This window comes from Devosia sp., assembly GCF_035944845.1.
Taxonomy (GTDB): Bacteria; Pseudomonadota; Alphaproteobacteria; order Rhizobiales; family Devosiaceae; genus Devosia_A.
This window is the reverse complement of the sequence record NZ_DASZAW010000051.1, coordinates 1-93,214: the sequence shown is the minus strand read 5'-3', so window position 1 is coordinate 93,214 and position 93,214 is coordinate 1. Positions and strand designations below refer to the sequence as shown.

The 93,214-nt window shown below is 65.6% G+C and carries 97 protein-coding genes, 1 tRNA gene and 1 pseudogene; 43 read left to right on the top strand and 56 right to left on the bottom strand.

Annotation, left to right across the window (positions count from 1 at the left end; genetic code table 11):
• From VGV07_RS08745 to VGV07_RS08735, 3 genes are all read left to right on the top strand, one after another.
• Positions 1-628 (top strand): ammonium transporter (locus VGV07_RS08745; protein WP_414649926.1); only part of this gene is annotated, 628 nt, incomplete at its 5' end.
• Between the two features lie 480 nt (positions 629-1,108).
• Positions 1,109-2,308 (top strand): ammonium transporter, encoded by a 1,200-nt coding sequence (locus VGV07_RS08740; RefSeq protein ID WP_326868309.1) that lies wholly within the window; start codon positions 1,109-1,111, stop codon positions 2,306-2,308.
• A 672-nt stretch (positions 2,309-2,980) separates the two neighbouring features.
• Positions 2,981-4,792, top strand: coding sequence for an ABC transporter ATP-binding protein (locus VGV07_RS08735; RefSeq protein ID WP_326868308.1), 1,812 nt, complete (start codon positions 2,981-2,983; stop codon positions 4,790-4,792).
• A gap of 84 nt (positions 4,793-4,876) precedes the next feature.
• Here VGV07_RS08735 and VGV07_RS08730 read toward each other — a convergent pair whose 3' ends face one another.
• A complete protein-coding gene (locus tag VGV07_RS08730) occupies positions 4,877-5,434 on the bottom strand; it encodes a fasciclin domain-containing protein (protein ID WP_414649925.1) in 558 nt (185 codons plus the stop codon).
• Between the two features lie 173 nt (positions 5,435-5,607).
• On the opposite strand from VGV07_RS08730, the gene VGV07_RS08725 reads away from it, so the two are divergent.
• On the top strand, positions 5,608-6,603 hold the full coding sequence (locus VGV07_RS08725; RefSeq protein WP_326868307.1) for an LLM class flavin-dependent oxidoreductase: 996 nt from the start codon (positions 5,608-5,610) through the stop codon (positions 6,601-6,603).
• Positions 6,604-6,798: 195 nt separating this feature from the next.
• Here VGV07_RS08725 and VGV07_RS08720 read toward each other — a convergent pair whose 3' ends face one another.
• Positions 6,799-7,446, bottom strand: a complete 648-nt coding sequence (locus VGV07_RS08720; protein WP_326868306.1) for a TetR/AcrR family transcriptional regulator — start codon at positions 7,444-7,446, stop codon at positions 6,799-6,801.
• A 211-nt stretch (positions 7,447-7,657) separates the two neighbouring features.
• On the opposite strand from VGV07_RS08720, the gene VGV07_RS08715 reads away from it, so the two are divergent.
• Entirely contained in the window at positions 7,658-7,906 is a 249-nt protein-coding gene (locus tag VGV07_RS08715; RefSeq protein ID WP_326868305.1) for a DUF1127 domain-containing protein, read from the top strand.
• On the opposite strand, the gene VGV07_RS08710 is transcribed toward VGV07_RS08715, so the two are convergent.
• The 8 genes from VGV07_RS08710 to VGV07_RS08675 all read right to left on the bottom strand — a co-directional run bounded on the left by VGV07_RS08710 (position 7,903) and on the right by VGV07_RS08675 (position 14,546).
• Positions 7,903-9,306: a pyridoxal phosphate-dependent decarboxylase family protein gene (locus tag VGV07_RS08710; RefSeq protein WP_326868304.1), complete on the bottom strand. Its 1,404-nt coding sequence runs from the start codon at positions 9,304-9,306 to the stop codon at positions 7,903-7,905. The two genes, VGV07_RS08715 and VGV07_RS08710, sit on opposite strands and share 4 nt — an antisense overlap.
• Positions 9,307-9,562: 256 nt before the next feature.
• Positions 9,563-10,660, bottom strand: coding sequence for a 3-isopropylmalate dehydrogenase (gene leuB / locus VGV07_RS08705; RefSeq protein WP_326868303.1), 1,098 nt, complete (start codon positions 10,658-10,660; stop codon positions 9,563-9,565).
• 142 nt (positions 10,661-10,802) lie between these two features.
• A complete protein-coding gene (locus VGV07_RS08700) occupies positions 10,803-11,225 on the bottom strand; it encodes a GNAT family N-acetyltransferase (RefSeq protein WP_326868302.1) in 423 nt (140 codons plus the stop codon).
• Between the two features lie 5 nt (positions 11,226-11,230).
• Positions 11,231-11,620, bottom strand: a complete 390-nt coding sequence (locus VGV07_RS08695) for a RidA family protein (RefSeq protein ID WP_326868301.1) — start codon at positions 11,618-11,620, stop codon at positions 11,231-11,233.
• Positions 11,621-11,630: 10 nt separating this feature from the next.
• Positions 11,631-12,236, bottom strand: a complete 606-nt coding sequence (gene leuD / locus VGV07_RS08690; protein WP_326868300.1) for a 3-isopropylmalate dehydratase small subunit — start codon at positions 12,234-12,236, stop codon at positions 11,631-11,633.
• 313 nt (positions 12,237-12,549) lie between these two features.
• Positions 12,550-12,753, bottom strand: a complete 204-nt coding sequence (locus VGV07_RS08685; protein WP_055875178.1) for a Trm112 family protein — start codon at positions 12,751-12,753, stop codon at positions 12,550-12,552.
• A 41-nt stretch (positions 12,754-12,794) separates the two neighbouring features.
• Positions 12,795-13,460, bottom strand: a complete 666-nt coding sequence (locus VGV07_RS08680) for an LON peptidase substrate-binding domain-containing protein (protein WP_326868299.1) — start codon at positions 13,458-13,460, stop codon at positions 12,795-12,797.
• 138 nt (positions 13,461-13,598) lie between these two features.
• The gene (locus VGV07_RS08675; protein ID WP_326868298.1) at positions 13,599-14,546 is read right to left on the bottom strand and encodes a co-chaperone YbbN; all 948 of its coding nucleotides are present in this window, start codon (positions 14,544-14,546) and stop codon (positions 13,599-13,601) included.
• 212 nt (positions 14,547-14,758) lie between these two features.
• Between VGV07_RS08675 and VGV07_RS08670 the strand changes: the two genes are divergently transcribed.
• The 5 genes from VGV07_RS08670 (at position 14,759) to VGV07_RS08650 (ending at position 19,947) form a co-directional block, all read left to right on the top strand.
• Positions 14,759-14,833 (top strand) — tRNA-Gly (locus VGV07_RS08670).
• Positions 14,834-15,019: 186 nt separating this feature from the next.
• Complete coding sequence (locus VGV07_RS08665; RefSeq protein ID WP_326868297.1) at positions 15,020-16,612, top strand: ATP-binding protein; 1,593 nt, start codon at positions 15,020-15,022, stop codon at positions 16,610-16,612.
• On the top strand, positions 16,546-17,694 hold the full coding sequence (locus VGV07_RS08660) for a LuxR C-terminal-related transcriptional regulator (RefSeq protein WP_326868296.1): 1,149 nt from the start codon (positions 16,546-16,548) through the stop codon (positions 17,692-17,694). The genes VGV07_RS08665 and VGV07_RS08660 overlap by 67 nt, the downstream gene beginning before the upstream one ends.
• A gap of 175 nt (positions 17,695-17,869) precedes the next feature.
• Complete coding sequence (locus VGV07_RS08655; RefSeq protein ID WP_326868295.1) at positions 17,870-18,565, top strand: hypothetical protein; 696 nt, start codon at positions 17,870-17,872, stop codon at positions 18,563-18,565.
• A 206-nt stretch (positions 18,566-18,771) separates the two neighbouring features.
• Entirely contained in the window at positions 18,772-19,947 is a 1,176-nt protein-coding gene (locus VGV07_RS08650; protein ID WP_326868294.1) for a histidine decarboxylase, read from the top strand.
• Between the two features lie 269 nt (positions 19,948-20,216).
• Here the strand turns inward: VGV07_RS08650 and VGV07_RS08645 are convergent, their stop codons facing one another.
• From VGV07_RS08645 to VGV07_RS08620, 6 genes are all read right to left on the bottom strand, one after another.
• A complete protein-coding gene (locus tag VGV07_RS08645; protein ID WP_326868293.1) occupies positions 20,217-20,381 on the bottom strand; it encodes a hypothetical protein in 165 nt (54 codons plus the stop codon).
• Positions 20,382-20,568: 187 nt separating this feature from the next.
• The gene (locus tag VGV07_RS08640; RefSeq protein WP_326868292.1) at positions 20,569-21,009 is read right to left on the bottom strand and encodes a GNAT family N-acetyltransferase; all 441 of its coding nucleotides are present in this window, start codon (positions 21,007-21,009) and stop codon (positions 20,569-20,571) included.
• A gap of 191 nt (positions 21,010-21,200) precedes the next feature.
• On the bottom strand, positions 21,201-21,668 hold the full coding sequence (locus VGV07_RS08635) for a DUF6463 family protein (protein ID WP_326868313.1): 468 nt from the start codon (positions 21,666-21,668) through the stop codon (positions 21,201-21,203).
• Between the two features lie 17 nt (positions 21,669-21,685).
• On the bottom strand, positions 21,686-22,090 hold the full coding sequence (locus tag VGV07_RS08630) for a hypothetical protein (protein WP_326868291.1): 405 nt from the start codon (positions 22,088-22,090) through the stop codon (positions 21,686-21,688).
• Between the two features lie 86 nt (positions 22,091-22,176).
• Positions 22,177-22,635, bottom strand: coding sequence for a DUF4345 domain-containing protein (locus VGV07_RS08625; RefSeq protein ID WP_326868290.1), 459 nt, complete (start codon positions 22,633-22,635; stop codon positions 22,177-22,179).
• A gap of 3 nt (positions 22,636-22,638) precedes the next feature.
• Positions 22,639-23,028, bottom strand: coding sequence for a DUF3224 domain-containing protein (locus VGV07_RS08620; protein ID WP_326868289.1), 390 nt, complete (start codon positions 23,026-23,028; stop codon positions 22,639-22,641).
• 248 nt (positions 23,029-23,276) lie between these two features.
• Here VGV07_RS08620 and VGV07_RS08615 point away from each other — a divergent pair, with 248 nt between their 5' ends.
• Positions 23,277-23,876: a TetR/AcrR family transcriptional regulator gene (locus tag VGV07_RS08615; RefSeq protein WP_326868288.1), complete on the top strand. Its 600-nt coding sequence runs from the start codon at positions 23,277-23,279 to the stop codon at positions 23,874-23,876.
• Here the strand turns inward: VGV07_RS08615 and VGV07_RS08610 are convergent.
• Positions 23,873-24,280 (bottom strand): GFA family protein, encoded by a 408-nt coding sequence (locus VGV07_RS08610; RefSeq protein WP_326868287.1) that lies wholly within the window; start codon positions 24,278-24,280, stop codon positions 23,873-23,875. The genes VGV07_RS08615 and VGV07_RS08610 overlap by 4 nt on opposite strands.
• Positions 24,281-24,416: 136 nt before the next feature.
• Between VGV07_RS08610 and VGV07_RS08605 the strand changes: the two genes are divergently transcribed.
• Complete coding sequence (locus VGV07_RS08605) at positions 24,417-24,935, top strand: NADH-quinone oxidoreductase subunit B family protein (protein WP_326868286.1); 519 nt, start codon at positions 24,417-24,419, stop codon at positions 24,933-24,935.
• A gap of 5 nt (positions 24,936-24,940) precedes the next feature.
• Positions 24,941-25,432 carry a DUF2867 domain-containing protein gene (locus tag VGV07_RS08600; RefSeq protein ID WP_326868285.1) on the top strand — a complete coding sequence of 164 codons (492 nt, stop codon included), beginning with the start codon at positions 24,941-24,943 and terminating at the stop codon, positions 25,430-25,432.
• A gap of 221 nt (positions 25,433-25,653) precedes the next feature.
• Here VGV07_RS08600 and VGV07_RS08595 read toward each other — a convergent pair whose 3' ends face one another.
• The 3 genes from VGV07_RS08595 to VGV07_RS08585 all read right to left on the bottom strand — a co-directional run bounded on the left by VGV07_RS08595 (position 25,654) and on the right by VGV07_RS08585 (position 29,239).
• Positions 25,654-26,604, bottom strand: a complete 951-nt coding sequence (locus tag VGV07_RS08595; protein ID WP_326868284.1) for a substrate-binding domain-containing protein — start codon at positions 26,602-26,604, stop codon at positions 25,654-25,656.
• A gap of 108 nt (positions 26,605-26,712) precedes the next feature.
• Positions 26,713-27,717: an ABC transporter permease gene (locus tag VGV07_RS08590; protein WP_414649927.1), complete on the bottom strand. Its 1,005-nt coding sequence runs from the start codon at positions 27,715-27,717 to the stop codon at positions 26,713-26,715.
• On the bottom strand, positions 27,698-29,239 hold the full coding sequence (locus VGV07_RS08585) for a sugar ABC transporter ATP-binding protein (protein WP_326868282.1): 1,542 nt from the start codon (positions 29,237-29,239) through the stop codon (positions 27,698-27,700). Before VGV07_RS08585 ends, VGV07_RS08590 begins: the two co-directional genes overlap by 20 nt.
• A 201-nt stretch (positions 29,240-29,440) precedes the next feature.
• Between VGV07_RS08585 and VGV07_RS08580 the strand changes: the two genes are divergently transcribed.
• Positions 29,441-30,472: a LacI family DNA-binding transcriptional regulator gene (locus VGV07_RS08580; protein ID WP_326868281.1), complete on the top strand. Its 1,032-nt coding sequence runs from the start codon at positions 29,441-29,443 to the stop codon at positions 30,470-30,472.
• Between the two features lie 150 nt (positions 30,473-30,622).
• Here the strand turns inward: VGV07_RS08580 and VGV07_RS08575 are convergent, their stop codons facing one another.
• Positions 30,623-31,345: a cytochrome c biogenesis CcdA family protein gene (locus tag VGV07_RS08575; protein WP_326868280.1), complete on the bottom strand. Its 723-nt coding sequence runs from the start codon at positions 31,343-31,345 to the stop codon at positions 30,623-30,625.
• Positions 31,346-31,351: 6 nt separating this feature from the next.
• Positions 31,352-31,768 carry a thioredoxin family protein gene (locus VGV07_RS08570; protein WP_326868279.1) on the bottom strand — a complete coding sequence of 139 codons (417 nt, stop codon included), beginning with the start codon at positions 31,766-31,768 and terminating at the stop codon, positions 31,352-31,354.
• A gap of 221 nt (positions 31,769-31,989) precedes the next feature.
• Between VGV07_RS08570 and VGV07_RS08565 the strand changes: the two genes are divergently transcribed.
• From VGV07_RS08565 to VGV07_RS08550, 4 genes are all read left to right on the top strand, one after another.
• On the top strand, positions 31,990-32,913 hold the full coding sequence (locus tag VGV07_RS08565; RefSeq protein WP_326868278.1) for a sulfurtransferase: 924 nt from the start codon (positions 31,990-31,992) through the stop codon (positions 32,911-32,913).
• Between the two features lie 351 nt (positions 32,914-33,264).
• On the top strand, positions 33,265-34,479 hold the full coding sequence (locus VGV07_RS08560) for a YeeE/YedE family protein (RefSeq protein ID WP_326868277.1): 1,215 nt from the start codon (positions 33,265-33,267) through the stop codon (positions 34,477-34,479).
• A 376-nt stretch (positions 34,480-34,855) separates the two neighbouring features.
• The gene (locus VGV07_RS08555; RefSeq protein ID WP_326868312.1) at positions 34,856-35,464 is read left to right on the top strand and encodes a DUF6969 family protein; all 609 of its coding nucleotides are present in this window, start codon (positions 34,856-34,858) and stop codon (positions 35,462-35,464) included.
• The gene (locus tag VGV07_RS08550) at positions 35,461-35,883 is read left to right on the top strand and encodes a GNAT family N-acetyltransferase (RefSeq protein WP_326868276.1); all 423 of its coding nucleotides are present in this window, start codon (positions 35,461-35,463) and stop codon (positions 35,881-35,883) included. Before VGV07_RS08555 ends, VGV07_RS08550 begins: the two co-directional genes overlap by 4 nt.
• A 156-nt stretch (positions 35,884-36,039) precedes the next feature.
• On the opposite strand, the gene VGV07_RS08545 is transcribed toward VGV07_RS08550, so the two are convergent.
• The 7 genes from VGV07_RS08545 to murQ form a co-directional block, all read right to left on the bottom strand.
• Positions 36,040-37,158, bottom strand: coding sequence for an anhydro-N-acetylmuramic acid kinase (locus VGV07_RS08545; RefSeq protein WP_326868275.1), 1,119 nt, complete (start codon positions 37,156-37,158; stop codon positions 36,040-36,042).
• Positions 37,159-37,230: 72 nt separating this feature from the next.
• On the bottom strand, positions 37,231-38,235 hold the full coding sequence (locus VGV07_RS08540) for a serine hydrolase domain-containing protein (protein WP_326868274.1): 1,005 nt from the start codon (positions 38,233-38,235) through the stop codon (positions 37,231-37,233).
• Positions 38,232-39,962 (bottom strand): ABC transporter ATP-binding protein, encoded by a 1,731-nt coding sequence (locus VGV07_RS08535; protein WP_326868273.1) that lies wholly within the window; start codon positions 39,960-39,962, stop codon positions 38,232-38,234. The genes VGV07_RS08540 and VGV07_RS08535 overlap by 4 nt, the downstream gene beginning before the upstream one ends.
• Positions 39,959-40,798: an ABC transporter permease gene (locus VGV07_RS08530; protein WP_326868272.1), complete on the bottom strand. Its 840-nt coding sequence runs from the start codon at positions 40,796-40,798 to the stop codon at positions 39,959-39,961. Before VGV07_RS08530 ends, VGV07_RS08535 begins: the two co-directional genes overlap by 4 nt.
• Positions 40,798-41,757 (bottom strand): ABC transporter permease, encoded by a 960-nt coding sequence (locus VGV07_RS08525; protein ID WP_326868271.1) that lies wholly within the window; start codon positions 41,755-41,757, stop codon positions 40,798-40,800. Before VGV07_RS08525 ends, VGV07_RS08530 begins: the two co-directional genes overlap by 1 nt.
• Before the next feature lie 260 nt (positions 41,758-42,017).
• Positions 42,018-43,532, bottom strand: a complete 1,515-nt coding sequence (locus VGV07_RS08520; RefSeq protein WP_326868270.1) for an ABC transporter substrate-binding protein — start codon at positions 43,530-43,532, stop codon at positions 42,018-42,020.
• A gap of 76 nt (positions 43,533-43,608) precedes the next feature.
• Positions 43,609-44,538: an N-acetylmuramic acid 6-phosphate etherase gene (gene murQ / locus VGV07_RS08515; protein ID WP_326868269.1), complete on the bottom strand. Its 930-nt coding sequence runs from the start codon at positions 44,536-44,538 to the stop codon at positions 43,609-43,611.
• A 146-nt stretch (positions 44,539-44,684) separates the two neighbouring features.
• On the opposite strand from murQ, the gene VGV07_RS08510 reads away from it, so the two are divergent.
• The 7 genes from VGV07_RS08510 to VGV07_RS08480 all read left to right on the top strand — a co-directional run bounded on the left by VGV07_RS08510 (position 44,685) and on the right by VGV07_RS08480 (position 52,082).
• Positions 44,685-45,545, top strand: coding sequence for a MurR/RpiR family transcriptional regulator (locus tag VGV07_RS08510; protein WP_326868268.1), 861 nt, complete (start codon positions 44,685-44,687; stop codon positions 45,543-45,545).
• On the top strand, positions 45,542-46,567 hold the full coding sequence (nagZ, locus tag VGV07_RS08505) for a beta-N-acetylhexosaminidase (RefSeq protein ID WP_326868267.1): 1,026 nt from the start codon (positions 45,542-45,544) through the stop codon (positions 46,565-46,567). The genes VGV07_RS08510 and nagZ overlap by 4 nt, the downstream gene beginning before the upstream one ends.
• Before the next feature lie 76 nt (positions 46,568-46,643).
• A complete protein-coding gene (locus tag VGV07_RS08500; protein ID WP_326868311.1) occupies positions 46,644-48,254 on the top strand; it encodes an ABC transporter substrate-binding protein in 1,611 nt (536 codons plus the stop codon).
• Positions 48,255-48,490: 236 nt separating this feature from the next.
• The gene (locus VGV07_RS08495) at positions 48,491-49,468 is read left to right on the top strand and encodes an ABC transporter permease (RefSeq protein ID WP_326868266.1); all 978 of its coding nucleotides are present in this window, start codon (positions 48,491-48,493) and stop codon (positions 49,466-49,468) included.
• Positions 49,469-49,471: 3 nt separating this feature from the next.
• Entirely contained in the window at positions 49,472-50,359 is an 888-nt protein-coding gene (locus tag VGV07_RS08490; RefSeq protein ID WP_326868265.1) for an ABC transporter permease, read from the top strand.
• Positions 50,356-51,174 carry an ABC transporter ATP-binding protein gene (locus tag VGV07_RS08485; RefSeq protein ID WP_326868264.1) on the top strand — a complete coding sequence of 273 codons (819 nt, stop codon included), beginning with the start codon at positions 50,356-50,358 and terminating at the stop codon, positions 51,172-51,174. The genes VGV07_RS08490 and VGV07_RS08485 overlap by 4 nt, the downstream gene beginning before the upstream one ends.
• A complete protein-coding gene (locus tag VGV07_RS08480) occupies positions 51,171-52,082 on the top strand; it encodes an ABC transporter ATP-binding protein (protein ID WP_326868263.1) in 912 nt (303 codons plus the stop codon). Before VGV07_RS08485 ends, VGV07_RS08480 begins: the two co-directional genes overlap by 4 nt.
• A gap of 178 nt (positions 52,083-52,260) precedes the next feature.
• On the opposite strand, the gene VGV07_RS08475 is transcribed toward VGV07_RS08480, so the two are convergent.
• From VGV07_RS08475 to VGV07_RS08430, 10 genes are all read right to left on the bottom strand, one after another.
• The gene (locus tag VGV07_RS08475) at positions 52,261-53,088 is read right to left on the bottom strand and encodes a C40 family peptidase (RefSeq protein WP_326868262.1); all 828 of its coding nucleotides are present in this window, start codon (positions 53,086-53,088) and stop codon (positions 52,261-52,263) included.
• Between the two features lie 134 nt (positions 53,089-53,222).
• Entirely contained in the window at positions 53,223-54,209 is a 987-nt protein-coding gene (locus VGV07_RS08470; RefSeq protein WP_326868261.1) for an SDR family oxidoreductase, read from the bottom strand.
• Positions 54,210-54,328: 119 nt separating this feature from the next.
• Positions 54,329-55,267 (bottom strand): ABC transporter permease, encoded by a 939-nt coding sequence (locus VGV07_RS08465; RefSeq protein ID WP_326868260.1) that lies wholly within the window; start codon positions 55,265-55,267, stop codon positions 54,329-54,331.
• A gap of 3 nt (positions 55,268-55,270) precedes the next feature.
• Positions 55,271-56,350, bottom strand: a complete 1,080-nt coding sequence (locus VGV07_RS08460; protein WP_326868259.1) for an ABC transporter permease — start codon at positions 56,348-56,350, stop codon at positions 55,271-55,273.
• Entirely contained in the window at positions 56,347-57,873 is a 1,527-nt protein-coding gene (locus VGV07_RS08455) for an ABC transporter ATP-binding protein (protein ID WP_326868258.1), read from the bottom strand. Before VGV07_RS08455 ends, VGV07_RS08460 begins: the two co-directional genes overlap by 4 nt.
• Before the next feature lie 6 nt (positions 57,874-57,879).
• The gene (locus tag VGV07_RS08450) at positions 57,880-58,869 is read right to left on the bottom strand and encodes a BMP family protein (protein WP_326868257.1); all 990 of its coding nucleotides are present in this window, start codon (positions 58,867-58,869) and stop codon (positions 57,880-57,882) included.
• 314 nt (positions 58,870-59,183) lie between these two features.
• The gene (locus tag VGV07_RS08445) at positions 59,184-59,996 is read right to left on the bottom strand and encodes an ABC transporter permease (protein ID WP_326868256.1); all 813 of its coding nucleotides are present in this window, start codon (positions 59,994-59,996) and stop codon (positions 59,184-59,186) included.
• Positions 59,987-61,228, bottom strand: a complete 1,242-nt coding sequence (locus tag VGV07_RS08440) for an amino acid ABC transporter substrate-binding protein (protein WP_326868255.1) — start codon at positions 61,226-61,228, stop codon at positions 59,987-59,989. The genes VGV07_RS08445 and VGV07_RS08440 overlap by 10 nt, the downstream gene beginning before the upstream one ends.
• 91 nt (positions 61,229-61,319) lie before the next feature.
• Positions 61,320-62,309 (bottom strand): PQQ-dependent catabolism-associated beta-propeller protein, encoded by a 990-nt coding sequence (locus VGV07_RS08435; protein WP_326868254.1) that lies wholly within the window; start codon positions 62,307-62,309, stop codon positions 61,320-61,322.
• On the bottom strand, positions 62,306-62,719 hold the full coding sequence (locus tag VGV07_RS08430) for a hypothetical protein (RefSeq protein ID WP_326868253.1): 414 nt from the start codon (positions 62,717-62,719) through the stop codon (positions 62,306-62,308). Before VGV07_RS08430 ends, VGV07_RS08435 begins: the two co-directional genes overlap by 4 nt.
• Before the next feature lie 171 nt (positions 62,720-62,890).
• Here VGV07_RS08430 and VGV07_RS08425 point away from each other — a divergent pair, with 171 nt between their 5' ends.
• The 4 genes from VGV07_RS08425 (at position 62,891) to VGV07_RS08410 (ending at position 66,181) form a co-directional block, all read left to right on the top strand.
• On the top strand, positions 62,891-63,886 hold the full coding sequence (locus VGV07_RS08425; protein WP_326868252.1) for an ABC transporter substrate-binding protein: 996 nt from the start codon (positions 62,891-62,893) through the stop codon (positions 63,884-63,886).
• Positions 63,887-64,017: 131 nt separating this feature from the next.
• A complete protein-coding gene (locus VGV07_RS08420; RefSeq protein WP_326868251.1) occupies positions 64,018-64,698 on the top strand; it encodes an ABC transporter permease in 681 nt (226 codons plus the stop codon).
• Positions 64,695-65,429 (top strand): ABC transporter ATP-binding protein, encoded by a 735-nt coding sequence (locus tag VGV07_RS08415; RefSeq protein ID WP_326868250.1) that lies wholly within the window; start codon positions 64,695-64,697, stop codon positions 65,427-65,429. The genes VGV07_RS08420 and VGV07_RS08415 overlap by 4 nt, the downstream gene beginning before the upstream one ends.
• Positions 65,426-66,181: an ATP-binding cassette domain-containing protein gene (locus VGV07_RS08410; RefSeq protein ID WP_326868249.1), complete on the top strand. Its 756-nt coding sequence runs from the start codon at positions 65,426-65,428 to the stop codon at positions 66,179-66,181. The genes VGV07_RS08415 and VGV07_RS08410 overlap by 4 nt, the downstream gene beginning before the upstream one ends.
• Before the next feature lie 171 nt (positions 66,182-66,352).
• On the opposite strand, the gene VGV07_RS08405 is transcribed toward VGV07_RS08410, so the two are convergent.
• The 8 genes from VGV07_RS08405 to VGV07_RS08370 all read right to left on the bottom strand — a co-directional run bounded on the left by VGV07_RS08405 (position 66,353) and on the right by VGV07_RS08370 (position 73,995).
• Positions 66,353-66,853 (bottom strand): thermonuclease family protein, encoded by a 501-nt coding sequence (locus VGV07_RS08405; protein WP_326868248.1) that lies wholly within the window; start codon positions 66,851-66,853, stop codon positions 66,353-66,355.
• Entirely contained in the window at positions 66,853-67,608 is a 756-nt protein-coding gene (locus VGV07_RS08400; RefSeq protein WP_326868247.1) for a pentapeptide repeat-containing protein, read from the bottom strand. The genes VGV07_RS08405 and VGV07_RS08400 overlap by 1 nt, the downstream gene beginning before the upstream one ends.
• Positions 67,609-67,619: 11 nt before the next feature.
• The gene (locus VGV07_RS08395) at positions 67,620-68,372 is read right to left on the bottom strand and encodes a hypothetical protein (protein ID WP_326868246.1); all 753 of its coding nucleotides are present in this window, start codon (positions 68,370-68,372) and stop codon (positions 67,620-67,622) included.
• Between the two features lie 3 nt (positions 68,373-68,375).
• Complete coding sequence (locus VGV07_RS08390) at positions 68,376-68,984, bottom strand: c-type cytochrome (protein WP_326868245.1); 609 nt, start codon at positions 68,982-68,984, stop codon at positions 68,376-68,378.
• Positions 68,985-69,070: 86 nt separating this feature from the next.
• Positions 69,071-70,819, bottom strand: a complete 1,749-nt coding sequence (locus tag VGV07_RS08385; RefSeq protein ID WP_326868244.1) for a pyrroloquinoline quinone-dependent dehydrogenase — start codon at positions 70,817-70,819, stop codon at positions 69,071-69,073.
• An 82-nt stretch (positions 70,820-70,901) separates the two neighbouring features.
• The gene (locus VGV07_RS08380; protein ID WP_326868243.1) at positions 70,902-71,951 is read right to left on the bottom strand and encodes a LysR family transcriptional regulator; all 1,050 of its coding nucleotides are present in this window, start codon (positions 71,949-71,951) and stop codon (positions 70,902-70,904) included.
• Between the two features lie 152 nt (positions 71,952-72,103).
• Positions 72,104-72,535 (bottom strand): cytochrome c family protein, encoded by a 432-nt coding sequence (locus tag VGV07_RS08375; RefSeq protein WP_326868242.1) that lies wholly within the window; start codon positions 72,533-72,535, stop codon positions 72,104-72,106.
• A 212-nt stretch (positions 72,536-72,747) separates the two neighbouring features.
• A complete protein-coding gene (locus VGV07_RS08370; RefSeq protein ID WP_326868241.1) occupies positions 72,748-73,995 on the bottom strand; it encodes a DUF3422 domain-containing protein in 1,248 nt (415 codons plus the stop codon).
• Between the two features lie 232 nt (positions 73,996-74,227).
• Here VGV07_RS08370 and VGV07_RS08365 point away from each other — a divergent pair, with 232 nt between their 5' ends.
• The 3 genes from VGV07_RS08365 to VGV07_RS08355 are packed head-to-tail and all read left to right on the top strand — an operon-like array spanning position 74,228 to position 76,240.
• The gene (locus tag VGV07_RS08365) at positions 74,228-75,013 is read left to right on the top strand and encodes a MotA/TolQ/ExbB proton channel family protein (protein ID WP_326868240.1); all 786 of its coding nucleotides are present in this window, start codon (positions 74,228-74,230) and stop codon (positions 75,011-75,013) included.
• A complete protein-coding gene (locus tag VGV07_RS08360; protein ID WP_326868239.1) occupies positions 75,000-75,623 on the top strand; it encodes a hypothetical protein in 624 nt (207 codons plus the stop codon). Before VGV07_RS08365 ends, VGV07_RS08360 begins: the two co-directional genes overlap by 14 nt.
• Positions 75,620-76,240 (top strand): hypothetical protein, encoded by a 621-nt coding sequence (locus VGV07_RS08355; protein ID WP_326868238.1) that lies wholly within the window; start codon positions 75,620-75,622, stop codon positions 76,238-76,240. The genes VGV07_RS08360 and VGV07_RS08355 overlap by 4 nt, the downstream gene beginning before the upstream one ends.
• Positions 76,241-76,472: 232 nt before the next feature.
• On the opposite strand, the gene VGV07_RS08350 is transcribed toward VGV07_RS08355, so the two are convergent.
• Together VGV07_RS08350 and VGV07_RS08345 are read right to left on the bottom strand one after the other, a co-directional pair.
• Entirely contained in the window at positions 76,473-76,799 is a 327-nt protein-coding gene (locus VGV07_RS08350; protein WP_326868237.1) for a hypothetical protein, read from the bottom strand.
• An 86-nt stretch (positions 76,800-76,885) separates the two neighbouring features.
• Entirely contained in the window at positions 76,886-78,250 is a 1,365-nt protein-coding gene (locus tag VGV07_RS08345; RefSeq protein WP_326868236.1) for an FAD-containing oxidoreductase, read from the bottom strand.
• A 197-nt stretch (positions 78,251-78,447) separates the two neighbouring features.
• Here VGV07_RS08345 and VGV07_RS08340 point away from each other — a divergent pair, with 197 nt between their 5' ends.
• A complete protein-coding gene (locus VGV07_RS08340) occupies positions 78,448-78,792 on the top strand; it encodes a DUF2934 domain-containing protein (protein ID WP_326868235.1) in 345 nt (114 codons plus the stop codon).
• Positions 78,793-78,900: 108 nt separating this feature from the next.
• Here the strand turns inward: VGV07_RS08340 and VGV07_RS08335 are convergent, their stop codons facing one another.
• Complete coding sequence (locus tag VGV07_RS08335; protein WP_326868234.1) at positions 78,901-79,251, bottom strand: RidA family protein; 351 nt, start codon at positions 79,249-79,251, stop codon at positions 78,901-78,903.
• A 72-nt stretch (positions 79,252-79,323) separates the two neighbouring features.
• Positions 79,324-80,157 carry an alpha/beta hydrolase gene (locus VGV07_RS08330; RefSeq protein WP_326868233.1) on the bottom strand — a complete coding sequence of 278 codons (834 nt, stop codon included), beginning with the start codon at positions 80,155-80,157 and terminating at the stop codon, positions 79,324-79,326.
• A gap of 120 nt (positions 80,158-80,277) precedes the next feature.
• Here VGV07_RS08330 and VGV07_RS08325 point away from each other — a divergent pair, with 120 nt between their 5' ends.
• Both VGV07_RS08325 and VGV07_RS08320 read left to right on the top strand, forming a co-directional pair.
• Positions 80,278-81,414, top strand: a complete 1,137-nt coding sequence (locus VGV07_RS08325; RefSeq protein WP_326868232.1) for a helix-turn-helix transcriptional regulator — start codon at positions 80,278-80,280, stop codon at positions 81,412-81,414.
• Between the two features lie 89 nt (positions 81,415-81,503).
• Positions 81,504-82,037: a hypothetical protein gene (locus VGV07_RS08320; protein WP_326868231.1), complete on the top strand. Its 534-nt coding sequence runs from the start codon at positions 81,504-81,506 to the stop codon at positions 82,035-82,037.
• Positions 82,038-82,092: 55 nt separating this feature from the next.
• On the opposite strand, the gene VGV07_RS08315 is transcribed toward VGV07_RS08320, so the two are convergent.
• Positions 82,093-83,517 (bottom strand): MFS transporter, encoded by a 1,425-nt coding sequence (locus VGV07_RS08315; RefSeq protein WP_326868230.1) that lies wholly within the window; start codon positions 83,515-83,517, stop codon positions 82,093-82,095.
• A gap of 147 nt (positions 83,518-83,664) precedes the next feature.
• Between VGV07_RS08315 and VGV07_RS08310 the strand changes: the two genes are divergently transcribed.
• Positions 83,665-84,237: a helix-turn-helix domain-containing protein gene (locus VGV07_RS08310; protein ID WP_326868229.1), complete on the top strand. Its 573-nt coding sequence runs from the start codon at positions 83,665-83,667 to the stop codon at positions 84,235-84,237.
• A gap of 10 nt (positions 84,238-84,247) precedes the next feature.
• Here the strand turns inward: VGV07_RS08310 and VGV07_RS08305 are convergent, their stop codons facing one another.
• Entirely contained in the window at positions 84,248-85,114 is an 867-nt protein-coding gene (locus VGV07_RS08305) for a sigma-70 family RNA polymerase sigma factor (protein ID WP_326868228.1), read from the bottom strand.
• A gap of 107 nt (positions 85,115-85,221) precedes the next feature.
• Here VGV07_RS08305 and VGV07_RS08300 point away from each other — a divergent pair, with 107 nt between their 5' ends.
• Together VGV07_RS08300 and VGV07_RS08295 are read left to right on the top strand one after the other, a co-directional pair.
• Positions 85,222-85,689, top strand: a complete 468-nt coding sequence (locus tag VGV07_RS08300; RefSeq protein WP_326868227.1) for a carboxymuconolactone decarboxylase family protein — start codon at positions 85,222-85,224, stop codon at positions 85,687-85,689.
• A gap of 141 nt (positions 85,690-85,830) precedes the next feature.
• Positions 85,831-86,298 carry a carboxymuconolactone decarboxylase family protein gene (locus tag VGV07_RS08295; protein WP_326868226.1) on the top strand — a complete coding sequence of 156 codons (468 nt, stop codon included), beginning with the start codon at positions 85,831-85,833 and terminating at the stop codon, positions 86,296-86,298.
• Positions 86,299-86,356: 58 nt separating this feature from the next.
• Here the strand turns inward: VGV07_RS08295 and VGV07_RS08290 are convergent, their stop codons facing one another.
• On the bottom strand, positions 86,357-87,370 hold the full coding sequence (locus VGV07_RS08290; RefSeq protein WP_326868225.1) for a MerR family transcriptional regulator: 1,014 nt from the start codon (positions 87,368-87,370) through the stop codon (positions 86,357-86,359).
• Positions 87,371-87,559: 189 nt separating this feature from the next.
• Here VGV07_RS08290 and VGV07_RS08285 point away from each other — a divergent pair, with 189 nt between their 5' ends.
• Positions 87,560-88,894, top strand: coding sequence for an MFS transporter (locus VGV07_RS08285; protein WP_326868224.1), 1,335 nt, complete (start codon positions 87,560-87,562; stop codon positions 88,892-88,894).
• 32 nt (positions 88,895-88,926) lie between these two features.
• Positions 88,927-89,709, top strand: coding sequence for an orotidine 5'-phosphate decarboxylase / HUMPS family protein (locus tag VGV07_RS08280; protein ID WP_326868223.1), 783 nt, complete (start codon positions 88,927-88,929; stop codon positions 89,707-89,709).
• A 56-nt stretch (positions 89,710-89,765) separates the two neighbouring features.
• Here the strand turns inward: VGV07_RS08280 and VGV07_RS08275 are convergent, their stop codons facing one another.
• Positions 89,766-90,224 (bottom strand): hypothetical protein, encoded by a 459-nt coding sequence (locus VGV07_RS08275; protein ID WP_326868222.1) that lies wholly within the window; start codon positions 90,222-90,224, stop codon positions 89,766-89,768.
• Positions 90,225-90,385: 161 nt separating this feature from the next.
• Here VGV07_RS08275 and VGV07_RS08270 point away from each other — a divergent pair, with 161 nt between their 5' ends.
• The 3 genes from VGV07_RS08270 to VGV07_RS08260 all read left to right on the top strand — a co-directional run bounded on the left by VGV07_RS08270 (position 90,386) and on the right by VGV07_RS08260 (position 92,724).
• Complete coding sequence (locus tag VGV07_RS08270; RefSeq protein WP_326868221.1) at positions 90,386-91,510, top strand: helix-turn-helix transcriptional regulator; 1,125 nt, start codon at positions 90,386-90,388, stop codon at positions 91,508-91,510.
• 123 nt (positions 91,511-91,633) lie between these two features.
• Positions 91,634-92,446: an outer membrane protein gene (locus tag VGV07_RS08265; protein WP_326868310.1), complete on the top strand. Its 813-nt coding sequence runs from the start codon at positions 91,634-91,636 to the stop codon at positions 92,444-92,446.
• A 71-nt stretch (positions 92,447-92,517) separates the two neighbouring features.
• On the top strand, positions 92,518-92,724 hold the full coding sequence (locus VGV07_RS08260) for a hypothetical protein (RefSeq protein ID WP_326868220.1): 207 nt from the start codon (positions 92,518-92,520) through the stop codon (positions 92,722-92,724).
• 183 nt (positions 92,725-92,907) lie between these two features.
• Here VGV07_RS08260 and VGV07_RS08255 read toward each other — a convergent pair.
• Positions 92,908-93,214, bottom strand: a pseudogene (locus VGV07_RS08255) (hypothetical protein); the annotation flags it as partial.

The window sequence follows — 93,214 nt, the reverse complement described above, 5'->3', positions numbered from 1 at the left end:
CCTGACCTTCGTCTTCATCGGCGCGGGCCTGCTGTGGTTCGGCTGGTTCGGCTTCAATGCCGGCTCGAACCTCGAAGCCAACGGCCTCACCGCCCAGGCCTTCCTCAACACCATCACTGCCCCGGCCGCCGCGGCCCTGGCCTGGGGCCTGGCTGAGAAGTTCACCCGCGGTCATGCCTCGCTGCTCGGCTTCGCCTCGGGCGCCGTTGCCGGCCTCGTCGCCATCACCCCGGCCGCCGGCTTTGCCGGCACCATCGGGGCGATCATCCTCGGCGCCATCGCTGGTGTGGTCTGCCTGTGGGCCGTCGTGACCCTGAAGCCGATGTTCAAGTACGACGACTCGCTCGACGTGTTCGGCATCCACGGCGTCGGCGGCATCGTCGGCGCTCTGGGCACCGCCTTCGTCGCCAGCCCGACCTTCGGCGGCTACCCGCTGGCCGGCTACGAGATGTGGAGCCAGTTCATCAAGCAGCTGACCGGCGTCGGTATCGCCATCGTCTGGTCGGCCGTGGTGGCGCTGATCGCCATGTTCATCGTCAAGGCAGTGTTCGGCGGCGCCCGCGTCACCGAGTCCGCCGAGAGCGATGGCCTGGACCTGTCGAGCCACGGCGAGCGCGCCTACAACTAAGCGGGCGCGACGACCCGATACGACTGGTGCACAGCGGATCTCCTCCCCCGCTGTGCGCCAGAACCCCGGAGAGCCGGGCCATCACTCGGCTCTCCGACCCCTCAGCAACCGGGCTGCAGCCCGGTTTGCCGACCGTCCGCTGATCGCGGCGTGCAGCTCACGTACCTCTTGGCCCGCCACAGAGGCTTCCCACTCGCAAACTGCGTGGGCTGCACACCCCGGTCAACGGGACCCGGGTCCTGAAACGGCATCGGCACCGCCCCGCCAGGCGATTCCATTTTGCTTAGTTGCTGGGCAGATAGGGTCCGTTGACCGCCCAAAGTTTAAGCACCTTGCCGCGAGCGAGGCGGTGTGTTGTTGCTCTGTGCCCTAACCATCTGAATCGACACCACTCTTTTCGTTCGCCCAACTGGCACGCGGCTTGATTGCTCTGCCCCCGAATTCACCCGGATGCGAGCCGGGTTTGCTTGGGAGGCTTCAATGGCTGAGTCCGCAGGGCTCGACGTATTCTTTGTGCTGGTCGGCGCTATCCTGGTGTTCGCCATGCATGGCGGCTTCGCCTTTCTCGAACTGGGCACAGTGCGCGGCAAGAACCAGGTCAACGCCCTGGTCAAGATCCTGGTCGATTTCGCCTTCTCGACCCTGGCCTATTTCGTCATCGGCTACACCATCGCCTACGGCGTGACCTTCTTTCACAACGCAGCGACGCTCTCGGGCGGCGGCGCCGGCTTCGCCCCGCAGGGCTTCAGCCTGGTGAAGTTCTTCTTTCTTGCCACCTTCGCTGCGGCGGTGCCCGCCATCATTTCGGGCGGCATTGCCGAGCGGGCGAAGTTCTGGCCGCAGGTAATCGCCGCCGCCGTCATTGTCGGGCTGATCTACCCGTTCTCCGAGGGCATCGTCTGGAACGCCAATTACGGCATCCAGGCCTGGCTCGAGGCGACATTCGGTGCCCGCTTCCACGATTTCGCCGGCTCCATCCAGGTGCATGCGCTGGGCGGCTGGCTGGCGCTCGCGGCGGTGCTGCGCATGGGTGCCCGGGTCGGCCGTTACGGCCCGAGTGGCCGGCCGTTTGCTCCGTCTTCGATCCCCTGGCTGGCGCTCGGCACCTGGCTGCTCTGCATTGGCTGGTTCGGCTTCAACGTCATGTCGGCGCAGTCGGTCGCCGGGGTCTCGGGGCTCGTCGCCATCAACTCGCTGCTGGCCATGGTCGGTGGCATCATCGCCGCCGTGGTGGTGGGCAAGAACGACCCGGGCTTTACCCATAACGGTGCGCTGGCCGGACTCGTCGCCGTCTGCGCCGGCTCCGACCTCTACCACCCGCTGGCGGCGCTGGCCGTCGGCGCGGTCGCCGGCGTTATCTTCGTCAAAGGCTTCATCCTCACCCAGGAGAAGCTGAAGATCGACGACGTCCTCGGCGTCTGGCCGCTGCATGGGCTCTGTGGCCTCTGGGGCGGCATTGCCGCCGGCATCTTCGGGCTCGAGGCACTGGGCGGGATGGGCGGGGTGTCGTTCGTCACCCAGCTGGTCGGCTCGCTCGCCGTCTCGGCTTACGCTTTCGCCGCCGGCTATGTGCTGTACTGGCTGTCCAACCGCTTCGCGCCAGTGCGTCTCAGCGACGAGCAACAGCGCCGCGGCGCTGACCTCGCGATCCACTCGATCGGTGCCGAACCCGAGTTCTGAGGCCTGGAACAGCTCCTTCCATCGGGCGTTATCCCGCTGGAAGGAGAATTCCCATGTCTATCAAGGACAAGGTCAAGTTCATCGATTTTCCGGCAATTGCTTTGGTCCTTGCGATCATCTTCGTACCGGTCGCGGTAGCGCTGACGATTTAGCGTTACTCGGGCTTGCTGCGAGGCTCAGTTCATCGCACCCATCCGGCCGTCATCCCGGCGAAAGCCGATAGGCTAAGTTACGGTCGTGCCCCACCCACCGGCTGTCATCCCAGCGAAAGCTGGGACCCAGCCATCCCCCTGCGCGGGCTGTGAGTTGGGTCCCAGCTTTCGCTGGGATGACACCGAGTTATGGGAGCTACCGGATGGCAAGGTCGCCGATGGGAGGTGAGGGTTTGGAGCCCACCCTTCAAATCCCACACTGCCCCCGAATCCCGTCCCGCTTGCCGCGATCGAAAAACCTCTCTATGAGTGACCTCCTTCGGCCAGCCAAAGGGAGGCGCGATATGACAGCATTCCGACCTCGCCTCGCAGGGCTCACCTCCGGTCTTCACCGTTAGGTCGCCCGCGGTCCTCCCTGGAGGACCCACCGCCTGCTAGCCGCCGGACGTTCCGGCTCTTTTCCAGTTTTGCTCTTTTCCGGGACCGGATGGCTGCCCTCTGCGGCGTCCGGACGAACGACATGGCTTCTTCCAAGAAAAATCCGCGTGGCCAGGCCTATGGCAAAGTGCTCGGCTTCGCTGCCGCCCACTGGCGCCGGCAGCCGAAGCGCGTTGCCCTGATCATGGGTCTCTTCTTCCTCGAGACCGTTGCCGACATCCTGACCCCGTTCTTCGCCGGCCGGCTGGTCGAGGCGGTGGCGAGCGGCGCCGCCACCAACGAGATCGCCTGGAATGGCGCAATGACCGCCTTCCTCATCATCGTGGCGCTCGGCGCCGCCTCGGTGCTGGTCCGTCAGCTCGCCTTCCAGACCATCATCGCGCTCACCTTGCGCATGATGAGCGACATCGCCCAGAACGCCTTCCACCGGGTACAGCGCTTCTCGTCCGATTGGCACGCCAACTCCTTTGCCGGCTCGACGGTGCGCAAGATCACCCGCGGCATGTGGGCACTCGACAGCCTCAACGACGTGATCATGATGGCGCTGCTGCCGTCGCTGGTCATGCTGGTCGGCACCACCATCATGCTGAGCCTGTTCTGGCCGGTGATGGGCCTCGTCATCGGTGTCGGCTCGCTGATCTACATCACCGTCACCGTCAGCCTTTCGACCCTCTGGGTGGCGCCGGCGGCAAGCCTTGCCAACGCCTGGGATACCCGCATGGGCGGCGCGCTCGCCGATGCGGTGAGCTGCAACATCGTGGTCAAGGGCTTTGGCGCCGAGGATCGCGAGGAAGCGCGTCTCGGCCACGTGGTCGACAAATGGCGCCGGCGCACCTCGCGCACCTGGAACCGCGGCACGCTCAACGGCACCATCCAGAACACCATGCTCTGGGTACTGCGTTGCGCCATCATCGGCTCGGGCCTGCTGCTCTGGCAGAGCGGCGCGGCCACGGCCGGCGACGTCACCTTCGTCATCACCACCTTCCTGGTCCTGCAGGGGTACCTGCGCGATATCGGCCAGCACGTCCGCAACCTGCAGCGTGCCGTCAACGACATGGAAGAGCTGGTGGCGCTCGATGACCAGAAGCTCGGCATCGAGGACAAGCCCGGCGCGAGGCCGATGGCGGTGAAGGCCGGCGCCATCGACTTCGAGCATGTCGACTTCCACTACGGCGTGCACCTGAAGCCGCTCTACAGACAACTCGACGTGCATATCGCGCCGGGCGAGAAGGTCGGCCTCGTCGGCCATTCCGGCTCGGGCAAGACCACCTTCGTCAAGCTGATCCAGCGCCTGCACGACGTCTCGGGCGGCCGCATCGTCATCGACGGCATCGACATCCGCGACGTGCAGCAGGCCTCGCTGCGCCAGCAGATCGCCATCGTGCAGCAGGAGCCGGTGCTGTTCCACCGCTCGCTGGCCGAGAACATCGCCTATGGACGCCCCGGCGCCACCCGGGCCCAGATCGAGGAGGCGGCCAAACTCGCCAACGCCCATGATTTCATCGCCAGACTGCCCAAGGGTTATGAGACGCTGGTGGGCGAGCGCGGCATCAAACTCAGTGGCGGCGAGCGCCAGCGTGTCGCCATTGCCCGTGCCTTCCTGTCGGATGCCCGCGTGCTGATCCTCGACGAGGCGACCTCCAGCCTCGACAGCGAGAGCGAGCTGTTGATCCAGCAGGCGATGGAGCGGCTGATGGTCGGCCGCACCACCATCGTCATCGCCCACCGGCTCTCGACCGTACGGGCGCTCGATCGCCTGCTGGTGTTCGACGGCGGCAAGGTGGTCGAAGAAGGCACGCACGAGCAGTTGGTGAAACGCGACGGCGGCATCTACCGCCGGCTGTTCGAGCGCCAGGCGCTCGAACTGATCAAGGGGCTCGAAGCGGCGGAATAGCCGGTAACAGTCCACCCTCGAAACATGACCCGGCCCGTTGCATCGGGCCGGGCCACTGCTCTGCGTCCGGGGACCGGCGTGCCGTTACTTCGGCAGCAGGACCTTGTTGACGACGTGAATAACGCCGTTCGACTGGTTCACGTCGGTGATGGTGACGCGGGCGATGCCACCACTCTCGTCGACGATGTAGACGCGGCCGCCTTTGGCGACAGCCGTCAGGGTATCGCCGCTCAGTGTCTTGAACGCCCAGCTGCCGCCGGCCTCGGTGGCCTTGGCGAGAAGATCCTCATAGGACCACGACCCGGCCGCGACGTGCGCGGTCAGGATCTTGACCAGGGTCTTCTTGTTCTCGGGCTTCAGCAGCGTATCGACAGTGCCGGCCGGCAGCGCCGCGAAAGCGGCGTTGACCGGAGCGAACACGGTGAACGGGCCTGCGCCGGACAGCGCCTCGACCAGGCCGGCTGCCTTCACCGCCGCGACCAGCGTCGTATGGTCCCTCGAATTGACCGCGTTCTCGATGATGTTCCTGGTGTCGTACATCGCGGCGCCCCCAACCATCTTGGGGGCGGCGAGCGTCGGCAACGTGGTGGCGCCGAGCGCCAGGATGGACACCGCGAGCAGCGTCCGGAAGGTCTTGTGCATGATCATCTCCCAAGGGCGGCCCTCTGCCACCCGCGGTACGGAGTTACGGGCGATGTGAAGAATAAGTTTTGGTGGCGCGCGTTTTTTGTGGTCGGATGGCTTCATCGTAAGATACCGATGGATATTTCGGCGCAGCGGTTGAAACCGCGCCCCATCCTCCCGACCTGAGCCCGATGACCATACTCCCCCTCTCCATTCTCGATCTCGCTCCCGTCTCCGAAGGCACCTCGACCCCGGATGCGCTGCGTAACATCATCGCCCTCGCCAAGCTCGGCGACGAGCTGGGCTTCACCCGGCTCTGGTATGCCGAGCATCACGGCATGCCGTCGATCGCCTCGTCCTCGCCGGAAGTGCTGATAGCCACCGCTGCGGCCAATACCTCGCGCATCCGCGTCGGCTCGGGCGGCGTCATGCTGCCCAACCACGTGCCGCTGCGCGTGGTCGAAACCTATCGCACCCTCAATGGCCTCAACCCCGGCCGCATCGATCTCGGCATCGGCCGCGCCGGCGGCAGCGATGGCCGCACACTTCAGGCGCTGCGCTCCGTCGGCGGCGAGTATTTCGCCCAGGAACTGGCCGAAATGCTGGCCTTCGAGGAAGCCAACTTCGCCCCCGACCACCCGTTCCATCAGGTGATGGTCGTGCCCGAGCGGGTGGAACTGCCGCCGGTCTACCTGCTCGGCTCGAGCGGGGCGAGCGCCCAGGCAGCCGGACAGCTCGGCGTCGGCTATTCCTTCGCCGCCCATTTCAGCGCCACCCCGGCCGGCCCGGCCTTCGCCGCCTATCGGGCCGCGTTCACCCCGACCGATGCCTTTCCCAAGCCGCACGCCATCATCGCGGTCTCGGCGCTGGTCGCGCCGACCGACGAGGAAGCGCGGTTCCTCGCCCGCTCGCAGGAGCTGATGTGGGCGCTGTTCCATTCCGGCCAGGTGCGAAAGCTGGTCTCTCCCGACCAAGCCGCGGCGCACCAGTACACTCCGCACGAAACCCGCATCATCGAGGGCCAGCGTCCGCTCTGGATCGTCGGTTCGCCCTCGACGGTGAAGGCGGCGATTGAGAAGAAGGTCGAAGAGTCCGGCGCAGACGAGGTGATGGTCACCACCACGATGTACGACTACGAGCTCAGGCTGCGTTCGTTCCGGCTGCTGGCGGAGGCTTTCGGGCTCTAGTCCTCCCCACCCCATCGCTCCCCGTCAGGGGGAGGGTGTCCGCCGGTTATCGTGGTCAGAACACGCCCCAAGCTCGATGCTCACCTCCCCCTCGACGGGGGAGGCAAGCGAAGCTTGGGAGCGAGAGCGACCTAGCGTAGCTCGGAGGGGGTGCGATACGGCCACCATGCTTGCAACAGGCCTCCTAGGAGCAACTCAAGCTGCCAGTGCCTCGCGCGGCATGGCATGGACAGCCGCTGGCTGGAACAGCATCTTCACGTAGTTACGCGCCATCAGCATCTGCTCGGGCAGCACTGAGGGGTCGCCGAGCGACTTGCTCATGATGATGCCGCCATCGATGGCGCAGGTGATGTTGCGTGCGATGCGGCCGGGATCGATCGGGTCGCGCAACGGATAGGCCGCCACGATCGCCTCGACCATCCGCCGGAAGAAGGCGTTCCACTCCTCGACGATCGCGTTGACGAGGCCGCGGATCTCGCGATTGAACAGCTGGTCCTGGTAGCTCATCGTCGCGACGAGACATCCTGGGTGCCCGCCGGGCAGCCCAGCCATGTGCTCGGCGAACAGGGTCAGCCCGATCAACAGCTTTTGCAGGGGATCGTCGCTGAGCTGAGCCGCGCGACCAAAGACCTCGTCCACCAGTTGCTCGAGCCGGCCGCGGTAGCGCGACAACAGCCCCCGCGCCAACTCGTTCTTGTCGCGGAAGTGGTAGAAGAACCCGGATTTGGTGATCCCCGCCTCGGCGATGATCTCGTCGATCGACGTGGCGCCAAAGCCCTTGGCGAGCACCCCCGCTTCGGCGATGTCGAGGATGCGCTCGCGCGTCTCATTGCCTTTACGCATGCTGGTTCCTCCAGAAAACCGTACCACCGGTGCGGTTATCGGGCCGATCGACCCATCCTGGCACCTCACCCCGCCGGCCCTGCGCCGGACTACGAAGTTGTTGTGGCTTGCTAATTCCGCTCGAGCCCAAACCGCACCACGCGCTCGCTATCCTCTCGCCCGAAGTCATCATATGTTTTGTGGAAAGCGGGGCGCGCTGAGGAAAATGACGATGACGACTATCGACCTGGACGAGAGCCCGCTGGCCATCCGCCAAAAAACCGATGCCGGTTTCATCCGGCGCCTGCTGCGCCGCTGGGTGGAGCGGCACAGGGAGCGCACCACGCTGATCTTTCTCAGCCGCATAGAGCCGCATCTGCTGCGCGACATGGGGATCGAGCCCGGCGATATCTTCGACGCGCTCGACGGCAAGCGCAGTTCCGTGCTGTTCCACCCGATGCGGAAGCCCGACCATCACTAGCCCCTGACTGCGCGCCACGTGGCGATGATGGCATCGGCCGAGAGGTCGATGTCCGCCTCGCTGGTGGCGCCCGAGGTGACGGAGATCCGCATCACCCAATCGCCATGCCAGGCGGCGCCGCCGGCAAAGCAAACGCCACCGGCCTGCACGCCTGATATCACCGCCTCGGTCAGCGCCTTGCGCGTCGCCGCGTCGCCGGCGCCGAAATCGATGATCAGCTGGTTGATGGTCACCTCGTTCCTGAGGTTGATACCCGGCTCGGCGCTCAGCCGCTCGGCCATCCGCCTGGTGAGCGCTACGTGCCGCTCGACCAGCTCCGCCACGCCCTGCCGCCCCAGCGTCTTCAACATTGCCCACACCGGGGTGCCGCGGGCCCGCCGCGACAGCTCCGGCACGAAAGCCGAGGGCACCCGGTCGGTGGGGCTGATGGTCGGCAGGTAGCTCGCCCATTGCGTCATGGCGCGCTGATGCGCCTCGCGGTCGCGGACGATGGCGAAACCGGAATCGTACGGCACCTGCAACCATTTATGCCCGTCGGTAACCCAGGAATCCGCCGCTTCGATCCCCGCGGTCAGGTGCTTGAGCGATGGGGTGGCGCGAGCCCAGAGCCCGAACGCGCCATCGACATGCACCCAGGCGCCGGCGGCATGGGCGATCGGGATGATGTCATCGAACCGGTCATAGGACCCGGTATTGATCTGCCCGGCCTGCGCGATGACGATCTTGGGGCCGCTCAGCCCCCTGAGCGCCGCATCGAGCGCGGCAACGCTCATCCGGCCCTGCCCGTCCGTGGCGACGCGGATCAGCCGGCGATAGCCGAAGCCGATCAATTGCAGCGCCGAGAACATCGAGGAATGCGCATCGTCGCCGATCAGCACATGCACCGGCGGCGCGCCGAACAGCCCATCGGCATCGGGATCCCAGCCGGCATCGAGCAGCACCCGGGTACGCGCCGCGGCAAGCCCCACGGCGCCGGCGACGGTGGCGCCGGTGGTGAAACCGATCGAACTCTCCCGCGGCAGATCGAGAATATCGAGCAGCCAGTGTTCGGCCACTTCCTCGATCGCCGCGGCTGCCGGGGTCGGGGTGTGATAGCCGGCATTCTGGCCCCACGCGCTGACCAGCCAGTCGGCCGCGACGCCCGCCGGATGCGAGGCGCCCATCACCCAGCCGAAGAAGCGCGGGCCGGTGATCGGCATCAACCCACCGGCACTGCGCCGGACCAGTTCCTCGAGCACATCAGGAGGCGCCATGCCCGTTTCGGGCAGCGGCTCGAGCAGCCGGTCGCGCATTTCGGCATAGCTATGGTCCGGGCGGCCGGCATGTTCGTTGAGCGAGGCGCGATAGTCGACGGCATGGTCGACGGCGCGGTTAAGCAGCTTGCGCAGATCGTAAGTCATAATACGACATCCCCGATTGAGCCGGAAAAACCATAGCGCACCTGAAGCGAAGATGAACGAAGGCTCTCCCCTCTCCCCTAACGGGAGAGGGGAGGTGCAGCCAGGACCGAAGGTCCGTAGCGAAACTTGGGTGAGGGGTTCAGCGTCTCAGCGAGCGCTCGTTGCGGCCGCTTCACCCCTCAACCGGCCTCCGGCCACCAGGCGAGGGCTGCGCCCTCGTCCTGCGACCCCTTAGGGGAGAAGGGACGGGTGGACCTTACGCCGCCAGCTTCTTGAGGATCGCGGCGCCCATTTCTTCGGTGCCGACGGTCTTGCGATTGTCCTGCGCGATATCGCCGGTGCGCAGCCCATCCGCCAGCACGCTCGAGATCGCCGCTTCGAGCCGGTCGGCCAGCGCCACGAGGTTGAACGAATAGCGCAGCGCCATGGCGAAGCTGGCCAGCATGGCGATCGGGTTGGCGACGCCCTTGCCGGCGATGTCCGGCGCCGAACCATGCACCGGCTCGTACAGCGCCTTGCGCTTGCCGGTCACCGCATCGGGGGCGCCGAGCGAGGCCGAGGGCAGCATGCCGAGCGAGCCGGTGAGCATCGCCGCCGCGTCCGACAGGATGTCGCCGAACAGGTTGTCCGTCACCATCACATCGAACTGCTTAGGGTTGCGCACCAGCTGCATCGCCGCGTTGTCGGCAAGGATGTGGTGGAACTCGACATCCGGATAATCCTTGGCCACTGCCTGCGCGACCTCGTCCCACAGGACGCCCGACTTCATGACGTTCTTCTTGTCGGCCGAGTGCACCTTGTTCTTGCGGGTTCGGGCGAGATCCATGGCGACGCGCACGATCCGGTCGATTTCATAGGTCTCGTAGACCTGGGTATCGATGGCGCGCTTCTGGCCGTTGCCGAGATCGGTAATGGTCTTGGGCTCACCGAAATAGACGCCGCCGGTCAACTCGCGGACGATCAGGATGTCGAGGCCCTCGACCAGCTCGCGCTTCAGCGACGAGGCATCGGCCAGCGCCGGGTAGCAGATCGCCGGACGGAGGTTGGCGAACAGTTTGAGGTCCTTGCGCAGGCGGAGCAGGCCCGCCTCCGGGCGCTTCTCATAGGGCACCTTGTCCCATTTCGGCCCGCCGACCGCGCCGAAGATCACGGCATCGGCGGCAAGCGCCTTCTGCATGTCCTCTTCCGAAATCGCCTCGCCATGCGCGTCATAGGCGCAACCGCCGACCAGGCCCGTATCGAAGGTGAAGTCCGTCTCACCCTGGCTGTTGAGCCAGGCGATCACCTTCTCGACCTCCTTCATGATCTCGGTGCCGATGCCGTCGCCGGGGAGAAGGAAGAGTTTCTGAGCCATGGGTGATCCTCAATTATAGGATGATGCTGGCGCGGGACTTATCGCTACTTGCCCCGCCCCTGCAAGGCCGACGAACGCCTAAAGCGCCCAGGCATTCGCCCCCTCGGCCCGCTGGTGACGATCAGTTGCGTGCCCGGCGCCGTCAGGCGGCGTCGAACCGCTTCTGCATGAAATAGCGGGCGCCGCCGACCGGATGATCGTGCAGCGTGCCGAACACTGAAAAGCCGAGCTTTTCGTAGAACGGCCGAGCCTGGAAGCTGAAGGTATCGAGCCAGACGCCGAGCAGGCCACGTTGACGAGCGAAGGCCTCTGCCTCTGCCATCAATGCTCGCCCATGCCCCTTGCCGCGCAACTCGGCCGGCACGTGCAACCACTCGACGAACAGCCAATCCAGCACCGCGGTCGCGGTTAGCCCGCCAACTGGCTTGTCGTTTGCATCGTAAAGCAGCAGCGCGACATTCTGCGGGGTGATGCCGCCCGTCTGTTGTTTGTTGTAGGCGCGCAACCCATTGCGCACCACCGCCACGTCACGACCCAAGGGGTTGAGCTTGAGCCTGATCTGCACCTGCGTCAGCGTCCGTGTGCGCCGAAGCGGGCGGTCACTTCGATCTCGAGCTTCATCTCGGGGCGGGTCAGCCCGCACACCACCATGGTGGCGGCGGGTCGGATGTCGGCGAACACCTCGCCGGCCACCGCCACCAGCGCATCGTAATGCGCCATGTCGGTGATGTAATAGCGGACCCGCACCGTATCCTTGATGGTGCCGCCGGCTTCTTCGAGCGCCTGCTGGATGGTGGCGAAGGCGTTGCGCGCCTGCTGGCCGGCATCCTCGGGCATCACCATGGTCTTGTAGTCATAGCCGGTGGTGCCCGAGACATAGGCCATGTTGCCGTCGATCACGGCACGCGAGTAGCCGATCTTTTTCTCGAACGGCGAACCCGAGGAGATGTGGAGGACCATTCCCGGCGCCTCAGAGCCAGGGCCGGTCCTGGCCCATCTTTTTCTCGAACCCTGAGATCGCCGGGTCGGCCTTCAGCGTCGTCGCGATATCGTCGAGCCCCTCGAGCAGCGTCTGCTTGCGCGACGGATCGATATCGAAATGGATCGAACCGCCATCCGGGCCCCTGATCGTCTGGCTCTCGAGATCGACGCTGATCGTGGCGTTCGAGCCGCGCTCCGCGTCGTCCATCAGCAGCGCCAGCTGCTCGGGCGTTACCACGATCGGCAGGATGCCGTTCTTGAAGCAGTTATTGTAGAAGATGTCGGCGAAGCTGGTGGAAATCACGCAGCGCACGCCGAAGTCGAGCAACGCCCACGGCGCGTGCTCGCGCGACGAGCCGCAGCCGAAATTGTCGCCGGCGATGATGATCTTGGCCTGCCGATAGGCTGGCTTGTTGAGCACGAAGCTCTCATTCTCGGTGCCATCTTCATTATAGCGCATCTCGGAAAACAGGGCCGTGCCCAGCCCGGTGCGCTTGATGGTCTTGAGGTATTGCTTGGGAATGATCATGTCCGTGTCGATGTTGATGATCGGCAGCGGCGCGGCGACGCCCGTCAGGCTCGTGAACTTTTCCATGGCAATACCCCTTTCGGTGCCGGCTGTAATGAAGCAATGGCCGGAGGGAATCAAGTCGTTCGCGAGCAGAGCATTTCACGGCCTGGTTGACTCTGAGAAGCTGTTGGCGAGCTTGGCACCAGGTAGCGACCTAAACTCGGTGTCATCCCCGCGAAAGCGGGGAACTCCGTTTGCGATCGTGCGGCAGACACCGAAACAGAGGTTCCCTGCTTTCGCGGGAATGACCCGGCGGGTGGTGCTCGCCCCGTGGTGGAATGCGTCCAGCTCTTGCGGGGATGACACCGCAAGTCGTGCAGCTTGCCGCTGACCGCGCCTAGCCCAGTCGCGGCAGGTTGCGGCCCATATCGCCCTGCTCGATCTCCCGCGCCTCATCGAGGCTGAGCATCGGCACGCCTTCGCGGATCGGGAATGCCAGATGCGCCGCGACCGAAATCAGCTCGGTGCCGTCGGCGGAAAGCGTCAGGCGGGTCTTGGTCAGGGGACAGACCAGCATCTCGAGCGTCTTCACATCCACCACGTGGCGGAGATTGGCCGCTGCCTCTGCCGGGGTTGCCGCGCTCAATTGAGCGGCGACGCCCGGTCGTCGCCCTTGGCCATCTCGAACTCGGCCATGGCGATCAGCGTCTCGGCCCGGGTTTCGAGCGTATCGGCCTCGAGCAATGCCTGCTTCTCGGCCGCCCCATAGGGCGAGACCATGGCGCAGAAATTGACCAGGTCGGCGGTGCCGGTCTTTTCGATCTCGTCCCAGTTGAGGTCGAAATTGCCGAACTCGGCATAGTCGCGCATCATCTTGAGGAAGCGCGGTCGGTCCACGGCCTCCTCGCCGAACTCGCGGTCGAAATCCGAAGCAAAGGCATCCGTCGCGATCATGCCGCGCCGGAACGGCGTCATGGTCGGCATTTCCTTGATGAGCTCGAACCGGCACAGCCCCTCGAGGATGACGAAGTAGCGGGCCTCCTCCACCTCTTCGAAATGGCTGATCCGGCCCACCGTGCCGATGCGCTGCAGCGGCGCCCGGCCCTTCGGGCTTTCCTCGGAGGTGTCACGCGGCTGGATCAAGCCGATCAGCCGGTCACCCCTGAGCGCATGGTCGATCATTTCGACATAGCGCGGCTCGAAGATATTGAGCGGCCGCCGGGCATAGGGCAGCAGCAAGGCGCCGGTCAGCGGGAACAGCGGCACGCTGGCGGGCAGGTCGGCGGGAGAATTCGGTCGCTTCAACACGGGCGCCTCCGGGAGCGTGGTCAGGAGAAGTTTAAGACTTCTCCGCTTCGACCGCGCGACAATCAAAAACCTGGAGCCGGTCCGGCTCCTCGCGAGTTACGAAACTGGAGCCATCATGGCTCCAGCACAACCAATGGCTCAGCTGAACAGCAGCGCCGACAGCAGCCGGCGGCCCTTCAACGTGGCGGGGTCCTTGGGGCCCCAGGCTTCGAACAGTTCGAGCAGCTTCTTGCGCGCCCCGTCCTCGTTCCAGGTGCGGTCGCGACGCATCAGCGCCACCAGCGCTTCGGCAGCTTCGAGGCGCTTGCCCTCGGCATTGTACTTTACCGCGAGGTCGAACCGCGCCTGGTGATCGTCGGGATTTTTCTCGAGTTGCGCCGCCAGCTCGTCGGTTTCGCTGAGCTCGGCAGCCTCGCCGAGCAGCTTCAGCGCCGCCAGCGTCGAGGTATAGTCGTCGCCCTTGCGCCCCTCTTCCGGCATGGTGTCGAGCACTGCCTGGGCCTGGTCCGGCTCGCCGGCAGCAAGGAACACCTTGGCCATGCCGACGATCGCTGCGGCATTCTCCGGCTGGTGCTGCAGCACCATGCCATAGATCTGCGCCGCCTGGTTGAGGTCGCCCACCTTCAGCGCTTCGCCGGCGGCGGTCAGCGCATTGGCGATTTCCTCCTCGATGGAGCCGGCCTGCGGCTGGCCCGCCGGAGCGGCCGAGATCACCTTGTCGGCAAAGCGCCGCACCTCGCTTTCGGGGATCGCCCCGAGAAAGGCGTCGACCGGCCGGCCGCCGGCAAAGGCGAACACCGCCGGAATCGACTGAATGCCCAGTTGGCCCGCGACGCCCGGGTTCTCGTCGATATTGATCTTCACCAGCCGGATCTTGCCGGCCTTCTCGTTGATCACCTTCTCGAGGTTGGGCGTCAGTTGCCGGCACGGGCCGCACCACGGCGCCCAGAAATCCACCAGCACCGGGGCCTCGAGCGAGGCGTCGATCACGTCGGCCTTGAAAGCACGATCGGTCGAATCCTTGATCAGCGCGCCGGCGGGCGGCGAAGAATTTTGAGAGGCCGGGTTGAGGTCGTTGAGGGACATGCTGTGCTTTTCCTGCCGCGACGGGCCACCGAGAGGCCTGTCTTTCCTTGGTTTTCTTGCGCTCCGATGGGGGCCGGAGGCAAGCTTTTTCCCGCGCGTGATGAGACCAGAATTATGGGTTGCAAACCCGCTTTCGATTGGGCATATAGGCGCGCGGTTCGGCGCTGCCAAGTTTCCCACGGGAACTAAGCATCGTAAAGAGCCGATGGAGTGCGGGTGTAGCTCAGGGGTAGAGCATAACCTTGCCAAGGTTAGGGTCGAGGGTTCGAATCCCTTCGCCCGCTCCAATATCCTCCCTGTACCTCAGGGATGTGACGATAAGGCCGGGCCAACAGCCCGGCCTTCGTTTTTTCCGCAGCGCCCGCAGTGCCTGCCGACTTAACAGAAATTCGACGCACCCCGGTAACGGTGCCGCATTGCCAACAAAGTTATAGGTCGCACTTTGTCGGTATGGGGCGGCAGTGTGGCAAGCAATGAGCAAGTTACTGGAACGGTCGGCCCCACTTGATGTCTTGCGAGCGGTAAGAGAACGCACTGCGGCCGGGCATGGCGGCACTGTGTTGATCGAGGGCGAGGCGGGAATCGGCAAGACGACGCTGCTGCAGGAGTTTGCAGAACAGCATGCCGGAGAGTTCAAGGTGGCGTGGGGATGGTGCGAAGCGCTGTTCACGCCGCGGCCGCTGGGGCCGCTGCACGACATGGGCCGCTCGATGGGCGCCGGTATCGCTGCCCTGCTGGAGCAATCGGCTCCGCCCGATCGCTTGTTCCCGGCCCTGCTCAACAAACTGCAGGATGACGGCGACCCGCTCATCCTGATCTTCGAGGACGTGCACTGGGCCGATAACGCCACCCTGGATCTCGTGAAGTATCTGGGCCGGCGGATTGGCCTGCTGCGGGCGATGGTGGTGCTCACGGCGCGTAGTGACGAGATCGGCCCCACCCATCCGCTGTCCTACGTGCTCGGCGACCTGCCTGCCGCGGCGGTAACCCGGATCAAGCTCGGTCCACTGTCGCCTGCAGCGGTGCATGAACTGGCTGTCGAAGCCGGGCAGTCGGGCGATGAACTCTACCGCGTCACGGCGGGCAATCCGTTCTTCGTCACCGAACTGCTGGCAACCGGGGGTAGCGAGGCAGGCAGCGTCCCCGATTCCATCCGCGATGCGGTGTGGTCGCGGCTGGCGCGCCTCACTCCCGGCGAACGCGACGTGCTCGAGATGATGAGCATCGTGCCCGGGAACATGGAACTAGGCCTGATCAAGGCGCTGCTCGGCGCCGATGCCGAAGACCTGGTGGACATGGCAGTGGGGCGTGGCCTGCTTCGGCGCGACCCCCAGGGCGATATCTCGTTTCGACACGAACTGGCGCGGCGAGCGACACTGGATCGCCTGTCGTCGAGCCTGCAGCGTTCACTGCATTCCAAGGTGGAAGCCGCTCTGGCGGCCCTCCCCGGGCAGGACAGCATGCTGCATCTGGCGCGCCGTGTGCACCATGCGGCTGGCGCCGAGGACGGGGCCGGGGTGCTGGCCCTGGCGCCGCGTGCCGCCGCGCAGGCGTCGCGGCTGGGCGCCCACCAGCAGGCGGCCTCGTTCCTCCAGACGGCTCTCGAGTATGCCGACATCGCAGAGCCGGCGGTCGCCGCACAGCTGCACGAAAGCTGGGCTTACGAGGCAAGCCTCGGACTGTTCGACTACAATGCGATCATTGCGAGCCACCACCGCGCCATCGCCATCTGGCGCGAACTCGGCAACGCGCCAAGATCAGTCTCAACTACCGCCTCCTGTCGCGCCTGCACTGGCGACGCGGTGAAGGGGCGGAGGCGCGCAACTTCGCCGACCTCGCGGTGGAAGAAGTCGAGGGCACCGGACCCGGGCCGGAACTGGCGATGGCCTACAGCACGCGCTCGCAGCTCAATATGCTGCACTATCGGTTTGCAGAAGCGATCGACTGGGGGCGCCGGGCCATTCGCCTCGCCGACGAACTCGGCGTTGTCGAGACGCGGGTGCACGCGCTCAACAATGTCGGCACTGCCATGCTGTTCGATTCCCGGCCCGGCGGGCGCGAGGTGATGGAGGAAGGTCTGGCGCTGGCGTTGCAGCATGGCTTTCATGATCACGCGGCGCGCGCCTACACCAACTTCGCCGAGCACGCGGTGGTGTCGAAGGATTTCGAACTGGCCGAGCGCCTGCTTGCCGAGGGCATTGCCTTCGCCGCCCGGCACGACCTCGATTCATCGACGCAGTATCTGCTTGGCCGGCAGGCGCAGTTGCGTATGGAACAGGGCCGGTTGCGCGAGGCCGAGACCATCGCGCAGGGTGTCATCGCCATGGAGCGGCTGCCGGTCGTCATGCACCTGCCGGCGCTCACGGTGCTGGGCCGGGTGCGTATGCGGATGAACCTGCCCGATGGCGAGCGGGCCTTGCTGCGGGCCCTCGACGAGGGGCTGCCCACGGGCGAGCCGCAACGCATCTTTCCAGTACGCATCGCGCTGGCCGAAGCCGCATGGCTCAAGGAAGACCTGGATGCGGCGCGCCAGCAACTGACTGCGCTCACCACCATCGACCTCACTGGGCTGAGGGCATGGGACCTGGGCGAACTGGCAGCCTGGTGGCGCCGCTCATTGATGCCGAGCGACGTTCCGGCACGCTTGGGCGAGCTGCCGGCGCCATGGGCGCTGGAACTTGCCGGACAACCCGCTCGGGCTGCCGCGGAGTGGACCAGGCTCGGGCTGCCCTACGAAGCCGGTATCGCCTCGATGCAGGTTGCGGGAGCGGACGCGGGTGCGGCGCTGGGCCAGGCAATTGCCACGTTCGAGACCATCGAGGCGCGTCAGGCGGCAGCCCTGGCGCGCCGCCTGGCGCAGCGGCTGGGTCTGGCCGAGGAGATGCCCAAATCGCGTCGCGGGCCCTATGCCACTTCGCGGCAGCATCCGCTGGGCCTCACCCAGAGCGAGCACCAGGTGCTGCAGCTGATTGCCGACGGCAAGTCCAACAAGGATATCGCCCGGCACCTGTCGCGCTCGCCACGCACCATCGAGCACCAGGTCTCGGCAGTGCTGGGCAAGTTCAGCGCCGCCAACCGCATCGAAGTGATGCTGCGGCTGCGCACCGAACCCTGGTTGCTGACGCCGGTCGAGGCCGAAGCCCTGTAGGTAGCGCTCCGGCGGTTAGGGGAAACCACCTATGCCGTACGCCCGCAAAAACAGGGCGGCGCCGAGGGCAATACTGGGTACTCGACAATCGTCTCCCTAGGCGGCGTCACCGATTTTGATGCCGGCGCGCCGGCTTAGCCTTTCCCTCGCTCGATCAACGAGCAGGGAGAAGATCGTGACCGTTACCCAAGACATCTCCACGCCCCGCCGCGTGTCGCGGCAAGCGGGCCTGGTCGACGCCCTTGCCGCGCGTTTGGAGGGCCCGGGCGGCTACTACAATGTCGGCAACGTACTCGGCCTCGCCACCGCGCTGGGCCTGCAATTCGCCAGCGCCGCCGGATCGTCGAAGACCGGCACGGACCTGTTGTTCAGCTACTTCGCCGGCAGCCCGCAGGCCCTCGCCTTCACCATCGCGACGCTGATCTTCCTCGTCGGCGGCGAGGTCTATTACCGGGCGTGGCAGCATGGGGCGGCGCCGAACCAGCGGCTGACCCGGCTCGGCGATCTGTTGTCGGCTGCCGGCGGAGCGGCGCTCTCGATCAGCCTGCTGCTGCTCGGCCAGCCGCTTTTGGCGCTCGCCACTGGGGCTTTCGTCGTCCTCGGCAAGCTCGGCAGCGCCATCTTCGGCGATGACGCTGTCGGCCCGCCGCTCTGGCCTCAAAGCTGGCCCGACCCGTTCCGCCTCGCCGTGCTGGTCGGCCGTGCCCCGGCCGTCAGCGCCGCCGGGCTCGGCATGATTTACCAGATCGGCAGCGGTGCACAGCTCATCGCCCTGATTCAGCCGGCGGTGCTGATCGTCTGCCACGTGCTGTGGGTCAGGGCCGACCTGCTGCTGCTCGGCGGCGGCAAGCGTGCCGCGACGGCGAAATGAGGGGGCGACGATGCGTGGCTTCACCGAGTTCGCCGGCCGCCTGACGCGGCTCGTTTATTCCCGGGAGCGCGGCAGCTTCGTCTCCGAAGTTGTGCCGCACCCCTTCGAGGCAAGCGAAGCCTCGCCAAAGCCAATCTCGGAACACCATACGGCAGCGTCCTGTCCACAGCACGCCGCCAAGCTTTGCCCAGACAGAGGAGGATACAATGATCGTTGAAGCCATGACCCCGGGCGCCCTCGTGCTGCCTCGCCCAACCGCGGATCACCTGACGCTGGCGCGCATCGAGAACCGGCTGAAGACAGCCCATGCCAACCATCTCGGCTACCCTTACAACCTCGCTGGCGACGTGCCCGCGGCATCCCGCTTCGCCGGCTACCTGGTCAACAATCTCGGCGATCCCTACGCGGGGTCGCACTACGGCTCGGAGGTCTGCGACCTCGAACGCGAGGTGGTCGACTGGCTGATGGAGCTGTGGCAGTGCGACAATCGCGACGACTACTGGGGCTCGGTCGGCGCCAGCGGCACGGAAGGCAACTTCTGGGCCCTCTACCTGGCGCGCGAAGCCTTCCCGGATGCCATCCTGGTCTACCCGCGGGAAGCCCACTACTCGATACCCAAGTCTGCCCGCATCCTCAGGATGACCACCCAGACGGTCGATTGCGAACCATCCGGCGAAGTTTCGTTGTCGGATCTGCGGCGGGTGCTCTCACGATTGCGCAGCGCCTTCGTCATCGTGGCGCTGACCTGCGGCACGACGGTCAAGGGCGCACATGACGATATCGCTGGCGCGATGGCGGTGCTTGAGGATTGCGGCTTTCCGGCGCAACGGCGTTTCGTGCATGTCGATGGGGCGCTCAACGCCATGGTGCTGCCGTTCCTCGAAGGCGTGCCGGACCGCCTGCAGCCGAGCTTCCGGCACGGGATCGACTCGCTGTCGACGTCGGGCCACAAGATGATCGGCACCACTATGCCGTGCGGCGTTCTGGTGACGCTGCGACGCCATGTCGAGCGCGTGGCGTCCGCCGTGGCCTATCTGCGGTCGAACGACACGACCCTTATGGGCTCGCGCAACGGGCACGCGGTGCTGGCGCTGTGGGCTCGGCTGTTCGGCCACGGTCGCCTTGGCTTCCGACGCGATGCCGAGCGCTGCGTGGCGCGGGCAACCAGGCTTGCCGAGGAGCTTCGCGACGCCGGCGTCCCGGTGCTGCTCAACCCGCACGCGCTGACGGTGCTCTTTCCGCAACCGAGCGAGGACATCATCAAGCGCTACCAGCTGGCCTGCACCGGCGACGACGCCCATGCGATCATCATGCCCAATGTCACCGAGCAACTGGCCGCACGGTTCACCTCGGACTACCTGGCGTGGTGGGATGGCAGGTAGCGCGCCGCAGCCCCGATGGACCTCCGGGTGTGACGACAAGGCTGGGCCAAGCTCGGCCTTGGTGCGCTGCGGCGAGCTGCCGCCGGATGGTTCAAGTCGGCGTTCTACCGACAGACTATCGCAGCGCCGATGTCTACGACGCCGTGTTCGTCGGCATTCCCTCATCCGGGATTGCGAGTGGCATTTCGGCTTCTACTCGTCCGGGCCCATCGCCGACGCGAGCATCGAGCCGCTCGTCATGCGCTGCGGGACATCAAATGGTTCCACCGTCAGCTCATGCTGAGCCATGGCCTGCTGCTCGCCTCCGCGCCGCTCACTCCGACCGAACACAAAGTGCTGCAGCGGCTGAGAAGCGTGCCGCCCATCAGCTCGGCCTTGCCGAATCCACCACGCACCAGCACGTCGTCGCCATCTTCCGCAAGTTCGGCGTGCATAGCCACGCTGGCTTGATGAGCCTGTGGTTCAACCGGCCTGCGGCGAGAACGGCCCACTTCTGCGGCCGCAGAACTGCGCCATCAGAGGGCATTCGGGGCGACGCACGGAAAAGAACTCAAGCAACCTTCGCTGATGTGCCGAAACGGCCTGTGCCAACGTCGGCTTGTTGCCCAGTGTGGATACTCATCAAGGATGAGCAGTCGGCTTTGGTAGGACTGATGCGAAGCGGCGCATGAGTATCGCAGGGCCAAATAGTGTACTTGTCTCTTTGTGGCTGATGAAGCCGCACGCTTGATAGAAGCCCTCAGCATCGGGGCTGACGATGACCTGCATTTCCGGGCCCCATGCATCGCTGAAGCGGGCTAATGCCTCCTCCATCAAGGCTCGACCAATCCCTCGCCTCCACCACGCGGTTTTCACGAACAGGCCTTCCACTTCAATACCACCTGGGCGTTCTGAAACGTCGATCATGCCTACTATCTCACGATCAACTTCGGCTAACAAAACACAGGCTGCCTCGACCCGCCCTGACGCAACGAGTAGGAACTCTGGATTTGCCAGGAGTGATTGCCGGTAGGCATCGGCGGCGAGGGACGCTTCTCGCTTCACAAGGTTGAGCGCACTCATGTCGCTTCGAACTGCGGTTCTAATACTCAGGTCCCACATTAGATCGTCTCCATTTGATTGTTGCGAACTACGCGCTACCATTCAGCAGTGGAAGGCGGTTACGTTGAGCGCTTGCCGCGAAATGAGGTCGCTGCGTAGATCACGGCGATCTTTGTATCGAACATTGTGACAACTCGATTGAATGGGGCCATTCAAGTCGATTGGTCAGCGGTTTCGATACCGGCCTTGAACGTTACGCTACCCTGCAAATCACCGCGTTCAGGCGACCGTCTCCCCTGCGATCGTTTCCGATCGCTTCTGCGGATGCCCACCACGAGGAGAATTTCTGCGATCAGCATCAGCGGCCAAGGCGTAAGGAGCAGAACTGCAGCGTCGATGATGGTCCACCCGATCAGGCACCACGGCAGGAAAGCTGGTGGTGCGATGTCCTTGCGGTACATCCACACAACGATGAGACCGATCAGGATCAATGGAATGCCAAAGCTCTCCAAACTGAACCAGAAGGCACTCCCCGCCGGAGACATGGCGGAAAAGCTCTCGTTCCAAAGCGCACCGCTGAACCATGCACCTGCATGTGACGCGGCGCCTTCCACAGTCAGTGCGCCTGTGGTGTGTGCGCAACCATAGAGAGCGATTATCCAACCGGCCCAATGAACCATTCGGTCTGTGCGATGCGTCATGACTTGGCAGCCCATATCGTGACCAGCGACATTGGAGCAAACACGGCCCAATGTATTAGGCTCCAGGCCTCGCCGAACCAACTGAAGCTGAAGACGAGGCATATTGCCGACAACGCCAGGTAATGACCGCCGACGAACCAGGCGAGCGGCACTCGCCACCTCGGGTTGTAGGCGGCCGCTATCATCCCGAGGCCGCCAAGTGCGATCAGCAGGGCCATATCGTACCAGAGTACATCCAGAATACCCTTCGCCTCAGTCGGCAAAGCCGCGGCGTAGACGGGATCCATCACCTCGCCCGTGCTCAAGACATGGTACCCGAGCACCGCAGCACAAAGTGCTGCTGCAGCAAGAAGGGCATAACGGCGCGTCCGGTCGGACGCGCGTGTCGTCGTTGTGAGCATCCTCACCTCCATCTGTACGGAAGCGTATGGATATGCGCTATCTCGACAAATGACCATACGCATACGTATGGAAGTGGTGAGGCAAGTTATCGCACGTGCCCCTGCGGAGAATGTCGGTGCCGACTTATCCGCAACCTGGCCCAGCAGGCCCAGAAAAATAGCGGCATAGCCAGTTCTATCACCGTCAGGATGATGATGAACGGGTGAGGGGGGCCAATGCTGAAGATCGAGATGACACGACCCACTCCACCAAAGAAAAAGACCGTGGCGAGCCAGGGGATCCAGTGAAGTCGGCGTTCCAGATTCTTCGCCACCAAAAGCAACAAGACGCCATAGCTACCCCAGATTGCGGCGTAGAACCGTAATTCGCTGTCCATGTCAGCTGACCAGATCGGTCCTGGTATGCTCGCTGTACCCGAAAGTGCGTGATAAGCCTGCTTCCCGGTCGACAGGGTGGCTTCGGGGCCTTGCAACAGCATTGACATGGCGATGGCCAAGGCAATCGCGCCAAGTGCTGCGCAGAGAATGCGAAGTGTGGCGGCCATTTGCTACTTGCCTTGTGGGACCAGCACATAAGTGCCGTGATGCTCGCCAGGGCGGGACGAGATGGTGCCTGTTGCAGTGAATGATGCGAAGCGACCGGTTCCCATGCCGTCGATAACCACGACCTTGCCGCTAACCCCGTCCTCCGAACTGAACGTTCCCTCGTGCCACAGCACAAAGCTTCCGTCGCCTCCTGACTTTGCCTCTACCCTCTCCAGGCCAGAGAATGTCACTGGCCTACCGGCGCGATAGACCAGGAGATATTCAAGAGCGCCATCGGCATCGACGCCACCCTCATAGCGATTGAGGATCGACGCTCGGGCCAGCTTGCCGCCTCCTGCCACTTCACCGAACTCGACCTCGTCCCATTTTACACCCGTAAAAGTGCCTTCCATTTTCTTGCTCCGTTGGTCTGCGACGTGACTGTGCCGCTATTGCGAGGCTCACCCGGCGTCCTGTGTGACAACGGGGAGGTGAAACATACGTATCCGTATGTTTGCATACGGATACGTATGTTGTGTGCTCGTGCGGCGTCAATCCCGGTGCGCTTGTTTTGGCATTGGGCGGAGGAAGCGATTGTCGTAAGTATCTGCCCAAGTTCGATGCGCTGTTCGCGTATCAAATTGCCACTGGCTAGGAATCCATGCCCAGAAAGAACACCTTGCAACCGGAAGACTGGACCTGGGCGGCCATGCGCGCCTTAGCGGACGGTGGCATCGACGCCGTGTCGGTCGAGGGGATTGCAAAGACACTTGGAGCGTCCAAAGGGTCGTTCTACTGGCATTTCGCCGACCGGCCGGCGTTGCTCGTCGCCATGTTCGACCTGTGGGAGCGTGACGGTACAGCGGATCTGATAGATCGCGCCAAGTTGGCCGGTGACCCTGTCGAGGGCCTTCGCGGCCTGGCGAGGGATGCCTTGCATGCAGAGACGCACGGCATTGATGTCGCGCGAACAGAATCGGCCATTCGCGCCTGGGCTTCGCACGACCCCTATATTGGCGAACGCTTTTCTCGCGTCGAAGAGGCGCGCACGGCGTTTCTCGCCAGTCAGATCGGTTCGCTTGGCTATGATGGTGCCACCGCTATGCTGCTGAGCAAGGTCATGCACCTCGCGCTCATAGGACTGTTTGCAGCGCGAGCATCCAGTTCGAGCCTAGCCGAGGACGAAACCTACAACTTTCTCGTTGAGGACCTGATCGCAAGGGCTCCGCGGCCAAAGAGTCGAAAGAAGCCAACGACCTAGCGGGGCTGCCCGGGTGTGTGCGGCTTTTCATGGTCGAACCAGGCCCAGCTTGGCGCTGATGCAGTCCAAATGGTAGTTGCTGGAGCCCCGATTTCGCGGTTGTCCAGCGCGCCAAGCCGCACGATCAGATAGTCGGGCTCTGCAGGTGCGTCGGCGAACAGCGGCGTTCCACAAATCGGGCAGAAGCGTCTTCGGATCAGATTACCTGCATCCGATATCGCCGAGAACTCCGCCACCGCTCCAGTGACACGTAGTGCAGATTGGCGGAAGAACACGCTCAGCGAAGCATTGCCCGAGCAAATGTATTGGCAATCGCGACACCAGCAAGCGCGCGTACCCACCGGATCGTCGGAAAGGCTGAATGTGACGGCGCCGCATAGGCAACGTCCGCTGTGCTTGCCCATGGCAACCCCTGTGTCCCGACACAACGGTGACTCGCTTGACATTGCGACCACGCGTCACACCATACGATCGCGTATGGATTTTGTCGACCTCGTTTGTTAGATACGCATGCGTATGGAACAGACAAAGGGGCTTGCCATGGCATTTGCCAACGCCTTGATCGCGGATAACTACATCGAGCTTTCAGACGCCCTCGCCGACAAGGGCTATCTTGTCACCACCACTCAAGCCTTGATCACCTGGGCACGAACCGGCTCGATGATGTGGCTGCAGTTCGGCCTTGCCTGTTGTGCCATCGAGGGCGCCATGCAGGTGTCGGGGCCACGCTTTGATATGGAACGCTTCGGCGCCGCGCCCCGGGCCTCGCCGCGACAAGCAGATGTCATGATCGTGTCGGGCACGCTGACCAACAAGATGGCCCCTGCCCTGCGCAAGGTCTACGACCAGATGCCAGAGCCGCGCTACGTCATCTCCATGGGTTCATGTGCCAATGGCGGCGGCTACTACCACTATTCCTATTCAGTCGTGCGTGGTTGCGACCGGATCCTGCCCGTCGATATCTACGTGCCTGGCTGCCCCCCGACTGCCGAGGCACTGCTCTACGCCGTGCTTCTGCTGCAAAAGAAGATCCGGCGCACCGGCACAATCGAGAGGTGAAGCTCATGGCAACTCAGGTTTATCCCTTTGCTGTCGCAGGTGAGGTTGCTGCGTCGATGCTTCCCAATTGGGACTTCGCCGATGGCTACACGACAACAATCCCCGAAACAAATCTCGCACCACGAGATGCGGCCAGGCGTATCCTGGAGCGCCCGCCGGCGTGGATTGAGGCACTTCTCGGGCTACGCAACCTGCTCGTTGCGCCCTTTGGTCTCAAAGGAAGGTCCCGCCACGACGAGAACGTGATCGGTGGCTTTCCGGTGATCGGGAGATCACCAGGCGGCATTGTTCTCGGTCTTGATGACAAGCACCTGAACTTTCGAATTTCCATCACGGTACGACCAACCGGGGACGGTTCCAGCGTCGTCGCCATGCTCTCGGTCGTCGGCACGAACAACCTGCTGGGCCGCGCCTACCTAGCGTTCGTGACTCCATTTCATCGCGTGATCGTCCCCGCCATGCTGGCGCGGGTAAGCCTTGCGAGCATGGTCAATTAGCGAGACGGTCAAACCGCCTCATCTTTGAGGCAATGATGCTGTCAGCACTTCGACAAAGGCCTGGCCGGGGTGGGGATGCATTCCAGCGAGAGATCGCAGGGACACAAAGTCAAACGTCCGCTTCTAGCGCAACGCAGTCATTGCCTCCCGGAGGAGCGGCGCTTCTCAAACGAAAAAGGGGCGCCGAAGCGCCCCCCTTCCAACACATCTAGAACGTTCGATCAGAACGGGCTTTCGGCGTCGAGGAACTCGGCGGCGTTGTCCTTGGTGATCAGCGTCGAGTCGAGGATGTAGCGACCGGCAACCTGGATGCCGCCGGTGAAGTGCGACGTGGTGAGCTCGATTGCCGTGGCAATCATCGCCGGGCTGTAGCTGACATCGACCGGCACCAACTTGTCGCCTGCCGCGACGCGCTGCAGCATCTGCTGCATGCCGGCGCCGCCGACGATGAACATGTCGTTCTCGCGGCCGGCCTGCTTGATCGCCTCGATGGCGCCGAGCGCAATGTCGTCATCCTGCGCCCACACCGCCTTGATGTCGGGGAAGCGGGTCAGGAAGTCCTGCATCACCTTGAAGCCGTCATCGCGGTTCCAGTTGGCGAACTCGTCGTCCAGCACCTTGATGTTGGTGCCTTCGATACCGGCCACGAACGCATCGAACCGCTGCTGGTCGATCGGGATCGGCAGGCCACGGAGGATCACGATGTTGCCGCCCTCGGGCAGCGCTTCTTTGAAGTAAGCGGCCGAGTTGGCGCCGAGCCCCGGATTGTCGCCGGCAACATAGAGGTTCTCGACGCCGTTGATCGACAGCTGGCGATCGACGACGGTGACGAACTTGCCGGCGTCTTTCACCTGCTTGATCGCCGAGGTCATCGCATCCGGATCGCCCGGCAGGATGACCAGCGCGTCGATATTGCGGGTCGAGACCATATCCTCAATGTCGGCGATCTGCTTGGGCGCGTCGGGTGCCGAAGCGAAGACGAAATCGACATTCGAGTAGGTGGTCTTCAGCCGTTCGATCGCCTGCTGGGCGAAGTAGTTGACCCCGCCGGTCCAGCCATGGTCGGCCGCCGGCACCGAGACGCCGATGGTGACCTTGTCCTGGGCCAAAGCGCTGCCGCCGAGAGCGCCGGCGATCACCGCCGCTCCCATGAGGGATTTCAGCAATTTCATGTAGTCCTCCCGTTGGTGCCCGCTCCTTGCGGGCGTTTGTGAAGCCGATGTCTTGTTTCTTGCCGCGCTTTCGAACCGGAAAAGTCTGCAACTTTTCCTGAAAGCGCTTCAGCTGGTGCGACGACCTCGCTGCAACAGCACGGCCAGAATGATGATGACGCCCTGGAACGCCCCATTGAGATATGGGCTGATGAAGCTCTGGAGGTTCAGGATGTTGCCGATGAGCCCAAGGATCACCACGCCCACCACGGTGCCCCAGATCCGGCCATAGCCGCCCTTGAGCGTCGTGCCGCCGATGATCACCGCGGCGATGGCTTCGAGTTCCCACAGCACACCGGTGGTGCTCGAGGCCGAGCCGAGCCGCGGCACGTAGAGCAGCACCGCAACACCCACGAGGACGCCCTGCAGGATGTAGGTCAGGAGCCGCACGTTATCGACATTGATCGATGAGTAGCGCGCCACCTGCTCGTTCGAGCCGATCGCCGCGCAATAGCGCCCGAACGCGGTGCGTCGCATGACGATCTCGCCGCCGATCGCCACCAGGGCGAAGACGATGATCGGCCACGGCACGCCGAACAGCCCATCGTAATAGACCGGCCGATAGAGGTCGGCGACCTGGAAGTTCAGCGACAGTGTGCCGCCATCGGCGAGGAAGGTAACCAGCGAGCGGAAGATGCCCATGGTGCCGAGCGTCACGATGAACGCCTCGATGCGGCCGCGGGTGATCATCAGGCCGTTGCCGATGCCGGCCCCACCGCCGATGACGAGGCCTGCCGCCATGCCGATCAGGATGACGCCCCAGGTGATGCCCATCGACGGGATCAGCGAGTTCATCACGATGATCATGATGCCGGCGATCACCGCCGCCATCGAGCCGACCGACAGGTCGAGCCCGCCCGAGGTGATGACGAAAGTCGCGCCGATGGCGATGATGCCGATGAACGACGAGCGCGCCAGGACGTTGGTGAGGTTGGAGTAGCTGAGGAAATTCTCGTTGAGCGAGATGCCGAGCAGCACCAGCAGCGCCAGCGCCAGCAGCGGGCCGACGGTCTTCAGGTCGAGGCGAAAGCCGCTTGCCGGCTTTACGGTTGCGTCAGGCGCTGATGCGCTCATCATTCCCACTCTGCTTGATGCCTGCGGCGTACCGCATGATTTCCGCCTCGGTGATCTCTGCCCCTTCGAGCAGCCCGGCCATGCGGCCTTCGCGCATCACCACCACGCGGTGGCTGAGCCCGATCACTTCCTGCATTTCCGACGAGATCACGATGATCGATTTGCCCTCGGCCGCGAGGGCCGCGATGATGTGATAGATCTGCTGCTTGGTGCCCACATCGATGCCGCGCGTCGGCTCATCCATGATGATGATCTCGGGCTCCGTCTCCATCGTCTTGCCCAACATCAGCTTCTGCTGGTTGCCGCCCGACAGGCGGCCGACGGCAACCGAGGGGTCGCGGGCTCGGATATCGAAGCGGCGCACCGCGCGCTCCAATGCCTTCTGCTCGCTGGAAAAATCGAGGAAGCCCGCCTTGAGGTGCTTGCCCAGCGTCAGGAGCGTCAGGTTCGGCCTGAGTCCCATGTTGAGCAGCAGGCCTTTGCCCTTTCGATCCTTGGTCATGTAGGCGAGGCCGGCGCTCACCGAGTGCGCGACACGGCTGAAATTGGCCGGCTTGCCGTTGACCTGCACCTCGCCGGCGCTCCGATGCGCGAGCCCGACGATCGCTTCGGCCACCGCGGTACGACCTGAACCGATCAGCCCGGCAAAGCCCAGGATTTCGCCGCGCCTCAGCGCAAACGAAATCTCGCGCACCCCTCGCGCCTGGAGACCGCGCACCGACAGCACCACTGGTGCATCGACATCCGGTTCGTGCTTGGGCGGATAGAGGTTGGTGAGCTCGCGCCCGACCATCATCTGCGCCGCCGAATCCGGCGTCATCACCTCGGTGCCGACCGTGGCGATCAACTGCCCGTCGCGCAGCACGGTGACGCGCCTCGCCAGCGCCATGACCTCGTCGAGCTTGTGCGAGATGAAGATGATGGCAACGCCGCGCGCCGTCAGCCGGCGGATCTGCTCGAACAGCGTCTCTGTCTCGCCCACCGACAGCACCGCCGTCGGCTCATCCATGATCAAGACTCGGGCATCGCGGCTGATCGCCTTGGCGATCTCGACCATCTGCTTGTCGGCCACCGACAGCGCGCTGATCCGCGTATCAGGATCGACATGCACATGCAGCGTTTCGAGGATGGAACGGGCCTTCGACCGCATCTGTGCCACATCAAGGAATCCGAAGCGGCGGATTTCGCGCCCGAGAAAGATCGACTCGGCGACCGTCAGGTGTTCGGCGAGGTTCAGTTCCTGGTGGATCAGCACGATGCCCAGCGCCTCGGCCTGGCCGTTGGGCGGCAGCACCACCGGCTTGCCGTCGAGCATCACCGTGCCGGAGCTCGGCTGCTCGATGCCGGAAAGAATCTTGATGAGGGTCGATTTGCCCGCGCCGTTCTCGCCGATCAGCGCATGCACTTCGCCGCGCTTGACGTCGAAATCGACGCTGAACAGCACCGGCACGTCGTTGAACGACTTCGAGATCCGGTTGGCCGCGAGTACTGGCGGCGCTGACGCGTCAGCGGCATTCGACAATCGATGAGCCTCCCCGGGAAGCGGCCGGTTCCCCCTGGCTCTGCTTCCATGGCGGATGATGTAAAGGTTTTCATGATCGATGTAAAGGTTTACATGAGGCATCATTCGTGTAGCCTCGCGACGTGACGACTGGCGGAACCCGCGCCTTCTGCTAAGGGATTCGTGAGACCACGCCGCCCGCGGCGGCGGACGGAGCGGCGCGTGCAGCAACAGAAACTGGCTACGATCGAAGACGTTGCGGCAATTGCCGGCGTTTCCATCGCTACGGTCAGCCGCGCTATCAACGAGCCCACCAAGGTGGCCGACGAGACTCGCCGCCGCGTCAACGACGCCATCGCCCGCACCGGCTACACCACCAACGCCATGGCGCGCTCGCTGCGCATGCGGCGCTCCAACATGATCCTGATTCTGGCGCCAGATGTCGGTGACCCGAACTTCTCCAACATCCTCGTCGGGCTCGAGACCGAAGCCAGCAAGCGGGGCTATGGCGTCCTGATCGGCAATACCCAGAACGATCCCGAGCGCGAATCCGACTATCTGCGCTTCATCAGTTCCAACCAGGCCGACGGGATGATCCTGCTCACCGGCCACCTGCCCTTCGGCCACGCCCAGCCCGGCCAGGAGACGCGCCTGCCGCCCATGGTGGCGGTGAACGAGCCGGTGCCCAACAGCGACATCCCCTTCGTCGGCGTCGACAATTTCGAAGGCTCGCGCCTCGCTGCCGAGCACTTGATTTCGCAGGGCCACCGCCGCATCGCCTTTATCGGCCACTCCAGCAGCCGGGCAGTGAACCAGCTGCGCGAGCGCGGCTACCGCGCCGCGCTCGAAGGCGCCGGCATCGCCATCGAACCGCTCTTGATCCTGGATGGCGACGGCACCACCGAAAGTGGCCGCCAGGCCACCGAGCACATGTTCGTGCGCGACGTACTGCCCACTGCCTTCCTCTGCGTCAACGACGCCACGGCGCTCGGAGTGATCATCTCCTTGACTGCCCGCCGCTACGACCTGCCGCGGCAATTCTCGGTGATGGGCTTCGACGACATCTCGTTCGCGAGCTTCGTCACCCCCTCGCTCACGACCATGAAGCAGCCCCGCCTCCGCATCGGCGAAGCCGCCATGGACATGCTGCTCGGCCTGCTCGAAGGCAACCGCCCGGACCGCAACAGCGTGCTGCTGCGCAGCGAGCTGATCGTCAGGAATTCGGTGGCGCCGCCGCGCGGGTTGTTGCCCTAGGTCGATCTGCTGGAGGGCGCTATTTTGCCTCCCCACCGGATGTCATCCCAGCGAAAGCTGGGAAATATCCACTTGCGCCGCGGCGAGCTGGGTCCCTGCTTTCGCAGGGATGACACCGAGTTGGTGGAGCAATTTGAGCCCAACCTCGGCCTAGCCATCCACCGCCTGCGGTTCCCAGCTCGTGAGCAGTCCCTCCCAACCCGGGAACCACTCGAGCAGCAGGATCTGCAAAGTCCGATCCCAGCCGAGCCAGATGGCGAGCGCCGTGAGCAGCAGCACCAGTCCGAACACCCGCTGGATGGTGGCGGCATGGCGCTGAAACCAGTCGAGCCGGCGCACCAGTTGGCGGCCGCCGAACAGCACCGCCGCCATCGGCAGCGCCGTACCGAGTGAGAAAGCCAGCGTGACAGCGATGGCCCCCGGCCCGACCGACTGGTTGAGCGCCAGCGTGATCACCGAGGCCATGATCGGACCGACGCACGGGCTCCAGGCAAGTCCGAGCCCAACGCCCACCACCACGCCGCCGCCGAACCCGGTACCGTCGCTGGATGGTGCGCGGCCGGCGAGCCCGCCCGCCAGCCGCTCGAACTGCAGCTGCAGCCCGGGAATGATCAGCACCAGGCCAAGCAGAGCGAGGATCACAGCGCTCAGTGTGCGGTTGATATCGGGCGGCACCCCGAGCAGCCGCACCAGGGCGCTGAGCGCCAGTGTCGCGGCAGTGAAGGCCAGAACGAACCCGACGATCACCCCTGTTGGACGCGCCTTGCCCTGCTGCGTTGCTGTCGCGAGGATCATCGGCAACAGCGGCAGCACGCAGGGCGAAAGGATGGTGATGACGCCCGCGATGAAGGCGAGCGCGATGGTCGGCAGCATCAGCAGTCAGAGCGCGCTGGTATGGGCGTTGAGGCCGTTGACGCCACCGCTGTTCCAAACCTCGACGCCCTTGCCGTCCTTGTCCAGCAAGACGAACGTATCCTGGTAGGTGACGCCGAACCGGGCTTTCAGCGCCTGCTCCTTGTCGTAGTCGGCGATCACCAGCGTCAGGCCGGGGTTCACCTCATCCCAGCGGGCATTGAGCTCGGTCACCGTGGCGCGACAGTTGGGGCACCAGGCGGCATAGAAGAACACCACCGTCGTCCCCTTGGCGGCGAGCTCGGCGAGTTGCGCATCGCCCTCGTAGGAGAGCACCTGTGACGCGGGGGCCGCCGTGACCGCCTCCTCGGCGAACGCCGGGGCGATCGCAATCGGCAACAACAGCAGCAGGCAGGTGAGCAGCAGGCGGAGCAAAGGGCGCATGAAATGGTTTCCGGCACGACGAGCCGTTGATTTGCGCGGCATTATCGCGGCTGCCCACCGATATGCCTACGGCTTCACAAGAAAATTGATTGCCGCGAGACCGATACCCGGCGACGGAAATTCCTGTCGCGCCCTCGAATTTGGAAACGCGTCGGCAGCATCGGAGGGGGCGATCCGACTATGATACGGCCAAGTTCATGCTCGAGAGTGAGAATACTTCAATGCGTTTCAACGTCCTCGCCACGGCGCTTGTCATTGGCTTTGCCGCCGCCGGTAGCGCCCAGGCCGAGCGGCTGACCGACCAGCCCCTCGTCGACGCCGCCTGGCTCAACAGCCAGCTCGGCAAGCCCGACCTGGTGATCATCGACATCCGCGACACCCCCAAGGACGCCACCGCGCCTTATGCCGCCGGCCACGTGCCGGGCGCCGTGGAAGCGCAGTACGCCACCTATGGCTGGCGCGCCAAGATCGACGGCGCCCCGGGCCTGCTGCCCAAGCTCGAAGACATCTCGGCCAGGATCGCGGCGCTCGGCGTCAGCGACGACACCCAGGTGGTGATCGTGCCGGCCGGCAGCGACGTCGCCGAATTCGGCGGCGCCACCCGCGTCTACTGGACTTTCAAGGTGCTCGGCCACGACAACGTCACCGTGCTCGATGGCGGCTACAAAGCCTGGGCCGCCTCCGGCCAGCCGGTTTCGACCGACGTCGTGACCCCGGTGGCCGGCAGCTTCACCGCCAAGCCCCGCCCCGAGCTGCGCGCCGAAGTGGCTGAAGTCGAACAGGCGATCGCCAGCGACACCAACCTGATCGATGCGCGCGCCGTGGCCCAGTTCATCGGCAAGGAAAAGACCAACACCGTGCAGTCGCTCGGCACCATCCCGACCGCGGTGAACCTCAACTTCGACAAGTTCTGGGACAAGGACGCCGGCAAGTTCGCGTCCAAGGCCGCCATCGATGCGCTGGTGCAGCAGGCCGGTGTCACCGACACCGATGGCCTCATCACCTTCTGCAACACCGGACACCTCGCGTCGATCGCCTGGTTCGGCCTCTCCGAAGTCGCCGGCCTCAAGGGCGTGCGCCTCTATGATGGTTCGATGTCGCAGTGGACGCTGGACCCCGCCCGCCCGGTGGTGGTGCAGAACTGAGGGTGCCAGAACCACCTGCGGTGTCACCCGGCCTGTTGCGTGTTGTGCTGAGTCGTGCCCACCCACCGGCTGTCATCCCAGCGAAAGCTGGGACCCATCTATCGGCTGGTGCGGGCGGTGAGTTGGGTCCCAGCTTTCGCTGGGATGACACCGGGTTTGGGGCTCTGCCAGAGGCTAGGTTCATCGGCGTAAGGCCATAGTTTTATATGGTCTGCATCGAGATGACACCGGTGGGTGGTCTGAAGGTACCAGACCTGACCGCCCACTTCGACCAATCGCTTAGGGCGCCCGAGATTGCGGTCTCGGGCGCGGCCATTTACGAACAGACGTTCGGCATAGGATCAGACGACCGTGACAGACATCAGCGCGCCTCAGCCCGCTCCCACCTTCAGCTGGCCCAAGCTCGATCGCGGCCCGGTCATCGTGGCGCTCTTGATGTTCGTCATCGGCAGCGTGGTGATCGGCCAGATGGTCGACCTGCGCCAGACCGTGCTGTTCCTGATCGGCGGGCTGCTCGGCGCCACCCTCTATCACGCCTCGTTCGGCTTCACCGGCGGCTGGCGCCGGCTGGTGGTCGAAAAGCGCGGCGCTGCGGTGCGTGCCCAGATGCTGATGGTCGCCATCGCCGCCATCGTCTTCATCCCGTTGCTCGCCGGAGGCACTGCTTTCGGCCGGCCGCTGGCCGGGGCCGTCGCGCCGGTCGGCGTCTCGGTGCTGGTCGGCGCCGCCATCTTCGGGCTCGGCATGCAGCTGGGCGGCGGCTGCGGCTCGGGCACCCTGTTCACGGTGGGCGGCGGCAGTGCCCGCATGCTGGTGACGCTCGCTGCCTTCATCTTCGGCGCTTTGATCGGTACCGCCCACCTCCCCTGGTGGCTGGCGCAGCCCTCGCTGCCGACCATCAGCCTCGGCACCAGCCTGGGCGCGCCGCTCGCCGTTATCGTGACGCTGCTCGGCCTCGCCGCCGTCGCCGGCATCACAGTGCTGATCGAACGCCGCGCCCATGGCGGGCTCGAGCAGACATCGAAGGCGAAGACGCGCGGCCTGTCGCGCCTGCTGCAGGGGCCGTGGCCGCTGGTCGGCGCCGCGGTGCTGCTGGCGCTGCTCAATATCGCCACGCTGCTGATCGCCGGCCACCCCTGGTCGATCACCTATGGCTTTGGCCTGTGGGGCGCCAAGATCGCCCAGTCGGTCGGCGTGCCGGTCGAAACCTGGGCGTTCTGGACCGCGCCGGGCCAGGCGCTGGCGCTCAGCCGCAGCGTGCTGTTCGACATCACCTCGGTGATGGATTTCGGCATCCTGCTCGGCGCGGCCCTCGCCGCCGGGCTCGCCGGCAAGTTCGCCCCCAAGGCCAACCTGCCGCTCAAATCGGCGCTCGCCGCGGTGATCGGCGGCCTGCTGATGGGCTATGGCGCCCGGCTGTCCTTCGGCTGCAATATCGGGGCGCTGTTCAGCGGCATCGCCTCGGGCAGCCTGCACGGCTGGGTCTGGTTCGCTGCCGCCTTCGCCGGCAGCTTCGTCGGCATCGCACTGCGTCCGGCGTTTGGTCTCGATGGGTTCAAGAAATGAGCGGGTCGCGTAACACCCTGCTGTTCGGCGCCGCGCTGCTCGCCGCCACCGCCGCCGTCGCCGCCGACCACGTCACCCGCGGCAATGGGGCAGCCGCCCCGGCCGCGGTGACCGCCGCGTCCGATGCCGGGTCCAACCCCTGTGCCGCCGCCTCGCCCTGCGCGGCGGACTCACCCTGCGCTGCCGCTTCACCCTGCGCGGCGGCCGCTCCCTGTTCGGCTGATGCGCCCTGTGCAGCCGCTGCTCCTTGCGCTGCGGCCGCGCCCTGTGCAGCAGCAGCTCCCTGCGCCGCAGCTGCTCCATGTGCGGCAGCTGCTCCATGTGCCGCCGCAGCCCCCTGCGCGGCGGCAGCGCCCTGCGCGGCCGGCAGCCTCTGATGGTCGACGCCGCCGACCGGCTCCGCGCGGCTGAAGAGGCGCTGTTCTGCGAAGCGGTGCTGCGCAAGGGCGGCGACAACGTGCTGCGCGCCACCCTGCGCGATGCACCGGTGGTGGCCTGGAGCCACTATCCGCCCGGCGACGTCTACGACCCCGCTTCGGGCGGCCAGTGGTACTATCACTGCCACATCCCGGCGGCTGAAGCCGAGCATGGCCACTTCCACTGCTTCGTCCGCCCCAACGGCAAGGATGGCCCGGTGCATCACCTGATTGCCGTCGGCGTCGACGCCTATGGCCGGCTGCAGCGGCTATTCACCGTCAACCAGTGGGTGGTCGGCGACAGCTGGCTCGACGCCGAAGCGAGCATCGCGCTGCTCGAGCGCTTCGATATTGAGATGCCGCAGCCCGACTACCTTACCAACCGCTGGCTCACCGCCATCCACCGCCTCTATGCCGACGAGATCGCCGACCTGATCCGTCAGCGCGACGCCACCCTCACGGCCCGCCAGGCGCCAGGCGGCGCCCCCATCCGCGAAGACCGGACGCTGGAGGTGACATCGGAGCTCCGCGTCGACCTGCCGTCGACGCTCCAGGCGCTGCGACAATGACCTACCTGTCGATCAGCGTCACCGAGACGCCGCTCGCCGAAGACCTCGCCATTGTCGGCGGGCAGCTGACGGCCTTCAACGAGGCCGATGTCGGCCCGGCCGATCGCCGGCCGCTGGCGGTCTTGGTCCGCGATGCAGCCGGCACCGTCGTCGCCGGCATCTCCGGCTACACCGCCTGGGGCTGGCTCTATGTGCAGTGGCTGTGGGTCGCCGAGACGCAGCGCGGCGCCGGTCTCGCCGGTCGCATGCTGGCCGCGGCGGAAACCGACGCCAAAGCCCGCGGCTGCCACGGCGCCTACATCGACACCTTCAGCCCGGTGGCGCTGAAGACCTACCAGCGGGCGGGGTATGTGCCGTTCGGCGCGTTAGAGGATTTTCCGCCGGGGCGAACGCGGACGTTTCTGCAGAAGCGGCTTTAGCTAGCGCCGGCGCGGGCTGACCCCCCCACCCTTGATCCCTCCCCGCAAGGGGGAGGGAGACGATAGATCCGAGATGTCAGTATGAGGGTCTCCCTCCCCCTTGCGGGGAGGGGACAGGGGTGGGGTCAGCCCGCGCCGGCGGTAGTGGCTAGCCCCTCAAGCCGCCAGCCGTCCCCCCAGCAGCGGATGCGGCGCCCCGGTCGTTGTCGGAAAGCTGATCGGCAATCCGCGCAGCACCCGCAGGGCAAGGAAGGCGAAGCATTCCGCCTCGATCGCATCGCCGCGCCAGCCGACGGTTTCCGCCGGGGCGGCGTCGACGCCGGCACGGGCCTTCAGCATCTCCATCATCAGCGGGTTGTGCCGTCCGCCACCCGAGACGATCAGCTTCGTCGGTCGCGTCGGCAACAGGTCGAGCCCCTTGCCGACCGCGGCGGCGGTGAAGGCGGTAAGCGTCGCGGCGCCGGTCGCCGGGTCGAGCCCGTCGGCCATCGCCGAAGTGAAGTCGAAGCGATCGAGCGATTTTGGCGGCGCGGCGCTGAGATAGGGATGCTGCAGCAGTTTGGCGAGCCGCGCCTCATCGACCGTGCCGCTCCGCGCCAGCGCCCCGTCGCGATCCATCTCGCCCAGCCCATGCGCCTTCATGAAGTCGTTGAGCGGCGCATTGGCCGGGCCGGTATCGAAGGCGACCAGCCGATCGGCGCCATCCCAATAGGTGACATTGGCGACGCCGCCGAGGTTGAGCACCGCCGTCTCGCCATGCGTGCCAAGCCCGCGCAGCAGCGCCTGGTGATAGATCGCCGCCAGCGGCGCGCCCTGCCCCCCTGCCCGCACGTCGGCAGAACGGAAATCGTAGGCGACCTTCACCCCGAGCAGCTGATGCATCAGCTCGCCGTCGCCAAGCTGGCGGGTGGCGCCGATGCGCCCCGGCTGCGGTGCGCGATGCAGCACCGATTGGCCGTGAAAACCGACGACGCCGACCTCGTCCATCGTGAGCCCGGCGCTTTCGACCAGCTGCTTGACCGCCGCCGATTGGGCCCGGGTCAGCATCTCCTCCGCTTCAGCGAAGATCGCGGGATCGGGCCCGTCGAAATTCCATCTGCGCGCTTCAGCCAGCGTCTTCTCGAGCGTATCGCGTATCTCCTGGGGGTAAGGCGCCAGCGTATAGGCGCCGAAGCGTTCGATGCTCTCGCCATCGGTCCTCAGCAGCGCCACGTCGATATTGCCGTCGAGCACGGTGCCGGTCATCAGGCCGACGGCCCAGATCGGTTCAGCCATGGTGGTCTCCCCAAAAGCGTTTTCAGGACAAGTTGCAGACTTTTCCGGTTCGAAAGCGCGACAAATCAAAGACTAGTTCTGATTGACCAGATCGCCGGTCGCACGGCGCAGCGCGATGATGCCGCTGTCGAAATGCCGGGTCGGGTGCACGCGGTTGGTGAGCAGCGTCCAGGCCCGTCCCGTGGCAAAATCGATCCAGAGGCCCGTGCCGGTGAAACCGGTATGGCCGATGGTCTCGGCCGAGCAGCGATCGCCGCCCGACCAGCCCTCATAGGGCCGCTCCCAGCCATGGGTGCGGCGCGGCGACAGCGCAGTGCGCATCAGCGCGATGCTCTCGGCCGCCGCGCCGGTACCGTTGAGGAGGCCCTCAGCATAGTCGAGCACCGAGGCGGCAGTGCCGAACAACCCGGCATGGCCGGAGCCCTGCAGCGCATAACAGTTCTCGTCATGCACTTCGCCCACCACGACGCGGCCACGCCAGGCATCGCGCTCTGTGGCGGCGCTCAGTTGCGGATCGGCCGACCAGCCGAAGCCAGGCCCCGGGTCCTGCTGCCGGATCAGCTTGCCGCTCAGCCGCTCGAGCGCAATGCCGAGGAGGATGAAGTTGATGTCGGAATAGACCGGCGGCCCTGCCGTCCACTCGTGCTGCAGCACCCAGGCGCGCAACAGGTTCGGGTCGCTCCCATAGGTGTAGATCGGCACCACGCCCGGGAACGGCGTCTGGTGACCGAGGCACTGGCGGAAGGTGAGCTTCCGCTCCCAGCTGCCATCCGGGTTGTATTGCCGGAAATCCGGGATCACCGAGGTGAGCGGCGCATCGAGATCGATGATCCCAGCCGCAGCCAGATCGAGAATGCGCGGCGTGGTGAAGATCACCTTGGTGAGCGAAGCGAGGTCGAACCACGTGTCGTCGCGCATCTGCCGCACCGCCGGCACCAGTTGCGCCGAGCCGATCGAGCGGACGGCGCGGTTGCCGTCGCGGTCGACCACCCCGAGCACTCCGCCCGGGATGCGCCTGGCTTCGACTGCCGCCTCAAGCGGTGCAAAAGCGCGATCGAGGGTGACGTCCGGACTCATGCCGTTTCCTCCACGCGGACGCGATGATCGTCGCCCGCTTCGCGCCACTTCGCCGGCGGCGGCTCATAACCCGATGGCCGCACCAGCGAGGGTACCTGCGTCACGTCGACGGTGAAATGCTGCCGTCGCCGCTCGATCGCCGGCACCGCCGCAATCAGCCGCTTGGTGTAGCTATGCTGCGGCGCGCCGAGCACTGCCGCTGCCTTGCCGATCTCGACGATCTGGCCGGCATACATCACCGCCACCCGGTGGGCGATGCGCTCCACCACCGCCATGTCATGCGAGATGAACAGGTAGGCGAGGCCGAATTCACGCTGCAGGTCGATCAACAGGTCGAGCACCCGCGCCTGCACGCTCACATCGAGCGCCGATACCGCCTCGTCCAGCACCACCACATCCGGGTTCAGCATCAAGGCGCGCGCGATGCAGAGCCGCTGCCGCTGTCCGCCGGAGAACTGATGCGGGTAACGGTGGAGCGCATCTTTGCTCAGCCCCACGCGCTCCAGCAGGCTGACCATACGCTCGCGCAGCTTGGCATCGAGCCGCTGGCCAGCGGCGATCGCCGGCTCGGCCAGCAGGGCCTCGACATTGAGCCGCGGATTGAGCGAGGCATAGGGGTCCTGGAACACCATCTGTACCGGCCGGCCGCTGCGGCCGGCCTTGGCTTCGATCCGCCCGCGCGTCGCCTTCACCAGCCCGAGGATGGCGCGCGCCGTGGTGGATTTACCCGAGCCGCTTTCGCCGACGATGGCCAGCGTCTCGCCCGGCATCAGGTCGAAATCGACGCCGTCGACGGCATGCACCGCGCCGGCCCGTCGCCGGAACAGTCCCTTCAGCACCGGAAAGCGCACTGCGAGATTGTCGACCGTGACGATCGGCGCCGCGGCGCGCGAGCTGCCGTCGCTCCGCACCGCGGTCCCCGAGGTGAAATGCGGCACTGCCTTGAGCAAATGCTGGGTGTAGGGGTGCTGCGGCTTGTCGAGCACCGTATCGAGCGACCCCTGCTCCACCGCCACGCCATGCTGCATCACCATGATGTCGTCGGCGATACCGGCAACCAGCCCGATATCGTGGGTGATAAAGATCATCGCCATATCAAGCTCCTCACGGAGTTCGGCGAGCAGCGCCATGATCTGCGCCTGCACGGTGACGTCGAGCGCCGTGGTCGGCTCGTCCGCGATCAGCAGCCGCGGGTTGCCCGCCAGCACCATGGCGATCATCACCCGCTGTCGCATGCCGCCCGACAGCTGGTGCGGATAATAGGTCAGTCGCTGCGCCGCATCGGGAATGCGCACCCGCTCCAGCGCCTCGCGGGCGGCGCGCGTTGCGTCGGCCCCGACGAGGCCGCGGCTGAGCCGGAACGCTTCCTCGATCTGTGCCCCGACCGTGTGCACCGGGTTGAGCGACGTCATCGGCTCCTGGAAGATCATGCCGATCTCCTTACCGCGAATGCGCTGCAGCGTCGGCTCGTCGGCCGAGGTGATATCGAGCGCCGTACCGTCGGCGCGCTGCAGGGTGATCGAGCCGCCGGTGATGCGCCCGCCGCCGAAATCCACCAGCCGGTTGACCGACAGCGCCGTCACCGACTTGCCCGAGCCGCTCTCGCCGACAATGGCGAGCGTCTTGCCGGCAGCGAGCTCGAAGCTCACCCCCTTCACCACCTCGTTGGCGCCGGGGTCGCGACCGAACCCGACGCGGAGATCGCGTACGTTGAGCAGCGTACTCATGCGGTCCTCGCTTGCGTGCGCGGGTCGAGGATGTCGCGCAGCGCATCACCGAGGAGGTTGAAGCCGAGGATGGCGAGCATGATGGTGAGCCCGGGGAACAACATCAGCCACGGCGAACGGGTCATCATCGATTTGCTCTCGGCCAGCATCACCCCGAGCGATGGGGCGGGCGGCTGCGAGCCGAGGCCGAGGAAGCTGAGGCCGGACTCGGTCAAGAGCGACCAGGCCAGCGCCAGGGTGATCGTCACGGTCAGCGGCGCGAGCAGATTGAGCAGCAGGTGGCGCGTCAGGATATAACGCTGCGTGCTGCCGAAGGTGCGCGCCGCCTCGACGAATTCGCGGGCCTTCAGCGTCAGGGCCGGCGCCCGCACCACGCGCGCAAAGATCGGCGTGTAGACGATGCCGATCGCCGTGATGCTGGTCATCACCCCCGGCCCCTGGATGGCGACGATCAGCAGCGCGAGCAGGATCGCCGGGAAGGCCAGCAGCACATCCATGATCCGCATCAGGATGCCGTCCCACAGATGCCCCCACCACGCCGCGAACAGGCCAACCAGCGTGCCGGCGGTTGCCGCGATCGCCACCGAGGCGAAGGCAATGAGGAAGGATTCGCCGATCCCCAGCATCAGGCGGCTGAACGTGTCACGGCCGAGCAGGTCCGTTCCGAACCAATAGGTGGCGCTCGGGCCCTTCAGCCGGTCGACCACGAACTGCTTCAAAGGGTCGTGCGGGGTGAGCCCCACCGCGCCCAGCAGGGCGAGGATGAGGAAGATGAGAATGATCGCCGCGCCGATGCGGCCACTGGGATGCCGCATCACGGCTTTGAGCAACGTCATCACTTGCCCCCCAGCCGGATGCGTGGATCGAGCGCCGCATAGGCGAGATCGACAATGAGGTTCACCACGAGGAAGTTGAAGGCGATGAACAGCACGGCGCCCTGCACCAGCGGATAGTCACGCTGCGAGATCGCATCGAGCGTCAGCCGGCCAAGACCGGGGAGCGCGAAGATCTGCTCGACGATCACCGCACCACCGAGCAGGTAACCGAACTCGACACCGGACAGCGTCACCACCGGGATCAGCGCATTGGGCAGCGCATGCTTCCACACCACGTCGCGCTGCGACGCGCCCTTGCTTCGTGCCGTGCGCACATAGTCGTCGCTCAAGACGTCGAGCATCGCCGAACGCGAGATGCGGGTCACTGCCGCGGCAAAACTGAGGCCGAGCGTGATCGCCGGCAGGATCATCTGGCTGAGGTTGCCGATCGGATCGACGAAGAGCGGGGTGAACGAGCCCATCGCCGGCAGCGCCCGGAACACCACCGACAGGGTGTAAATCAGCAAGAGGCCGACGACGAAGCTCGGCGTCGATTGCCCGAGCATCGCGAACACCCGCACCGCGAGATCGGACGGGCGATCGGCCCGCGTCGCCGCGAACACCCCGGCCGGGATGCCGACCGCCAGCGCGATCAGCATCGACAGCAGCGCCAGCTCGAGGGTGAGCGGAAAACGCGCGATGATGACGTCCAGCACCGGCTTGCCGTAGATCACCGAGATGCCCAGATTGCCCTCGAACAGCCCGGCCAGCCAGCGGCCATATTGCACGATGATTGGCTGGTCGAGCCCGAAATAGGCAGCCAGCGACTCGCGCTGTGCGTCGGTCAGCAGGCCCGCCTCGGTGCCCAGCATGGCGATGATCGCGTCGCCCGGCACCAGCCGGATGGCAAAGAACACCAGCAGCGAGACGCCCATCAGGACCAGCGGAAACGTCAGCAGCCGCTGCGTGATGTAGTTCATGTCGGGCGCACGTGAGTTGGCAGGGTCACTGAGGTGAGGATGGCTCGGTGCGGGAAACGCACCCCCCACCCTGTCCCTCCCCCGCAAGGGGGGAGGAAACCAGAACACTGGCGCTGGAGGTGGCGTCTCCCTCCCCCTTGCGGGGAGGGGACAGGGGTGGGGGTGCGTTTCCCGCACCGGCCTATCAGCTGCGTTGCCGCCATGTGCGATTGCTCTGTCTAGGTAGGGTGAGGCGGGCCACCAGGGCCCGCCTCAAGCCATCATTGACCCACGGTCACCTTGGCCAGCGAGAACAGCAGCCCGCTCGGGTTGCTTTCATAGCCCTTCACCGCGTCGGTGTTGGCCGTGTAGACCACGGTGCTCGAAATCCAGATCCACGGCGCCGCCTCGGCGAGCTTGGCCTCGAACTGCTGGAAGATCGGCTTGCGCTTGGCAACGTCGGTTTCGACCCGCCCTTCCTGCAGCAGCTTGTCGAGTTCCGGGTCGACGAAGTTCGACACCTTCACCAGGTTCCCGTCCTTGGTGAAATAGCGGTTGTACATCGGGTACGGGTCCGGACGGCCGCCATTCTGCGCCACCGCCATGTCGAAATCACCCTTCAGCCAGGTGTCGACATAGACCTTGAGGTCCATGGTCTTGATGTTGAGCTTGACGCCGATGGCGGCGAGCTGGCTCTGCAGCACCTGCGCTTCGTTGGCGGCATAGGGCGGCTCGCCGGTCGCGGCGATCACCTCGACCTCGAAGCCGGCTTCCTGCCCGGCTTCCTTCATCAGCGCCTTGGCCTTCTCGACATCCTGCGTGTAGCAGAACAGCGTCGAGGGGTCGGACGCATAGGCTTCCATGGTCAGCGGACCGGTGACCTTGCCCTCGCCGACCAGCGCCGTGTCGACGATTTCCTGCCGGTTCACGGCGCAGGAAATGGCCTGGCGCACCTTGAGGTTGTCCATCGGCGGCCGCGACGGGTTGAGCTGCAGCACGTTGTAGGAGAGGCCCGGGATGCGGTTGAGCGTCAGGCCCTGCTCGCCCGGGATCAGCGTCGCGATCGTCGGGTCGTTGAACAGGGCGAAGTCGGTCTGGTTGGCACGCATCGAATCGATGATGGCGCTTTCACTCGGCAGCACCGAAATGGTGATGCCGTCGACGCCGACCTTGCCGCCCGCCCAGTGCGGATTGGGGCTCAGCACTTCCTTGACGTTGGGATCCCACTGGTCGAGCACGAACGGGCCCGAGCCGATCGCCTTGGTGCCGATGCTGCCATCGGCCACCGCGCTCGCCGGAACCACCGAGGCGTTGGTGCCCGACATGGCGACGAGGATCGGCGCATCGGGCTGGCTCATATTGAACACCACGGTCTGCGGATCGGGCGTATCGATGGTGGCGATCGACAGGAAGTTGGCGCGCGCCGCGGCGGCGGTCTCCTCATTGAGCAGGCGCTCGAACGACGCCTTCACGTCGGCCGAGGTCACCGCATCGCCGGTCGAGAACTTGGCATTGGGATCGAGCTTGAAGGTCAGCGTCTTGCCGTCGGCCGAGAACTCCCAACTGGTGGCGATCGCCGGAATGACATTGTACTGCGCGTCGAGCCGGACCAGCGGCTCGTAGATCAGCTCGAGCAGGCGCAGCGACGGGAACGCCGTCTGCTTGTGCGGGTCGAGCCCGGTGGCGTCCTGCGCCCACGCCATGCGAAGGCTCGCAGCCTGTACCGGCAGGGCGATGGCGGTGCTCAGCGTTGCTGCGACGGCGAGGCCGGCGAGCAGTCGTTTGGTCAAATGCATGGTTCGTCCCTCCTGTTTCATCTTCCCATGAACGGCAGCGCCGCTCCGGGTCGTCATTAGTCTTCAGATAGTCGCGTCACGCCTCGAGGGCGCGACGCAGGAACCCGCCGGCACCGGCCATGGCGGCACGGGCCGCCTCGACGTCCTGGCCGGTGAGGATGGTCAGGATTGCCAGCTTCACGTCGTTGCCGGTGCGTTGCAGCGCCTGCTCGGCGACCTGTTCAGGGCAGTCGGTCGCCTGCATGACGATGCGCACCGCGCGCGCCAGCAACTTGGCATTGCTGGTCCGCACGTCGACCATCAGGTTCTGATAGGTCTTGCCGATGCGGATCATGCTCGCCGTGGAGAGCATGTTGAGCACCAGCTTCTGCGCCGTGCCGGATTTGAGCCGGGTCGAGCCGGTCAGCACTTCCGCCCCGACCAGCGGCGCGATCGAGATATCGGCGAGGCCGGCAATAGCGGAGTCCGGATTGCAGGTGAGCCCCACCGTCACCGCGCCGAGCGATTTGGCGTAGTTCAGTGCGCCGATCACGTATGGGGTGCGCCCGCTCACCGCGATGCCCACCACGACGTCGCGATTGTTGAGGTCGATAGCCCTGAGGTCGGCCGCCCCGCCCTCGGCGCTGTCTTCCGCGCCTTCGACGGCGCTGACCAGCGCCCCGAGGCCGCCGGCAATCACCCCCACCACCATGCTCGGCGGCACGCCGAAGGTCGGTGGACATTCCGAGGCATCGAGCACGCCCAGCCGGCCGCTGGTGCCGGCGCCGATATAGATCAGCCGGCCGCCCCTGCCGAACGCCTCGACGATCTGCTCGACCGCCAGCGCCACCTGCGGCAGGGTCTTGCCCACCGCCTCGGGCACCAGCCGGTCTTCGGCGTTGATGGTGGCTACGATCTCGGCGGGCGCCATCAGGTCGATGCCCATGGTGCGCGGATTGCGCTCCTCGGAGACCAGCTGCTCGAGCTCGCTCAGCAGCACCCGGCGATCGCTGCTTGGCGCGGTCATGGGCGGGCGTCTCCAAGCGATTCGGTGCGTGACATCTGGGCTCCTGAGTGTGGGCAGAGGGTAGAAACTCCGCGCTTCCGCTGTCAATTGTTTTCAGTGCAGCCGAACGCATTGCACTTTTGTTTCGCGTGGGTATGAATGTCGGCATGGGGATTCAGTCGAACATCGAGGCCTCCGCCGCGAGTTTCACGCCGACCATGCGGCGGCTGGCCAAGGCCATTCGCGACAACCCGGCCATCGTCCTCGAAAAGACCATCTCGCAGATTGCCGAGGCCTGCGGCACCTCGGTCGCCTCGGTGGTGCGTTTCTGCCGGGCTGTCGGCGTCAGCGGCTATGCCGAGCTCCGCATGTCGCTCGCCACCGAGCTCGGCAAGGAAGCGGCGCAGTTCGGCTCCGGCCTGACGTTAGGCGCGGAAATCGCCCGCACCGATACGCTCGAGGAGATGGCCGCCAAGGTCGCCTCGCTCGAAATGCTGGCCATCGAGGAGACGGTGTCGAGCCTCGACTTCAAGACGCTGGAGCGCGTGGTCACGGCGCTCGACCAGGCGGAGCGCATCCTGCTGTTCGGGATCGGCGCCAGCCACTTCGTCGCCCAGGACCTGCACCACAAGCTGTTCCGCGTCGGCCGTAACGTCTTCCTGATGGCCGATGCGCACGAGGCCTGGACGGCGGCCCTGATGTCGCCGGCGCACACCGTCGCCATCGGCTTCTCGCATTCCGGCGCCACTGCCGACACCGTGCAGTTCCTGAAGCTGGCGCGCGACAACGGTGCACTCACCGTCGCCATCACCGGCGCCCGGGATTCGGCCCTGGCCCGCGCCGCCGAGGAACGGCTCGTCACCCATGCCCGTGAAAGCACATTGCGCGCCGGCGCCATGGTCAGCCGCATCGCGCAACTGGCGCTGGTCGACTGCCTGTTCATGGGGGTGGCGCGGCTACGCTACGAACAGACCATCGACGCGCTGAAGCGCACCCGCGACGTCACCCATCCCGAGCATTCCGCATGACGAACTCCACCCCTCTTGCCCTGTTCGTCGGAGTTTCCGGCTACGAGCTCACTGCCGACGAGATCGCCTACCTGCGCGAAGCGAACCCCTACGGCTTGTTCCTGTTCCGCCGTAACCTCGACCACAGCGACCAGGCGCGGCGGTTGTGCGCCGAGTTCCGCGACGTGGTCGGCCGGCCCGATGCACCTGTTTTCGTCGATCAGGAAGGCGGGCGGGTGCAGCGGCTCGACAACGGCAACTGGCCGAGCTTTCGCAGCATGGGTTCGTTCGGCGCATTGGCGAAACGGGATTTGGCCCTGGCAAAACGCGCCCTGCGCCTCTCGACCCAGGCGATGGGCGCACTGATGACCGAGCTCACCATCGACAGCGGCACCACCCCGGTGGTCGATCTCGCCCGCAGCGGCACCCATGACGTGATCGGCCAACGCGCCTTCGGCGACGACCCGGAGCGGGTGGTAACGCTGGCCCGCGAAGTGATCGACGGCATGCTCGAGGTCGGCGCCCTGCCGATCATGAAGCACATTCCCGGCTATGGCCGGGTGACGGTCGATCCGCACTTCGACTGTCCGGTGGTCGATGCCGGGCTCGATGATCTCCGTGCCACCGATTTCCAGCCATTCGTCGCGCTCAAGGATTGCCCCTGGGCGATGGTCGCGCACCTGGTCTTCACGCAGATCGACCCGGATCGCGCCGCCTCGGTTTCGCCTGCCGTCTACGAACTGATCCGCAAGGACATCGGTTACGACGGCGTGCTGATCACCGATTGCCTCAGCATGGAGGCGCTGCAGGGCACACCGGCCGAGCGGGTCGCTGCCGCGCTTGCTGCCGGTTGCGATATCGCGCTGCTGACCCAGGGCGGCCTCGAGGCCAGCATTTCGGCCGCCGACGGCGCGCGCCCGCTGACTGGGCAAACGCTAGAACGAATCACGCGCGCTTCGCGCAAACGCGGTAACCTTCGGGTGGATGTCACTGCACTCCATGCCGAAGTCGAAGGGATTTTCAGAGAGAGCGGCCTCGCTTAGGGCGCGCGCCGAAACAAAGAGGAGATTGGAAGTGTTAAAGAGCAAGCTGTTTGCGGCCACCGCACTGGCGCTCGCGATGACCGCACCGGTGAGTGCGCAGGTCGTGGTGACCATCAGCTCCGAACAGACCACTACCTATGTGCGCAACTTCAACCCGTTCAACCAGACCTCTGCGCGCGCCACCACCAAGGATTTCATCTACGAGCCGCTGGCGATCTTCAATCGCCTCGCCGGCGCCAAGTGGGAATACCGCCTGGCCGAAAGCTTCGAGCTGGCCGACGACCTCAAGTCGATCACCTTCGTGCTGCGCGACGGCCTGAAATGGTCGGACGGCCAGCCGCTCACCGCCGATGACGTGATTTTCACCTACGACTACCTGAAGCAGTTCCCGGCACTCGACTTCAACTCGGTTTCCAAGCTGATGGAGTCGGTGGAAAAGGTCGATGCGCGCACAGTGCGCTTCAACCTCGCCCAGCCCAACTCGCTGGTCGCCACCACCATCGTCGCCATGCCGATCGTGCCCCAGCATATCTGGAAGGATGTTGCCGACCCGGTGACCTTCACCAACGAGACCCCGGTCGGCTCCGGCCCGCTTACCGAAATCACCCGCTTCACCCCGCAGGTCTACGAGCAGTGCCGCAACCCCAACTACTGGGATGCCGCGAGCCTGAAGGTCGATTGCATCCGCATGCCACAGTTGGCCGACAACCCGCAGGTGCTGGCGGCTCTGGCCGACGGCACGCTCGACTGGGCGACCAGCTTCGTGCCCGATATCGACAATACCTTCGTCGCCAAGGACCCCGAGCACAACCACTACTGGTTCCTGCCCTCGAGCCTCGTGGCCTTCACCCTCAACCTCGAAACGCCTGACGCCAACAACAAGAAGGCGTTCAACGACGTCAACTTCCGCCGCGCCGTGTCGATGCTGATCGACCGCCAGTCGATCATCGACATCGCCGGCTACGGCTATCCGGTGATCAACGAAGATCCGGCGATGCTCGGCTCGTTCTACAAGGCCTTCGGCAACCCCGAGGTCGCCACCAAGTTCGGCCAGTACGGCAAGTTCGACCTCGAGGCCGGCAAGGCTTTGCTCGAGCAATCGGGCTACCTCGACAAGGACGGCGACGGCTTCCGCGATAATCCGGACGGCACGCCCATAGCTATCGACATCGAGATCCCGAACGGCTGGACCGACTGGATCGATGCGGTGCAGATCGCCATCGAAACGCTGAAGGCGGCCGGGCTCAACGTGAAGATGTCGACCCCTGAGGAATCGGTGTGGGCTTCCGACCTGATCGACGCCAAGTACTCGATGTCGCTCAACGCCATCGCCTCGGCGGCCAACCCCTACTTCCCCTATATCCGCTCGTTCAACCCGGCCGATTTCGGCAAGAGCCGCACCTCGGCACAGCGCTGGACCGACCCGGAAGTGGTCGAGATGCTCAACAAGTACACCCAGGTGAAGGACCCGGCCGAGCAGAAGGCGATCATGGACGCCATCCAGCTCAAGGTGGCCGAAGCCATGCCGGTGATCCCGGTCTACAACAGCCCATCCTTCTACCAGTACAGCACCAAGCGCTTTACCGGCTGGGCCAATGCGGACAACCCGATCACCTCGCCGGTGGTCTCCAACGCCAATCCGGGCCGCCTGATCCAGCTCCTGGCACTGCGTCCGGTCGCGCAGTGAAGCAGGCAATGATGTGTCGGCCGCCCCCTCTCCCCTCAGGGGAGAGGGCAAGCGGCGCTCGTGAGCGTCAGCGAACTAGCAAAGCTAGGGTGAGGGGTGCAGCCCCTCCGCATGCTGGTACTCGCCGCAGGCCGCCACATCGCACCCCTCATCCGGCGCTCCGCGCCACCTTCTCCCCTGAGGGGAGAAGGGAACGGTGCCCACCTCCGACGATGACCAAGCGGAACACGTAACTCATGGCCTTTCTGCTCCGCCGAGTGGTGTTCTACCTTGCGGCCTTCATCGCCGCGGCCACCATCAACTTCTTCCTGCCGCGCCTGATGCCGGGCGACCCGATCCAGAAGATGTTCGCCGGCGCCGGCTCCGACCTGTCGCTGGAAAATCTCAACGCGCTGAAGCTCACCTTCGGCTTCATCGATGCGCCGATCGGCGAGCAGTATCTCGCCTACCTCAAGAGCGTCTTTACCGGCGATCTCGGCCGCTCCGTCCGCTTCTTCCCGCTGCCGGTCACCGAACTGCTCGGCCGCGCCCTGATCTGGACTGTCGGCCTTGTCGGCACCGCCACCCTCATCGGCTTCACCATCGGCACGCTGCTCGGCGTCATGGCCGCCTGGCGCCGCGGCACCCGCTTCGACACCGTCATCTCGCTGCTCTCGATCTTTTCGAGTTCGGTGCCGGCCGTGGTGGTTTCGCTGATTACCCTGTTTGCCTTCGGCTACACGCTGGGCTGGTTCCCCAACGGCTATGCCGCCGATCCGATGCTCGATCCCGCCTGGGGCTGGGATTACATTTCGAGCGTGCTCTACCACGGCACCCTGCCGATGCTGACCATGGTGATCGTCTTGACCGGTGGCTTCGCCGTGACCATGCGCAACAACATGATCAACCTGCTCGGCGAGGACTACATCGTCATGGGCCGCGCCAAGGGGCTCTCCGACCGCGGCGTCATGCTGTGGTACGCGGCGCGCAATGCGCTGCTCCCCACCGTCTCGGCCCTCGCCATCTCCTTGGGCGCCGTGCTCGGCGGCTCGCTGGTGACCGAGGTGGTGTTCAACTACCCCGGCATGGGCAACACGCTCTACCAGGCCATCCTCGCCCGCGACTATCCGGTAATCCAGGGCGCGCTGCTGATCATGACCGCGGCCATGCTGACCGCCAATTTCGTCGTCGATCTGAGCTACGTGCTGCTCGACCCACGCCTGAAGCGGGCCTGACCGATGACCCTTCTCACCCAACTGCTGCGCAACAAGAAGGCCATGGTCGGGGTCACCATCCTCGCCATCGTCATTCTCGTCGCGATTTTCGCCCCGCTGCTCACCGAATACAGCCCGACCCAGCGTGTCGGCCGGCCGCACCAGGCGCCGTCGGCCGACCACCTGCTCGGTACCACGCGTCTGGGCCATGACGTCTTCACCCGGCTGCTCTATGGCGCCCGCATCTCACTCGCCGTCGGCTTCGGCGCCGGGCTGCTGATCACGCTGATCGGCACCGTGCTCGGCATCATTGCCGGCTACAAGGGCGGCGTGGTCGACGAGGTCATCACCTTCTTGACCAACATGGTGCTGGTCATCCCCAACCTGCCGCTGCTCCTGGTGCTGGCCGCCTTTATCGGCCAGGCGAGCCCCCTGGTCATCGCCGTCATCCTCGGCTTCACCTCCTGGGCCTGGGGGGTGCGCGTTACCCGCTCCGAAACCCTGTCGATCCGCCAGCGCGATTTCGTCAAATCCGCCGAGATGCTGGGCGAGCCCGGCTGGCGCATCATGAGCTTCGAGATCTTCCCCAACCTGATCTCCATCGTCGGCATCAACTTCATCGGCAGCGTGCTGTTCGCCGTCATCACCGAGGCGACGCTCGAGTTCCTCGGGCTGGGCGACCCCAACACCGTCTCCTGGGGCATCATGCTCTACAACGCGCAGAATGCCTCGGCTCTGTCGGTCGGCGCCTGGTGGGATATCCTCACCCCCTGCTTCGCCCTGGCGGTGCTCGGCCTCGGTCTCGCGCTGATCAACTTCGCCATCGACGAGATCGCCAACCCGCGGCTCAGGACCGGCGGCATGCTGGCGCGCTGGACCGGGCTGATCCGCCGTGGGGAGGGCACGCTGTGAGCGATCCTGTCCTCTCCATCCGCAACCTCTCGATCGATTACATCGGCGCCACCAGCGATTTCCATGCGGTCAAGAATGTCAGCTTCGACATCGGCAAGGGTGAGTTCTTCGGCCTTGCCGGCGAGAGCGGCTGCGGCAAGAGCACCATCGCCTTCGCCATCAGTCGCCTGCATCGCCCGCCGGCGCTGATCCGTTCCGGCAGCCGGATCCTGCTCGACGGGCGCGACGTGCTCACCCTCGACGATCAGGCCCTCAAGCAGATGCGCTGGCGCGAAGTGGCCATGGTGTTCCAGAGCGCCATGAACTCGCTGAACCCGGTGCTATCTATCGAACGCCAGTTCTACGACGTGCTGAAGACCCATACCGGCATGTCGCGCACGGAGGCCCGCGCCCGCGCCGCGGAGCTGCTGAAGCTCGTCGACATTCCCGCCGACCGGCTCACCGCCTATCCGCACCAGCTTTCGGGCGGCATGCGGCAGCGCGTCGTGATCGCCATCTGCCTCGCGCTCAACCCGAAACTCCTGATCATGGACGAGCCGACCACGGCGCTCGACGTGGTGGTGCAGCGCGAAATCCTCGAGCGCATCCACAAGCTGCGCCAGGAACTCGGCTTCTCGGTGCTGTTCATCACCCACGACCTGGCGCTGATGGTGCAGGTGTCGGACCGCATCGGCATCATGCTGGAAGGCGAGCTGGTCGAGGTCAACGACGCGCAGGCGATCTACCGCACCCCGCAACACGACTACACGCGAAAGCTCTGGGCCTCGATCCCGCGCCTCACCGGCAAGCCGATCGCCGAGGGCGCCACCCAATGACCGATACCGCCCCCATCCTCGCCCTCGACAATGTGTCGAAGGTGTTCCACCGCGGCGGCAGCACCGTCCACGCGGCGCGCGCCGTCTCCTTCGCGCTCCACCCCGGCCGCACCCTGGCGCTGGTCGGCGAATCCGGCTCGGGCAAGACCACTGCCGCCCGGCTGATCATGCGCGAGTACCGCCCCGACCAGGGCCGGCTGCTGTTCCGCGGCGTGGCCGTAGAAGGCAGCGCGGTGCGCGACATGCGCGCCTATCGCAGCGCCGTGCAGATGGTGTTCCAGGACCCGTTCTCGTCGCTCAACCCGGTGCACACGATCCGCTATCACCTGGAGCGGCCGATGCGGCTGCACCAGCCCGATCTCAAGGGCGCGGCGCGCGAGGCGGCAATCGCCGAGGTGCTGAGCCGGGTGAAGCTCGACCCGGCGCTGATCCTGCCGAAATACCCGCACGAGCTATCGGGCGGCCAGCGCCAGCGCATCAGCATCGCCCGGGCGCTCGCGGTGAACCCCGAAGTGATCATCGCGGACGAGCCCACCTCGATGCTCGACGTCTCGGTCCGGCTGGGCATCCTGAACCTCCTCAACGACATGAAGCGGCAGCTGAAGCTCGCGGTGCTCTACATCACCCACGACATCGCCACCGCCCGCTATGTCGCCGAGGACATCATGGTGATGTATGCCGGCCAGATCGTCGAATGGGGCGACACCGAAAGCGTGCTCGGCAACCCGCAGCACCCCTATACGCGGCTCTTGCTCTCCGCCGTCCCCGACCCCGACCGCCGCTTCACCGAAACCCGCTTCGACGACGAACTCGGTCGCATCGACGTGATCCGCCGCCAGTCGGCGCTGGAGCAATCGGAAGTACGCGAGATCGGGCCGAATCACTTCATTCGGCCGATGCCGGCGTAGGGCTGCTGGATCTGCTGATCGCGAGTCTGCCCACTGTTTGACCCACCCACCGGATGTCATCCCTGCGAAAGCAGGGACCCATCTATCCGCTGGTGCAGGCTGTGAATTGGGTCCCTGCTTTCGCAGGGATGACATCGAGTAGGTGGCGGAATCGGCGGATCGCTCCAGGGAAGCCAGCTCAAATCCGCCGATACCCAGTCGGCTCGCCGCCGCCAAGGCGGCTGGTCCGCTCCACGACCTCGGCCAGCGGCTCGATCGCCACCGCCATGTGGAAGGAGTTGGCGTGGATGATCTCGGTCGGGCTGGTCAGCATCGCCACATGACCGCGCCAGAACATCAGGTCACCGCGTCGCAAAGCGCTGGCCTCGACCGGCTCACCCATCGCCGCCTGCTGGTCGCTGTCGCGTGGGCAGGCGATGCCGGCCGCGTAGAGCGCCTGCTGCACCAGCCCCGAGCAGTCGAGCCCCAGGCTCTCCCGTCCGCCCCACTGGTAGGGCGTGCCGACGAACTGCGCGGCAATCGCCACATAGTCTGGCGCATCCTCACCGACCGGCGCCAGGTGTTGTTCGACGATCCATCCACCTGCTGTCTTGATGAACCTTCCCTCGCGACCCTCTTCGGCCACCGGCGCATTCATCGAATAGAGCCCAACCGGCGCCGCCTTGATGCTCGGCGCGCTGAAGCCATAGGTCCGGAGCGCGCGCACGGTATGTGTCGGTTTGGCGCCCGGCACCCCCAGCGCCGCCGCCGCGACATAGCCGACATAGCCATCCCTATGCGCCTGCCCGAAGGCCCAGCCATCGGCCTCGTCCAGCACCTCGAACAGCTCCCCGAACAGCAATTGATCGAGCTGCTCGGCATCGGCGGACGGAGCACGGCGCAAGGCCGCCGCCGGAACCTGCGCCTGACGCAATGTAGTGTCGAGATAGCGATCCGCAGGGATGGTCCCCTCTAGCGAGCGCGCAGCGATCCCGTCACGGGCCAAGGTAAGGCGTGGATCGAGCAAATCAGTATCCTCGGATCGGATGGAGACCGAAGGCTAGCCCGGCCATCGCCGCCTGTCACCGTCCTGCTCCCCTCCCTCAATCCCTCCCCTTTTGAAGGGAGGAGAGCGACGGCTGAAAGGTCGCTGCAAGTACTCTATCGCCCCAGCGCCGCCTGCTCCGAGGTGATGCGATCCATCAGCGGATCGAGCTCCATGTTCACCGGGGCATTGGATGCCAGCCGCTGCTTCAGGAAGCCGATCGACTCCTCCAGCACCTCGTCGAGATCTTCCGAGCATTGGAAATCGCCGGCGACCCGCTTCACCTTGGAGTTGTCGAACAGCGCCGACCAGGTCTTGTCGCCGATCAGCGGCCCTTCCCAGGCCTTGTTGTAGGCGACCAGCGTGTCCGACGGCACATGCACGATGGTCGGGGTCAGCCCGACGCCGCGACCGATCGCTTTGTAGATATCGTCCCAACTGTAGCCGCGGTCGGATGTGATGTGAAAGATCTCGCTCAGCGCCGCGTCCTTGCCGAACAGGTTGACGAACGGCACCGCGAAATCCTTCGACCGGGTCAGCGTCCATGGCGAGGTGCCGTCGCCGGCGACGATCACGGGCTTCCCCTGCTGCATGCGGCGGATGACGATATCGCCCTCGCCCATCATCGTCGGCAGCCCGGTACGCACCGTGTGGCTTGGCCGGACGATGGTCCACGGCAGGTTCCTGGCCCCGGCCAACAGCTGCTCACACGCGATCTTGGCCTGGCTGTAGCCCCAGTAGGGGTTCACCGCCGGCGTCTTCTCGGTGATGATGTAGTGCCGCGCCGGCTTCTCGTAGACCGAGGCCGACGAGATGAAGATGTACTGTTTGGTGTTGCCCGCAAAGGTCGCGATGTCCTCGGCCATCTGCTCGGGCGTGAAGACCATAAACTGCGCCACCACGTCGAAATGCATGCTGCCCAGCTTCCGGTAGGAGGCCGGATCCTTCATGTCGCCGACGATCGAGGTGACCCCCGCCGGCAGCGCCGCGTCACGCTGGCCGCGGTTGAACACGCTGACCTTGTGGCCTTGCTTGACCGCATACTCGACGCAAGGCAGCGAAATCTGCCCGGTGCCTCCAACGAACAGGACGTTGAGAGCCATGGTAATCCTCCCTGGAGCGCTGCCGGTGAAAGTTGCTGAGTTTTTCCGGTTCGACAGCGCGACAAAACACTAAGTGCTGATGAGCGTACCTCATCACCTGGGCAGGGATATTTCAACCGTCAGCGCCCACCCTTTTCGTAGGGCTGTCCCAAAGCCGCCGGCGCGCCGCTGCGCGTAGCCGAGGCCGCCAGCACCACGATGGTCAGCACATAAGGCAGCATGATCAGGAACTGCAGCGGCAGGCCGATCGGCAAGAGCTGCGCCCGGAGCTGCAGCGCCTCCGCTGCGCCGAACAGCAGTGCCGCAACCATCACCCCGAATGGATGCCGACGCCCGAGGATCAGGATGGCGAGCGCGATATAGCCGCGCCCTGCCGTCATGTTGTCGAGGAACACGCCCGTCGCGCTGATCGACAGGAACGCCCCGCCGAGGCCGGCCAGCGCCCCGCTGATCGCCACCGCGGCATAGCGGATCGCTACGGGATCGAGCCCCAGCGTCTCGGCCGCTTCCGGATGCTCGCCGACCGCCTTGATCGAAAGCCCGATGGTCGAGCGTTGCATCACCAGCCAGCCGCCGACGACGAGCGCCAATGACAGGTAGGTCAGCGGGTCGTGCTGGAACAGGAGCGGCCCGAGGATCGGGATCTCGCCCAACGGCCCGAGATCGATCGGCCCGAACGGCGTGATCCGCGGCGAGGCGGTGCCGGAGCCGAAGGCGAGTCGGAAGAAATATGCCGAGACCCCGAGCATCAGCAGGTTGAAGGCGATCCCCACCACCACCTGGTTGGATTTGAGCGTCACGGCATAGAAGGCGAGCCCCAGCCCGGCAACGGCGCCGATCAGCACCGCGACACCGGCGCCTAACCAAAGGTTGCCGCTCCAGTGCACGGTGATGAAGCCGGTGAAACAACCGATCAGCATCATGCCCTCGAGGCCGATATTCAGCACCCCGGACTTTTCGGCGAACATACCGCCCAGCGCCGCGAGAAGGATCGGGATCGACAGCCGGACACTTGCAGCGATGAACCCGGAGAGCACAGGATCGCTCAGAAACTCCATGGCTCAGCTCCCGCTCGCCGCGCGCCGGCGGAAGAACCGCGGTAGTGCGTTCTGGCCGATCAGCAACAGCACCACCAGCGCCTGGATCACCGTGGTCAGGGCGCTCGGCACCCCCGCCGCCGATTCCATGGTGGTCGAGCCGATCTGCAGGGCGGCGAAAAGCACTGCAGCCGCCAGGACGCCCAATGGATTGGTCTGGCCGAGCAACGCCACGATGATTGCGGTGTAGCCGAACCCCGGCGACAGGTTCTCGATCATCCGCCGCTGCACCCCGGCCACCTCCGAAAAACCGGCGAGGCCAGCCAGCGCACCGCAGACCAGGAAGCCCGTCCACAGCGCCGCCTTGACGTTCATGCCGGTGTTTTCCGCGGCCCGCGCATTGTGCCCCACGGCCCGTAAGCGGAACCCCGCTACCGAACGCCACAGGAACACCTGCGCGACGATCGCCACGATGACCACCAGCAGCAGCCCGGCATGGAGCCGCGTGCCCTCGAGCAGCATCGGCAACCGCGCCTCGGTGGCCAGCCGCGCGGTGCGCGCCAGGGGCGAGCCCGGGTCCTGCAGCGGCCCATGCAGCAGATAGCCGACGAAATAGATGGCAATGTAGTTGAGCATGATGGTGGTGATCAGCTCATCGGCCCGGAACTTCAGCTTCAGCACACCCGCGATGGCCGACCAGGCGGCGCCGGCAAGAGCGGCCGCAACACCCATGGCCGGCAGCACCAGCCATTGCGGCTGGCCGCCGAGCTGCAACCCGACCCAGGCGGCGGCGACGCCGCCGATGAACAGCTGCCCCTCGGCCCCGACATTGAACACCCCGGCGCGAAAGGCCAGTGCGATGCCGATGCCGCAGAACGCCAGCGGCACAGTGCGGATCGCCGTCTCTGCCAAGCCATTGGTACTGCCGAGCGACGCCTCGAACAGGCTGAGATAAGCGAGCACCGGATCGCGCCCGATCGCCGCGATCAGCAGCGCCCCCATCGCGAAGGCCGCGAGCACACAGAAGACGCCCGACAGCACCGAGCGCGGCAGCAGCCAGCGCCGCGCGAGGCCTACCGCGGCCTCCGATGCGCTCTCGCTCATGCCCCCCTCCCGGCCATCAGCAGCCCCAGCTTCTCGACACTGAAATCAGCCCGCGCCACCACCCCGCTCACCTGGCCCTTGAACAGCACGACGATGCGGTCGGCCAGCGCCAGCACCTCGTCGAGCTCGGTGGAGATCAGCAGCACCGCGGCTCCTGCCGCCCGCCGCCTCAGCAACTGGTTCTGCAGGAACGCCGTCGCCCCGATATCGAGGCCGCGCGTCGGCTGCACCGCCACCACCAGCCGCGGGTCGCGGCTCAGGGCGCGACCCAGCACCACCTTCTGCTGGTTGCCACCCGAGAGCGAGCCGATCGGCTGCTCGGTGCTCCCGAGTCGCACATCGTAATCCGCCACCAGCTGTGCCGCGAAGGCGCGGGTTTCGCTCAACCGTCTGAGCCCCCAGCGCGCAAAGCGCGGCCGCCCCGCTTCCTCGGCCACCGCATTGTCGGTGACCGACAGCTTTTCGAAGATCGCCGTGCGATGCCGGTCCTCGGGGATATGCGCCAGCCCCGCCGCGATCCGCTCCGCCACCGGACGGTGCGTCATCTCGACCCCGTCGATCAGCACCCGCCCGCTATCGGGCCGCTGCAACCCGACGATCGCCTCGGCCAGCTGCTGCTGGCCATTGCCATCGACCCCCGCCACCGCGACGATCTCGCCGGCGCCGACCGAGAGGCTCACCCCCTCGAGCCGCCGCACCCCGCGCCCATCGGTCAACCCCAGCCGGTCGACCTCCAGCAGCGGCCGTCCGGGCGTTGGCATGCCCTCGAGCTGCGGCAGCGTCACCTCGCCGCCCACCATCATGCGGGCGATCGCGCGCGGCTCGGTTGCGGCCGTGCGCAGCGTTCCCGCCACCTTGCCGCGCCTCAGCACAGTGATCCGGTCGGTCAACGCCATCACTTCGTTGAGCTTGTGCGAGATGAAGACGATTGCCGTCCCGGCCGCCGCCAGTGCCCGCAGCACCGGGAACAAGGCCGCCGCTTCCTGCGGTGTCAGCACGGCGGTCGGCTCGTCCAGCACCAGGATTCTGGCGCCCCGATAGAGCGCCTTGACGATCTCTACCCGTTGCTGGCTCGCCACCGACAATTCGCCGGCCAGTGCCCGCCCATTCACTGCCAGCCCGTAGCGCGCGCCCAGCGCATCGATCTCGTCGGCCAGTTGCTCGAGCCGCGGAAACCAGGTCCGCACTTCCTTCAAACCGAGCGCGATGTTCTCGGCAACGCTGAGGGTCGGCACCAGCATGAAATGCTGGTGCACCATGCCGATGCCCAGCCGGCGCGCTTCCAGCGGGCCGTCGATGGTCACTGGCCGTCCGCCGATCTCGATCGAGCCTGCCTGCGGCTGGATCAGCCCGGCCAGCGCCCGCATCAGCGTGGTCTTGCCGGCGCCGTTCTCGCCGAGCAGCGCATGGATTTCTCCCGGCTGCACGGCGAAACTCACATCGTCATTGGCCACCACCGCGCCGAAGGCGACGCGGATGTTCCGCATCGCCACCGCGGCAGCGGCTTCGTCCGGTTGCGGCACGTCCGCTTACTGCACTTCGCTGGTATCGAGCGGCACTTCGAACGTACCGGCCTTGATCGCCGCGATCTTGTCGTTCACCGCCTTGAGTACCGCCGGGTCGACATTCTTGTCGAGGCCGTGGAAGTCGGCGAGCCCGACCGAGTTGGCGGCAACGCCATACGACCAGTTCTCGCTCTTCCAGGTGCCGTCGATCACTGCCTGGCCGACGGCCGTCACCAGCGGGCCGAGATCCCAGGTGACACTGGTCAGCACCGCCTCGGGCCCGAGATGGTTCTGGTCGGTCATGGCGCCCAGCGCGAACACCTTCTTGGCGATGGCGGCATCGATCACCCCGACGCCCTGCGCGCTCAAGACGTCGGCACCCTGCTCCACCTGCGCGATGGCGGCTTCCTTGGCCTTGGGCGGATCGAACCACGAGCCGATGAAGGTGTGCAGCACCTTGATCTCGGGCTTCACTTCCTTGGCGCCAGCCTCATAGGCGTGGAGGTTCGCCAGCATATTGGGCGCCGGCATGCCGCCGACCCAGCCGACCGACCCGGTCTTCGACGTCCCGGCTGCCAGCATGCCGGCGAGATAGGCGCCCTGGTAGTCTGGGTTGGAATAGGTCCCGAGGTTCGGCGCCAGTTCTGCCGCCGTGCCGGCCATGAAGGTGGTGTCGGGGAAATCCTCGGCAGCGTTGAGCGCCGCATCGCCGAACGAGAAGCTATGCGCAAAGATCAGCCCGTAGCCGCGCTCGGCGAAATCGCGCAGCAGCCGCTCCGCGTCGGCGTCGGTGACGTTCTCGACATAGGCGACTTCGGCGCCGAGCGCCTTGCCGGCGGCCTCGAGCCCGTTATAGCCCACCGAGTTCCAGTCGTTGTCGGTGATCGGGCCGGGCAGGATCATCGCGATCTTCAGATCGGCGGCCAGCACCGGCGTACTCAGCGCCGTGGTCGCAACGAGCAGCAGCGCCGCCTGCGCGAAGCGCCGGCGTGAGAGTGTCATCAAGGATGTCATTTGTTCTTCTCCTGTGTCACGCACTGCGCGGGAACCATGGAGCCCGCCAGCCCGCCGTCCCCGCATTCGGGGTCGCAGCGCGAGAAGCGGATGGTAATGCTGCTAACGTTGTCGTCAATCGTCACAAAGGCGTGTCTGCGGCAGGCGGGCTGTGCGTTGAGCGCATGGCGTTCGGCGGGATGAGCAGTTCAACCCTCACGCGCCGGGTCATCCCCGCGAAAGCGGGGAACTCTGTTTGCGATGGTACGGGTGGCACCAAAACGGAGGTTCCCGCTTTCGCGGGAATGACTCCGTGGGCAACCAGACCAACATTGCTAGTCCCGCTTCACCTTGCGGATCGCCCCGGCCTGCGGGTCGTAGCCGCGCGCCGCCAGCAGAAACGCCACCGCGGCACATCCGGCCACTACGCCGAGCGAGGTGAGATTGGGCTGCCCGTACATGGCGAAGCGGATCAGTTCCACCGCATGGGTGAACGGGTTCACCACGCTCAGCCAGTAGACGATTTCCGCTCCGGATTCGCGCAACTTCCACAGCGGGTAGAGCGCGGAGGAGAGGAAGAACATCGGGAACACCACGAAGTTCATCATGCCGGCAAAGTTCTCGATCTGCGGCGTGTAGACCGAGACGAGCAGCCCGATCGAGCCCAGCATCAGCCCGGCCAGGATGATCGCCGGAATGGCGGTGAGGTAACCGAAATCCGGCACCCCATAGCCAACCAGCCTGGCGACGATCAGAAACGCGTAGGCCTGCAGCAGCGCCAGGATCGTCGCGCCGGTGATCTTGGCGAACAGGAGGAAGCCGCGCGGCAGCGGCGTTACCAGCATCACCCGCATCACCCCGGCCTCGCGATCATACACCATCGACAGCGCCGACTGCATGCACTGGAACAGGATGACGATGCCCACCAGCCCGGGCAGGATGTATTCCTGGTAGGGCGTATAGGTCTGGTACGGCGGGACGATCGAAACGCCGAGCAGGTCATGCAGCCCCGTCGCGAAGACGATGAGCCACAGCGCCGGGCGCACCAGCGCCGAGAGCAGCCGTTCGGTCTGGCGCAGGAACTTGGCGATCTCCCGCCAGGTGATGGCGTAGACCCCGAGCCACAGGTGCTGCACGCTTACTGACACTTGTGCTCCGGCTCGTCGGTGCCGAGAGTATCGAGCACGTTGGTCTGGTGCAGGAAGCCTTCGAGCGGCGCCTCGGCGATGACCGCGTTGTGCGTTGCGAGCACGATCGGGAACCGCATCTGGCCGTCCCACGGGCGAAAGTTGAGCTGCACGCCCTTGGCCCCGTCGATCTTCAGCCGGTTGCCGCGGATATAGTCGGCGGTCTTCTGGTAGTCGCCGCTGCGCGCCTTGGCATAGGCGGTGACGACGGCCTTGGCGGCGATCCAGCTCGACCAGTCCTGCCCGGTCATTCGGCGCCCATCGGTCAGCTTCTCGAACCGCGAGGTGACCTGGGTCGAGCCGTCCCGATCCCAGCTCCACTGCCACTCCGACGCCACCAGGCCGGTCGAGCCCACCACCAACCGCGGCAGCTGCGTGTCGTACGGCAGGTAACGCGAGAACTCGCCCTGGTGGTCGGCGACGAACACCACGTCGTAGTCGGCATTGCCGGTGATCAGCAGCGAGTTGTTCTTCTCGCGGTTCGCAGGATCAGTGGCGAGGGTGAACTCGCGCTCGTCGACGATATTGAAGCGCTGCCGCTCGGCCGAGGCGCGGAACGCCGCCGCCATCGCCTTGTCGCGCGGCTCCGACCCCACCAGCATCAGCACCTTGGTCCAGTTGCGGGTGCGCAGGAGCTGCACCATCGCATCGGACAGCATGCGATCCGATGCGGCAGTGTGGAGCAGGTTCGGGTAGCAGCGCTGGCGCAGGTAATCTTCCGGCGCCGTGGCATTGAGCAGCGTCACCGGCCACTCGCGCGTTTGCCCGGCCACCTGGTCGACCAGTTCGGCCGGCAGGTCGAGGATGACGAACTGCTCGCCCGCCTTCACCATCTGGTCGAGCTTCGCCACCAATGATGCCGCATCGGTTGCCTCCTGGTGATCCAGCCCCACCTGCTGGTCCACCGCATCCGACACCACCTTCATCTCTTCGACGCCCATCGTCGCCCCATCGACGGGGTTGCCGCCGGGCGCGATCTCGATGCGGGTATAGACGAGGTCTGGGTGGTAGCGCGGATCGTCCTTGAGCCCCAGATAGCCGATCTTGATCTCGGCAGAAAATGCGGCGCCGCTGAGGAGCAGCGACGCCGCCAGGGGGAGGAGACTGGAAAGCAGTCTGGGTGTGAACCGGCGGCGCCCCCGCGTCCCCTCTCCCTGGGGGGAGAGGGTCAGGGTGAGGGGGCCTTGCCCCAAGCGTGGTGCGGAGGAAGGCCCCCTCACCCGGCGCTGCGCGCCGACCTCTCCCCCAAAGGGAGAGGTGACGCTCGTGGCGACGTCCTGCGCACTAGTCATCGATCACCACCGAATGCGGTACGCGTCCCACCGGCACCGACTGGATCGGCTTCATCGAGGCCATGTCGATCACCGTGATGTCGTCCGACAAGCCGTTCGCCACATAGGCCCGCGTCTCGTCGCTCGAGAGATCCACCGACCAGGCGCGTTTGCCCACCAGCACATATTGCAGCACGTCGTGCGTCGTGCCGTCGATGATGACGATGTGGTTAGCGCGCCCGAGGCTGAGCAGGATCTTCGACCCATCCCGCGTCACCGCCATCCCCACCGGGGTCACGTCTTCCTCGCGGAAGCCGGGCGGCACGAAGATCAGGCTATCGCCTTTGATCTCGTTGGTCGCCGTATCGATGACGTAGATTTCCGAGGAGAGCTCGCAGCTCACCCACAGCTCGGTTCCATCGGGCGTCAGGATGAAGCGGCGCGGCCGGGTACCGACGAGGATGTTCTTGGTCACCGCGCCGGTGGTGGTATCGACCACATGCACCATGTCGGCGACTTCCGAGGTGACATAGGCGGTCTTGCCGTCCGGCATCACCAGCACGCCTTCCGGCTCGGCGCCAGTCGGGATGTCCTGGATCGACACCCGGGTTTCCATGTCGATGGCCTCGAGCCGGGAATCCTCCTCGTTCGAGACGTAGATCACCTTCTCGTCCGGCGAGAAGGCGAACACCTCCGGCGAAGGCCCGGTCGGGATCGAGTCCACCACTTCGAGGCTCGCCACGTCGATCACGTCGATCGCATCATCGTCGCCGCAGGCGACGTAGAGCAAATCCTTGGCCGCATTGAAGTGCATGTCGCGCGGCCGCCGCGAGGTGGCGATGCGCTTGACCACCGCCAGCGACCGGTCGAGCACCACCACCTCATTGCCCTTTTCGGTCGAGACGAAGATCATCCCCGTGCCCTTGGCAACGGCGCGCGGTACCGCGCTCGCCGCCACCAGCGCCGCCGCCGTCGCGACGAATGTGCGTCGGGTGAACCTCATTTGACGATGAACTTCCCCTTGAGCCCGCGGTTCTCGTAGCCCGGCACGTAGATTTCATACTCGCCGGGACGGATCGGCACGAAGGAAATGTTGAACGTGCCGGCATCGTCGAACTCAACCGAGTAGAGCCCGTAGCTCTTCACCTCGAGATCGTTGACGACGATCTGGTTGATCCACGAGTTGCGGAACAGCTCCGGCGCCACCACGGCGATTTCCTCGTTACCGTCGGACGTGATGTCGAGCTGGTAATACTTGCCGGTTTCGAGCTCCCACACCTCCTGGCTGAACTTGAGGTCGACCGTGTTGATCTCGAGCGTCAGGTCGATGCCATTGGCGGCGAGGTTGCCTTCGGCGTGCGCCGCGCCGGCGAGCATCAGGGCGGCAGTTGCAGCGGCGAAAATCGTCTTCATTCTGGTGGCCCCCATAGGCAGTTTCGATTGGCATTATCGCAATTTACAATCTGCTGTCCTGCCGCACGCCAGCAACCCGCCAGCCGCAATACATGATATAGCCAAGCCCAATGATCCCGGGTGCTAGCGCTGCACCCACCACTTGAATTCACGCGTTCCGCGGGAGGAACCATGCGCAACATTCTTCAGGCCGTTCTGCTGGGATTGACCCTGGCGTTCGGCGTCGTCTCCGGTGCCTTCGCCCAGCATGGCGAGCCGGAAAAACTGTCGCTGGGCGTGCAGGCCACCGGCACGGTGAAATGGGAGCTGGCCGCCATGCAGGCGCTCGAGCTCGACAAGAAGCATCACCTCAAGCTCGACATCCGCGACGTCGCCGATTCGAAGGCCGGGCAGATCGCGCTGCAGGCCAAGCAAGTCGACGTCATCCTGTCCGATTTCGTCTGGGTTTCGATCCAGCGTCACCAGGGCAACATGGTCACCATGGTGCCGCACTCGCTGACCGTCGGCGGACTGGTGGTCGATCCGGCCGCTGGCATCGCCACCGTCGCGGATCTGAAAGGCAAGACCCTCGCCGTCTCCGGCAGCCCGGTCGACAAGAGCTACGTCGTGCTCGCCGCTTATTACAACAAGCTGACCGGCGGCAACCTCACCGAGGATGCCGAGGCCAAGTTCGGCGCCCCGCCGCTGGTCAACGAACTGATTACCGGCGGCCAGGCCCAGGCGGCGCTCAATCTGTGGAACTGGAACTCGCGCGCCAAGCTGGCAGGCAAGACCGAACTGATCTCGGTCGCTGCCATGCTCGCCGATCTCGGCGTCTCGGAAACCCCGCCGCTGCTCGGCTGGGCCTTTTTCGACCAGACCGGCCGTGAGAAGAAAGCCGCCATCAAGGGCTTCCTCGATGCCAGCTTCGAGACCAAGAACGCCCTGCTCACCGACGATGCGCTGTGGGACAAGATCCGCGGCGTGATGAATGTCGGCGACGACGACGCACTGTTCGCCCAGCTGCGCGACGATTATCGTGCCGGCATCGTCACCAAGTACGCCGCCTCCAACATGCAGCCGGCCGAGCAATCCTTCGCCGTAATGGCCAAGTTCGGCGGACCCGACGTGGTGGGTGACTCGACCGAACTGGCCGACGGCACGTTCTGGAAAGGCTACCGCAAATAGCCGTTGAACTGCGCGACGGCCGGGCCTCGGCCGTAACCACTCAAGCACAGCCGCAGCGCGCGACGAGGCGAGGCATTCCCCTTGAGCTCGTCGGCGTTCTGCTGCTGCTCGCCGCCTGGCAGATCCTTGCCATGCTGTTCCCGTCACGGCTGTTCCCTACCCCCACCGAGGTCGGCGCCCATGTCTGGACGCTCGCCACCACGGGCAAGCTCCTCCCCGATCTGGGCAAGACCCTGACCCGCGCCGTCATCGCCTTCATCGTCGCCATGGCGCTCGGTACCGCCATCGGCATCGGGCTCGGTCGTTCGCGCCTTGCCGACCGGCTGTTCTCTGCCTGGGTAGTGGTCGGCCTCAATGTGCCGGCCATCGTCATCGCCATCGTGCTCTACATCTGGCTGGGGCTCACCGAGTTCGCGCTGGTCCTCGCCGTGGTGCTGAACAAGCTGCCGCTGGTCATCGCCACCATCCGCGAAGGCGTGCGCAGTTTCGATCCGGCCTATGACGATCTCGGCCGCGCCTTCCGCATGCCGTACCTGCGCCAGTTGCGGCTGATCTCCGTGCCGCAGCTGATGCCGTTCGTCCTCGCTGCCGCCCGTACCGGGCTGAGCCTGATCTGGAAGATCGTCCTCGTCTTCGAGGTGCTCGGCTCCGATGGCGGCGTCGGCTTCCGCATCTCGGTGTTCTTCCAGTTCTTCGATATCAAGGGCATCTTCGCCTACACCACTGCCTTCATCCTCGTGGTCTTCGTCTTCGAGTACCTGATCCTTCGCCCGCTCGAACACCGGGTGCTGAAATGGCGGCAGCCGCGATGAGTGGTCCCCGTCTCGATATCGCCGTCGACGGCAAGCGTTTCGACTTCCTGCCCGAGCCCTTGCTCGAGCGCTTCGAGCTCGTGGTCGAGCCCTCCTCGGTGGTGGCGCTGGTCGGCCCGTCCGGCGTCGGCAAATCCACCTTGCTGCGCATGGTCGGCGGCATCGATACGCTGTTCGCGGGTACCGTACATGTCGACGGCATGCCGGCGGCTGCCGCCCCGCCGGCCGGCTTCGTGTTCCAGGATGCACGACTCCTTCCCTGGCTGACCGCGCTCGACAATATCCGCGCCGTGCGAGCTGAAACCACTGCGGCCGAAGCCGCCGAGATGCTGCACCGCGTCGGGCTCAGCGGTTTCGAGCACTACTTCCCGCACGAGCTGTCGGGCGGCATGCAGCGCCGTGTCGCGCTGGCCCGCGCCTTCTCGGTCAATCCGCGCCTGCTGCTGCTCGACGAGCCCTTCGTCTCCCTCGACCGCACCCTGGTACGCGAGATGGAGGAGGTGCTGTTCGTGCTGATCGCGTCGAACCGCCCTACCGTGCTGCTGGTCACTCACCTGCCCGAGGATGCCGCGATGCTGGCCGACCGCGCTATCGTGCTCGCCGGCCGCCCCGCCCGCATTGCCGCCGACTACCGCTTCGACATCCCGCGCGGTCAACGCAGCCGCGAGCAACGCGAGGCCATCGCCAACGAGATCGCCGCCTCGGTCAGCACCAGGGAGCCCGCCGCGTGACCGACCCCGTCCTCGCCCTGACCGATGTCAGAAAGTCCTATGGCAACAACGAGGCGCTGAAGGGCGTCTCGCTCGACATTGCGGCCGGCGAGATCGTCGGCCTGCTCGGTCCCAACGGCGCCGGCAAATCCACCCTGTTCCAGATCTGCTCGGGCCTGTTCTCCCCGGATGGCGGCACGGTCAGGCTGTTCGGCTTGGGTTACAAGGATAAGGCGTCTGAAATCCTCAAGCGCTTGGGCGTGGTGTTTCAGTCGCGCTCGCTCGATCTCGACATGAGCGTGCGCGCCAACCTCAGATTCCACGGCAACCTGTTCGGCCTTTCCGGCAAGCTGCTCAACCAGCGGATCGACACCGCCGCAGCGTTCTTCGACGTCACCGAGCTGATCGACAAGCCGGTCCGCACCCTGTCGGGCGGCAACCAGCGCCGCATCGAGATCGTCCGCGCCACGCTCAACATGCCATCGCTGCTGCTGATGGACGAACCCTCGGTCGGCCTCGATCCCACCACCCGTAAACTGCTCGGCCAGCACATAGGCGGCCTCCGCGACACCCACCAGACCTCGATCCTCTGGGCCACCCACCTCGTCGAAGAAGTCGAGCACGCCGACCGCATCGCCCTGATCGTCGGCGGCAGGATCATTCGCATGGGCACCCCGGCGGAGATCATCGCCGCCGCGGGGACCGAGACACTGGGTGAGGCCTATATCGCGCTGACGGGGGTGAAGCCGGTGGCGGCGACTTCAGTGGACTAGCACCGCCCTCACCACCCACTCGGTGTCATCCCAGCGAAAGCTGGGACCCATCTATCCGCCTGCGCAAGAGGTGAATTGGGTCCCAGCTTTCGCTGGGATGACATCGAGTTTGGGATGGCAGCCGGTGGCCAGGCACAGGGCAGTGCGCGTCTGCCCACCCGCCTCAAGCCCCTACCGATAGTTCCGCGGGTCCGTCTTCCGGAACTCCCACGGTGCATCGATCTTGGCCCCCGGCTGGAACACCCCGAGCCCAGCCGCCTTGGCTTCCTCTTCCTGAGCCACGTAGTCCTCGCCCTGCTCGCCGAATGCCCGCGCCATGCCGAGCCGCACCAGTTCGGCGCCGATATCCTTGCCCGCCGAGATGCAGACGCCATAGCGCCGATTGAACTTGTCCGGTTCGCCCGGCTGCAGTGTGCAGCTCGCCTCGCCCGAGCCGATCAGCTCGCCCAGCGCCTGCCGCGCCGCGCCATAGCAATCCCAGAGGAGGTCGCCGACAAAGCACTTCTGCGGCCGCTCCGGTGCATCCACGGCCCACAGGATCACCCGCTGCTTGTCCACCATGATGATATCGGCATCGACCACCTTGGCCGCCCCGCTCACCACTTCCTGCGCCGCAGTGCCGGACACCGCCCAGATCAGCACCAGTGCAGCGAGGCTCAGTTTCATTCGCATCATTTGGCTCCCTGCACCCGCCCGTCGGGCAGGATGTTGCGTGTATAGGTCGCTTCGCCAAACTGCTCGAGCTTCAGCCGGGCCCGGGTGAAGCGGTTGTCGCTCAGGACCGCGCCGCTGAAATCGACATTGTCGAGCGCCGCACCGTAGAAGTCGGTCAGCGACACCTTGGCATCCTTGAAGCTTGCTCCGGGGGCGGTGGCCTGCAGGAAACCCGCGCTGGTGATGGTGGTGCCGTCGAACCTGGTGCGGCCCAGGCTCGCCTTTTCGAGATTGGTGCGTTCCAGCGACGCGCCGGTGAGGTCGGCATTGTTGAGCCGGACCTCCTTCATCACTGCCCAGTCGAGATCGGCCCCGCTCAGGTCGGCGCCGGTCAGTCGCGCATGCTGCATTCGCGTCGCCGTCAAATCGGCCTTGCCGAACTTGGCGCCCGACAGCTGCGCCTCATAGAACATCGCATCCTTGAAGTGCCCGCCGCTCAGGTCGGCGCGGCTCAGATCGGCGAGGTTGAAGTTGGCCCCCTCCGCCATGACCCCACTGAGCTTGGCGCCCTTGAGGGTGGCGCGGTGAAAGCTGGCATTGGTGAGGTTGGCGCCTGAAAGGTCGACGCCGGAGAGATCGAGCTTCTTGAAGCTCTCATTGGAGAGGTCACAACCGCGGCACTCCGTGCGGGAGCCGCTCCGCAGCTCGTCGGCCGGGCTGGCCAGGGCTGCGCCCGGCACCAGCACCAGCAACGCCAACAACCCCATGCGCATCGGGTCTCTCCTCATCGCACTGGCCTGGTGTCCGGCTCGTACGGCTTCTGCACCACTTCGAGCCGGGTCGCCGATTGGAAATAGTTCTTGTTGATCTGCTGCGTCTCGAGGTTGATCGAAGTCTGCCCCTTCTTGCGGAAATAGGTGGCTTCGAGCCGCATCCGTGCGTCGCCCTCCGGGCTGTCGGCGGTACAAATCTCGTGCACGAAAATCTTGCCCACCGGCAATTGCCCGTCGGTCGGCGGCAGGTTCTCGCAAGTCTGCGCCCAGCGCCCGTAGCGCGACTTGAGGTTGCGCGACAGCGTCATCGCCACCCGCCGCTCGCGATCCGCCGCCCGCTCGTCGGTGACGACGCGGATGCCGCGCGCGATGCCGCCAGCATCGATCAGCACCGAGAACACCACCGGGTGGGCATAGATCGAGTTGCCGCCCTGCATGACGCGGTACTCGGTCTCCAGCGCCCTGGCGATATAGTCGGCCTCGTCGTCATTGGTGAAATACACCTCGTGCAGGCCCGTCGCCTCGGCCGGGCACGTCTCGAATTCGGAGAAGTCCTTGAGCGGCGTCGAGGGCGGCCCGCCATTGGTGCCGCAGGCGATCTCGGCGATTTCGGCCGGCGGGATCTGGCTGATCGGTTCACCGAACCTGATGTCCCAGATGGTGTATTTGGGCACGAGATTGGCGTCGAACTGCGCCAGCGCCGGCGGAGTCACCGCCAGCGCACCGAAGATCCCGATTGCAAGCGATAGCAGGCCGAGCCGCATCGCTTACTTCTTCAGGAAGGCGCAGGCCTTCTCGGCCGAAGCGCCGAAATAGAAGGCGCAATCCTCATAGGTCGCCTTGGGCTTGCCCTGGATGTGGGTCTGGATATAGGCGACGAGGCTGAGGATATCTTCGCTTTTGAGCGACTTGCCCTTGTGCGGCATCTGGCCCTCTTCGAAGTCGGCCTTGGTCATGCCGTAGCAGCGGTCGTCCTTGTAGGCCTGGGCATCGTGATACGGCATCGGCGTGCCCGGGATGCCGCAGCTGATGATCTCGATGAAACCCTGCGCATCGAGGCCGGAGTCGCGCAGCAATGCGGCGGCGCCTTCCGAGCGCGGGTTCTTGCCCAGCCCATTGCCATCCCAGCCGTGGCAGGAAACGCAGTTGCCGCCCCTGCTGCCATAGACCACGACGCCGCGATTGACATCGGCGCCGGCGAGCAGCGGGTCGAGTTCGATGGCGGTAGCATCGGCCGCTGGAGCCTCGGCAGGGGCGGCAGTCTCGGCTGCCGGAGCATTGGCCGGCGGCTGCGCCGCATTGAGCGCCAGCGGGGTGACCGCCACGAGGCCGGCTGCGACGAGCAGCGCCAGGGATTTGCGGTTGAGGAGCGACATCGGGAAACTCTTCTTTCTTCAATGAGTCGTGCCGGGCGGTTGGAAACCGCCCGGCTTGGTCAGTTGGTTGTGGTCGCGAACCGCGCTCAGAGCGAGAACACGTAGAGGACGTTCGCGGCGGGACGGTTGGCCAGCTCCGGGTACCCGAAGGTGGTGACGGCGCTGCCGCCCGACGCGATCGCGATGTACTCCTTGTCGCCGACCTTGAAGGCGATCGGCGGGGCGCTGAACGTGCCGCCCATGTTGATCGACCACTTCTGCTCCAGCGTCTTCGCATCATAGGCGCCGAACGTGCCGTCCATCTCGCCGGTCCAAACCAGGCCGGGCGTAGTCATCACGCCGGCATAGTTCGGATACGGGCGCTCGATGCTGGCGACCTGCTTGCCGGTAGTGACGTCGAACGCGAAGATCGAACCGGTCTGCGCACCCGAGGCCGCTGCCGCGCCACCCGCGAAGGTAGTTGCACCCGGCGCCACGTCTTCCGGAGCCTTCTGTTCAACCGTCAGGTCCGAACAGCCCTCGATGCCGGCGCCGTAAGCAATATTGGTGCTGGAATCGACGGCCGGCGGCCAGAAGTTCATGCCGCCCTGGATGTTCGGGCAGGTGTTCACCGTCTCGCCGCCACGACGCATGGTGCCGTTGGCATAGACCTGCAGCGGCTTGGACGCATCGTATTCCACCGGCTTGCCGGTCTTGGGGTCGATGCCCTTGGTCCAGTTCAGCTTCGACACATAGGGGTTCGCCGCGATGAACGAGCCATTGGTGCGATCGAGCGTGTAGAAGATGCCATTGCGGCCGAAATGCGCGAGGACCTTGCGGTCTTCGCCGTCGACCTTGGCATCGACGAGCAGCTGGGCGCCGACTTCGTCATAGTCCATGTAGTCGCCCGGCGTGTACTGGAAGTGCCACTTCAGCTCGCCGGTATCGGCGTCGAGCGCCACGGTCGAGTTGGAGTAGAGGTTGTCGCCCGGACGATATTCCGGATCATACATCGGCACCGGGTTGCCCGTGCCCCAATAGGTGGTGTTGCTGGCTTCGTCGTAGGAACCGGTCACCCAGGCTGCGGCGCCGCCGGTCTTCCAGCAATCAGGGTTGCCCGACTGGTCGCAGAGCCAGGTTTCGGAGCCGGGCTGGCCGGGCTCGGGAACCGTGTAGAAGCGCCATACCTCTTCGCCGGTCTTGGCGTCGAGCGCCGCCACCCAGCCGCGCGTCGCCCAGTCGCCGTATGACTGCCCGACGAGGATCTTGTCCTTGATCACCAGCGGGGCGTTGGTGAAGCCTTCACCCGGCTCCTTGCCGACCTGCTGGTCCCACACCACGTCGCCGGTCTCGTCGTCGAAGGCCATGACGCGGCCGTCGTTGAGGACGGTGACCACCAGGTTGTCGATCAACGCCAGTCCGCGCGAAGCCAAGAGGATGCCGCGGCTCGGGTCTTTGTCGATGCCGGTATCGCCGACCCACACGGTCTTGCCCTGCTTGCCGTCCGACACGTCGATCTTGTAGGGCGTGCCCCAGGGGTCGGAGATGTAGAGGAAGCCGTCCTTGGCGAGCGGCGTCGCTTCCATCGAGCCTGCGCCGAACCCTGCCGGCTCCGAACCGCCGAGCGGCACCGCGAAGGCGAGCTTCAGGCCCGAGACGTTGTCGGCGGTGATTTCGCTCAGCGGCGAATAGCGGTGCGCATCATAGGTGCGGTGCACCATCAGCCAGTTGCCGGCTTCCGCTTCGCTGCCCGCGGCGGAAAGCCGCGCGGCGGTGACGTCCGCGGCCAGGGCGACCCCCGGCAGGACCAGCATGCTGCCCGCCAGCATGGCGGACATCAGGTGTTTCAGGTGCATTTGTCTCCCCCTTCAGGATCGTTTTTGTTTGGCACACTGGCGCCACATAAAACCGATGCGCGGGGGAGTTTGCCTATGTCATCTATTGGAAATTCTGCTGCAAGCCCGCGGGCGTCCGCCCGCCAGCCAGTTCCTTCTCCGGCCGGGCCCGCTCTGGCGTCGGCAGCTCGAGCACGCTGTCGGCAGGGACGTTCTGGCTATACTCGTGGCGGCAGAAGTCGGTCAGCCGCTTGAAGATATTGGCATAGCCCGGCAGTGTCATCAGGTGCTTGGGCATGGCGAGGACGATCGAGCGATCCATGCCGCCGAGCGTATAGACCCTGAGCCGCGCCCGTACCGAGTTGGGCAGGCTGGGCAGCAGCGACAGCGGTACATGCGTGGTCGCGAGGCCTTCCGCCACGATATCGGTCGCCGCCACGTAGGTCATCGCCGAGAAGGCCGGCGTCGCGTAGGGCAGGTTCGAGCGGTACCAGGCATCCGACACCGGACGCATCGGCACATTGGCGCTGATCTCGACATAGCGGGTCAACGAATGATCGAGCTGCGACGCCTTGACGCCCTTGGTCAGGGCCTTTTCCAGCATGCCGCCCGGCAGCTCCGCCGGCACCAGCAGCACCATCGGATCCCGGAACAGCAGAGCCGCGGCAAAGCTCGAGCGGTCCTCGGCCAGCGCGTCGTCGTTGACGATGACGCAGTTGAGCTGGTGCAGCCTGAGCTGCTCCACCAGCTCGCTGCTGGTAGTCGAATAACTCACCTCGAACTTGGCAAAACCCTGCTCGTCGCTGGCAATCCGCGCCGCCGCCGACAGGAACCTGCCGCGCAGCGTCGGGCTGAGCCCGATTCTCAGGAACACCCGGCTATCGACATACCGCTTCTCGTGCTCGTCGATCGCCTGGTCGAACTTCCTGAGCACTTCGTCGGAGAACTTGAACCAGTATTCGCCGGACGGCGTCAGGCTTACGGTTCCGGTGCGGTTGCGATTGATCAGCTGGGTGCCCAGCCGCTCCTCGAGCTTGGCCAGTTGCTGGCTGATGGAAGGCTGGCTCAGCCCGACGCGCCGCGACGCTTTGGTGATCGATCCTGCGATCACCACGGCGCGGAAGATCTGCATTTGCTTGAGGGTGATATCCATTGTGGCCCTGAACTCTAGCCCTCTATGTCAGCACAATACGTCACATTCGATAAGCTAATAGAAGGTCGCATACCCCCCATTTGTGGGGTGAGAAAAGCAAAGCCCTCCCGGCGAGCGCCGGGAGGGCTTGGCCTGATCGAAATCGGTGAAACTTACTGCGCCGGCGCCGCTGCGGGATCGGCCGGGGCAGCGCCTGCTGCCGGGGCAGTCGAGAAGGTCTGCAGGTAGGCGACGATATTGTCGAGGTCAGCCTGCTCCTTGAGCCCCGGGAAGCTCATCTTGGTGCCCTTCACGAAATCCCTGGGCTTGGTGAGAAACTGGTGCAGCGTCTCCGACGACCACACGAGACCACCGGCGCCGGCATCGGTCATCGCCTGCGAGTACTTGAAGTCCGGTGCCGTACCGGCAACGCGGCCGAACAGCTCGTTGAGCTCCGGGCCGACCTTGTTCTTGGCGCCTTCGCCCACTGCGTGGCAGGACGCGCACTTCTTGAACACATTGGCGCCGGCCGCCGCATCGCCTTCGGCAAAGGCCGAACCCGCGAGCAGGGCCGACATCACCAAACCAAGAGCCAGAACTTTCATTCAACTTCCTCCAAACAGCCGCCGGACGCGCGACGGACTTGGTCACATGAGGCAATCTCTGGCGGGCGCATAGGTTGCAAGTCAAGCGACCGCACGTCGCAGGGGGGCGCTGCTGCATTGTCGGCATGTGCCGCCAAAGCCGGTGGCACAAGGCTTGCTTGGCGTTGGGCGTCGACGCCACCCACCGGCGGTGATTGTTTGTCGCGCCAGGCTCACGGATGCCCCTTCCTCAGCCGCCGGATGCCCAGAAACACCAGCAGCACCACCACCGGCGCCGACATCGCCAGCATCTCGCCCTTGGTGAGCGGCAGTACCTCGTGCAGACCCTCGAAAATGTAACCGAGGATTCCGAGCGCGTAGTACGAGATGGCGATGATCGACAGCCCCTCGACCGTCAGTTGCAGCCGGTATTGGCTGCGGCCGGTCTGGCTGATGGCATCGAGCACCGAACGGTTCTGCGTCTGTATCGAGAGCGTAATTCGCGCATCGAGCAGTTCGATCGAGCGCCGCACCTTCTCGGTGAGCGCGCTCAGCCGCTTCTCCATCGCCTTGCAGGTGGCGAGCGCCGGGTGCACCCGGTTGTTGAGGAAGCGCTCGATGGTGGTGAACTCGCCGATGGCGTGTTCGCGTAAGCGCGTCAGCCGCTCCGCCAGCACCTCGCCATAGGCCTGCGTCGCGGCAAAGCGAAAGCTCGTCTGTTCCACCGTCCGGCTGATATCGACGCTGAGCTTGTGCAGTGCTTCGAGCGACAGCTGGTGCTCTTCGGCCGTGTCGCCGCCCTGCCCGACCTGCTGCATGATGGCCGCCAGCTGTGCCTCGTAGGCGCCGACCCGTCCGCCCATTTCGCGCGCCAGCGGCAACCCGATCAGCGCCATCGTCCGATAGGTCTCGATCTCCAGCAACCGCCGGACGATCACCCCGATCCTGAGCGCGCCGCTGCGCCCTGCCGCCACCTCGAAGCGGGTGAAGCCGTCGGCGTCGAGATGAAAATCCGTCGCCGCCTGTGCCCCGTCGTCGAAGATCGACGAGTAGCAGAGGCTCAGCGGATTGAAGCCGGCCAGCGCCCCCGCCTCGATGGTGGCGGTCGGCATCACGTCGATGCGGGTGGCGAACACCAGCAGCAGCTTCTCGTGCAGCTCCAGCCCGATCCCCTCGGGCCTGGCGTTCCAGTCGTCGGCCGGCCCGCTCCAGGTCATGGTGGCGAACTCGTTGTGCAACTCCCAGGTCACCTGCCGTCCATCGCGCGCGAACGCCAGTTGCCGCGCCCAGGCCGGCCCTTCCGGCGCCACCCCGGCGACCACCGCCATCTGCTCATGCAGCGCCCTCAGGTCGTTGCCGCCGTCGGCGCTCATGAAGGCCAGCCGCCGGATGCGGATCGGCGGGGTCATCCCCAGCACCGGCCGCGCATGCGTCTCCGCATCGATCAGCCGCCGATAGCTGTGCTCACGCCATTCCGCCACTGCCCGTCACCTCTCGACCACCATGGGGCGATTGCCGCGCCCGCCGTTAGCGTGAACGCAGCCGCGCCGCGCAGCAATCGTCACTTTGTCGCGCCTCGCCGGGGATGTTGGCATTTCCAATGCGATGCATAGGCAGAGACGATTGGCCGGCCATGCTAGCGGTGGCAGCAACCTGAAAAGATGTGCTCACCGTCCCGGACGAGACGAGCCGCCGGGTCTGGAGGAACGGATCTTGGACGACGTAAAGGCGGCGGTCATCGGACCAGCAAGCGAAAGGCGCGACTACACCCCGGTCCTGCGCTGGCTGATCGTCAACATGCTGGTGGCGATCGGCTTGCTGACGCTGTGGCAGATGGGCTTTCTGAGTTCCGTCCTGCAAGCGGACCACACCCGCATCTCGCTGCTGATCTTCGCCATCTTCGTCATCACCAGCCTCCACTGTCTGATGCAGGCCATCGACATCAGCCGCGAACTGATCGCCGCCCGGCGCGCCCGCCAGGCCATCGAGGCCGAGAGCGAGTCGGGCTTCCGCCTTGCCGGCACCAACGTGCTCACCGGCGCCGGCACGCTGCTGCAACCGGGCGTCCTCACCACCCATGTCGGCAACCTGGTGAAGAAGGCAGAGATCCGCGGCAAGGGCCAGCTCGACCAGACCCTCCTGCTGCGCTCGGTGGCCGACAAGCTCAGGGCCCGCGAAAAGATCGGCCTCTTCGTTTCCGAAGGGCTGCTCCGCCTGGCCCTGCTCGGCACGGCCATCGGCTTCATCCTGATGCTGATCCCGATCGCCGGCCTCAACTCGTTCGAGGCCGATACGCTGCGCAACGCGCTGAGCGGGATGACCGGCGGGATGGCCGTGGCGCTCAATGTCACCGTCGCCGGCATCGCCACCGCGCTGATCCTGAAGTTCCAGTATTTCCAGCTCGATGCCGCCATCGGCGAGCTGTTCTCCAGCATCGCCGAAGTCTCGGAGATTTACGTCGTGCCGGCGATCGAGCGGAGCCACGATGGACGGGCCTAGCCTCTTCACCGGTTCCGAGAGCGACGACGGCACCTTCGTGCCGTTCACCGACATCCTCTTCAACGTGCTGCTCGGCTTCACCATGATGGTGTTCGTCGCCTTCGCACTGATCCGGCCGGATGCGAAATCGGGCATCATCGATACCAATGCCGAGTTCATCATCACCACCACCTGGCCCGATGATAACGACGACGACATCGACACCTATGTGCAGGATCCGACCGGCAACGTCGTCTGGTACCACTCGATGCAGAAGGGCTTCGTCACCCTCGATCGCGACGATCGCGGCAACTATCTCGACGAAGTCACCGTCAACGGCGTGACCCATCACATCGCGCTGAACCAGGAGACGGTGACCATTCGCGGCATTCTGCCGGGCGACTACGCCATCAACGTCTACCACTTCACCAACCCCAGCGCCGCCGCGGTGCCGGTGACGGTGAAGGTCGAAAAGATCAATCCCAAGCTGTCGGTGGTCTACTACGACACGCTGGTGCTCGATCACAAAGGTGACGAGAAAACCGTGGTGCGCTTCAGCCTCGATAAGGATGGCGCCGTCAGCGGCATCAACACCGTGCCGGTGTCGCTGATCCAGGCGGTTCGCAAATGAGCCCGCTGGTCATCGCCGGCGCCGTGGCGCTGTTCCTGGTCCTCGCGCTGCTGCTGCTCAGCCTCAACCTCACCTCGCTGTGGAAGTGGTGGATCAAGGCGGCCGCCATCGTCGTGACGCTCGGCGGGGTGATCGTCCTCTACTTCACCATGACCGGACTCGTCGGCTGGGCCAGTTCGGGCAACATGCCCAAACGTTTCGGCCTCCTCGCCACCCGCATCGTCGAGCCCGACAAGCTGAGCAACCTGCCCGGCGCCATCTATCTGTGGGTCGAAGAAGTCGACGACCGCCAGATCGTCATCGGCCCACCCCGCGCCTTTCAGGTGCCCTACAAGGTGGAGATCGCTACTGAAGTCGCCTCGGCGCAGCAACAGATCGAAGGCGGCGGCAAGGTGCTGGGCCAGTTTGCCGCCACCGGCAGCGAACAGGCCAACGCCGCCCAGACCGCCCAGCAGCAGGGCCAGGGCGCCATCAATACCGACGGCAACGCCAACCTCTCGGCCAGTGGCGGCGGCGACGGCGCCGAAACCATCGGCGACCCCGGCGCGCTCAGCTTCTCCGAAATGCCCCCGGTCGAGCTCCCCGACAAGGCCGCCGTGATGCAGGTGACGCAATGAGACTACCCACCTAAACCGCGTGGCAGGAGGCGACTGACCGCCGACAGACGGCCCCCTCCCATCCTCCCCCATGACGGGGGAGGTGCCCCCCGGATCACTGGGCACGATCGAAGACAGAACCTCAACTCTTCACCTCCCCCGTCATGGGGGAGGCCGGGAGGGGTTCGTCTCTCTCAGTCAGGGCCTTGGCGCCGACCCGGAGCTGCTGGCTGCAGTGGAGCCGAAGCGGAACCTACTTGCTCAGTGCATCGGCGGCATAGCTGAGCGCGTGTTCGACCGCCCGGATCTCCACCACCAAAGGCGCCACCTTGGGGTCCGACTCCCAGGCCGAGAACCCACGCTGCTTGGCGAGCTCCGTGAGATCGGCTGCCCGCTTTCCGACGATTCCCGCCGCCGTCCGCGCTTCGCCCAGCGCATCGGCCCGCACCGAGTCCGGCGTCTGCGGGTTGTTGGCGAGACTCTGCAACCGCCGGGCATTGATCTTCCACTGCCGCGCAAACTCCTCCGCCCGCTTCAGGCGGAACGAGATCACCGTATCGCTGAGTGCTGCCTCTCCCATGCCCCCACCATTGATTCGGGCCGTTGAAGAGTCAATTTGGCGCGCCGATTTTGATCGCCAGATGGCAGCCGGCCGCCAGTCGCGGCCTAATTCAGCGGCTGCAGGTCCGCCAGCAATGTCGGCACCAGCTCGCTCACGGTCGGGTGCACATGCATGGTGCGGATGATGGTGTCGACATCGACCCCCGCTGCCATCGCCTCGAGCAGTGACTGCATCACCTCGTCGCCCTCGATCCCCAGCAGCGCCACCCCGAGGATCTGCCGCGTTTCCGCGTCGGCGAACACCTTCATGAACCCCAGGTTCTCGGCCCGCTCGTTTGCCCGACTCACCCGGGTCATCGGTCGCACTGCTACCAGCGCCTTCCTGCCCGAGGCCCGCACCTCGGCCTCGCTCATCCCCGCCCGGCCCAGCGGCGGATCGATATAGAGCGCATAGGCAGGCACCCGCTCGCTGACCTTGCGGTCGGCGCCGTCGAGCAGGTTTTGCGAGACGATCTCGAAATCGTTGTACGAGGTATGGGTGAAGGCTCCTCGCCCGTTCACATCGCCCAGCGCATAGATATGCGGCTGGCTGGTCCGGAGCGTGTCGTCGACGGCGATGTAGCCTTTGTCATCAAGCCGCACCCCGGCAAGCTCCAGCCGCAAGTCCTCGACATTGGGCACGCGCCCCACCGCCAGCAGCAAGTGGCTTCCTTCGACCACCTCGCTGCCTGCCCGGTAGTGCACCGCCACCCCGTCGTCGCGCTGCTCCGCCGCCATGCAGCGCGCATCGGTGATCACCTGGATCCCCTCGCCTTCGAGGATGCCGCGGATCGCCTCCGTGACATCATCATCCTCCTTGGCCGCCAGCCGGGTGCTGCGCGCCAGCACCGTCACTTCGGAACCGAATCGCCGGTACATCTGGGCGAACTCCAGCCCGATATAGGAGCCGCCGACGATCAGCAGGTGCCTGGGCAGGGTGTCGAGCTCGAGGATCGAGGTGTTGGTGAGGTACGGCACGCCCGCCGCCCACTCCGGCACCACCGGCCGTGCTCCGGTATTGAGGAAGAATTGCTTGCCCTCCAGTACCTCGCCATTCACCTCGACGGCGTGGGGCGAGAGGAACGCCGCCGAGCCGCGGAGCACCGTGAGATTGGGGGTCGAGTTCATCCAGTCATCGAGCCCCTGGCGCGAGGCGAGCACCACCTTTTCCTTCCGCGCCTTCACCGCCGCCATGTCGACGCTCACCGGTCCGGTGACCACGCCGAAATCCTGAGCCCGCCGCGCCAGCCAGGCGACCCGCGCGCTCGCCACCAGGGTCTTGGTCGGCTGGCATCCATCATTGACGCAGGTCCCGCCCATATGGCGCCGCTCGATCAGCGCCACCTGCTGGCCGGCTCCGGCCAGCCGCGCCGCGAGAAACGGCCCGGCCTGCCCACCTCCAATGACGATGGCGTCGAATGATCGGCTCATGACTGAAACTCCGCGGCTGGGGCCCCGGGACCTTAGCCGCCCGCGGCTGATCGGGGAACTGCGCTGCCCGGAGCTTCGTTCATAGCTCGCTTGCGCCGACGGGCCTTCGCGTCGGGCGCGCACGCTGCTAGGTTTGCCTGTCTGCATTCAGGGTTGGCGCGCCATCCCGGTCGCGCCCCATGGCTCGGGGAATGACAATGCCCGCCAAATCGAAACCAGCCGACGCCGCCACGATGGTCAGCGAAGATGCCATCCGCCAGCGCGCCTACTATCTGTGGGAAGCCGATGGCCGCCCGGACGGCCAGCACGACCACTACTGGTCGCGCGCCCATAAGGAGGCCACCCAGGCCTATGCCGAAGCGACCGCCAACGGCGTCGCTAAAGCCGGCAAGGGCAAGAGCCCCGGCGCGATACCGGCCGCCGTCAAATCTAAACCGCCCAAGGACGCCAAGCCGCTCAAGGCCAAGGCGGAAGCCAAGCCCGCAAAGAAAGCCGTAACGAAACCACGGGCGGCGGCGGTGACGGCAAAGAAGGCCAAGTAGCTCGTCACCGGCCTGTCTGCGATCCTCCCCCGCGGGGGCAGGGGAGGGGCTTCGAGTCGTTCCGGCCGAGCCGGTGGAGGGCGGCCATGACCTTGGCCGCCGCCAACCTCAGTCCTTGGCCGCGATGGCGATGATCTCGACCTTCAGCGACGGATGCGCGAGGCGCGCTTCGATGCAGGCGCGGGCCGGCGGGTTGGCCGGATCGATCCACGCGTCATAGACGGTGTTCATTGCGGCGAAATCGGCGATGTTGTTGAGGATCACCTGGCAGAACAGCACCTTCGACTTGCTGGTGCCGGCCTCGGCCAGCAGCTTGTCGATCGCCTCCAGCACCTCGCTGGTCTGCTTCTCGATGGTGCCGTTGTAGTCGGTCGCGACCTGCCCGGCGAGATAGACGGTATTGCCGTGGACCACGGACATGCTCATGCGCTTGCCGGGCTGGTGACGGGTGATGCTCATCGAATGCTCCTCAAATGAATGGCGGAGCCTCTGTAGCGGCTCAGCCCAACCGGAGAAAGCAGAACTTCCGCCCTATTCCGCCGGCACCGACTGGGCGCAGTCGCCGACGAATGCCGTGAGCAGCGCATTGAACTCACGCGGATGGCTGGCTTGCGGCATATGGCCAGCCCCGGCGATCCGGAACGGCTGGCCACGCCATAGCCGGCGGTACGGCGCCGCCTCGATGAAACCAAGGTCGACGGCCTCGTCGGCCCCGCCATTCACCACCGCGATCGGCAGCTCCAGCCCTGCGACCAGTGTCCGTTGGTCTGCCGCATCCGCGGCCAGCAGCGCTCCGACCACCGTGGCCCGACTGCGCCCGTCGGCGCGCCGTATGGCTTGGCGCAGTTCCATGACCATCTGCGGTTCGCTGACGGCATGCGCCGCAACGAAGGTCTCGACATCGGCCTCACTGAGCTCCGGCTTGCCCGACAACTGGATCGCCGGCCCGGGCAGCCAGGCCCCGCCCATGCTTTCGGCACTCTTGGCGAAGGGTGGCGCTCCCACCAGCATCAGGCCGCGCGCATGGGGCAGCCGCGCCGCCAGTTCCAGCGCAATGTGACCGCCTAGCGAGGTGCCGACCACCACGACCGGCCCGATCCCCAAGGCTGCGACCAGCTCGGTCAGGTATTGGGCGTGCCCGCCAAGCGTATAGTCGTGGTCCGGGTCGGCGGCGTTTTCCGATCCGCCGTGCCCGAGCAGGTCAGGCGCCACGACACGATAGCGCGGCGACAATTCCTCGATCTGCCGGACGAACACGTCCTTATGCCCAGAGTTCCCGTGCAGCAACAGCACCGCCGGTTCACCCGAACCAGCATCGACAGTCTCCAGGGTGCCGGCCCGTGTCTTGACACGTGCAACATTCATGCATCAACTCCATAGAATCTGCTAGATCGCAGCAGCTCGAGTTGAATACTGCACTTGACCGGCCAGTCAAATAGCCGACTGTCAACAAAGACAGTCACGCCGAACTGACAGGGCATCCCGTTGCTCGACATCGCCGAAGAAAATTACGGAGCGCTGATCCACCGGGTCTATTCCGCCGGCCTCGATCGCGATAGGTGGTCGGAGGTTCTCAGCGATCTTTCGACCCTGATCGGCCGGTCCTGGATCGCGTTGCATGGGCACGACATGGCCCGCAACGTCAATCTCGGGTTCCTGACCCACAATTACAGTCCTGATCATCATGCTTCGTACCTGCAGCATTTCGCCGCGCGTAACCCCTGGAACACCCGGGCGGCGCGCGTCCCGGTCGGATCGGTGATCCATTCGCAGATCCTCCTGGAGCCGGGCGTGCTGAAGCGGACCGAATTCTACAATGACTGGATCCGGCCGCAGGAGGATATCGGCACCGGCGCCGGCGTCACCCTGTTCCGCGATCGAGAGCGCTTCCTGCGCCTGTCCTGCAATATCCGCTTCCGCGATCTCGAGCACATGGAAGCCCGGCTGCTCGGCCTGCTCAAGGCCGTCGGCCCGCACGTCCAGGCCTCGTTCCAGCTGTCGCGCCGCCTCGCCGGCGCCCGTATCGGCCAGCATTATCAGGATGCCCTGCAACTGGTACCCGAGGCGGTGCTGTTGCTCGATTCCACCGGTCGCATAACCTTCGCCAACGCCGCGGCGGAGCAGCTTTTGGAGAACACCACAGCGGTCGCAACCGCTGACGGTCGCCTCGCGCTGCCCGATCAGTCGGCGCAGCAGGCAATCGAGGCCGCGCTGGCTGCGATCACTCGGAGAACCGTCGGGCCGGGCGCCCCGATCACCATCCGCACCGGGACCACGCCGCTTGTTGCCGAACTCTTCCCGTTCGTTTCCGACGAGACGCCGGTCGAGCCGCCCTTGCTCCTCCTGCTCGACGGCCTGCCGACCGCCATCATGCTGCTGCGGCGATCCACGTCACCGCTGGGGGACGCGCTGGCAGGCGCTGCCGAGCGCTTTGGCTGGTCGCCTGCAGAGACGGCGCTTTGCCAGCACCTGCTCGAGGGCGGCTCGGTCCGCAGCTTCTCCGAGCGGCGCAGTGTCAGCTTTCACACCGCCCGCAACCAGATGCGCAGTGTGCTCGAAAAGGCCGGGGTGCAGCGACAGTCAGCTCTCGTTGCGCTGGTAGCGAGCCTCGGATCACACTGAGAATCCGGCGCTCATTGACCCATCTGTGTCATGCGGGCGGGCACGGCCCTTTGCTAACTTGGCGTCGTCCATTTGGGCACGACGAAACCATGCAACCCCTGCCGGCCCTCGTTCTCTCCTGTCTCGCGGCACTGTCGATCCTCACGGGAGGGGCGTCTCCCGCCCAGCTCTCGATCATCGACCTCGACAGTCCGGAGGGCCGGCAGTCCTACCTCGATCTCGCCGGCGATATCGAAGTGGGCGACTGGTTCAAGTTCGTCAAACTGCTGAGGCAACATCCCCGGACATCGGGCGTTCTGCTGAACTCAGCTGGTGGCTCGGCCGATGATGGCCTCGCCATCGCCAGGCACGTCTATGAGCACCGTCTCGACACCATGGTCACCGATGCCTGCCACTCGGTCTGCACCATCATCTTTCTTGCGGGCGCACGACGGTTCCTTGCGGTCGACGCCGACCTGTCGGTGCACAGCGCCTATAAGCAGCTTGCCGACTGGGTGGTCGAGGATCACCTCGCCAACGGCACCGTCGCCTGGTTCATCGGTCACATGGGCTACCCGCTGCCGATCGCCAGGCTATGGGTCTCGACCGCCAGCGACGAGACGGCCCCGATCACCCTCGAATGAACGACAAACTGAAGCTCGGCTTCACTGTCATCGAGTAGCGTCCGGGGCCGTACGCTTACTCGGCCGGCACCGCCACCGCACCAGCTTCCGCCCGCCGCGCACCCGGGATCAGCAGCGACACCACCATGGCGAGCGCCGCGACGCCGGCAAACAGCAGGAAGCCGGTAACGAACCCCTGTTCCGCCGGCACGCCGTCGGCCGTGTGTCTTGCCGTCACCACCGCCGTCATCACTGCAGTGCCGATCGCCCCGCCTATGGTGCGGATATTGGCGTTCATACCGATCGCCGTGCCGGTCTGGCTGGCCGGCACGCTCTGGACGATCACGCTGGTCAGCGCCGCATAGGCGAGCCCCAGCCCGATGCCGTACACACCGCTCACCAGCGCCACTTCCCAGATGCTTTGATGCAGCAGCGCCAGCGACACGCAGGAGAGCGCGATCACCGCCGAAGCGCCCGCGAGCTGCAGCTTGAACGGCACCAGCCGCGCCAACCGGCCGCTGAACACCCCGGCCACCGCCATCGATACCAGCATCGGCAGCATCACCCAGCCGGCCTCACTTACCGTAGCGCCGAAGCCGTAGCCGGCCGAGCTCGGCACCTGGATCAGCTGCGGCAGGAACACCCACACCGCAAACATCGCCGCGCCGAACAGCAGCGCCACGAGGTTGCTGGTCCATACCGCCGGCAGCCGCATCATTTTCATGTCGATCACCGGGTTGGCCGAGCGCACTTCCACCGTTACCCAGGCCGCGGCCAGCACTACCGCCGCGACGAACAGCCCGATCACCTCCGGCGAACCCCAGCCCCAGCGCGTCCCGAGGCTCAACGGCAGCAACAGCGCGATCAGCCACGCGGCGAGCAGCGCCGCCGCCAGCCAGTTGATCGTCCCACCCGACTTCACCGGTGATTCCGGCACGAAGAAGAACGCCAGCGTCGCCGTCACCGTCACCACGGCCAGCGGCACCCAGAACAACCCGTGCCAGCCGAACAGGTCGACGATCGGGCCGGCGAGGATGGTGCCCACCCCGCTCCCCACCGCGATCACTGCAGAGAGAATTCCCACCGCGGAGGGCACCCGCGCTGGCGGAAACTCGTCACGGATGATGCCGAACGACAGCGGCACGATCGCACCGCCAAGACCCTGCACGATGCGTCCGGCAATCACCAGCTCGATGCTCGGCGCCAACGCCGCGATCAGGCTGCCGAGCCCGATCGCCGCCAGCGCCAGCACCAGCGTGCGCGCCTTGCCGATCATGTCGCCGACCTTGCCGAGGATCGGCGTCGCCACAGCCGCCGACAGCAGCCAGGCGATCAGCACCCAGGAGACGGCGCTCTGGCTGGTATCGAGTTCGTTCTGCAGCGTCGGCAGCACCGGCGCCAGCAAGGATTGCAGCATCGAGAACGATGCGGCGCCGACCGCCAGCACCATGAAGGTGAGGCTGGGCGACGACGATTTGGACGTGTTTGGCACGTTTGACATGATGATCCTGTCTCGCAGACGGCACTTCCTGCTTGGATTGTCCGGTGCGACTGGCTATGTACTGGAGGACACCTCCATATAAGTGGAGGGTTCCTCCGTTTATCGGAATCGATCTGTGCTGGCAATGCCTGTCGGAAAGAAAAAGGTATGACCGAGACGACCACCTTGGCGGAATTGGCGCTGCGCCGGCCCGGCCGCGCCGATGCGCGGCGCAACTACGACGGCCTGATCGCTGCAGCGCGTCTCAGCTTTGCCGAACTGGGCACCGAGGCGCCGCTCGAGGAGATCGCCCGGCGCGCCGATGTCGGCATCGCCACGCTCTACCGCAACTTCCCCACCCGCGAGGCGCTGATCGAAAGCGTCTATCTCGAGGAGGTTATCGCCGTCTGCAACGCCGCAGGCGAAGTCGCCCATCTCGCGCCGTGGGAGGCGCTGCTGGCCTGGCTCCGCCGGGTCGTCACCTATGTCGGCGCCAAACGCGTGCTGGTCGAGGGCCTCAACCGCGACAGCAACACCTTCAAGGCCTGCCGCCTTGGGTTGTACGAGGCGGGCGCACCGCTGCTCGAGCGCGCCCAGGCGGCCAAGCTCGTCCGTCCGGACGTTGCCATCGACGACGTCATTCGCCTCGTCGCCGGCATTGCCGGCATTGGCTCGACCACCGAGGAGCAGCGTGACCGCATCCTCGCCATCGCCCTCGATGGCCTGAAGCGCGCCGCCTGACCCGATAGGCTCAGTTCAACAGCAAGATCTCAAGGTCGGCCAGGCGGTCGGCATCGGCCAGTACTTCGATCCCGGTAACTCGGCCGGCGCTGACGGTGAAACGCAGCACCCGGAAAGCTACGTCCTCGCGCAGCACGACGATCGCCGCTACGCCGTCGACCAGCGCCAGTTGAGCTTCTGGCATGAAGCCGGACAACGCCCGCCTTGCCACAACCTCGGCGCCCTGCGCCACCAGCGCGATCCCGGTCGGCACCGCGCTTTGGTCGGCGCGCAGCACCACCTCGGGATCCAGCACTGCGAGTAGCGCCGCAAGGTCGCCGCTCCGCGATGCCTTAAGATAGGCCTCGACCACGGCGCGGTGCCGTTCGCGGCTCGGCTCGATGGTTTCGCTGCCGCCCTTCACCCGCCGCCGCGCCCGGCTCGCCAGCTGGCGCGCCGCATCGGTCGTGCGGCCGACGATCGGCGCAATCTCATCGAATGGCAGGTCGAACATATCGTGCAGCACGAACGCCACCCGCTCGGGCGGCGGCAAGGTCTCCAGCACCACCAGCAGCGCCACCCCCAGCGAATCGGCCATGACGAGGTCCTGCTCCGGGTCGTCGCCATCGGCCAGCGTCTCGGCTGCCGGTTGCTCCAGCGGCTCTTCCCGCCGTGACTTGCGCGAGCGCAGCATGTCGAGGCAAATCCGCGCCACCACCGTGGTCAGCCAGCCCGCAAGGTTGCCGACCGTGCTGGCATCCGAGCGGCTGAGCCGGAGCCACGCCTCCTGTACCGCATCCTCGGCCTCGCTGGCCGAGCCGAGCATCCGATACGCCACCCGCTTCAGATGCCCGCGCTCCGCCTCGAACCGGCTGGCCAGAATTTTCTTGTCGTCCATCGTCACATTCCCCGAGCGCGCTCCGTCATCGCAGTGACGAACGACAGCGGCCCGCTGTGACAGCCCGGCCGAGAATTCGCCGTCACCATGAAAACCGGAGCCCAAAAATGCAATCGCGTATGACCAACCCCGCCTTCGCCGTCCCCGGCGCCATGTCGGCCCTGCAGGCGATCAGCCAGGCCGCCCAGGCCAACCCGGCCGTCTCGCATCAGCTGCACGCCCTCGTGCACCTGCGCGCCAGCCAGATCAACGGCTGTTCCGTCTGCGTCGACCTGCACGCCGCCGATCTGAAGAAGCTCGGCGATACCGACCGCCGCATCATCGCCGTCGCCGCCTGGCGCGAGACCTCGTGGTTCACCGGCCCCGAGCGCGCCGCCCTGGCACTCACCGAGGCCGTCACCCGGCTCAGCGACCGCGCCGACCCGGTCCCCGACGCCATCTGGGATGAAGCCCGCGCCCATTTCGACGAGCCGGCCCTCGCCTCGCTCGTCCTCTCGATCGGCATGATCAACATCTGGAACCGCCTCAACGCCGCCACCCGCCAGATCGCCGGCGCCTGGAAAGCCGCCGCCTGAAGGCGAAGCCCTCCTTCTTGATCCTCCCCCGCGTGCGGGGTCACGGATGAGCGCCTTGGGCGCTCACCGTTGGGGGACAAGCAAAGCTTGGTGGAGGGGGCGGCCAGACTCTCCGTTTCAATCCGACAAGGAAGCCCAAAGATGCCCCGTATCGCCCACCCCGCCTTCGCCGTCCCCGGCGCCATGGACAGCCTCATCTCCCTCAGCAAAGCCAGCAAGGCCGTCCCCGGCGTGCCGCTCGGCTTGCTCGAGCTGATGCATCTGCGCGCCAGCCAGATCAACGGCGACGGTAACAACGTCAACCTCCACCCGCGCCTCGCCCGCGCTGCCGGCGAAACCTCGGAGGACCGCATCATCTCGGTTGCCTCGTGGCGCAACACACCGTGGTTCACCGAGCCCGAACGTGCCGCCCTGGCGCTGACCGAGGCCGTTACCCGGCTCGACGACCGTGCCGATCCGGTGCCCGACGAAATCTGGAATGAAGCCCGCCGTCACTATGACGAACCGGTGCTCGCCGCCATGCTGCTGTCGCTCGGCCTGGTGAACCTGTGGAACCGGCTGCACGTCGCCACCGGGCAGGTGGCCGAGCCCGCAAAGCCGGCCGCCTGAACCCGCCGCGGGGCCGCGGCCGGCCGGTCATCCGGCTGACCAACCCATCATGCCCCCTTCAGGCGACCTGCGGCCGTGCGACACGCGCCCGCACGTCGGGCGTCGCGAGACATGTCGCCACCGCCTCATAGCCGGTCGCCCCTGGGTAGGGCGCCACCAGCGTCGGCGGGCTGTGGTTTGCCGGACAGAGGATGATCGCCTCGTCCGGCCCCACCGCCGCAAGATCGAGGACGGCGTTTGACCGCGTCATCGCGAACACCGGCCGCGCCCCCGCCCCGCGATGCCGCAAATATGCCACCACCGCCTCCTGCGACGCCTGCTCGAGCCCCTCCTCGAGCATGTCGATCACCACGGCCGTCGGCCAATCCGTCTCGAGCCCGGCGCAAAGCGCCGTCAGTGCATCGGACGCCACCGCCCCATCTTCGACCAGCCACGCCAGCGTTCGCTCGACGCGCTCGCGCAGCGCGGCGTCGGTCTCGAGGCGCGCCGACGCACCCAGCCCGTCAACCAGCCGGTCCATCCCGAGAAACAGCGCTCCCGGCAGCACCTCGGCGATCTTCTGCGCCAGCCTGGTCTTGCCACTGCCCAGCGGCCCGATGATGTAGGTCAATGCCCTCGCAGGGCCGAGTTCGAACCGCTCGCCACCCCATGGCCACGGCAGCTCGAACCCGACGCCAGCTGTTGCTGGCGTCACGAGGCCCACGAGCTCGCCCCTTGCCGGCGCTTCGCCCCGCCGCAGCCTGTCGCGCAGCTGCCGCAGCCGCTCCATCATGCCGGAGAGTTCCAGCATGCGGCCTTCGAGAACCGACTGATGCGTCGCCAGCGCCGCATCGAGCCCGCGCGGATCGCCCCCCAGCACGCGTTTGGCCTGCGCCAGGCTCAATCCCAGCGCCCGCATCGCCACGATCTCGCCGGCCCGAGCCATCTGCTCGGGCCCATATGTTCGCCACCCCGCCGCGGTGCGCACCGGCACGAGCAGCCCGCGCTGCTCGTAAAGCCGCAGCGCCTTGGCGGAAACGCCGAGCCGGCTCGCGGCATCGGATGCGTTCAGAAACTCAGTCGAGGAACCCATGAATCACCCCGTCATTGCTTGACCGCTCCTCTATCGGGGCGGTCCCAGGGGCCGAGTCAACAGGGCCTGTCCCTCTTGCTGGTGCCCGCAAACTTGCGCCCAACCGTCCAAGCAACCACTTGCAACGGGCGGCGGTTTCCGTTTGGCGCCGATATGCGTTACGCATTCATCCCAACCCCGGTTTCCCCGATGAGTCCCTTCCACCAGATCCTCGGCAACAACCTCGTTGCCAACGTCACCAACTTCACCGTGTGGTTCGCGCTGACCTTCTGGGTCTATCTCGAGACCCATTCGGTGTTCGCCACCGGCATGATCGCCGGCGTCTACCTGGTGTTCACCGCCGCCTTCGGCATCTGGTTCGGCTCGATCGTCGATCACAACTCGAAAAAGCTGGCGATGCTGGGCTCGAGCGTCGTCTCGGCCATCTTCTATGTCCTGGCGCTGGCTGTGCTGCTGCTGGCCCCGGCCGAGAGCTTCACCAACCCCTACGACGGCTTCCTCTGGATCTTCGTCTTCCTGGTCATGCTCGGCGTCATCGCCGGCAATATCCGCTCGATTGCGCTTCCCACCCTCGTCACCGTGCTGATTCCCGAGGATCGTCGCGACAAGGCCAACGGCCTTGTCGGCATGGTCGGCGGCATCGGCTTTCTCACCACCTCGGTGATCTCGGGCTTCCTCGTCGCCTTTGGCGGCATGCTGGCCGTGATGGTGCTGGCGCTGGTGTTCACCGCCCTCGCCTTCGCCCACCTGAGCTTCGTTACGATCGACGAAGGCCGCGCCGTGCCGGATCCTGAGACCCCGGCCGAGCCGAAGCGGGTTGATCTCAAGGGCACCATCAAGGTCATCGCCGCCGTTCCCGGCCTGTTCGCCCTGATTCTGTTCGCCACGTTCAACAACTTCCTCGGCGGCATCTTCATGGCGCTGCTCGATGCCTATGGCCTGTCGCTGGTCTCGGTCGAAATCTGGGGCCTGTTGTTCGGCGTGCTCTCTACCGCCTTCATCATTTCCGGGCTGATCATCGCCAAGACCGGGCTGGGCAAGAAGCCGCTCCGCACCCTGCTGCTGGTCAACCTGGTCTCCTGGTCGGTGTGCTGCGTCTTCACCATCCAGTCCTCGATCTGGCTACTGGGCGCCGGCATGTTCGTCTGGATGCTGCTCGGTCCTTATGCCGAAGCGGCCGAGCACACCACGCTGCAGAAGGTGGTGCCACCCGAGCGGCAGGGTCGCGTCTTCGGCTTCGCCCAGTCGGTCGAGCAATCCGCGTCGCCGCTCACCGCCTTCCTCATCGGCCCCCTCGCCGAGTTCGTCTTCATTCCGTTCATGACCGCCGGGCTTGGCGCCGAGCTGATCGGCGGCTGGTTCGGCACCGGCCAGGCCCGCGGCATTGCCCTGGTTTTCACCCTTGCCGGCATCGTCGGCGTGGTGATCACCATCATCGCCTTCCGCTCGAAGTACTACCGCCAGCTTTCCGCCGTCTATGCCCGCCCCAGCATGGGCGCACCTGAAGCCGCGCCGGCCCAGTAGCCGGTGTTCTCCAACGAGGATCCGACAGCACCATGTCAACGCCCGCATCCACGCGCGTCATCGACCGCCTGAAGACCAGCCTTAGCTTCCAGATCTCGGTCGATACCGACAACCTGCCGCTCGGGCTCACTGTCGCCGAAGCCGCCCTGGCGGCCGGAGTCGACCTCGTCGAAATGGGCACCCCGCTGCTCAAGACCGAAGGCGTCAGGCACGTCGTCCCCGCCTTCCGGGCCCGCTTCCCCGACGCCTTGTTGCTGGCCGACATGAAGACCATGGATGGCGGCGGCTTCGAAGCCCGCTCGGTGTTCGAAGGTGGCGGCAACATCATCGATTTCCTCGCCATCGCCGGCGAGGCCAGCGCCCGCAACATTTGCGCTGTCCGCGATGAGTACCGCCGCGCCAATCCCGAACAGCCGCACCTGGTGTTTGCCGATATCCTGTTGCCGCATCAGGGTCCGGCCAACACCGCCGTCGAAGTTGCTCAGCGCATGCTCGATGCCGGCGTCGACGGCATCGGCGCCCACCTGCAGCTCGATGCCCGCCGCGCCGACCCCAGCCTGTTCCATTCGAGCTACCTCGCCGATACTGTCGCCGCCGTGCACGACAAGGTCGGCGCCGTTTGCTCTGTGCAGGTGGTCGGCGGGCTCTATCTCGAGCAGGCCATCGCCCTCGCCAAGGCCGGGCTCCGCGCCTTCGTCATCAGCGGCAATCTCGGCCTCCCCGACGCCCAGGCCCGCTACAGCAACCCGCCTGCCGAGATCCGGCAGCACATCGCCGCCTTCATTGCCGGCGTGCAGGCCGCGGCTACTGTTTAGCCGAACTCAACGGACGTTTCGTTGCCCGCCGTCGCACCGGCCGGGAACGGCAGCGCTCAGTAGAACACGTCCCGGAACGGCGTGCCGCCGCCACCGCCACCGCCACCGTCGCCAGTGCCGTAGAGCAGTGACTGGGGCTGAACGAACGGCCTCTTTTTCTTCGGCACTTCGCCGACATCAGGGCCCGCGCCCGGCCCCGGGCTCGTCCTGAGCGCTGCCAGTTCGGCCGCCGAGCATGCCATTGGCCGCACCTTCAGCGCGTCGACCCGCACATACACCCGGCCCCCGGTGACATCGTTGGCGCGGTACCAGTCCATCTCTTCGACCACGAGGCAACAGCGCCGGTCCGGCATGCCCGAGGCGACCGAAAACCTGTCCCCCAGCGCTGGACGACAGGTTTGATCAGCAGCAGAGGATTGAGCGGCTGCGGGCAATGCGACATTGGTGACGGCGCCAAGAACGACGGCAGCCGCGATCCACTGGCCAACGCTTGCAACGATGGAAACACGCGACATGGGCAAGACCTCCTGATTACCCAAGACCATGAGGAGATCCGGCTTCGCGCACATCATTCATACCGATGAGATTTAGTTCACTTCACAAAGCAAAGCGTGAGTTGTCATAACGACTTTTGCGTGCTCTTCTATGGCCTTTAGCCTCCAACCACTGGTGAGGCATGAAGCAATTTGGTTCGGACGACATTGCCGGTCTGGCAGACCGCATCTACGAGACGATCTATGACGACAGCCAATGGGCCGGGATCATGGAGGACCTCAAGCTCCACCTGAACGGGTCTCATGGCGCCTATGGTTTTTACGATACGACGACCGGCGCGCAGAACATGCTGGCGGCCGAGTGTACGCCGGAGTATGCGGCTGCGATCTTCGATCCCGAACTGGAAAATCCGCTGGCCGGGCACCTGCTTGCCGCTCCGCCCGGGAGCATTTTCTTCGATCAGTCGGTGCTCTCGCGGGCCGAGTTCAAGCGCAGCATCTTTTTCAATGAGTGGTTTCGCCCGCAGGGGCAGCACACTTCACTCTCCGTCATCCTCTTCCGGCAAGGCGCCATCAGCGCCCAGCTGACCCTGCTCCGGGGTGGGAGCCGGCCGGCGTTCGAGGCCAGTGACGAGGCCTTTTTTCACGCACTCATGCCCGCCTTGCGGCATGCTGCTACGCTGAGAACGCGGGTCGGCGCCTTGCGACTGGCCGACAAGTCGAACGCCTACGAAGCACTGCAGATCGGCTTTCTGATGGTGGACGGCCACGGCCGGTTGCTTTCGGCGAATCCGGCGGCCGAGCGCTATCTCGTCGAACCGAAATACGGGCTCGATGCGCGACGCGGGCAACTTCGCGCCCACGCTGCCGCCGAGCGCGAGGCGCTGCGCCGGCTTGTCGCCGGAGTGTGCCGCGACGCCGACGGCCTGCCCGGCGGCGATATGCTGGTCTCGGATCCGGAAACCGGCATGCCGTCCGCCGCGCTCAGCGTCGCCCCGGCGCGCGATGCCAGCCTTTTCGGGCTCCCCGTCGCCCGCGCCGCGGCGATCTTCATCCAGGACCTGGCTGATCGCCTGCCGTTGCGCTTCGAACAGCAGGCCCGCGCCCTGTTCGGCCTGACCGTCAAGGAGGCGGCCCTGGCAGCTGCTCTGGCCGCGGGCAGGACCCTGCAGCAGGCGGCCGACGAGCGCTGCATCTCCATGCCGACGGCACGTACCCACCTGGCGCAGATCTTCCGCAAAACCCACACCAGTCAGCAAAGCCAGCTGGTCTCACTGCTACTCGGCGTCCTCCCCGTGGGCCCCTAGTGGCTGTGGCGCCAGCGCCACAGCCGTCCGGCCGCTCCCAGCCGCACCGTGAAATTCATTCATATGAACGATGGGGCGGGCGCAGGGCCTCCCGCATGTTCCGCCAGATGATTTTCCGTGCTCATGAGGCCCGACATGCAACTCCGATTCGCGAAACCAACTATTCTGGCGCTCCTGGTAGGCACCTGCCTGACAGAGCCGACCTTGGCTCAGGATTCCGCTATCGCCGATTGGAGTGGCTTCTATGCCGGCATCTATGGCGGGTACGGGATCGACAAGCTGCCGGCGACATCCAACTCGACGACGCTTCCGTACAGCGACGGAGGCAATGACGAACAGCTGTTCGCCGCGCTCGAACAATCCTTTGGTGGCGTCGACAGCTTCCTCGGCGGCGTTCGCGGTGGCTGGAACTATCAGCACGGCGCGTTGATCCTGGGCGTCGAAAGCGCCCTGACGCTCGGATCCTTCACGCGAGACACGTCGATGGAGCTGCATTTCACCGACGACGAGGTTCCCCCGAGCACACTTGACCAGACCTTCTCATCGGCCTTCAAGACCAATGCGATCGCCACCTTCGAAGCCCGTATCGGCGTGGCGTTCGACAGTTGGCTGCTCTACGGCAAAGGCGGCGTCGCCGTAGCCCACGGCACCTCAGAGGCATCCTCGCTGTTCTCGTTTGTCGATGCCGATGATCCCGAGGACAGCATCGAACTCCCCGCCTCGGCCAGCACCTCCGGCCTGCTCTTTGGCGGCACCATCGGCGTCGGCGCTGAACTGCTGGTGACCGACACCCTCTCGGTCGGCGCCGAATACAACTTCCTGAGCCTGCCGGCCCAGGAGCTGACGCTCAGTGGCGTCGCGATCGGCGAGGCTGAAGCCTCACAAGGCCCGATCGGCATCCACACGCTGAAGGCCGGCATCAACTACCACTTCTAGGCACTCGCTGGATTTCGCCGCCCGCAGATGCAAAACGGGACCGGCGCTCACCCGAGCGCCGGAGTCCTGCCGTGACCAAACGCCTTTCCAAGACCCTCGCCGCCGAGATCGCCACCCGCACCCTCGAAGTGATCAACCCCGCCAACCGCGGCGTGGCGCTGGCCGCCGCCCTGCGCCGCCACGGCTTCGATCCGAACGCCGCCGAGCTGCCGGCCAACCCGACCGATCGCGCCGAACTGGTGGCCTGGCTGCTCGCGACATACGCTCCGCGAGAATAGGCAAATCTCCGCGGTCATCGCAGTTCGTCAGCCGCTGATCCGTCAATCAATCCCCTAATCATCCTCCCCACCGGGGAGGCCAGATTTCGTTTCCTAAAGCAAAAGTCCGCCTCGAGCCGAAGCGAACTTTTGGGTTTGTCGACCGGTCCCAACTCCTGTCGCCGGGACCGGCGTTTCTGGCCTTCATGCTGCGAGCCGCAGCGCGGGGCGCCTGTCGGTGGCGTGTTCCACGGCCCAGTTGAGCGCCAGGTCCGCCACCGCTTCCCAGCCCTTGTCCATCAAGGTCCAGTGCGAACGATCATCGAAGATCTTGAGTTCGGTGATGCTCTTCGCCCGCTTCTGCTGGCGATAGATCGCGTCGGTCATCGAGGCGTCGGCGATCAGGTCCTTGCCGCCACCGATCAACAGCAGCGGCGCCCGGTTCTGCCCGGCCCAGTCGATCAGCATCGGGTTGATCACCCCATCCCAGTACACCTTGCCGGCGGTCGGG

What these genes read in the sequence shown, in the direction of transcription:
- VGV07_RS08740 (WP_326868309.1), top strand. Translation starts at nt 1,109, where the DNA reads ATGGCTGAGTCCGCAGGGCTCGACGTATTCTTTGTGCTGGTCGGCGCT.
- VGV07_RS08735 (WP_326868308.1), top strand. Translation starts at nt 2,981, where the DNA reads ATGGCTTCTTCCAAGAAAAATCCGCGTGGCCAGGCCTATGGCAAAGTG.
- VGV07_RS08730 (WP_414649925.1), bottom strand. Translation starts at nt 5,434, where the DNA reads ATGCACAAGACCTTCCGGACGCTGCTCGCGGTGTCCATCCTGGCGCTC.
- VGV07_RS08725 (WP_326868307.1), top strand. Translation starts at nt 5,608, where the DNA reads ATGACCATACTCCCCCTCTCCATTCTCGATCTCGCTCCCGTCTCCGAA.
- VGV07_RS08720 (WP_326868306.1), bottom strand. Translation starts at nt 7,446, where the DNA reads ATGCGTAAAGGCAATGAGACGCGCGAGCGCATCCTCGACATCGCCGAA.
- VGV07_RS08715 (WP_326868305.1), top strand. Translation starts at nt 7,658, where the DNA reads ATGACGACTATCGACCTGGACGAGAGCCCGCTGGCCATCCGCCAAAAA.
- VGV07_RS08710 (WP_326868304.1), bottom strand. Translation starts at nt 9,306, where the DNA reads ATGACTTACGATCTGCGCAAGCTGCTTAACCGCGCCGTCGACCATGCC.
- leuB (WP_326868303.1), bottom strand. Translation starts at nt 10,660, where the DNA reads ATGGCTCAGAAACTCTTCCTTCTCCCCGGCGACGGCATCGGCACCGAG.
- VGV07_RS08695 (WP_326868301.1), bottom strand. Translation starts at nt 11,620, where the DNA reads ATGGTCCTCCACATCTCCTCGGGTTCGCCGTTCGAGAAAAAGATCGGC.
- leuD (WP_326868300.1), bottom strand. Translation starts at nt 12,236, where the DNA reads ATGGAAAAGTTCACGAGCCTGACGGGCGTCGCCGCGCCGCTGCCGATC.
- VGV07_RS08675 (WP_326868298.1), bottom strand. Translation starts at nt 14,546, where the DNA reads ATGTCCCTCAACGACCTCAACCCGGCCTCTCAAAATTCTTCGCCGCCC.
- VGV07_RS08665 (WP_326868297.1), top strand. Translation starts at nt 15,020, where the DNA reads ATGAGCAAGTTACTGGAACGGTCGGCCCCACTTGATGTCTTGCGAGCG.
- VGV07_RS08650 (WP_326868294.1), top strand. Translation starts at nt 18,772, where the DNA reads ATGATCGTTGAAGCCATGACCCCGGGCGCCCTCGTGCTGCCTCGCCCA.
- VGV07_RS08645 (WP_326868293.1), bottom strand. Translation starts at nt 20,381, where the DNA reads ATGCACGCCGAACTTGCGGAAGATGGCGACGACGTGCTGGTGCGTGGT.
- VGV07_RS08640 (WP_326868292.1), bottom strand. Translation starts at nt 21,009, where the DNA reads ATGAGTGCGCTCAACCTTGTGAAGCGAGAAGCGTCCCTCGCCGCCGAT.
- VGV07_RS08635 (WP_326868313.1), bottom strand. Translation starts at nt 21,668, where the DNA reads ATGGTTCATTGGGCCGGTTGGATAATCGCTCTCTATGGTTGCGCACAC.
- VGV07_RS08630 (WP_326868291.1), bottom strand. Translation starts at nt 22,090, where the DNA reads ATGCTCACAACGACGACACGCGCGTCCGACCGGACGCGCCGTTATGCC.
- VGV07_RS08625 (WP_326868290.1), bottom strand. Translation starts at nt 22,635, where the DNA reads ATGGCCGCCACACTTCGCATTCTCTGCGCAGCACTTGGCGCGATTGCC.
- VGV07_RS08620 (WP_326868289.1), bottom strand. Translation starts at nt 23,028, where the DNA reads ATGGAAGGCACTTTTACGGGTGTAAAATGGGACGAGGTCGAGTTCGGT.
- VGV07_RS08615 (WP_326868288.1), top strand. Translation starts at nt 23,277, where the DNA reads ATGCCCAGAAAGAACACCTTGCAACCGGAAGACTGGACCTGGGCGGCC.
- VGV07_RS08610 (WP_326868287.1), bottom strand. Translation starts at nt 24,280, where the DNA reads ATGGGCAAGCACAGCGGACGTTGCCTATGCGGCGCCGTCACATTCAGC.
- VGV07_RS08605 (WP_326868286.1), top strand. Translation starts at nt 24,417, where the DNA reads ATGGCATTTGCCAACGCCTTGATCGCGGATAACTACATCGAGCTTTCA.
- VGV07_RS08600 (WP_326868285.1), top strand. Translation starts at nt 24,941, where the DNA reads ATGGCAACTCAGGTTTATCCCTTTGCTGTCGCAGGTGAGGTTGCTGCG.
- VGV07_RS08595 (WP_326868284.1), bottom strand. Translation starts at nt 26,604, where the DNA reads ATGAAATTGCTGAAATCCCTCATGGGAGCGGCGGTGATCGCCGGCGCT.
- VGV07_RS08590 (WP_414649927.1), bottom strand. Translation starts at nt 27,717, where the DNA reads ATGAGCGCATCAGCGCCTGACGCAACCGTAAAGCCGGCAAGCGGCTTT.
- VGV07_RS08575 (WP_326868280.1), bottom strand. Translation starts at nt 31,345, where the DNA reads ATGCTGCCGACCATCGCGCTCGCCTTCATCGCGGGCGTCATCACCATC.
- VGV07_RS08570 (WP_326868279.1), bottom strand. Translation starts at nt 31,768, where the DNA reads ATGCGCCCTTTGCTCCGCCTGCTGCTCACCTGCCTGCTGCTGTTGTTG.
- VGV07_RS08565 (WP_326868278.1), top strand. Translation starts at nt 31,990, where the DNA reads ATGCGTTTCAACGTCCTCGCCACGGCGCTTGTCATTGGCTTTGCCGCC.
- VGV07_RS08555 (WP_326868312.1), top strand. Translation starts at nt 34,856, where the DNA reads ATGGTCGACGCCGCCGACCGGCTCCGCGCGGCTGAAGAGGCGCTGTTC.
- VGV07_RS08550 (WP_326868276.1), top strand. Translation starts at nt 35,461, where the DNA reads ATGACCTACCTGTCGATCAGCGTCACCGAGACGCCGCTCGCCGAAGAC.
- VGV07_RS08545 (WP_326868275.1), bottom strand. Translation starts at nt 37,158, where the DNA reads ATGGCTGAACCGATCTGGGCCGTCGGCCTGATGACCGGCACCGTGCTC.
- VGV07_RS08540 (WP_326868274.1), bottom strand. Translation starts at nt 38,235, where the DNA reads ATGAGTCCGGACGTCACCCTCGATCGCGCTTTTGCACCGCTTGAGGCG.
- VGV07_RS08535 (WP_326868273.1), bottom strand. Translation starts at nt 39,962, where the DNA reads ATGAGTACGCTGCTCAACGTACGCGATCTCCGCGTCGGGTTCGGTCGC.
- VGV07_RS08530 (WP_326868272.1), bottom strand. Translation starts at nt 40,798, where the DNA reads ATGACGTTGCTCAAAGCCGTGATGCGGCATCCCAGTGGCCGCATCGGC.
- VGV07_RS08525 (WP_326868271.1), bottom strand. Translation starts at nt 41,757, where the DNA reads ATGAACTACATCACGCAGCGGCTGCTGACGTTTCCGCTGGTCCTGATG.
- VGV07_RS08520 (WP_326868270.1), bottom strand. Translation starts at nt 43,532, where the DNA reads ATGCATTTGACCAAACGACTGCTCGCCGGCCTCGCCGTCGCAGCAACG.
- murQ (WP_326868269.1), bottom strand. Translation starts at nt 44,538, where the DNA reads ATGACCGCGCCAAGCAGCGATCGCCGGGTGCTGCTGAGCGAGCTCGAG.
- VGV07_RS08510 (WP_326868268.1), top strand. Translation starts at nt 44,685, where the DNA reads ATGGGGATTCAGTCGAACATCGAGGCCTCCGCCGCGAGTTTCACGCCG.
- nagZ (WP_326868267.1), top strand. Translation starts at nt 45,542, where the DNA reads ATGACGAACTCCACCCCTCTTGCCCTGTTCGTCGGAGTTTCCGGCTAC.
- VGV07_RS08500 (WP_326868311.1), top strand. Translation starts at nt 46,644, where the DNA reads ATGACCGCACCGGTGAGTGCGCAGGTCGTGGTGACCATCAGCTCCGAA.
- VGV07_RS08495 (WP_326868266.1), top strand. Translation starts at nt 48,491, where the DNA reads ATGGCCTTTCTGCTCCGCCGAGTGGTGTTCTACCTTGCGGCCTTCATC.
- VGV07_RS08490 (WP_326868265.1), top strand. Translation starts at nt 49,472, where the DNA reads ATGACCCTTCTCACCCAACTGCTGCGCAACAAGAAGGCCATGGTCGGG.
- VGV07_RS08480 (WP_326868263.1), top strand. Translation starts at nt 51,171, where the DNA reads ATGACCGATACCGCCCCCATCCTCGCCCTCGACAATGTGTCGAAGGTG.
- VGV07_RS08470 (WP_326868261.1), bottom strand. Translation starts at nt 54,209, where the DNA reads ATGGCTCTCAACGTCCTGTTCGTTGGAGGCACCGGGCAGATTTCGCTG.
- VGV07_RS08465 (WP_326868260.1), bottom strand. Translation starts at nt 55,267, where the DNA reads ATGGAGTTTCTGAGCGATCCTGTGCTCTCCGGGTTCATCGCTGCAAGT.
- VGV07_RS08460 (WP_326868259.1), bottom strand. Translation starts at nt 56,350, where the DNA reads ATGAGCGAGAGCGCATCGGAGGCCGCGGTAGGCCTCGCGCGGCGCTGG.
- VGV07_RS08450 (WP_326868257.1), bottom strand. Translation starts at nt 58,869, where the DNA reads ATGACATCCTTGATGACACTCTCACGCCGGCGCTTCGCGCAGGCGGCG.
- VGV07_RS08435 (WP_326868254.1), bottom strand. Translation starts at nt 62,309, where the DNA reads ATGAGGTTCACCCGACGCACATTCGTCGCGACGGCGGCGGCGCTGGTG.
- VGV07_RS08430 (WP_326868253.1), bottom strand. Translation starts at nt 62,719, where the DNA reads ATGAAGACGATTTTCGCCGCTGCAACTGCCGCCCTGATGCTCGCCGGC.
- VGV07_RS08425 (WP_326868252.1), top strand. Translation starts at nt 62,891, where the DNA reads ATGCGCAACATTCTTCAGGCCGTTCTGCTGGGATTGACCCTGGCGTTC.
- VGV07_RS08420 (WP_326868251.1), top strand. Translation starts at nt 64,018, where the DNA reads ATGCTGTTCCCGTCACGGCTGTTCCCTACCCCCACCGAGGTCGGCGCC.
- VGV07_RS08415 (WP_326868250.1), top strand. Translation starts at nt 64,695, where the DNA reads ATGAGTGGTCCCCGTCTCGATATCGCCGTCGACGGCAAGCGTTTCGAC.
- VGV07_RS08405 (WP_326868248.1), bottom strand. Translation starts at nt 66,853, where the DNA reads ATGCGAATGAAACTGAGCCTCGCTGCACTGGTGCTGATCTGGGCGGTG.
- VGV07_RS08400 (WP_326868247.1), bottom strand. Translation starts at nt 67,608, where the DNA reads ATGCGCATGGGGTTGTTGGCGTTGCTGGTGCTGGTGCCGGGCGCAGCC.
- VGV07_RS08395 (WP_326868246.1), bottom strand. Translation starts at nt 68,372, where the DNA reads ATGCGGCTCGGCCTGCTATCGCTTGCAATCGGGATCTTCGGTGCGCTG.
- VGV07_RS08390 (WP_326868245.1), bottom strand. Translation starts at nt 68,984, where the DNA reads ATGTCGCTCCTCAACCGCAAATCCCTGGCGCTGCTCGTCGCAGCCGGC.
- VGV07_RS08385 (WP_326868244.1), bottom strand. Translation starts at nt 70,819, where the DNA reads ATGCACCTGAAACACCTGATGTCCGCCATGCTGGCGGGCAGCATGCTG.
- VGV07_RS08380 (WP_326868243.1), bottom strand. Translation starts at nt 71,951, where the DNA reads ATGGATATCACCCTCAAGCAAATGCAGATCTTCCGCGCCGTGGTGATC.
- VGV07_RS08375 (WP_326868242.1), bottom strand. Translation starts at nt 72,535, where the DNA reads ATGAAAGTTCTGGCTCTTGGTTTGGTGATGTCGGCCCTGCTCGCGGGT.
- VGV07_RS08360 (WP_326868239.1), top strand. Translation starts at nt 75,000, where the DNA reads ATGGACGGGCCTAGCCTCTTCACCGGTTCCGAGAGCGACGACGGCACC.
- VGV07_RS08355 (WP_326868238.1), top strand. Translation starts at nt 75,620, where the DNA reads ATGAGCCCGCTGGTCATCGCCGGCGCCGTGGCGCTGTTCCTGGTCCTC.
- VGV07_RS08350 (WP_326868237.1), bottom strand. Translation starts at nt 76,799, where the DNA reads ATGGGAGAGGCAGCACTCAGCGATACGGTGATCTCGTTCCGCCTGAAG.
- VGV07_RS08345 (WP_326868236.1), bottom strand. Translation starts at nt 78,250, where the DNA reads ATGAGCCGATCATTCGACGCCATCGTCATTGGAGGTGGGCAGGCCGGG.
- VGV07_RS08340 (WP_326868235.1), top strand. Translation starts at nt 78,448, where the DNA reads ATGCCCGCCAAATCGAAACCAGCCGACGCCGCCACGATGGTCAGCGAA.
- VGV07_RS08335 (WP_326868234.1), bottom strand. Translation starts at nt 79,251, where the DNA reads ATGAGCATCACCCGTCACCAGCCCGGCAAGCGCATGAGCATGTCCGTG.
- VGV07_RS08330 (WP_326868233.1), bottom strand. Translation starts at nt 80,157, where the DNA reads ATGAATGTTGCACGTGTCAAGACACGGGCCGGCACCCTGGAGACTGTC.
- VGV07_RS08320 (WP_326868231.1), top strand. Translation starts at nt 81,504, where the DNA reads ATGCAACCCCTGCCGGCCCTCGTTCTCTCCTGTCTCGCGGCACTGTCG.
- VGV07_RS08315 (WP_326868230.1), bottom strand. Translation starts at nt 83,517, where the DNA reads ATGTCAAACGTGCCAAACACGTCCAAATCGTCGTCGCCCAGCCTCACC.
- VGV07_RS08310 (WP_326868229.1), top strand. Translation starts at nt 83,665, where the DNA reads ATGACCGAGACGACCACCTTGGCGGAATTGGCGCTGCGCCGGCCCGGC.
- VGV07_RS08305 (WP_326868228.1), bottom strand. Translation starts at nt 85,114, where the DNA reads ATGGACGACAAGAAAATTCTGGCCAGCCGGTTCGAGGCGGAGCGCGGG.
- VGV07_RS08300 (WP_326868227.1), top strand. Translation starts at nt 85,222, where the DNA reads ATGCAATCGCGTATGACCAACCCCGCCTTCGCCGTCCCCGGCGCCATG.
- VGV07_RS08295 (WP_326868226.1), top strand. Translation starts at nt 85,831, where the DNA reads ATGCCCCGTATCGCCCACCCCGCCTTCGCCGTCCCCGGCGCCATGGAC.
- VGV07_RS08290 (WP_326868225.1), bottom strand. Translation starts at nt 87,370, where the DNA reads ATGGGTTCCTCGACTGAGTTTCTGAACGCATCCGATGCCGCGAGCCGG.
- VGV07_RS08285 (WP_326868224.1), top strand. Translation starts at nt 87,560, where the DNA reads ATGAGTCCCTTCCACCAGATCCTCGGCAACAACCTCGTTGCCAACGTC.
- VGV07_RS08280 (WP_326868223.1), top strand. Translation starts at nt 88,927, where the DNA reads ATGTCAACGCCCGCATCCACGCGCGTCATCGACCGCCTGAAGACCAGC.
- VGV07_RS08275 (WP_326868222.1), bottom strand. Translation starts at nt 90,224, where the DNA reads ATGTCGCGTGTTTCCATCGTTGCAAGCGTTGGCCAGTGGATCGCGGCT.
- VGV07_RS08270 (WP_326868221.1), top strand. Translation starts at nt 90,386, where the DNA reads ATGAAGCAATTTGGTTCGGACGACATTGCCGGTCTGGCAGACCGCATC.
- VGV07_RS08265 (WP_326868310.1), top strand. Translation starts at nt 91,634, where the DNA reads ATGAGGCCCGACATGCAACTCCGATTCGCGAAACCAACTATTCTGGCG.